Annotated in this window: 95 protein-coding genes, 3 tRNA genes, 1 rRNA gene, 2 pseudogenes and 1 riboswitch (1 of these 102 running past the window's edge); of the genes and pseudogenes, 63 read left to right on the plus strand and 38 right to left on the minus strand. The window is 66.0% G+C overall.

Annotated elements, in window-relative coordinates:
- Nucleotides 1–22: 22 nt before the first annotated feature.
- The 8 genes from rrf (at nt 23) to folD (ending at nt 7,701) form a co-directional block, all read left to right on the plus strand.
- Nucleotides 23–138 (plus strand): 5S ribosomal RNA (rrf, locus tag GDJ97_RS05680).
- 199 nt (nt 139–337) lie between these two features.
- Entirely contained in the window at nt 338–700 is a 363-nt protein-coding gene (locus tag GDJ97_RS05685) for a desulfoferrodoxin family protein (protein WP_152070339.1), read from the plus strand.
- Between the two features lie 100 nt (nt 701–800).
- Nucleotides 801–2,735 carry a hypothetical protein gene (locus GDJ97_RS05690; RefSeq protein ID WP_152070340.1) on the plus strand — a complete coding sequence of 645 codons (1,935 nt, stop codon included), beginning with the start codon at nt 801–803 and terminating at the stop codon, nt 2,733–2,735.
- Between the two features lie 95 nt (nt 2,736–2,830).
- Nucleotides 2,831–3,355: a crossover junction endodeoxyribonuclease RuvC gene (ruvC, locus tag GDJ97_RS05695; RefSeq protein ID WP_152070341.1), complete on the plus strand. Its 525-nt coding sequence runs from the start codon at nt 2,831–2,833 to the stop codon at nt 3,353–3,355.
- Nucleotides 3,352–3,975 carry a Holliday junction branch migration protein RuvA gene (gene ruvA, locus GDJ97_RS05700; protein ID WP_152070342.1) on the plus strand — a complete coding sequence of 208 codons (624 nt, stop codon included), beginning with the start codon at nt 3,352–3,354 and terminating at the stop codon, nt 3,973–3,975. Before ruvC ends, ruvA begins: the two co-directional genes overlap by 4 nt.
- Before the next feature lies 1 nt (nt 3,976).
- Complete coding sequence (ruvB, locus tag GDJ97_RS05705) at nt 3,977–5,047, plus strand: Holliday junction branch migration DNA helicase RuvB (RefSeq protein ID WP_152070343.1); 1,071 nt, start codon at nt 3,977–3,979, stop codon at nt 5,045–5,047.
- Between the two features lie 84 nt (nt 5,048–5,131).
- Nucleotides 5,132–6,799 (plus strand): formate--tetrahydrofolate ligase, encoded by a 1,668-nt coding sequence (locus tag GDJ97_RS05710; protein WP_152070344.1) that lies wholly within the window; start codon nt 5,132–5,134, stop codon nt 6,797–6,799.
- Nucleotides 6,800–6,849: 50 nt separating this feature from the next.
- Nucleotides 6,850–7,701, plus strand: a complete 852-nt coding sequence (gene folD / locus GDJ97_RS05715; protein WP_152070345.1) for a bifunctional methylenetetrahydrofolate dehydrogenase/methenyltetrahydrofolate cyclohydrolase FolD — start codon at nt 6,850–6,852, stop codon at nt 7,699–7,701.
- Between the two features lie 236 nt (nt 7,702–7,937).
- On the opposite strand, the gene GDJ97_RS05720 is transcribed toward folD, so the two are convergent.
- On the minus strand, nt 7,938–8,165 hold the full coding sequence (locus GDJ97_RS05720; protein WP_152070346.1) for a cold-shock protein: 228 nt from the start codon (nt 8,163–8,165) through the stop codon (nt 7,938–7,940).
- Between the two features lie 273 nt (nt 8,166–8,438).
- Here GDJ97_RS05720 and GDJ97_RS05725 point away from each other — a divergent pair, with 273 nt between their 5' ends.
- From GDJ97_RS05725 to GDJ97_RS05735, 3 genes are all read left to right on the plus strand, one after another.
- A complete protein-coding gene (locus GDJ97_RS05725) occupies nt 8,439–10,004 on the plus strand; it encodes a C69 family dipeptidase (RefSeq protein ID WP_152070347.1) in 1,566 nt (521 codons plus the stop codon).
- A gap of 51 nt (nt 10,005–10,055) precedes the next feature.
- Nucleotides 10,056–10,484, plus strand: coding sequence for a hypothetical protein (locus GDJ97_RS05730; RefSeq protein WP_152070348.1), 429 nt, complete (start codon nt 10,056–10,058; stop codon nt 10,482–10,484).
- Between the two features lie 144 nt (nt 10,485–10,628).
- A complete protein-coding gene (locus GDJ97_RS05735; RefSeq protein ID WP_373422667.1) occupies nt 10,629–12,248 on the plus strand; it encodes an ABC1 kinase family protein in 1,620 nt (539 codons plus the stop codon).
- A gap of 48 nt (nt 12,249–12,296) precedes the next feature.
- Here the strand turns inward: GDJ97_RS05735 and GDJ97_RS05740 are convergent, their stop codons facing one another.
- Nucleotides 12,297–13,043 carry a transposase gene (locus tag GDJ97_RS05740; protein ID WP_152070350.1) on the minus strand — a complete coding sequence of 249 codons (747 nt, stop codon included), beginning with the start codon at nt 13,041–13,043 and terminating at the stop codon, nt 12,297–12,299.
- A 131-nt stretch (nt 13,044–13,174) separates the two neighbouring features.
- Between GDJ97_RS05740 and GDJ97_RS05745 the strand changes: the two genes are divergently transcribed.
- From GDJ97_RS05745 to GDJ97_RS05755, 3 genes are read left to right on the plus strand one after another with little or no spacing between them, the layout of a single operon-like run.
- Nucleotides 13,175–15,340: a methionine--tRNA ligase gene (locus GDJ97_RS05745; protein WP_152070351.1), complete on the plus strand. Its 2,166-nt coding sequence runs from the start codon at nt 13,175–13,177 to the stop codon at nt 15,338–15,340.
- Nucleotides 15,341–15,910: a GNAT family N-acetyltransferase gene (locus tag GDJ97_RS05750; protein ID WP_152070352.1), complete on the plus strand. Its 570-nt coding sequence runs from the start codon at nt 15,341–15,343 to the stop codon at nt 15,908–15,910.
- A gap of 8 nt (nt 15,911–15,918) precedes the next feature.
- A complete protein-coding gene (locus GDJ97_RS05755) occupies nt 15,919–16,530 on the plus strand; it encodes a DUF3267 domain-containing protein (protein ID WP_152070353.1) in 612 nt (203 codons plus the stop codon).
- Here the strand turns inward: GDJ97_RS05755 and queA are convergent.
- The 4 genes from queA to GDJ97_RS05775 all read right to left on the minus strand — a co-directional run bounded on the left by queA (nt 16,499) and on the right by GDJ97_RS05775 (nt 20,560).
- The gene (gene queA, locus GDJ97_RS05760; protein ID WP_152070354.1) at nt 16,499–17,713 is read right to left on the minus strand and encodes a tRNA preQ1(34) S-adenosylmethionine ribosyltransferase-isomerase QueA; all 1,215 of its coding nucleotides are present in this window, start codon (nt 17,711–17,713) and stop codon (nt 16,499–16,501) included. The genes GDJ97_RS05755 and queA overlap by 32 nt on opposite strands.
- 56 nt (nt 17,714–17,769) lie before the next feature.
- Entirely contained in the window at nt 17,770–18,351 is a 582-nt protein-coding gene (locus GDJ97_RS05765; RefSeq protein ID WP_152070355.1) for an epoxyqueuosine reductase QueH, read from the minus strand.
- Nucleotides 18,352–18,422: 71 nt separating this feature from the next.
- Nucleotides 18,423–19,916 carry a hypothetical protein gene (locus GDJ97_RS05770; protein WP_152070356.1) on the minus strand — a complete coding sequence of 498 codons (1,494 nt, stop codon included), beginning with the start codon at nt 19,914–19,916 and terminating at the stop codon, nt 18,423–18,425.
- A 179-nt stretch (nt 19,917–20,095) separates the two neighbouring features.
- Entirely contained in the window at nt 20,096–20,560 is a 465-nt protein-coding gene (locus tag GDJ97_RS05775) for a hypothetical protein (RefSeq protein WP_152070357.1), read from the minus strand.
- A 165-nt stretch (nt 20,561–20,725) separates the two neighbouring features.
- On the opposite strand from GDJ97_RS05775, the gene GDJ97_RS05780 reads away from it, so the two are divergent.
- Entirely contained in the window at nt 20,726–21,646 is a 921-nt protein-coding gene (locus GDJ97_RS05780; RefSeq protein ID WP_152070358.1) for an alpha/beta hydrolase, read from the plus strand.
- Between the two features lie 61 nt (nt 21,647–21,707).
- On the opposite strand, the gene GDJ97_RS05785 is transcribed toward GDJ97_RS05780, so the two are convergent.
- From GDJ97_RS05785 to GDJ97_RS05805, 5 genes are all read right to left on the minus strand, one after another.
- Nucleotides 21,708–21,980 (minus strand): metal-sensing transcriptional repressor, encoded by a 273-nt coding sequence (locus GDJ97_RS05785; protein WP_152070359.1) that lies wholly within the window; start codon nt 21,978–21,980, stop codon nt 21,708–21,710.
- A gap of 90 nt (nt 21,981–22,070) precedes the next feature.
- On the minus strand, nt 22,071–22,292 hold the full coding sequence (locus GDJ97_RS05790) for a heavy-metal-associated domain-containing protein (protein ID WP_152070360.1): 222 nt from the start codon (nt 22,290–22,292) through the stop codon (nt 22,071–22,073).
- Between the two features lie 210 nt (nt 22,293–22,502).
- Entirely contained in the window at nt 22,503–24,833 is a 2,331-nt protein-coding gene (locus tag GDJ97_RS05795) for a heavy metal translocating P-type ATPase (RefSeq protein ID WP_152070361.1), read from the minus strand.
- 168 nt (nt 24,834–25,001) lie between these two features.
- Complete coding sequence (gene mnmA / locus GDJ97_RS05800; protein ID WP_193221328.1) at nt 25,002–26,141, minus strand: tRNA 2-thiouridine(34) synthase MnmA; 1,140 nt, start codon at nt 26,139–26,141, stop codon at nt 25,002–25,004.
- Nucleotides 26,142–26,211: 70 nt separating this feature from the next.
- Nucleotides 26,212–26,640, minus strand: coding sequence for an Rrf2 family transcriptional regulator (locus GDJ97_RS05805; protein WP_152070362.1), 429 nt, complete (start codon nt 26,638–26,640; stop codon nt 26,212–26,214).
- A gap of 232 nt (nt 26,641–26,872) precedes the next feature.
- Here GDJ97_RS05805 and cysK point away from each other — a divergent pair, with 232 nt between their 5' ends.
- Nucleotides 26,873–27,811, plus strand: coding sequence for a cysteine synthase A (gene cysK, locus GDJ97_RS05810; RefSeq protein WP_152070363.1), 939 nt, complete (start codon nt 26,873–26,875; stop codon nt 27,809–27,811).
- 185 nt (nt 27,812–27,996) lie between these two features.
- Here cysK and pruA read toward each other — a convergent pair whose 3' ends face one another.
- Complete coding sequence (gene pruA / locus GDJ97_RS05815) at nt 27,997–29,628, minus strand: L-glutamate gamma-semialdehyde dehydrogenase (RefSeq protein WP_152070364.1); 1,632 nt, start codon at nt 29,626–29,628, stop codon at nt 27,997–27,999.
- Nucleotides 29,629–29,797: 169 nt separating this feature from the next.
- Nucleotides 29,798–30,385: a uracil-DNA glycosylase family protein gene (locus GDJ97_RS05820; protein ID WP_152070365.1), complete on the minus strand. Its 588-nt coding sequence runs from the start codon at nt 30,383–30,385 to the stop codon at nt 29,798–29,800.
- Between the two features lie 176 nt (nt 30,386–30,561).
- Here GDJ97_RS05820 and uvrA point away from each other — a divergent pair, with 176 nt between their 5' ends.
- Entirely contained in the window at nt 30,562–33,453 is a 2,892-nt protein-coding gene (gene uvrA, locus GDJ97_RS05825; protein ID WP_152070366.1) for an excinuclease ABC subunit UvrA, read from the plus strand.
- Between the two features lie 14 nt (nt 33,454–33,467).
- Here the strand turns inward: uvrA and GDJ97_RS05830 are convergent, their stop codons facing one another.
- From GDJ97_RS05830 to GDJ97_RS05840, 3 genes are all read right to left on the minus strand, one after another.
- Nucleotides 33,468–34,493: a low specificity L-threonine aldolase gene (locus GDJ97_RS05830; protein ID WP_152070367.1), complete on the minus strand. Its 1,026-nt coding sequence runs from the start codon at nt 34,491–34,493 to the stop codon at nt 33,468–33,470.
- A 60-nt stretch (nt 34,494–34,553) separates the two neighbouring features.
- Nucleotides 34,554–36,011, minus strand: a complete 1,458-nt coding sequence (locus GDJ97_RS05835; protein ID WP_193221330.1) for an endonuclease/exonuclease/phosphatase family protein — start codon at nt 36,009–36,011, stop codon at nt 34,554–34,556.
- Nucleotides 36,012–36,120: 109 nt separating this feature from the next.
- Nucleotides 36,121–36,603 (minus strand): DUF188 domain-containing protein, encoded by a 483-nt coding sequence (locus GDJ97_RS05840; RefSeq protein WP_152070369.1) that lies wholly within the window; start codon nt 36,601–36,603, stop codon nt 36,121–36,123.
- Between the two features lie 277 nt (nt 36,604–36,880).
- Here GDJ97_RS05840 and GDJ97_RS05845 point away from each other — a divergent pair, with 277 nt between their 5' ends.
- From GDJ97_RS05845 to GDJ97_RS05930, 18 genes are all read left to right on the plus strand, one after another.
- Nucleotides 36,881–37,741, plus strand: coding sequence for an ABC transporter substrate-binding protein (locus tag GDJ97_RS05845; protein ID WP_152070370.1), 861 nt, complete (start codon nt 36,881–36,883; stop codon nt 37,739–37,741).
- A gap of 159 nt (nt 37,742–37,900) precedes the next feature.
- Complete coding sequence (locus GDJ97_RS05850) at nt 37,901–39,271, plus strand: amino acid ABC transporter permease (protein WP_226808862.1); 1,371 nt, start codon at nt 37,901–37,903, stop codon at nt 39,269–39,271.
- 10 nt (nt 39,272–39,281) lie between these two features.
- Nucleotides 39,282–40,067 (plus strand): amino acid ABC transporter ATP-binding protein, encoded by a 786-nt coding sequence (locus GDJ97_RS05855; RefSeq protein ID WP_152070371.1) that lies wholly within the window; start codon nt 39,282–39,284, stop codon nt 40,065–40,067.
- Between the two features lie 220 nt (nt 40,068–40,287).
- A complete protein-coding gene (gene hemH / locus GDJ97_RS05860) occupies nt 40,288–41,280 on the plus strand; it encodes a ferrochelatase (RefSeq protein ID WP_152070372.1) in 993 nt (330 codons plus the stop codon).
- 105 nt (nt 41,281–41,385) lie between these two features.
- Nucleotides 41,386–42,354: a TIGR02452 family protein gene (locus GDJ97_RS05865; RefSeq protein ID WP_152070373.1), complete on the plus strand. Its 969-nt coding sequence runs from the start codon at nt 41,386–41,388 to the stop codon at nt 42,352–42,354.
- An 81-nt stretch (nt 42,355–42,435) separates the two neighbouring features.
- Nucleotides 42,436–43,356 carry an RNase adapter RapZ gene (rapZ, locus tag GDJ97_RS05870; RefSeq protein ID WP_152070374.1) on the plus strand — a complete coding sequence of 307 codons (921 nt, stop codon included), beginning with the start codon at nt 42,436–42,438 and terminating at the stop codon, nt 43,354–43,356.
- Nucleotides 43,357–43,452: 96 nt separating this feature from the next.
- Entirely contained in the window at nt 43,453–44,385 is a 933-nt protein-coding gene (gene whiA, locus GDJ97_RS05875) for a DNA-binding protein WhiA (RefSeq protein ID WP_152070375.1), read from the plus strand.
- 233 nt (nt 44,386–44,618) lie between these two features.
- The gene (gene gap / locus GDJ97_RS05880; RefSeq protein WP_152070376.1) at nt 44,619–45,644 is read left to right on the plus strand and encodes a type I glyceraldehyde-3-phosphate dehydrogenase; all 1,026 of its coding nucleotides are present in this window, start codon (nt 44,619–44,621) and stop codon (nt 45,642–45,644) included.
- Nucleotides 45,645–45,776: 132 nt separating this feature from the next.
- Complete coding sequence (gene pgk, locus GDJ97_RS05885; protein ID WP_152070377.1) at nt 45,777–46,970, plus strand: phosphoglycerate kinase; 1,194 nt, start codon at nt 45,777–45,779, stop codon at nt 46,968–46,970.
- The gene (tpiA, locus tag GDJ97_RS05890) at nt 46,960–47,730 is read left to right on the plus strand and encodes a triose-phosphate isomerase (protein ID WP_152070378.1); all 771 of its coding nucleotides are present in this window, start codon (nt 46,960–46,962) and stop codon (nt 47,728–47,730) included. Before pgk ends, tpiA begins: the two co-directional genes overlap by 11 nt.
- A 4-nt stretch (nt 47,731–47,734) precedes the next feature.
- The gene (gene gpmI, locus GDJ97_RS05895) at nt 47,735–49,291 is read left to right on the plus strand and encodes a 2,3-bisphosphoglycerate-independent phosphoglycerate mutase (RefSeq protein WP_152070379.1); all 1,557 of its coding nucleotides are present in this window, start codon (nt 47,735–47,737) and stop codon (nt 49,289–49,291) included.
- A 267-nt stretch (nt 49,292–49,558) separates the two neighbouring features.
- A complete protein-coding gene (locus tag GDJ97_RS09380; RefSeq protein ID WP_306437641.1) occupies nt 49,559–49,687 on the plus strand; it encodes a hypothetical protein in 129 nt (42 codons plus the stop codon).
- Nucleotides 49,688–49,958: 271 nt separating this feature from the next.
- A complete protein-coding gene (locus GDJ97_RS05905; protein ID WP_152070381.1) occupies nt 49,959–50,951 on the plus strand; it encodes a PTS sugar transporter subunit IIB in 993 nt (330 codons plus the stop codon).
- Nucleotides 50,952–50,965: 14 nt separating this feature from the next.
- On the plus strand, nt 50,966–51,781 hold the full coding sequence (locus GDJ97_RS05910) for a mannose/fructose/sorbose family PTS transporter subunit IIC (RefSeq protein ID WP_152070382.1): 816 nt from the start codon (nt 50,966–50,968) through the stop codon (nt 51,779–51,781).
- 22 nt (nt 51,782–51,803) lie between these two features.
- Nucleotides 51,804–52,721 (plus strand): PTS system mannose/fructose/sorbose family transporter subunit IID, encoded by a 918-nt coding sequence (locus GDJ97_RS05915; RefSeq protein ID WP_152070383.1) that lies wholly within the window; start codon nt 51,804–51,806, stop codon nt 52,719–52,721.
- 136 nt (nt 52,722–52,857) lie between these two features.
- Nucleotides 52,858–53,253, plus strand: a complete 396-nt coding sequence (locus GDJ97_RS05920; protein WP_152070384.1) for a DUF956 family protein — start codon at nt 52,858–52,860, stop codon at nt 53,251–53,253.
- A 138-nt stretch (nt 53,254–53,391) separates the two neighbouring features.
- The gene (secG, locus tag GDJ97_RS05925) at nt 53,392–53,646 is read left to right on the plus strand and encodes a preprotein translocase subunit SecG (protein ID WP_152070385.1); all 255 of its coding nucleotides are present in this window, start codon (nt 53,392–53,394) and stop codon (nt 53,644–53,646) included.
- A 120-nt stretch (nt 53,647–53,766) separates the two neighbouring features.
- The gene (locus GDJ97_RS05930; protein WP_193221331.1) at nt 53,767–55,443 is read left to right on the plus strand and encodes an ABC transporter substrate-binding protein; all 1,677 of its coding nucleotides are present in this window, start codon (nt 53,767–53,769) and stop codon (nt 55,441–55,443) included.
- Between the two features lie 34 nt (nt 55,444–55,477).
- Here GDJ97_RS05930 and GDJ97_RS05935 read toward each other — a convergent pair whose 3' ends face one another.
- Nucleotides 55,478–56,911 (minus strand): radical SAM protein, encoded by a 1,434-nt coding sequence (locus tag GDJ97_RS05935; RefSeq protein WP_152070387.1) that lies wholly within the window; start codon nt 56,909–56,911, stop codon nt 55,478–55,480.
- A 157-nt stretch (nt 56,912–57,068) separates the two neighbouring features.
- Here GDJ97_RS05935 and GDJ97_RS05940 point away from each other — a divergent pair, with 157 nt between their 5' ends.
- The 3 genes from GDJ97_RS05940 to GDJ97_RS05950 all read left to right on the plus strand — a co-directional run bounded on the left by GDJ97_RS05940 (nt 57,069) and on the right by GDJ97_RS05950 (nt 61,225).
- Nucleotides 57,069–57,674 carry a TetR/AcrR family transcriptional regulator gene (locus GDJ97_RS05940; RefSeq protein WP_193221332.1) on the plus strand — a complete coding sequence of 202 codons (606 nt, stop codon included), beginning with the start codon at nt 57,069–57,071 and terminating at the stop codon, nt 57,672–57,674.
- 117 nt (nt 57,675–57,791) lie between these two features.
- The gene (gene sdaAA / locus GDJ97_RS05945) at nt 57,792–59,396 is read left to right on the plus strand and encodes an L-serine ammonia-lyase, iron-sulfur-dependent, subunit alpha (protein WP_373422668.1); all 1,605 of its coding nucleotides are present in this window, start codon (nt 57,792–57,794) and stop codon (nt 59,394–59,396) included.
- A 119-nt stretch (nt 59,397–59,515) separates the two neighbouring features.
- Complete coding sequence (locus GDJ97_RS05950) at nt 59,516–61,225, plus strand: L,D-transpeptidase family protein (protein WP_152070389.1); 1,710 nt, start codon at nt 59,516–59,518, stop codon at nt 61,223–61,225.
- Between the two features lie 252 nt (nt 61,226–61,477).
- On the opposite strand, the gene gltX is transcribed toward GDJ97_RS05950, so the two are convergent.
- A complete protein-coding gene (gene gltX / locus GDJ97_RS05955; protein WP_152070390.1) occupies nt 61,478–62,968 on the minus strand; it encodes a glutamate--tRNA ligase in 1,491 nt (496 codons plus the stop codon).
- A gap of 132 nt (nt 62,969–63,100) precedes the next feature.
- On the opposite strand from gltX, the gene GDJ97_RS05960 reads away from it, so the two are divergent.
- The 3 genes from GDJ97_RS05960 (at nt 63,101) to metK (ending at nt 67,949) form a co-directional block, all read left to right on the plus strand.
- Nucleotides 63,101–63,853, plus strand: coding sequence for a hypothetical protein (locus GDJ97_RS05960; protein WP_152070391.1), 753 nt, complete (start codon nt 63,101–63,103; stop codon nt 63,851–63,853).
- Entirely contained in the window at nt 63,850–66,417 is a 2,568-nt protein-coding gene (locus tag GDJ97_RS05965) for a hypothetical protein (protein ID WP_152070392.1), read from the plus strand. Before GDJ97_RS05960 ends, GDJ97_RS05965 begins: the two co-directional genes overlap by 4 nt.
- A gap of 248 nt (nt 66,418–66,665) precedes the next feature.
- On the plus strand, nt 66,666–67,949 hold the full coding sequence (metK, locus tag GDJ97_RS05970; RefSeq protein ID WP_152070393.1) for a methionine adenosyltransferase: 1,284 nt from the start codon (nt 66,666–66,668) through the stop codon (nt 67,947–67,949).
- Between the two features lie 120 nt (nt 67,950–68,069).
- Here the strand turns inward: metK and serB are convergent, their stop codons facing one another.
- From serB to pta, 3 genes are all read right to left on the minus strand, one after another.
- Nucleotides 68,070–68,714 carry a phosphoserine phosphatase SerB gene (serB, locus tag GDJ97_RS05975; RefSeq protein ID WP_152070394.1) on the minus strand — a complete coding sequence of 215 codons (645 nt, stop codon included), beginning with the start codon at nt 68,712–68,714 and terminating at the stop codon, nt 68,070–68,072.
- 59 nt (nt 68,715–68,773) lie between these two features.
- Nucleotides 68,774–69,640: a DegV family protein gene (locus GDJ97_RS05980; RefSeq protein WP_152070395.1), complete on the minus strand. Its 867-nt coding sequence runs from the start codon at nt 69,638–69,640 to the stop codon at nt 68,774–68,776.
- Between the two features lie 159 nt (nt 69,641–69,799).
- Nucleotides 69,800–70,780: a phosphate acetyltransferase gene (pta, locus tag GDJ97_RS05985; RefSeq protein WP_152070396.1), complete on the minus strand. Its 981-nt coding sequence runs from the start codon at nt 70,778–70,780 to the stop codon at nt 69,800–69,802.
- A 217-nt stretch (nt 70,781–70,997) separates the two neighbouring features.
- On the opposite strand from pta, the gene glf reads away from it, so the two are divergent.
- From glf to GDJ97_RS06010, 5 genes are all read left to right on the plus strand, one after another.
- Entirely contained in the window at nt 70,998–72,200 is a 1,203-nt protein-coding gene (glf, locus tag GDJ97_RS05990) for a UDP-galactopyranose mutase (protein WP_152070397.1), read from the plus strand.
- Entirely contained in the window at nt 72,193–73,263 is a 1,071-nt protein-coding gene (locus GDJ97_RS05995) for a glycosyltransferase family A protein (RefSeq protein ID WP_152070398.1), read from the plus strand. Before glf ends, GDJ97_RS05995 begins: the two co-directional genes overlap by 8 nt.
- Nucleotides 73,264–73,365: 102 nt before the next feature.
- Nucleotides 73,366–73,911 (plus strand): DJ-1 family glyoxalase III, encoded by a 546-nt coding sequence (locus GDJ97_RS06000; protein ID WP_152070399.1) that lies wholly within the window; start codon nt 73,366–73,368, stop codon nt 73,909–73,911.
- An 86-nt stretch (nt 73,912–73,997) separates the two neighbouring features.
- Nucleotides 73,998–74,573 carry a nucleoside triphosphate pyrophosphatase gene (locus tag GDJ97_RS06005; RefSeq protein ID WP_152070400.1) on the plus strand — a complete coding sequence of 192 codons (576 nt, stop codon included), beginning with the start codon at nt 73,998–74,000 and terminating at the stop codon, nt 74,571–74,573.
- Between the two features lie 44 nt (nt 74,574–74,617).
- Nucleotides 74,618–75,655, plus strand: a complete 1,038-nt coding sequence (locus tag GDJ97_RS06010) for a P1 family peptidase (protein ID WP_152070401.1) — start codon at nt 74,618–74,620, stop codon at nt 75,653–75,655.
- Here the strand turns inward: GDJ97_RS06010 and rlmD are convergent.
- Nucleotides 75,642–76,964 carry a 23S rRNA (uracil(1939)-C(5))-methyltransferase RlmD gene (rlmD, locus tag GDJ97_RS06015; protein ID WP_152070402.1) on the minus strand — a complete coding sequence of 441 codons (1,323 nt, stop codon included), beginning with the start codon at nt 76,962–76,964 and terminating at the stop codon, nt 75,642–75,644. The genes GDJ97_RS06010 and rlmD overlap by 14 nt on opposite strands.
- A gap of 104 nt (nt 76,965–77,068) precedes the next feature.
- On the minus strand, nt 77,069–79,717 hold the full coding sequence (ppk1, locus tag GDJ97_RS06020) for a polyphosphate kinase 1 (RefSeq protein WP_152070403.1): 2,649 nt from the start codon (nt 79,715–79,717) through the stop codon (nt 77,069–77,071).
- Nucleotides 79,718–80,266: 549 nt separating this feature from the next.
- Between ppk1 and arcA the strand changes: the two genes are divergently transcribed.
- The 4 genes from arcA (at nt 80,267) to GDJ97_RS06040 (ending at nt 85,184) form a co-directional block, all read left to right on the plus strand.
- On the plus strand, nt 80,267–81,508 hold the full coding sequence (gene arcA / locus GDJ97_RS06025; protein ID WP_152070404.1) for an arginine deiminase: 1,242 nt from the start codon (nt 80,267–80,269) through the stop codon (nt 81,506–81,508).
- 109 nt (nt 81,509–81,617) lie between these two features.
- Complete coding sequence (argF, locus tag GDJ97_RS06030; protein WP_152070405.1) at nt 81,618–82,613, plus strand: ornithine carbamoyltransferase; 996 nt, start codon at nt 81,618–81,620, stop codon at nt 82,611–82,613.
- A 144-nt stretch (nt 82,614–82,757) separates the two neighbouring features.
- On the plus strand, nt 82,758–84,350 hold the full coding sequence (locus GDJ97_RS06035; protein ID WP_152070406.1) for a YfcC family protein: 1,593 nt from the start codon (nt 82,758–82,760) through the stop codon (nt 84,348–84,350).
- Between the two features lie 231 nt (nt 84,351–84,581).
- Nucleotides 84,582–85,184, plus strand: a complete 603-nt coding sequence (locus tag GDJ97_RS06040) for a DUF4230 domain-containing protein (protein WP_152070407.1) — start codon at nt 84,582–84,584, stop codon at nt 85,182–85,184.
- Between the two features lie 57 nt (nt 85,185–85,241).
- On the opposite strand, the gene GDJ97_RS06045 is transcribed toward GDJ97_RS06040, so the two are convergent.
- Nucleotides 85,242–86,723 carry a DUF1846 domain-containing protein gene (locus GDJ97_RS06045; protein WP_152070408.1) on the minus strand — a complete coding sequence of 494 codons (1,482 nt, stop codon included), beginning with the start codon at nt 86,721–86,723 and terminating at the stop codon, nt 85,242–85,244.
- 162 nt (nt 86,724–86,885) lie between these two features.
- On the opposite strand from GDJ97_RS06045, the gene GDJ97_RS06050 reads away from it, so the two are divergent.
- The 4 genes from GDJ97_RS06050 (at nt 86,886) to GDJ97_RS06065 (ending at nt 87,833) form a co-directional block, all read left to right on the plus strand.
- Nucleotides 86,886–87,383: an NUDIX domain-containing protein gene (locus GDJ97_RS06050; protein ID WP_152070409.1), complete on the plus strand. Its 498-nt coding sequence runs from the start codon at nt 86,886–86,888 to the stop codon at nt 87,381–87,383.
- 165 nt (nt 87,384–87,548) lie between these two features.
- Nucleotides 87,549–87,622: transfer RNA gene (locus GDJ97_RS06055), tRNA-Gln, on the plus strand.
- Nucleotides 87,623–87,643: 21 nt separating this feature from the next.
- Nucleotides 87,644–87,720, plus strand: a tRNA-Glu gene (locus GDJ97_RS06060).
- Between the two features lie 36 nt (nt 87,721–87,756).
- Nucleotides 87,757–87,833, plus strand: a tRNA-Glu gene (locus tag GDJ97_RS06065).
- Nucleotides 87,834–87,992: 159 nt separating this feature from the next.
- On the opposite strand, the gene GDJ97_RS06070 is transcribed toward GDJ97_RS06065, so the two are convergent.
- The 5 genes and pseudogenes from GDJ97_RS06070 to GDJ97_RS06090 all read right to left on the minus strand — a co-directional run bounded on the left by GDJ97_RS06070 (nt 87,993) and on the right by GDJ97_RS06090 (nt 91,828).
- A complete protein-coding gene (locus tag GDJ97_RS06070) occupies nt 87,993–89,414 on the minus strand; it encodes a citrate synthase (protein WP_152070410.1) in 1,422 nt (473 codons plus the stop codon).
- Between the two features lie 66 nt (nt 89,415–89,480).
- A complete protein-coding gene (locus GDJ97_RS06075; RefSeq protein WP_152070411.1) occupies nt 89,481–89,768 on the minus strand; it encodes an ACT domain-containing protein in 288 nt (95 codons plus the stop codon).
- Between the two features lie 950 nt (nt 89,769–90,718).
- A pseudogene (locus tag GDJ97_RS06080) lies at nt 90,719–90,856 on the minus strand (IS3 family transposase); the annotation flags it as partial.
- A gap of 33 nt (nt 90,857–90,889) precedes the next feature.
- Nucleotides 90,890–91,378 carry an IS3 family transposase gene (locus GDJ97_RS09840; RefSeq protein WP_152070412.1) on the minus strand — a complete coding sequence of 163 codons (489 nt, stop codon included), beginning with the start codon at nt 91,376–91,378 and terminating at the stop codon, nt 90,890–90,892.
- A gap of 195 nt (nt 91,379–91,573) precedes the next feature.
- Nucleotides 91,574–91,828 (minus strand): transposase, encoded by a 255-nt coding sequence (locus GDJ97_RS06090; protein ID WP_193221333.1) that lies wholly within the window; start codon nt 91,826–91,828, stop codon nt 91,574–91,576.
- Between the two features lie 758 nt (nt 91,829–92,586).
- Between GDJ97_RS06090 and rpmE the strand changes: the two genes are divergently transcribed.
- The 6 genes from rpmE to GDJ97_RS06120 all read left to right on the plus strand — a co-directional run bounded on the left by rpmE (nt 92,587) and on the right by GDJ97_RS06120 (nt 101,455).
- Entirely contained in the window at nt 92,587–93,030 is a 444-nt protein-coding gene (rpmE, locus tag GDJ97_RS06095) for a 50S ribosomal protein L31 (protein WP_152070414.1), read from the plus strand.
- 292 nt (nt 93,031–93,322) lie between these two features.
- A complete protein-coding gene (locus tag GDJ97_RS06100) occupies nt 93,323–94,768 on the plus strand; it encodes a lanthionine synthetase LanC family protein (protein WP_152070415.1) in 1,446 nt (481 codons plus the stop codon).
- 118 nt (nt 94,769–94,886) lie between these two features.
- Entirely contained in the window at nt 94,887–95,879 is a 993-nt protein-coding gene (locus GDJ97_RS06105; RefSeq protein WP_193221334.1) for a PLP-dependent cysteine synthase family protein, read from the plus strand.
- A 269-nt stretch (nt 95,880–96,148) separates the two neighbouring features.
- Nucleotides 96,149–99,118, plus strand: a complete 2,970-nt coding sequence (secA, locus tag GDJ97_RS06110; protein ID WP_152070417.1) for a preprotein translocase subunit SecA — start codon at nt 96,149–96,151, stop codon at nt 99,116–99,118.
- Nucleotides 99,118–100,305 (plus strand): peptide chain release factor 2, encoded by a 1,188-nt coding sequence (gene prfB / locus GDJ97_RS06115; RefSeq protein ID WP_152070418.1) that lies wholly within the window; start codon nt 99,118–99,120, stop codon nt 100,303–100,305. Before secA ends, prfB begins: the two co-directional genes overlap by 1 nt.
- Nucleotides 100,292–101,455: a YitT family protein gene (locus GDJ97_RS06120; protein WP_226808865.1), complete on the plus strand. Its 1,164-nt coding sequence runs from the start codon at nt 100,292–100,294 to the stop codon at nt 101,453–101,455. The genes prfB and GDJ97_RS06120 overlap by 14 nt, the downstream gene beginning before the upstream one ends.
- A 452-nt stretch (nt 101,456–101,907) precedes the next feature.
- Here the strand turns inward: GDJ97_RS06120 and thiD are convergent, their stop codons facing one another.
- From thiD to GDJ97_RS06155, 8 genes and pseudogenes are all read right to left on the minus strand, one after another.
- Nucleotides 101,908–102,732, minus strand: coding sequence for a bifunctional hydroxymethylpyrimidine kinase/phosphomethylpyrimidine kinase (thiD, locus tag GDJ97_RS06125; protein ID WP_152070419.1), 825 nt, complete (start codon nt 102,730–102,732; stop codon nt 101,908–101,910).
- Nucleotides 102,733–102,777: 45 nt separating this feature from the next.
- Nucleotides 102,778–103,443, minus strand: a complete 666-nt coding sequence (gene thiE / locus GDJ97_RS06130; RefSeq protein ID WP_152070420.1) for a thiamine phosphate synthase — start codon at nt 103,441–103,443, stop codon at nt 102,778–102,780.
- A gap of 26 nt (nt 103,444–103,469) precedes the next feature.
- A complete protein-coding gene (gene thiM / locus GDJ97_RS06135; RefSeq protein ID WP_152070421.1) occupies nt 103,470–104,303 on the minus strand; it encodes a hydroxyethylthiazole kinase in 834 nt (277 codons plus the stop codon).
- Nucleotides 104,304–104,519: 216 nt separating this feature from the next.
- Nucleotides 104,520–105,890, minus strand: coding sequence for a phosphomethylpyrimidine synthase ThiC (gene thiC, locus GDJ97_RS06140; RefSeq protein ID WP_226808867.1), 1,371 nt, complete (start codon nt 105,888–105,890; stop codon nt 104,520–104,522).
- A riboswitch (TPP riboswitch) is annotated at nt 105,881–105,995 on the minus strand. Its footprint overlaps the gene before it by 10 nt.
- Nucleotides 105,996–106,114: 119 nt before the next feature.
- On the minus strand, nt 106,115–106,624 hold the full coding sequence (locus tag GDJ97_RS06145) for a pyridoxamine 5'-phosphate oxidase family protein (protein WP_226808869.1): 510 nt from the start codon (nt 106,622–106,624) through the stop codon (nt 106,115–106,117).
- A gap of 75 nt (nt 106,625–106,699) precedes the next feature.
- The gene (yaaA, locus tag GDJ97_RS09665) at nt 106,700–107,083 is read right to left on the minus strand and encodes a peroxide stress protein YaaA (RefSeq protein WP_255445797.1); all 384 of its coding nucleotides are present in this window, start codon (nt 107,081–107,083) and stop codon (nt 106,700–106,702) included.
- Between the two features lie 65 nt (nt 107,084–107,148).
- A pseudogene (gene yaaA / locus GDJ97_RS09670) lies at nt 107,149–107,511 on the minus strand (peroxide stress protein YaaA); the annotation flags it as partial.
- A gap of 94 nt (nt 107,512–107,605) precedes the next feature.
- Nucleotides 107,606–109,021 (minus strand): aminopeptidase, encoded by a 1,416-nt coding sequence (locus GDJ97_RS06155; RefSeq protein ID WP_152070422.1) that lies wholly within the window; start codon nt 109,019–109,021, stop codon nt 107,606–107,608.
- A gap of 159 nt (nt 109,022–109,180) precedes the next feature.
- Between GDJ97_RS06155 and GDJ97_RS06160 the strand changes: the two genes are divergently transcribed.
- Entirely contained in the window at nt 109,181–109,780 is a 600-nt protein-coding gene (locus GDJ97_RS06160; protein ID WP_152070423.1) for a GNAT family N-acetyltransferase, read from the plus strand.
- Nucleotides 109,781–109,883: 103 nt separating this feature from the next.
- Entirely contained in the window at nt 109,884–112,652 is a 2,769-nt protein-coding gene (gene polA, locus GDJ97_RS06165; RefSeq protein ID WP_152070424.1) for a DNA polymerase I, read from the plus strand.
- 125 nt (nt 112,653–112,777) lie between these two features.
- On the opposite strand, the gene GDJ97_RS06170 is transcribed toward polA, so the two are convergent.
- The gene (locus tag GDJ97_RS06170; protein ID WP_193221336.1) at nt 112,778–113,611 is read right to left on the minus strand and encodes an HAD family hydrolase; all 834 of its coding nucleotides are present in this window, start codon (nt 113,609–113,611) and stop codon (nt 112,778–112,780) included.
- Nucleotides 113,612–114,150: 539 nt separating this feature from the next.
- Between GDJ97_RS06170 and GDJ97_RS06175 the strand changes: the two genes are divergently transcribed.
- A protein-coding gene (locus GDJ97_RS06175; protein WP_152070425.1) for an argininosuccinate synthase crosses the window boundary here: on the plus strand, nt 114,151–115,343 show its 5' portion. Its footprint extends 139 nt past the window's final position; 1,193 of the gene's 1,332 nt are visible here — the first part of the coding sequence; its start codon is at nt 114,151–114,153; the stop codon falls past the right edge of the window.

The following is a 115,343-nucleotide window of genomic DNA, read 5'->3' on the forward strand; positions in this document are numbered from 1 at the left end:
GTGGGCGGGGCGCCGCCCACCGGTCAGCGGCCACAGCGTGCGGGGCACGCCCGGTCCCATTCCGAACCCGGAAGCTAAGCCGCACCGCGCCGATGGTACTGCGGGGGAAGCCCGTGGGAGAGCAGGGTGCCGCTGACCGGTGGACGGCACCAGGCCGACGCCGATAGTACCCGAGGGGGCCCGCGAGGGCCCCCTCTTTTGTTCAGAGGGCATCTCTTGCTCTCAACCTTACATTCTTTGATTTAACGTTTCTGTGATGCATGCTTGCCCCATCCCTCTCGGGGCATACTGACACTTGTATTACACCGTTTCCTTTTGCATTGAGAGGGAGTTATTTATGGCTACGTTTTTCAAGAATACCAAGACGGGCGAGTTCCTTATTTCCGCTGGTCACGTCGAGGCTCCGGAGGGATATGAGGTTGTTGAGCCGAACACGGTTGATGCTGCCGTCGAGAAGCATGTGCCCGTTGTGGAGCTCGAGCGCGATGGTCACATCATTCATGTGAAGGTCGGCGAGGTTGAGCATCCGATGACTGAGGAGCACCTCATTCAGTGGATCGCGCTCGATGCCGAGGGTCGTCTTGAGATTCATCACCTGAAGGCCGGTCAGACCCCTGCTACGTTCTTCGCTGGCGGCGTTAAGTCCGGTACCGTCTATGCCTACTGCAACCTGCACGGTCTCTGGAGTGCTAAGTTCTAACGTGCTCTGCATCCCTTTGGGCCGCCTGTTGGGCGGCCTTTTCGTTTCTCGGCTATGATGAATCTGGTTATGCACGTTTGCGTCTGGGAGGGGTGATGACGTGAAGATCGCGCTCGCGCAGTTCGATATGCCTCTTGGCGATTTCCCTGGCATCTGTAGTCGGCTCCGGTTGTTTGCCCGTCTTGCCGTCAAGCAGGATGTCGATCTTCTTTGCGTTCCAGCTCCTTTGTTTACCGGGGTCGTTCCTGGCCTGCTTGTCGATAATGAGAACTTTCAGCATGATCTCCTTCTAGCCCTTGAAGACCTTTCTGGGTTTCTCTCTGATGGGCTCGAGATGTTGGTTCCCGCAATCGTCCCGATGGGTGATGCGCATTTCTTCGAGGTGTTTCATCTTGTTCACGGTCATGTGGTTCCCCTTCGGTCCGTTCTGGTCAATCGCCGTGAAGGCTCGTCCCTCGCCCTTTGGAATCCTCCGGTAATCAGCGTCAACGGCTCGCGTCTCGCTATCACGTTCGACGCTGCTCGGGATATGGATTCGATTCCCGCTGGGTGCGATCTTGTCGTCTCTTTTCAGGTTGACGGCTTCGACGTCACGGATCCTGAAACTGCCGGTATCTCCGGAATTGCCGACGCACGTTATCGTCGGCTTGCGGAAGACCATGGCATCTGGATAGCGCATCTTATGCCCGTGGGCGGTTTTGATGAGGCATGCTATCCCGGCGGTTCGTTCGTTCTGGATGATTCAGGGCGCGTTGTCGCGGCCGCTCCGCTTTTCGAGGACTCCCTGCTCGTCCAGGAGATCGTTCGCGGTATGTCTCTGCCTTCCGTTGCCGATCATGAGCTTCCTGTCTATAACCGTGAGGAACTGCTTTGGGGGTCTCTGCGGCTGCATCTTCGCGATGCGGTTGCTGCGCGGGGAGTCTCGCGTGTGCTTGTGAGACTTGAGGATGATTTGCCGAGCGCGCTCCTTGCCCTCTTGGCGGTCGATGCACTTGGTCCACGCAACGTATTGGGGCTTCTTATCGAGCGCGATGATGCGGTCACGCCTCAGGAGGCGGCACGTGCGCAAGCTCGGCTCGACGCCATCCGCACCCTCGCAGCTCGGCTCAATATTCGTTTGATAGAGCGGGCTGTCGAAGCCGATCGTCCGCTTCAGGATGATGCCGGAGCCGCCGGTGCCCCTGCCAGCCGCTTCCGGGATCTTTCAAGTTCGCTGTGCGTGGAGGATACGGCGAATGCGCTCTCGGCCGCGGTGATTGCTTCGCTTACGAAGACCGATTACGCCTTCGCCATTGGCCTCGACCCGGCGCACCCGGGGCTCCTCGCTCCGTTTGGCGACATCTACCTATCTGAGCTTGAGCATCTCGCCAAGTATCGTAACGGGCTCTCAACAGTCTTGCCCGAGCACCTGCTCGGCCTCTCGTCAGTGGAGCGCGCGCTCGATGTCATCGTGGAGCGGGCTGGGTACAACGCGTATCCGGATGCTCCCTATGCCGAGCGTATCGTTACGCTTATTCGGCGCCTTGGCGCCCCTATGGTCGATGCCGTGCTCGAGGCCGTGGTTGACCGGAATCTGTCCCTTGAGGATTGTCCGCTGTATGACCGCGAACCGGAGGCGATTGCGTTGATCGGGCTTCTCGTGCAAAAGGGGGAGTCGAGGCGTCGTCGGCTTCCGGCCGTACCCGTTGTATCGGCTCGCGCCTTTGCCGAAGGAGCTTGGCCTGAACAGCTTGCCTGGCTTGATTTGGGCCGGAACGGAGCGGACCTTCTGTCCGTTGAGGCGCTTGCCAAGCAGGAGCTCGAACGTCTAGAAGTTGAGGGTACCGACCAGCTTGATCGCATGCGGCTCGAGGTCATGGGTTTGCTGGGCAGCATCTTCGGCCTGTCTCCCGAGCAGCTCAAGGAGCTGTCGAGCGACGGTGTTGCTTCCCAGATTCGATTCACGGCCGATGACGCCGAGGTCCAGATGCGCAACCTGATGGAGGAGGCCTCGGCGCTGTACATCGATGGCTCGCCTTTCTTTTCCAAGAACTGAAGCAGACGCGCCACCTATCCCCTCCAATCCCTTGAAGAACGTCGGTTTGCTATGCTATAGTAGAACAACTGTTCGGCAATTTTGAAGGGAGGGATATGGTCATCCTCGGAATCGACCCTGGTCTTGCCCATACGGGCTGGGGCATCGTTGAGGAGCGTCGGGGCGAGGTCCGATGCCGTGCCTACGGATGCATCGAGACCTCGGCTGGCAGCGGTCTTTCCGTGCGTCTTCGACATATATATGACGAACTCTCCCAGGTGGTCGGGCGGTATCATCCGCAGGAAGCCGCCATCGAGAGCATTTACTTCGGCGTGAACGTGCGCTCGGCTATCCCCACCGCTCATGCTCGCGGCGCGGCGTTGGTCGCGTGCTCGCTTTGCGGAGTTGCGGTGGGCGAGTACACCCCGATGCAGATCAAGCAGGCGGTGGTCGGAACGGGATCGGCGGATAAGGACCAGGTGACGTACATGGTGCGAAGTCTGCTCCGCCTGGATCATGACCCCAAGCCCGATCATGCGGCGGACGCCTTGGCATGCGCCATCTGCCATGCCAATCTGCGGCGTACGGCGGCGATGACGGACGGTTCGTTTGTGCAGGAGAGAGGGACGGGATACGCATGATTTCCCAGCTGACGGGGGCGCTCGTGGAAGCGACCGCGAGCATGGCCGTAATCGACGTACATGGCATGGGTTTCGACCTGGGAATATCCGGTGTCACCTCGGCGGCTTTGCCGAAAGCGGGGGAGCAGTGCCGGCTGTATACGCGCCTGGTGGTGCGCGAGGATGCTTTGACGCTCTTCGGGTTCGCGACGAAGGACGAGCGGCAGATGTTCGACCGCCTTGTCGCGGTGTCGGGCGTGGGTCCTCGTTTGGCGCTCGCCGTGCTCTCGAAATTCACCGTCTCGCAGCTCTACAGCGTCGTTATGGCCGAGGACGCCAAGGGGATGTCAACGGTGCCCGGCGTGGGGAAGAAAACCGCCCAGCGCCTCATTCTGGAGCTGAAGAGCGTCTTCTCCAAGGATCACGGCATCTCGGTCTCGGCGACGGAGGCGCTGGCTGCCCAGCTACCGCTGGAATCGTCACCGATGACCTCGCCGGTGGACGAGGCTCGTGCAGCGCTGCTTTCCATGGGATTCAGCCCGCAGGAGGCGGACTTGGCGCTTGAGGGGTACGATGGGTCCGACATGCGCGTAGAGACGCTGCTTGCCGCGGCACTGCGTCGACTGGGAACGGATGCCTGATATGTGGGAAGTAGACGAGAACGAGGACCTGTGGGGCGACGCAACCGCTCCCACTTCCGCAGGAGGAGTCCACAGCGGAAGCCGCATCATGACCGGTGGCCTGACCTCTGAGGACCTAGAGGTTGAGCGCTCGCTGCGACCTCAGACCCTCGATGATTATTGCGGCCAGGAACATATCAAGCAGAGCCTGAGAATCCTCATCAAAGCGGCTAAGGACCGTGGGGAGAGCTTGGACCACGTGATCTTCTCGGGACCTCCAGGCCTGGGCAAGACGACGCTCGCCGCCGTGGTGGCCAACGAGCTCGGTGCTCAAATTCGAACGACGTCCGGACCGGCGATCGAGCGCACCGGCGACCTCGCCGCCATCCTCACGAATCTGCAGCCGGGCGACGTGCTGTTCATAGACGAGATCCACCGGCTGAACCGTTCAGTTGAGGAGATCCTCTATCCGGCCATGGAAGATTTTGCGCTCGACATCGTAATCGGCAAGGGGCCTGCTGCCCGCTCGATCCGTCTCGACGTGCCGCGCTTTACCCTGGTGGGGGCCACCACGCGCTCCGGCATGTTGACCGGGCCGCTCCGCGATCGCTTCGGCATCTCATTCCGTCTGGATTACTACTCGGTGGAGAACCTTGCCGAGATCGTTCGGCGCTCGGCCGCCATCCTGGGCGTGTCCATCGACCGTCAGAGCGCGCTTGAGGTGGCATCGCGCTCGCGCGGAACGCCGCGCCTGGCGAACCGGCTCCTTAAGCGCGTGCGCGATTACGCGCAGGTTCGGGGCAACGGCGCCATCGAGTTCGCCATCACGCGGGAAGCCTTGGAGTTCTTCGAGATCGATGAACTCGGGCTCGATTGGATGGACATACGCATCCTGGAGACCCTGGTCAAGACCTTTCATGGACGCGCGGTGGGTCTGACTACGCTCGCCTCCGCAGTGGGCGAGGATCCGGGAACCCTTGAGGATGTGTACGAGCCCTATCTGCTGCAGCGCGGCCTGATGATCAGAACGCCTCAGGGACGCGTGGCGACTCCTGCCGCGTTTGAGCATCTGGGTGTGGAACCGCAGGGCTAGCATGTTGCGAGCTACCGGGGTGGAATCGCCCGCGGTGTCTCATGATATTCTGAACGAACTGTCTTTTGCACGAGAGGGGTCGCCATGTTGACCGATATCGAGATCGCCCACGCCGCCGAGACGCTGCCCATAGCCGAGGTCGCGCGTGCCGCCGGAGTGGATGCCGGCCATCTCATTCCCTATGGCTACGATAAGGCGAAGGTGGACTACACGCTGCTGAACGAGCCTTCCGAGCACAAGGCCAAGCTCGTGCTGGTAACGGCCATCAACCCTACGCCCGCGGGCGAGGGGAAGACCACCACGACCATCGGTCTCGCCGACGCGCTGCGTCGCCGCGGCATCCGGTCGGCCGTGGCGCTCCGCGAGCCGTCGCTCGGCCCGGTCTTCGGCATGAAGGGCGGGGCCGCGGGCGGTGGCTACGCGCAGGTTGTTCCCATGGAGGACATCAACCTGCACTTCACGGGCGACTTCCATGCCATCGGGGCAGCGAACAACCTGCTTGCCGCCATGCTCGACAACCACATCCAGCAGGGTAACGCACTGGGGATCGACGTGAAGCGAATCACCTGGAAGCGCGTGGTCGACATGAACGACCGTCAGCTGCGTCACGTGGTCGACGGCTTGGGCGGCAAGGCGCAGGGTGTGCCGCGCGAGGACGGCTTCGATATCACCGTCGCTTCCGAGGTGATGGCCATCCTCTGCCTGGCTACTTCCATCTCCGATCTGAAGCGTCGTCTGGGTGAGATCGTGGTTGCCTACAGCTATACCGGCGAACCGGTGCGCGCCTGCGACCTGCACGCTCAGGGGGCCATGGCGGCCCTGCTGAAGGATGCGCTCAAGCCCAATCTGGTGCAGACGCTCGAGCATACTCCGGCATTCGTGCACGGCGGTCCCTTCGCCAACATCGCGCACGGCTGCAACTCCGTGATGGCCACGCGCATGGCCATGCACTTCGGAGACGTTGCGATTACCGAGGCCGGTTTCGGCGCCGATCTTGGTGCCGAGAAGTTCCTGGATATCAAGTGCCGCATGACCGGGCTTGCGCCCGATGCGGTGGTGGTCGTGGCCACGGCCCGTGCGCTCAAGTACAACGGCGGCGTTGCCAAGGCCGACCTCAACACCGAGAATCTCGACGCTCTGCGAGCGGGTCTGCCCAACCTCCTCCGGCACGTTGGGAACATCCAGGATGTCTTCGGGCTGCCGTGCGTGGTGGCAATTAACCGGTTCCCCACGGACACCGAGGTCGAGCTTGAACTTATCCGCGAAGAATGCGAGCGCGTGGGTGTGAACGTGCGGCTTTCCGAGGTCTGGGCGCGCGGCGGCGAGGGTGCTCTCGAGCTCGCCGACGAGGTCATGCGTCTCGTGGAGGAGCCGAGTACGCTGCGCTTCGCCTACGAGGACGGTGCCGACGTGGCCGATGCCCTGACCGCCATCGCCACCAAGGTCTACCATGCGGACGGTGTTGACTTCACACCCGCGGCCAAGCGTCAGCTGGCCGAGCTTCGCGCAAACGGCTTTGGCAATCTGCCGGTGTGCGTGGCGAAGACGCAGTACAGCTTCTCGGATGACGCCAAGAAGCTCGGTGCGCCCGAGGGCTTCCGCATCACGGTACGCGAACTCAAGGTCTCTGCTGGTGCCGGCTTTGTGGTGGCGCTGACGGGCAACGTGCTGACGATGCCGGGCCTGCCCAAGGTGCCGGCCGCGGAGGCGATCGACGTGGACGACAACGGCGTGATCACGGGTCTCTTCTAAGCGCCCATGTGGCCGCCGCACGATATGAACGGTTTGAAAGGGAAATCGATATGGCAGTGATCATCGACGGAAAGGCGCTTGCCGCCAAGGTGCGAGATCAAGCGCGTCACGATGTGGACGAGCTGAAAGAGCGGGGCATCGAGCCGGGGCTCGCCGTGGTGCTCGTGGGAGACAACCAAGCTTCCGCCACGTATGTCCGGGCGAAGCTTCGCGACTGCGAGCAGTGCGGGATTCCGAGTCATGACTTCAAACTGCCCGCCGATACCTCCCAGGTGGAGCTCCTTGAGCTGATCGGTCGCCTGAACGAGGACGCTGCCATTGCAGGCATCTTGGTTCAGATGCCGTTACCGCGCCACCTCGATGAAGAGGCGGTGGTCTCGGCGATTCGACCGGATAAGGACGTGGATGGCTTCCATCCCGAGAACCTGGGCCGCCTGGTACGCGGGCTTCCGGGCCTGCGGCCCTGCACGCCGGCGGGCATCATGTGCATGCTCGATGAGCACGGAATCGACCCGGCGGGGAAGAGCGCGGTGATCGTGGGTCGTTCGAGCATCGTCGGCAAGCCCATGGCGCTCATGCTCCTCGCGCGCGACGCGACGATCACGGTCTCCCATTCGCGTACCGCCGACGTTGCGGCCGTGTGCCAAACGGCGGATATCGTGGTTGCCGCGTGCGGCATTGCGCGCATGATTAAGGGCGATTGGCTGAAGCCCGGCGCTACGGTGATCGACGTGGGCATGGATCGCGACGAGGCAGGCAAGCTCTGTGGTGATGTGGACTTCGAGAGCGCGGAGCCGGTCGCGGGCGCCATCACGCCCGTGCCCGGTGGCGTGGGACCGATGACGCGCGCCATGCTCATGAGCAACGTGGTGCTCGCCGCGCGCATGCAGCACGGGCTGTAGGCGTCATCAGGCCGCTGTTCCCCTCCCCGCGCATGCCCGCAGCGACACTCCGCAGCGAGCCGAGATAACGGCAAAGCCGTTTCCCAGCTTCGTGAGGACTAAGCGCAGGGCACGCGCGGGGAGGGGAACAGCGGCTGGGCCGGCTATCAGGCCCGTGCTGCGAGGGCGCGGCTCGCCAAAAAAAGAGGCGGAGGAACGTGGTTCCTCCGCCTCTGGTTTGTTGCGGTGTTGATGCGTTAGGAAATCTTCACCACGTTGACGGCCTGGGTCTCACCGGGCTTCTTGCCGGGACCGACCTCGAACTCCACGCGGTCGCCCTCGTCGAGGGTCTTGAAACCGTCCATCTGGATGGCGCTGAAGTGGACGAAGACATCTCCGTTGGAGCCCTCGATGGGCTCGTCGGGGGTGATGAAGCCATAGCCCTTCTCGCGGAAGAACGACTTCTTGAGCGTACCGGTTGCCATACTGTGCCTTTCCTTCTGCCACAATGCGATGCGGCTTGATCCGAACATCGCGGATGCGGTGCCCGTTAAGGTATGTTACCCCTTTGCCCTGTTTGCCTATCTGAGAAATGGGCATCGTTACAATCCGATTATTCGTGCGGGTACAAGGCAAAATACCGATATTCGACCGTCCGGGAGCCACGCATGCACGCGTCCCCGGCGCGCGGTAAACTGGACGAACGCGCCCGGTTACTCCGCGCGCGATGAACAAGCAAGACGACCTTGGGAGGATCGATGGCCTGTACGACGATCTTGGTGGGAAAGGCTGCGAGCTACGATGGCTCGACCATCATCGCCCGAAACGAGGACAGCCCCAACGGACAGTTTCGGCCGAAGCGGATGGAGGTCGTGCAACCCACTGATCAACCTCGAACCTATACCTCCGTACTCGGCCACCTGACCATCGAGCTCCCCGATAGTCCCCTGCGCTACACGTCCGTGCCCGACGCCATCACGGACCAGGGCATCTGGGCCGCAGCCGGTTTCAACAGCGAGAACGTTGCCATGACGGCAACCGAGACCATCACCTCCAACGAGCGCGTGCTGGGCGCGGACCCGCTGGTGAGCTTTGTCCCCGCCAAGGGCGCTGAGGGCGACCCCGGCTATGCTCCCGGGCGGGCGGGCGGACTGGGTGAGGAGGACCTCGTCACCGTGGTGCTGCCCTATATCCACTCTGCGCGCGAGGGCGTGGCGCGCCTGGGCTCCCTGCTTGAGGAGTACGGCACCTACGAGATGAACGGCATCGCCTTCTCGGACGTCGACGAGATCTGGTGGCTCGAGACCGTCGGCGGGCACCATTGGATTGCCAAGCGCGTTCCGGACGACGCCTACGTGACCATGCCCAACCAGCTGGGCATCGACAGTTTCGACCTTGCGGATGCAGAGGGCGAGCAGCGCAACCACATGGCAAGTCCCGATTTGCGGCAATGGATGGCGGATAACCATCTCGACCTGACCTTCGGCGCGGTCGGTCCCGTCGGCTTCGCGGGCAAGGAGGGGGCGGCAGCGGGCAACCTCGGCGTCGCCGACGTCTTCAACCCGCGTGAGGCCTTTGGCAGCCACAGCGATTCCGATCATGTCTACAACACGCCGCGCGCCTGGTACATGCAGCGCTGCCTGAATCCCTCCGCCGCGTGGGACGGTCCGGCGGCAAAGCTCCGTCCCGAGAGCGATGCGATTCCCTGGAGCCGGACACCGGAGCGCAAGCTCACCATCGAGGATGTGAAGTACGTGCTCTCCGCCCATTACCAGGGCACGCCCTTCGACCCCTACGGCTGGCAGGGCACGCCCGACACGCGCGGCGCCTATCGTCCCATCGGCATCAACCGCAACGGGCAGCTTGCGGTGCTGCAGATCCGCCCCTACGTGCCGGCAGCCTTCCGGTCCGTGCAGTGGATGGCCTTTGGATCGAACCCCTTCAACGCGCTCGTGCCGCTCTACGGCAATGTAGACGAGCTGCCCGAATATCTCTGCAACACGTCCGAGCGCGTGACGAGCGAGAGCTTCTACTGGGCAAACCGTCTGATCGGCGCGCTGGCCGACGCGCGCTTCCACGATAACGCGGCCGCCGTCGAGGGCTACCAGGAGCGTATGGGAGCACTGGGGCACCAGATGCTGCGCGAGACGGATGCCGCCGTGGCGGAGGCTGTCGCCGATGAGGTGCCTGCGGCGCTCGCGCATGCGAACGGGGAGCTGGCGGCTACGCTCAAGCGCGAGACGGAGAAGCTGTTGGGACGGGTGCTCTACACCACGAGCTGCGCCATGCGGAACGGTTTCTCGATGAGCGACAACGAGCGATAGCGCCCGATTGGGTACAAGAGAAAGAATGTGGCTCCAGATAAGGGAGGAACTATGGCTTCGATGTTCGAGAACTTGGTCAATGGCATGGTGAACGTGAGCTTCGGCGCGGCCGCGATGGCCGCCGAGAAGGGCAAGGGCTTCCTCGACGACCTCGCGACTAAGGGCGCCGAGGTGCGCAGCGATCCCGAGATGCCGGATTTCGCGCGCTCCCTCTCGGATGCCTTCAAGGCTGCGGGCGGTACGGTCTCCGATGTCACGGAGCGCTTGAGCACGCAGGGCGAGTCCATGGCCGATAAGGTGCTCGACGAGCTTATCCTGCTGCGCGCGCGTCAGATGGATGCCGGCGAGCGTCCCGATTTCCTGAAGCACGTCCAGGATCTGGTGGATAACGCGGATGCCGAGCCCGTCAAGGTGAAGGTCGAGTCCGTGGAGGTCGAGGGCGAACCCGTGGACGCCGATGAGGGCGAGAAGGCGGAGTAGCCCTCTTCTATGGATGCCGGAGCGAGCAAGAACCCGTACAACGACCCGAACGCGCCCGTCGACGACGAGCTTATCGACGATATCTCGGCGAGCGGCAGGCGTCATGCGCGAGCCGTGGACGCGTTTCCCGAGGAACCGGAGGTCATGGTTCCGGAGGAGAAGTACCAGCTCACGCCGATGGGCCGTCGCGTTCGCATCGGGCAGATCTTCAGCTTGCTGCGCAAGTACGAGGTCTGGCACAACCTGACCCCGGTTCGTCTGCGCCGCCTGCTCGAAGAGCTGGGGCCCATGTTCGTCAAGATGGGGCAGATCCTTGCCAACCGCTCGGAGATCCTGCCCCAGCCGTATTGCGACGAGCTGCGCCACCTGCGCACCGAGGTCGATCCGGTTCCCTATAGCGTGATCGTGGACTGCCTGGAGGCGGAGTACGGCCAGAAGCTCGGTGAGATCTTCGATGCGGTGGACCCCAACCCGCTCGGCTCCGCCTCGCTCGCGCAGGTGCATCGTGCCCGCCTGGTAACGGGCGAGGACGTGGCGGTGAAGATCCAGCGCCCCGGTGCCCAGCAGATCATGGCGCAGGATATCGACATCATGCGCTCGATCGTGCGACACGCCTCGCGCTTCATCAAAACCGATCAGTTCGTGGACCTGCGCGCGGTGGTCGAGGAGCTGTGGCGGAGCTTCCGCGAGGAGACCAACTTCCTCATGGAGGCGCGCAACCTCACGGACTTCCGTGCATTCCACGAGCGGGTGCGCGGCATCTCGTGCCCGCGCTCGTATCCGGAGTTCTGTACCGAGCACATCGTCGTCATGGACTACATCGACGGCATCTCCATCGCGGACCCGACCGCGCTCGTGGACGCCGGTTACAACCTGGAGCACCTGGGCGCCAAGATCGTGGAGGACTACTCCACGCAGGTGCTGGACGACGGATTCTTCCACGCCGACCCGCATGCGGGCAACATCATCGTTAAGGACGGCGTGATCTACTTCATCGACCTTGGCATGGTGGGGCGCATGTCCAGCCATGACCGCGTCATCGTGAAGGACATCATCTACTCCGTGGCGGAGGGCGACGTGCCCAAGCTGAAGGACTCGCTCATGCGCTTTGCCGTGACGCGCGGCAATTCCGCGGAGCTCGACCATACCGCCTTTCTCTCCGACCTCGACTTCATCGTCGCCGACTTCGCCGGTCTGGACCTGCGCGACCTGGATATCGGCGAGTTCCTGACCTCGCTCGTGAACCTGGCGCGCAAGAACGACGTGGAGCTCCCCGCCGTGGTGACCATGTTCGCGCGCGGCATGGTGACGCTTGAGGGCCTGCTTTCGGAGTACATGCCCGAGGTCAACATGGTCTCGATCATCTCGGCGCACATCCAGCACGAGAAGAGCTCCTTCACACGTGCCCGCGAGACCGCCGAGGCCCTGGGCGCCCAGAGCCTGCGCGCGGTGAAGGGCCAGCTCGAGGCTGCCGAACAGCTGGGATTGGCGAGCCGCATGCTCACGCGCGGCCAGCTGAAGATCAACGCGCAGGTGCTGGGTTCCGATGCGGTGTTGAGACGCTTGGGGCAGATCATGGACCGCCTCTCGATGTCCATCGTCATCGCCGGCCTGTTCATCGGGTCTTCGGTGGTGTACTACGCCAAGATCCAGCCCGTGATCTTCGGCATCCCCGTCATCGGCTTTCTGGGGTATCTGAGCGCCCTTGTGCTGGCACTGGGGCTGGGGCGGAGCATCTGGCTGAACGGCCACGGCAAGCGATAGCGGGCACCTGGGACCTTCGCGCGGAACCGCGTCGTCGTTTAGAGCCGTCTAGGCGCGCTGGATGACGCCGTGGCTGATGCCCGTGACGCGTTCGATTTGCCGGATGGGGAAGCCTTCGCGCTTTGCGTGCCGAAGCACGCTGTCGCGGCGGGCGCGCGGCTCCTTGCCGAGCTCGCGGGCCTCAAGGGAGAATTCCGTTTGCATGTACGCGCGCAACTCGTCGTCGGCGCGACGGTTCCGCCCCCGCTGCTCCAGCACCTGGGCGGTGCCGTCCGCCTCCGAGGCATCAACGAAGCGGTAGAGCTCGTCGATGCTGGGGAAGAGCTCTTTTACGAGGCTTTTGCTGAGCATGCCACCTTGCTCGCGATATGCGGCGTAGCTGCTCCAGCGGTAGGAGTTCGTCTTCGCCACCTTTGCCCGCTCGGGATTGCGCAGGATGGAGCGGACCACGGTGAGCGCGTAACCCTCATCCTCGATGCAGCGGGAGTCGAACCGGCCGCGGAAGAGGTGGCCGGTTCGATGATGGCGGTTGTTGAAATAGGTGGCGTACGCGCCGTTCAGGCCCGACATGAAGGCTGAGAGTTCGTCGCTGATGTCGCGGAGGAGCAGGTGATAGTGGTCGTCCATGAGGCACCACGCGCCGAGCTCCACGCCGGTGGCGCCGAGTCGGTTTCGAAGAAGCTCGAGAAACCGCTGGTAGTCAGCTTCGTCCTCGAAGATCGACTGACGCGAATCGCCCCGCGCGTTAACGTGGTAGAGGCCGCTCTCGCACGTCGCTCTCGCCTCTCGCGGCATGGCTTCCTCCCCGGGCGAAGTGGTACATTGGGACTGTCCCACTGTACCACTCTGCTTGATGGGCCGCTGTGCGATAATGGACGCTTGTACGTCGTTTCTACCTGCGCATCCATGCGGAAAGGATCCTCCCCATGGCAAAGCATCTCACCACTGCCGACCGTCCCTCCTGGCCGCGTCGCGCCATCGTGACCGCGGGCATGCCCTACGGCAACAAGGGCTTGCACTTCGGGCACGTGGGCGGCGTCTTCGTACCGGCTGACTTCTACGCCCGCTTCCTCCGCGACCGCCTGGGCCGCGAGAACGTGATGTTCGTCTCGGGCACGGATTGCTATGGCTCGCCCATCATGGAGGGCTATCGCAAGAAGGTCGATGCCGGCGAGTTCGAGGGCTCGATTCGCGATTATGTCCAGGGCAATCACGATCGCCAGGCCAAGACGCTGCGCGACTTCGAGATCTCCTGCGACCTGTACGGCGGATCCGGCTTGGAGCCGGCGCTTCGCGTGCACGAGCGCATGACGGCCGAGGTGGTCAACCGCCTGCACGAGCAGGGCAAGCTGGAAAAGCTCTCCACCAAGCAGTTCTACGACCCCCGGGCCGGTCAGTTCCTGAACGGTCGCCAGGTGATCGGGCGCTGCCCCATCCAGGGCTGCAAGTCCGAGAAGGCCTACGCCGATGAATGCGATCTGGGTCATCAGTTCGAGCCTGAGGAGCTCATCGCCCCCAAGAGCGCGCTCACGGGCGAAGTGCCCGAGCTGCGCCCGGTGGACAACCTCTACTTCGACCTGCCGAGCTACCTCGATGCCATCAAGCGCCACACCAAGGAGCTCGAGGCGGACGAGACCGTGCGCCCCGTGGTCTCCAAGACCATGGAGGAGTGGCTGCTTCCCGCCCAGCTCTACATTCAGGTGAAGTTCCGCGAGGCCTTCGAGGCCGTCCGCGGCGAGCTGCCCGAGCACACCGTGACCGAGTCCCCGGACGGCAAGGGGTCCTTCGTGGTGACCTTCCCCAGCTGGAAGGAGCGCGACGCCGCGCATGAGCCGCTGGGGCGCGGGGGCGTGCGCTTCCGCTCCGGTAAGGCGCTCGTGCCGTTCCGCATCACGGGCAATATCACGTGGGGCGTGCCGGTGCCCGATATCGATGGCTGCCATGACCTGACCTGCTGGTGCTGGCCCGAGAGCCTCTGGGCGCCCATCAGCTTCTCGCGCACGGTCCTCGCGCGTAACGAGGCCGCCGGCGCCATGGATGCACCGGGTGCCGAGGTGGCCGCCCACGACGCCGCCATCGCCGAAACCGACGCTCCCGACGTGATCGCGCGCCCGGCCTATGCCCACGCCTCGCTCGACTGGCACGATTGGTGGTGCTCGGACGATGCCAAGGTCTACCAGTTCATCGGCCAGGACAACATCTACTTCTACTGCGTGGCGCAGACCGCGCTGTGGGAGGCGCTTGGCTGGAACCTGCGCCAGACCACGGTGGCCGCCAACTACCACATCCTCTACATGGGCAAGAAGGCGAGCTCAAGCTCTCAGACCCCGCCGCCACTCGCCGAGGAGCTGCTCGACCACTATACCGCCGAGCAGCTGCGCGCGCACTGGATCTCTCTGGGACTCGGCGAGAAGCCGGTGAGCTTCTCCCCGAAGGCCTTCGATACGCGCGAGACCGGCAAGAACCCGGATGGTTCGCCGCTGCTCGCCCGCGATGACAAGCGGGTGATCGACCCCGCCCTCAAGGAGGGTGCGATGCTCACGGGCGTCTTCAACCGCCTGGCCCGTTCGTGCTTCTACGCGGTGGCCGAGAAGGAAGGCGACGGGAGCGCGGTGCGGACCGGCTGCATTCCCGCCGGTGAGCCGAGCGCGGCGGTGCTCGAGGCCTGCGAGCAGGCGGTACTCGCCTTCGAGCGCGACATGTACCGCTTTGAGCTGCACCACGCGCTCGGCGTGTGCGACACGTTCCTGCGCGCGGCCAACAAGCGCTGGAGCGATGCCAGCAAGGCAGCCAAGAACGTGGCGGCCGAGGGGGATGCCGAGCGCGGGGATGAGCTCATGCGCGCTGCGCTCGTGGACGCCTTCCAGGAGCTGCGCGTGGCGGCGATTCTGATGCACGGTATTGTGCCGGCGGGCACGGAGCTCATCTGCGAGCACTTCAACGTGGCGCCGGAGACGTTCTTTAGCTGGGAGCACGTGCTGCAGGCGACGGACGAGTTCGTGCGCGGCCTCGGCGAGGAGCCGGGTGAGCACCGTGTGCGCCCCCTGCCGCCGCGCTTCGACTTCTTCTCCAAGCACGAGAGCCAGTACTAGATGACACCCGGGTTCACGATCCGGCGTGCCTGTGCGGACGAGGCTGCCGCCGTGCTCGACGTCATCGAGGACGGGCGCCGTGCGATCGCCGAGCTGGGTATCGCGCAGTGGCAGAACGGGTACCCCGACCTGACGGCCGTGGAGCGGGACATCGCGGCGGGAGCCTGCTGGGTTGCCGCTGCCGGCGCAGAGGCCGAGTGCGCGCTACTCGGCACCTGCGCGGTCTGCCTTGAGCGCGATGTCGACTACGCTGCCGCCGGGGCCGCGGGGGTGCGCTGGCTCACCCGCGATGACACCGGTCGGGTCGAGCCGCCGTATGTGGCCGTGCACCGGTGCGCCGTGGCTGCCGGGGATGGGCGTCGGGGTGTGATGAGCGCCCTGCTCCTGGCCGCCGTGCGCCTCGCGCGTACCGAGGGCCGTCGCTCCGTGCGCATGGACACGCATCCTGGCAATGTCCGCATGCGCGGGTTCCTCGAGCGCCACGGCTTTGCCGAGCTTGCCGCTTTCCATATGGTCGGGCATCCCGTGCCCGACGACGATGTGCGCATCGCCTACGAGAAGCTGCTGTAGGGTTCGCTATGGACCGCACCGGAGGCATCCGCATCTTCGAGGATGGGGAGTTCCAGAGCGGGATGGCCCTTGCCTCCGGCGTCGTGCTTGCATTCGGCCTTGTGCTCGGTGTTGCCGGCATGCTGGTCGGCGGTCGCTTTCCTTTTGGCGGCGCGGCGCCGGAATCCGCGCTGATTGAGCTTTTCCTTGGCGCTGCGCTGCTCCTGGCGTCGTTCGCCGTCCACGAACTCGTTCACGGCCTCTTCTTCAAGCTGTTTGCCCCTGCGGGTTCGCGTGTGACCTTCGGGGCGAACTGGAGGGCCGGCATGCTCTATGCTTGCGCGGAGGGCATCGTCTACGCCAGACGGCAGTACCAGGTAATCATCCTCGCGCCGACGATCGCGGTGACCATCCTGCTCGTCTTGGGAGGGATGGTCACCGGGCACGGCGCCGTGGCGTACGTCGTCGCCGTGCTGCATCTGTCCGGCTGCACGGGCGATTGGGGCTACCTGCTGGAACTTGCCCGTCGGCCCGATGTAGAGCGTTGCATGGACACGGATTGGGGCGTGGCGTTCCTGCACGCCGGTGAAGAGGCGGGATGCGAGGGCCCTACTCGATCAGCATCGCGTCGCCAAAGCTGAAGAAGCGATAGCGTTCGCGCACGGCCTCCTTGTAGGCATCGAGGATCTGCTCGCGCGTGGCGAGCGCCGAGACGAGCATCATGAGCGTGGAGCGCGGCACGTGGAAGTTGGTGATGAGCGCGTCCACCACGTGGTAGGTGCTGCCGGGCATGAGGTAGAGCTGCGTGGTGGCGTTCTCGCGCGCCACGATATCGCCGCGGCCGAGGGTGTCGGCGCTGTCCGCGCGCCCCTCGAAGCCGAGTGCGGTCACGGGCGGTTGGCTTGCCGGTGCGTCCGCGTCGAAGGCGCTCTCGAGGGAGCGGACCGCCGTGGTGCCCACGGCGACCACCCGGTGCCCGGCCGCCTTGGTGGCGTGGACGGCGTCGACCACTTCCTGGGGCACGTGGTAGCGCTCGGTGTGCATGACGTGCTGCGTGGGGTCGTCCTCCTCCACCAGGCGGAAGGTGTCGATACCCACCTCGAGCTCCACGCACGCCCAGCCGATGCCGCGGGCCTTGAGGCGCTCGATGAGCCCCGGCGTAAAGTGCAGGCCTGCCGTGGGGGCAGCGGCGGAGTGCTCCTCGTGCATGGCGTAGACGGTCTGGTACTTCTCGGGATCGCCCTCGTAGCTCGTGATGTAGGGCGGTAGCGGCACGTGGCCGGCGGCATGGATCGCCTGGTCGAGCGTGCGCGGCTTGCCGGTGACGGCATCCTCGCCCTGCGGCTCGAAACGCACCAGGCGCCCGCCCCGGCTGTCGTCCACAAAGCCCTCGATCGTTCCGGTCAGCACCACGGGCGAGCTTTCGGGCGCGTGGATGCCGCCCGCGCGGTACTCCACCACGTTGCCGGGCTTGAGTCGCTTGCCAGGGTTCACCAGGCATTCCCATACGTGGCCGAGCGGGTCGATGTCCTCGCGCCGGCGCAGCAGCAGCGTCTCGGATACGCCGCCCGTCTGCGCCTTGCGCCCTACCAGGCGCGCGGGCATCACGCGGGTCTTATTGGCCACGAGCAGATCACCTGGCTCGAGGTAGTCGATGATATCGCGGAAGATGCGGTGCTCCACGGAGCCACCGTGGGCGAGCGGGGTCCCGGCCTCGCCGTCGCTCCGGTGCAGCACGAGCAGACGGCAGCTGTCGCGGGGGTCGGCGGGGGCCTGGGCGATCAGCTCGTCGGGCAGCTCGTAGTCAAAGTCATCGGTGCGCATTGGGGACTCCTCATGGTCGATTTCCAGCCGACCATGATAGCGCAAGGACGGGGAGCTTACGAATGGTGGGCGGCTTTGCGCTCGTCGCGCAGTCGGGCACGGTCGAGCGCTGCCTCGGCGGCGGAGAACCGGCACCCGCAGTAGTTTTGCCGGTACATGCCGAGTTCGCGCGAGCGGCGCGTGGCTTCCGGATACCACGGGCGCCAGTCGCGTATGACCGGCGTGAGCCCGTGTGCGCCGGCGAGCTTCTCGAGCACGGCGTTGCAGGTCTCGAACCATTGGTAGGGCGAGACGGCGAGCGTGGTGGCGATGCGCTCGAAGCCCTCCCGCTCGGCCACCCGGCACGCCTCGGCCAGGCGGAGCGCGTAGCAGGCGCGGCAGCGCTGCTCGCGGCGACGCGCCCCGATGGGCGCCACGCAGCGCTCCCAGGCGGCGTAGTCCTCCGCGGCCTCGATGAGCTCGATACCCGTTTCGCGACACCAACGGCGCAGCTCGGCGAGGCGGCGCTGGTGCTCGTCGGTCGGCTGGATATTCGGGTTCGTCCAGCAGATGGTAGGTTCAAAGCCCTCTTCCCGCAGGTGGCGCACCGGCTCGAGCGAGCAGGGCGCGCAGCAGGCATGGAGTAGCAGGGGCGTCATGGCACGGGTTCCTTTCGAGCTGCCCTGCCGGGTCGGATGCGTCGGCGCACAGGGCAGGGCAGCCCTCGTTTCTACTTGGGGGAGAGCGCCACCCAGGCGATCGCGATGACGACGACGAGCGCGATCGCGCCGGCAACGGCGGCGATGAACTGGTAGCGGCTGCCGCGGGTGCGCTCGCGGATATCCTGCTCGGTGGCAGCGAGATGCTCTACCTGCCCGAGCTTCTCATCGCGGCGGCGGTGAAGCTCTTCGAGATGCGCGTTCAGGCCCTCCGTCACCTCGGGATGCTCGTGGATATCGGTCGCCTCGTCGAGCGCTGCGCGCGCGTCGTCCGCTTCCGCCTGGGCTTCCTCGGCGCGCTTCTCCTGCTCGCGCGCGGCCTTCTCCTGATCGGCGATCTGGTCGCGCAGCTCGCGCTGGCGGGCGCTGGCCTCGCGGCGGACGCGGTCGAGCTCGTCGCGCGCCTTGTCCGCCTCGGCGGTGACGGCGCGGAAGGCCTTCTTGGCATCGTCGATGGGCTTCTGGGCCTCCGCGACCATGGCGCGTGCGGAGGTGAGGTTGCGCTCTACCTCGGCTTGGATGCGCGGCAGCTCGGCTTTGGCGCGACGGAGCTCGTCGGTGGCGTCGGCGATCTCGTTCTGCAGCTCGGTGGTGCGAACCGAATATGCCGCGCTGTTGGCGGAGGGATTGCGCTGCACCTCGACGAACTCGTCGCGCAGCGTGTCCAGGCGCGCGTTCGCGCTCTCCACCGCTTGCTGCGCCGTCTGGATGCCGCTCGTCTTCTCGTTTTCCGCTTGGGTCAGGTTCTTCTTGGCATCGTCCAGGCGCCGCTGCAGGCGAGAGCCGGACTCGCGTGAGCTCGACTCCTTCGCCTCGGCGGCATCCACCGCCGCCCGGTAGCGCTTCTCGGTTTGCGCGTCCTCTTCCTTGGCCTGCTGGAGACGCTCTTTGAGCTGGGTGATCTGGGCGCGCACGGCATCTTGCCGGGTGCGGGCCTCGGACGCGGCGGCGAGGGCGGCATCCTGGCGCGCGGTCTCGTCCTCCACGATCTGCTGGTATCGGTTGGCGATGTCGCGCCTATGGTCGAGCTCCTCTTCGTGCGCGGCGATGCTTCGGTCCAGCTCCTCCAGCTCGCCGCGTGCGGTATCGTGGGCACGTTTGGCGGCGCTCACCTGGCGGACGGCATCCGCGCCGGCGGAGAGGAAGGCGCCGACAGCCTGGGCGGCGGACTGCTCGGCCGGTGCGGGCTCCCCTGGCTGCTCGGCCTGCGGGTCGGCGGCGGAGGTGCCTTCGTCCCCGGCGTGCGGGGCGCTCGCCGCCGCCTGCGCGCGCTCGGGGTTCACGGACGGCATGGCACCCGTGCCGTCGATGACCTCGAAGCCGCGGGGGAGCGGGTCAGGGTCATCGCCTACCTGCTCGTACTCCTCGCGGGTGAGGAATCCGGGAAGCGGGCTCGAATCGGCTTCGCGGCCTTCGGTCGATACATCGGGTGCGGCGGCTACGGTATCGTCTTGGCTGGGGACGGCGTTCGTCTGATCGTCGGGAGTCTTCGTCGTTTCATCCATAGGTGCTCCAATGATCGCGTTTCCGTCCCTATGATACGTCAGCTCGCCGGACACATCCCGGCTCGCGAGCGGCGCATGTGCGCGCGGTAAAAGAATCGGGGGCCGATTGCTCGACTCCCGGGATGCGATGCGCACGGTGTGCGCGGTATGTCTGGCGCAATCTGCCCTGCGGCCCGTTTCTACGAGCGCGTCTCCATGCGCGTGCGGCACTTGGGGCAGGTGACGATGAGCTTGCCCTTGCCCTTGGGGACGGCGAGCATGGTGCCGCAGGTGGGGCACTTGAGGAACGACTTGGTCTTGCGGTCCTTCCACATCTTCTTGGTGGTGCGGACCTGGCGCTTGAGGTCGTCCGCGGTGGGGCGAGAACCGGCGGCACCGGCGGAACCGGCGCCCTTGCCGGAGAGCAGGCTGCCAGCGCCCGGGATCGACGCCGCGAGCTCGAGCCACCGTTCGTTCTCGCGCTTGCGTGCGTCGAGATTCTTGGAGAGCGCGCGCACGAGCGCCAAGACGACGAGGATGAGACCCACGTAGGTGAGCCATTGCCACTGCGCGATGGTTCCGATGAGCACGAGCACCATGCCCGCGATTCCCATGATGGTGGTGAGCTCGTCGACGCCGTAGCGGTCTTTCATGAAGTCATTCATCGGATACTCCTGCTCCTTAGGTGCAATGTATCTGGTTATACCCAAAAGACGGGGGCTTTTCCAGTGCAGGGCCGAGCTCGTCGTCTTGTGGCGCAACGCGCCGTCGTGGGTATATCCTAGGAGCGCACTCGCAAACGCATCGCAAACGAACAACGGAGCTGCACCATGATCATCGAGAACCATGCCCTTTGGGGCGAAGAGCCCACGCCCGAAAAGCCGGCCACGTATACCGCCTATCTGGCCGATGCGGTGGGGAAGGGTTCGCGTGACGCTCGGCCTGCTGTCATCGTCTGCGGCGGCGGAAGCTTCAAGACCATCGCCGCGCATGAGAAGGAGCCGGTGGCGCTTGAGTTTCTGAACCGTGGATACCAGGCGTTCGTGCTGGATTACGTGACCACCGAGACGGGCGACATCGCGTTCCCGGCACCGGAGGCCGACCTCGCCTGCATGGTCGCCACCGTGCGCGCGAACGCCGCTGCCTGGCACGTGGATCCGGAGCGCGTGGTCGTGGTCGGGTTCTCGGCAGGCGGCTTTATCTGCGCGTCGCTTGCCGCCACGTGGCGCGAGGGCGGGCTCGCGAGCACGGTGGGCGTGCGATCTGAGCTCATCCGGCCTGACGCCGTGGTGCTCGGGTATCCGCTCCTCGATTTGGTTGCCTGGCGTGCCTGGAAGACCCGCGACCCGCGCATCGACCTTCGTGTGCCCAAGACGGGCGGCAAGACCGGCCGCGACCTTCTGAACGACTTCTTCGGCCAACTCGCGGGTGGCGACTTCTCTGATGAGCGCCTCGAAGAGATCGGCCCTGCCTCGCACGTGGATCGCTACATGCCGCCGACCTTTATCTGGTGCGCCGCAGACGACCAGGCGGTTCCCGTGACGCAGACTTACCCCTTCGCGGCCAAGCTGGCAGAAGCGGGCGTTCCCCATGAGCTGCACGTCTTCGACCAGGGCGGACACGGCCCGTCCGTGGCGAATGAGAACACTTGGCCGGCGGAGGCAGAGGATGATTTCCTCCCGAGGCAGCGTGTTGTCAGGCCCTGGGTCGACCTCGCGTTCCACTTTCTCGACCGCCATCTCAATCGATAAGAAAAGCGCGGCGCATCGGAGGGGTACCGATACGCCGCGCTTTCGTTGGCGAGTATTTTCGTTAGCGGGCGAGCTTGTCGATGACGCGCTCGATCTCGGCGAGCTTCTCGGCCTTTTCCGACTCGCAGCCGCAGTCGCAGGCGCTGCGCACGCAACCTTCGATATGCGCCTTGAGCACGTCGGCGTTGACGCGTGCGATAAGCGACTCCGTGGCCATGAGCTGGGTGGAAACGTCGATACAGTAGCGGTCCTCATCCACCATCTTCAGGATGCCGTCGATCTGGCCGCGCGCGGTCTTGAGCAGGCGCTTTACTTTCTCATGGTCGGCCATCATGGGCGGATCCTCGCAGTTCTATCGGCGTTGTGCAGGGGCGGACAAGGGAACGCGGCGGAGCCGAGTACCCCGCCGCGTCTGGTAAGCATATTACGCCGTCTGGACGGTGAGCGCGTAGAAGTTGTCGCCAGCGGCATGGACGGCGTCCTTGAGGGCGTCCTCGGTGACCGGCGCGCTCGCCTCGACCTCGACGGTGTTGGTGTCGTGGTCGGCATCGGCATCCGTCACGCCGGGGACCTTCAGGAGCGACGCCTCGACGGACGCCTCGCAGTGGCCGCACATCATGCCCTTGGTTTTGATCGTGTACTTCATGTCGTCCTCTCTTTCCCTGCGGCCTTCCCAGGTACCCGACCCTGGCGTTCAATCGTCGCTTACGTGCTAAGCGCGCCGCGCTCCTCGCTCGCGCCAATCTCGGGCACCTGGAAAGCCTGTTCTCTGTGCTTGAGGCTTCTCTCAAGCAATCCATACCTTTATTCCCAGCGGGCGGGGGTTCGTTCCGCTTCGCTTGAAACCGATAGAGCCTTACTGCGCCACCTTGGGCTTGAAGGCGCGCAGGCGCAGCGCGTTGCTCACCACGCACAGGCTCGAGAGGCTCATGGCGGCGGCGCCGAACATAGGCGAGAGCTGCCAGCCCGTGAGCGGGTAGAAGACGCCCGCGGCGAGCGGGATACCGCAGCCGTTGTAGATGAGCGCCCAGAACAGATCCTGCTTGATGTTGCGGATCACCGCACGGGAGAGCTCCACGGCGCGTGCCACGTCCATGAGGTCGCTCCGCATGAGTACCACGTCTGCGCCCTCCTTGGCGATGTCGGCGCCGGTGCCGATGGCGAGGCCCACATCGGCGCGGGCGAGTGCCGGGGAGTCGTTGATGCCATCGCCCACCATGGCGACCTTCTGGCCCGCGGCTTGGAGCTCGCGCACCTGGCGTTCCTTGTCGGCGGGCATGACGTCGGCTATGACGTCGCCTGCGGCAAGGCCCACCTGGCGCGCGATGGCCTCGGCGGTACGGCGGTTGTCGCCGGTGAGCATCTTGACCGAGACGCCCAGCTCGCGCAGCGCCGCGATGGCCGCCTTGCTCGTGGGCTTGACCTCGTCGGCCACGGCGATGATGCCCATGAGCTCGCCGTTCTTGGCAAAGAGCAGCGGGGTCTTGCCGGCCTGGGCCAGCTCGTCCAGCCGGTGCTCGTCCACGGCCACCCCCAGCTCTCCCATGAGGGCGGCGTTGCCGGCGGCAATGCGGTTCTGGCCCTCGCGTGCCGTCACGCCGCGTCCGGGCACGGCCTGGAAGTCCTCGACCACGCGGGCGACGATGCCCATCTCGCCCGCCCGCGCCATGACGGCTTCGGCCAGTGGGTGCTCGCTGCCGCGCTCGAGCGCCGCGGCGAGTTTCATCAGCTGCTTCTCGCTGCAGGCGGGCGTGCCGTCCGCGCGGGTGGCGGGGAGCACGTCGGTCACGGCGGGTTTGCCTTGCGTCACGGTGCCCGTCTTGTCGAGGACCACGCTGCCCACGCCGCGCAGCGTCTCCAGAGCCTCGGCGCTCTTGAAGAGGATGCCCATCTCGGCGCCCTTACCGGTGCCCACCATAATGGCCACGGGGGTGGCGAGGCCGAGCGCGCAGGGGCAGCTGATGACGAGCACGGCCACGGCGGCGGTGAGGGCCTCGTTGGCGTTGCCGGTGACGATTATCCAGGCGATGAAGGTCACGAGCGCGATGGCGATTACGACGGGGACGAACACCGCGGCAACTTGGTCGGCCAGGCGGCTGATAGGTGCCTTGGTGGCGTTGGCGTCCTCTACCAGCTGAATGATCTTGGCGAGGTTGGTGTCGGCGCCCACGCGGGTGGCGCGGAAGGTGAAGCTGCCGGTGCGGTTGATGGTGGCCGCCGAGACGGTATCGCCGGGGTTCTTCTCCGCCGGCATGCTCTCGCCCGTGAGCGCGGACTCATCCACCGCCGAGCTGCCCTCGAGGACCACGCCGTCCACCGGGATGCTCTCGCCGGGGCGCACGCGCACGGTCTGGCCCAGCTGGATTGCTTCCACGGCGACCTCGTGCTCGGTTCCGTCGTCCAGAACCACCGTCGCGCGCTTGGGGGCGAGGTCGATGAGTTTCTCGATGGCCCCACCGGTCTTGGACTTGCTGCGGGTCTCCAGGTACTTGCCCACGGTGACGAGGGTGAGGATGGTGCCGGCGGCTTCGAAGTAGAGGTTGTCCATGCCCATCTCCATGGCGCCCATGGGATCCTTCATGGCGAGCATGTCTGCCATGGCGTACATGGCGTAGACGGACCAGCCGAGGCTCGCCGCGGCGCCGATCGCCACGAGCGCGTCCATGGTGGGGGCGCCGCGCAGGGTGGACTTCCAGCCGTTCACGAAGTAGGCGCGGTTGGCGAAGACGATGGGCACGGTGAGCAGCAGCAGGGTGAGCGCGAGCGTCATGGAGTGCATGTGGTCGGTGAACACGGCGGGTAGCGGCCAGTGGAACATGTGGCCCATGCCCAGATAGAAGAGCGGTGCCCAGAAGACGAGCGAGACGATAAGGCGTGTCTTCATGGCCTCAGCCGTGGCCTCGAGCTTTTTGGTGGGGGACTCCAAACGCGCGGCGGGGGCGGATTGCTGTCCGGACCCGGCAGCGGGCGCGGCATCCGCCGGGGTGGCGCCGTAGCCGGCGCGGTCCACGGCGGTGCAGATGTCCTCGGCGCTGAGCTGGGTTTCGTCGTAGTCGACCGCCATGGAGCCGGAGAGCAGGTTGACGGCGACGGTCGAGACGCCGGGCAGCCTGCTGACGGCACGGTTCACGTGCGCCTGGCACGCACCGCAGGTCATGCCCGCTACATTGAACTTCTCGTGAGCCATGCGACTCCTTCCTTTGAATTCGCCTGCATGATACCCCCTCCCCCTGGGGGTGTCTAGCAGACACAGAGACAACACAAGACGCGGCGGTGCGAGGGCCGTCTTCCTCATGAACCGTGGAATCAGCGGGGTATGTGGCGCGCGGGGCAGGCTGTTTCCTTGCGCCACGCATTAGCGGAAGGCGGCGAGCGCGGTACCGCCGCCGAGCACGCGGTCCCCGTCGTAGACCACCACGGCTTGGCCGGGTGCGATCGCGCGCTGGGGCTGGGAGAACGTCACTCTGAGCACCGTTGAGCTGCCATTATGCAAGCTGCTTGCATCTCCCCAGCTCAGACGTGCCGTCTGCGACGGTTGATGGTAGCGGATCTTCGCCGAGACGGGAACGCCGGCGGAGCCGGCGGCATCGAGCGCGGCGCGCATCTCGGCCTCCGGTGCGCTCCAGATCCAGTCGTCCGCCACAAGGGCGCTTGCCATGAGGTCCGCGTTCTCGCCGAGTGTCACGGTGTTGGCGCGCGCGTCCACGGCGGTCACGTAGACGGGGTGGAGCATGGCGACGCCCAGCCCCTTGCGCTGCCCCACGGTGTAGCGGATCGCGCCCTGGTGATGGCCGAGCACGACGCCCGTTGCGTCCACGATGTCGCCCTCGGGCAGGAGCTCGCCGCGTCGGCGCTCGATATAGCCCGCGAAGTCCCCATCCGGAACGAAGCAGATGCCCTGGCTGTCGGGCTTCTCGGCGTTGACAAACCCCTGTTCCTCGGCGATGCGCCGCACGTCGCGGCTCTTCACCAGGCCGCCGAGCGGCAGGAGCGTGCGCGCCAGGCGTTCCTGGGTGAGCGAGTAGAGCACGTAGCTCTGATCCTTGGCGGGGTCCACGCCGCAGCTCAGGGTCCAGGTGCCGCTTGGGTCCTGGGCTATCCGCGCGTAGTGGCCGGTGGCGATGGCGTCGAACCCGTGCTCGAGCGCGTAGTCGAGGAGGGAGCCGAACTTGAGGTAGCGGTTGCAGTCGATGCACGGGTTGGGCGTCCGTCCGTCCTCGTAGGTCTCCACGAACTTATCGACCACGTGGCGCTCGAAGAGCTCGCGCATGTCGAGTACGTGATGGGGGATGCCCAGACGCTCGCAGACGGCCTGGGCATCGGCGATGTCGGCGAGTGAGCAGCAGCTTCGCGGGCCCACGTCGTCGAAGGAGCGCGAGCAGGTCAGCCGCATCGTGGCGCCCTCGCAGGCATAGCCCTGCTGCTTGAGCAGGTACGCGGTAACGCTTGAGTCCACGCCGCCGCTCATGGCGACGAGCACGCGCTTGGCGGGCATGCGCCCTCCTTCCCCAGCTTGTTCGTGCGGGAACGTGCCCGCTTTTCCGGGTGGTCTTCCGGCCCGAAGCCTAGATGACGAAGTCGTACTCCATGGGCTTGGCGACCAGATCGGCCACGGTGATGCCGTCGAGGTAGTTGCTGATCATCTCATCGAGCTCGCGCCACATGCCGATGGTACGGCACTCGCCGGCGCGCTCGCAGCCGTTGTTGCCGCCCTCCAGGCACGAAACCGGAGCCAGGCTCCCCTCGGTTAGGCGTAGGATCTCACCCGCGGTGTACTTGTCGGGATCGCGCGTGAGGCGGTAGCCGCCGCCCTTGCCGCGCATGCCCGAGAGCAGGCCGGCGCGCACCAGCGTGGCGAGAATGTTCTCGAGGTACTTTTCCGATACGCCCTGGCGGTCGGCGATCTCTTTGAGGGGGATGCGACCAGCCGCCTGATGCTCGGCAAGATCGACCATGACGCGGAGGGCGTAGCGCCCTTTGGTTGAAATCAGCATGGCGAACTCCTTCCAATCTGTTTCCCATTATCCTACCAGAATGACGGGTTTATATACAAAGGGGTGGGGGAATCGTCCCGCGATTTTTTTGAGCGGGATCAGACCGCCCACCGATTATCTCATAATCCTATTGACAAACTAGGATTCAAGGACTTTACTATGAGCAACAAGATTCCTAATTACCCTACATGGATATAGGAATAAATGATAACGACGCTACAGGAGGCATATGATGGCGAACATCTACACGTCCATCGACCAGCTGATCGGTCACACCCCGCTCCTCGAGCTCAGCCACATCGAGAAGGAGGAGGGGCTCAAGGCCCGCGTTCTCGTCAAGCTCGAGTACTTCAACCCGGCAGGGTCGGTGAAGGACCGTATCGCCAAGGCCATGCTCGACGATGCCGAGGCCGCCGGTAAGATCCGTCCGCACGACGGCTACACGCTCATCGAGCCCACGAGCGGTAACACCGGCGTCGGCCTGGCGAGCGTCGCCGCCGCGCGCGGTTACCAGCTCATCATCACCATGCCCGAGACCATGAGCGTCGAGCGTCGCCAGCTCATGCAGGCGTACGGCGCCAAGCTGGTGCTCACCCCGGGCTCCGAGGGTATGAAGGGCGCCATCGCCAAGGCCAAGGAGCTCGCCGAGACCACGCCCAAGAGCTTCATTCCCGGCCAGTTCACCAACCCGTCCAACCCGGCGGCCCACGAGAAGACCACCGGTCCCGAGATCTGGGAGGATGCGGACGGCAAGGTCGACGTCTTCGTGGCCGGCGTGGGTACCGGCGGCACGGTGACCGGCGTGGGCCACTACCTCAAGCAGCAGAACCCCGATGTGCGCGTGGTCGCCGTTGAGCCCAAGAGCTCGCCGGTGCTCTCCGAGGGCCATGCAGGCACCCACAAGATCCAGGGAATCGGCGCCGGCTTCGTGCCCGACGTGCTGGACACCAAGGTGTACGACGAGGTCGTCACCGTCTCCAACGAGGATGCCTTCGCGACCGGTCGCGCGGTGGGCCACAAGGAGGGCGTGCTCGTGGGCATCTCCTCCGGCGCCGCCGTCTGGGCTGCCGTCCAGCTCGCCAAGCGTCCCGAGAACGAGGGAAAGACCATTGTGGCCCTGCTCGCCGACACCGGTGAGCGCTACCTCTCCACGCCGCTCTTCGCCGAGTAGCGCGCGGATACCAGCTCTCCTCTCTGGGAAGCGGCCTTGCATGGCATCGAGGATGTCGTGCAAGGCCGCTTCCTTTTCTATGCCGGAGCGCCCGAAGCGCAGGAAATGCCCCGGCGGGCGGTCGATGTCGTCGACGCGCCCGCCGGGGCGGAAAAACGGGGTAGGGGATTTGCCGGGGCTGCGGCTTATTCCTCGGTCATGTAGGGATACGTGATCGCGGGACTCGGCGCATACGCTTCCTTCACGGCGCAGGGGCTCATCCAGCGATGCAGGTTGAGGGCGGTTCCCGCCTTGTCGTTGGTGCCGGAGTGGCGCGCGCCGCCGAAGGGCTGCTGGCCCACGGCGGAGCCGGAGGGCTTGTCGTTCAGGTAGAGATTGCCGGCGGCGTTGCGCAGCACCCATTCCAGGCGGGCGAGCTCCTCGCGGCCCTCGCAGTAGATGGAGCCCGTGAGGCCGTACTCGGAGGCATCGCACAGCGCGAGCGTCTCGTCGAGCTTGTCGTCATCGTAGGGATACACCGTCAGCACCGGGCCGAAGAGCTCGCGTTCCATGGTGTCGTAGTGAGGGTTCCCCGTCTCGATGACGGCGGGGTAGATGAACCAGCCGCGGTCGTCGTCGTGTCCGCCGCAGAGCAGCGTGGCATCCTCGGCGTCGCGGGCGGCGTCGATCGCGTCGGCGCAGCGACGGTAGGCGCGCTCGTCGATGACGGCGCCCAGCATGTTGCGGAAGTCGCAGGGGTCTCCCACCTTGAGCGTGGCAACGGCTGCGAGCAGCTTCTCGCGGACCTTGGGCCAGATGCTCTTGGGCACGTACGCGCGGCTCGCGGCAGAGCACTTCTGCCCCTGGTACTCGAAGGGGGAGAGGGCCAGGCAGGCGACCAGGGCGTCGATATCCGCCGAGGGGTGGGCGAAGACGAAGTCCTTGCCACCGGTCTCGCCCACCAGGCGCGGGTAGGTCTTGTAGGCGTCGATGTGCTCGCCCACGAACCGCCACACGTCGGAGAACACCTGCGTGGAACCGGTGAAGTGAAAGCCGGCGAAGTCAGGGCTGGCAAGCACGCAGTTCTGCAGCGCATCGCCGCGGCAGGGGATGAAGTTGATGACGCCGGCGGGAAGGCCCGCTTCCATGAGGACCTGCATGAAGCGCCAGCTGGCGAGCGCCGCCGTGGTCGAGGGCTTCCAGAGCACCACGTTGCCGCAGAGCGCGGGCGCGCAGGCCAGGTTGCACGAGATGGACGTGAAGTTGAACGGCGCCACGGCCACGACGAATCCCTCGAGCGGGCGGTAGACGACGCGGTTCATCTCGGTAAAGCCGGGTCGCATGGGCTGGTCGGCGTAGATCCGGCGTGCGTCGGCCACGCCGAAGCGCAGGAAGTCGGCGAGGGCGCAGGCAGATTCACCCTCGGCCTGGCGGACGACCTTGCTCTGCCCGAGCATGTTGGAGGCGACGATGCGGTTGCGCCAGGGACCCGCCACGAGCGCGGCAGCCTTTTCGAAGATGGCCAGGCGGTGCTCGGTGGAAAGCGCCTCCCAGGCTTCCTTGGCGTCCATGGCGGCCTTGATCGCAGCGGCGAGTTCCTCGGGTCCGGCGATGGAGAGCTCGGCGATAACATGGTGGTGGTCGTGCGGGAGCACGACGGGCACGGTCTTCTCGGTGTAGACCGGCTTGCCGCCGATGATGAGCGGGATGCGCTCCACGCCGGCTTGCTGGCGGGCGAGCTCGTCCTTGAGCGCCGTCTTCTCGGGTGAACCGGGCATGAAGCCGCGACCGGGCTCATTCGTCGGCCGCTCGAACTGATAGATGCTGTTGTTAGCCATGACGACCCCTCTCCCGGCGTCTCAGTTCCTGGCGCCGATATGCAATCCTAGGCCGATTCTATGCATGGCATGTTTCAGGCTGATAACGCGCGCAAACGGGCACGCTTTTGTAACCGGCTGGTTTCACGCACCACTCCGAATTGTCCTGAGCGGCGAGCACCGGTCGGCGCTACCGCAGGCGAGACGCCGCGCGCGGCGGGGAGAGTTCCGGCTGCCAGCGCTCGATGAGGCGCTCGAGCGTCCATGCGGCGTTCGCGGGGCTGGTGGAGGGCAGGACGATGGCGGGAAAGCCAGCTGCCTCCTCGAGGTAGCGATGGTAGAGGCGGCCGGCGGTCCCACCGTTGCAGACGATGCGCTCGATCTTCGCCGCATCGAGAACGCGTGCGAGGTCGGCGGGCGTCACGTTCCTGATGCTCGCGTCCGAGGAGCCCTTGATATCGCAGCTGTGGATCACGTCCCAGAGCGCGATGCCATGGCGCAGCAGGAGCGCCCGCTTGGCGGCTATGGATTGCTCGAGGGTGGCGGCAGCGGGTTCGGCGTCGTTCAGAGACCCCGCAGCCAGCGGGTCTCCCTCGTTTGGCGGGACGGGTTCGTTCAGACTGGCGGCGAGCACCCGCCAGAACCTGTTACGCGGATTGCCGTAATAGAAGGCGTTCGCGCGCGAGAGCGCGGACGGGAGCGAGCCCAGCACGAGTATGCGCGACCGGTTGTTGAACACCGGCTCGAGTCCATGGACAATATGCTGGTAATCGGCCATGCCGCCTCGTTCTCCGCATCGCTTCCGGACCAGCTCATCATAAAATGCGCCCAACCGCGCGGCAACGAGCATGCGCGGTTTGTGACGGCGCCACCTATCACGAACACGTGTCCGTATCGTGCGCTAGACTATAGACCTGCCAAAACGAGTGTTCTCATCCATGCGAGAGGTTCGCCATGTCAGATTCATCCATCGTCATCCGCGGCGCGCGCGAGCACAACCTGCAGGATATCGACGTGACCATCCCGCGCGACAAGCTCGCCGTCATCACGGGCCTCTCCGGCTCCGGTAAATCGAGCCTGGCCTTCGACACCATCTACGCCGAAGGACAGCGCCGCTACGTGGAATCGCTCTCGAGCTACGCCCGCCAGTTCCTGGGGCAGATGGACAAGCCCGACCTGGACTCGATCGACGGCCTTTCTCCGGCCGTGTCCATCGACCAGAAGACCACGAGCAAGAACCCGCGCTCCACGGTGGGCACGGTCACCGAGATCTACGACTACCTGCGCCTGCTCTTCGCACGCATCGGCACGCCGCATTGCCCGGAGTGCGGCCGCGTGATCGAGCGCCAGACCACCGATCAGGTGGCGGATAAGATCCTCGCTGCGGGTGAGGGTCACCGGGCGCTCGTGCTCTCGCCCGTCGTGGTGGGGCGCAAGGGCGAGTTCGCCAAGCTGCTCGAGGACCTGCGCGCCCAGGGCTACTCGCGCGTGCGCGTGGACGGCGAGGTGCGCTCGCTCGACGACCCCATCGAGCTCGACAAGAAGTTCAAGCACACCATCGAGGTGGTGGTGGACCGCATCGTCATACGCGAGGGGAGCCTTGGCCGCATCGCCGAGGCGGTGGAGACAGCCACCAGGCTGGCGCACGGCAACATGGCCGTCTACCTGCTGCCCGATCGCGATGCACCCGAGGGAACCGAGGGCGAGCTGCTGCAGTACTCGCTGGCGCTCGCGTGCCCCGAGCACGGTCACTCCATCGACGACCTGCAGCCGCGCGATTTCTCGTTCAACGCGCCCTACGGCGCCTGTCCGGAGTGCGACGGCCTAGGCTTCAAGAAGGTGGTGGACGCCGAGGCGCTGATCGAGGACCCCAACCTCTCGGTGGACGAGGGCGTGTTCGGCTCCTTCTTCGGTAAGTCGAACTACTACCCGCAGATCTTCCACGCGCTCTGCCTGCACCTGGGCGTAGACCCGTCGACGCCGTGGAAGAAGCTGCCGGCGAAGGTCCGTCGCGTCTTCCTGGACGGGCTCGGCAACGACAAGATGCGCGTGGACTATCACACCAAGGACGGCCGCGACACGTACTGGTTCACCAAGTTCTCCGGGGTGCGGAACATCCTCTACGAGCGCTACACGGAGTCCGAGAGCGAGTCTACCCGCGCCAAGCTCGAGAAGTACATCCGCGAGGAGCCGTGCACCGCATGCCACGGCGCGCGCCTGCGGCCGGAGATGCTCGCCGTCACGGTGGGCGGTAAGTCCATCTGCGACGTGTGCTGCATGAGCTGCAAGCAGGGGCTCGCGTTCTTCGAGGGGCTCGAGCTGACCGAGCGCCAGCAGTTCATCGGCGGGCGCATCGTCAAGGAGGTCATCGAGCGCCTGCGCTTCCTGGTTGATGTGGGTCTGGACTATCTCACGCTCGACCGCGCCTCTGCCACGCTTTCCGGCGGCGAGGCGCAACGCATTCGCCTGGCCACGCAGATCGGTGCAGGCCTCATGGGCGTGCTCTATATTCTGGACGAGCCGTCCATCGGCCTGCACCAGCGCGACAACGAGCGCCTCATCGCCACGCTCGAGCGCCTGCGCGATATCGGCAACACGGTCATCGTGGTCGAGCACGACGAGGATACCATCCGCGCGGCGGACTACGTGGTGGACATGGGCCCCGGTGCCGGCGAGCACGGCGGGCGCGTGGTGGCGGCGGGAACGCCGGAGCAGATCATGGCCTGCCCGGACTCGCTGACCGGCCAGTACCTCACCGGCAAGCGGATGATCCGCGTGCCCGAGAAGCGGCGCAAGCCCGGCCGCGGGGCGCTCAAGATCACGGGCGCCTCCTGCAACAACCTCAAGAACGTGACGGCGAAGATCGAGTTCGGTACCTTCACGGTGGTGACGGGTGTTTCCGGTTCCGGCAAGTCGAGCCTGGTGACCGATACCATCGCCCCGGCGCTCACCAACGCCATCCAGCGTTCGGCCCGTCCGGTGGGTCCCTACAAGAAGCTCGAGGGTATCGAGAACATCGACAAGGTAATCGATATCGACCAGTCGCCCATCGGCCGTACCCCGCGCAGCAACCCCGCCACCTACATCGGGCTCTGGGACGATCTGCGCGCGCTCTTCGCGAGCGTACCGGAGTCCAAGGCACGCGGCTACTCGCCCGGGCGCTTCAGTTTCAACGTGTCCGGCGGCCGCTGCGAGGCTTGCAAGGGCGACGGCCAGATCAAGATCGAGATGCACTTCCTGCCCGACATCTACGTGCCCTGCGAGGTGTGCCACGGCAAGCGCTACAACCGCGAGACGCTCGAGGTGAAGTATCGCGGCAAGTCCATCTCGGACGTGCTGGACATGAGCGTGACGGAGGCGTTGGCCTTCTTCGGCAACATCCCGCAGATCAAGCGCAAACTTCAGACGCTCTACGATGTGGGCCTGGGCTACGTGAAACTCGGCCAGCCGGCGACCACGCTCTCCGGCGGCGAAGCGCAGCGCGTGAAGCTTGCTAAAGAGCTGCACCGCAAGCAGACGGGCAAGACCTTCTACATCCTGGACGAGCCGACCACGGGCCTGCACTTCGAAGACGTGCGCCAGCTCATCGACGTGCTGCAGCGCTTGGTCGACGCAGGCAACACGGTACTCGTGATCGAGCACAACCTCGACGTGATCAAGGTGGCCGACCGGCTCATCGACATGGGTCCCGAGGGCGGCGACGGCGGCGGGACCGTGGTGGTGTCCGGAACGCCTGAGCAGGTGGTCAAGTGCGAGCAGAGCTACACGGGTCGGTTCCTCGGCCCCATCCTCGCGCGCGACCGCGCCCGCCAAAAGGAGATGGATGCCGCTGCGGCAAAGGCGTAGCGGCATCCTGCCGGCTAGAGGAGGCTGATGAGCTCGTCCACGTCCTCCTTGCGCGTGGCCCAGCTCGTGCAGAAGCGGATGACCTCGCGCCCGTTGGGAAGCGCCTCCATGAAGCCGAACTCCACGCGCTTTGCGAGCTCGGCAGCCTGCTCGGGCGTTACGCTCACCATCACCTGGTTGGTGGTCGAGGGCTTGAAGAGCTCGTATCCGCGCTCCGCGAGCGCGGCGCGGATACGGTCGGCGCAGGTGTCGCCATGCGCGCCCAGGCGCTCGTAGAGGTTGTCGGTAAAAAGCGTGTCGAACTGGATGCCCAGTAGCCGACCCTTGGCGAGCATGCCGCCGTGGATCTTCGTGATGGTGTAGAAGTGGGGGATGAGCCCCGACTTGGGGAACACGACGGCTTCGCCGAAGAGGCAGCCGACCTTGGTACCGCCGATGTAGAAGACGTCCGCCAGGCGCGCGAGGTCGGGAAGGGAGACGTCGTTGCCCGCGGCTGCGAGCGCATATCCCAAGCGCGCGCCGTCGATGTAGAGCTTGAGGTTCGCATCATCGCAAGCCCGCCGGATGTCCTCGAGCTCGGCGAGGGTGTAGAGCGTGCCGTACTCCGTGGGTTGCGACACGTAGACGGCGCCAGGCGCCACCTCGTGCTCCCAGTTGGCGTCGGCGTAGAACACGTTGACGAAGCTGCGGACGGCGTCTCCCGAGAGCTTGCCGTCCACGCCGGGGACGGTGAGCACCTTGTGCCCGCCGTGCTCGATCGCCCCCGCCTCATGCACGGCGACGTGTCCGCTTTCGGCTGCGAGGACGCCCTGCCAGGGCTGGAGCAGCGATGAGATGACGGTCTCGTTGGTCTGGGTGCCGCCGACGAGAAAATGAACCTCGGCCTCTGGCGCGTTGCAGGCGCGGCGAATCCTCTCTCGCGCGCTCTCGCAATACGGGTCGCGACCGTAGCCGGCGGTCTTCTCCATATTGGTGCGGGTGAGCGCGTCGAGGATCTCGGGCGCCGCCCCCTCCATGTAGTCGCTGACGAATTGCTGCATCGCAACCTCTTTTCCGTTGCAGGCCTGATTCTTACGATCGTGTTTGGGAGCAGCCTCGCATCAGCTCGCCTCGAGCGTGGCGAGGAGTGCCTGGTGATCGGTGCCGGCGATCTCCACCGTCTGGAGCGAGCTCACGGTGATGCCGGAGTTCTTACTGTAGACGATATGGTCGATCTCGATGATCGAGGGAATCGCGCTGTTGGCGGGATAGGTCATATGGAACCCCTCGCCCGCCTGCTCGGAGGCGTCCACGAAGGTGCTGCCCAGGAGCTCGCGGAAGCGCGCGTGGTCCCAGGTTGAGTTGAAGTCTCCCATCACCAGGTAGGCATGGTCGTAGTTGGAGAGGGTGCCGATCACGGAGAGGCCCTCGTTCCAGAGGTCCTGCGCACCGCGCGTGGGGGAATTGGGGTGCACACTCACCACGCGCACGGTGGTGCCGCCGATCTGGATATCCACGGCGGGCATGGAGCTCGTCTCGATGGGCAGCAGGTTGTAGGACACGTTGCTCATGGAGGCTGCGGTGAAGATGCCGTTCCGCCCGCCGTTGCTGATCGCGCTCGCTTCGTCGGAGACGATGTAGTGGGGGAGCACGTCGGTGATGCCGGCGGCGAGGAGGTCGTTCACCATGGTGGTGGTGAGCTCCTGCAGGCAGAGGACCTCCACGTGCTGGGCGCGGCAGGTGTCCACGATCTCCTGGGCGCTCGCGCTGCCGTTGAGCGTGTTCACCGTCATGATGCGCGCGTAGGCGTCGTCGGTGGTCGAGCTGCTTGCAACAGCGGTCTCCGCGGCCCGGGAGACGCGGGCGGTGGGAATCAGATAGCCTGCATGCCACCAGCCGTTGACGCCGAGCGCGAGCGCGCAGACCACGAACAGGATGCGGCGGCGCCAAAGCGCGGCGAGGACCAGGCAGAAGATGGAGGGGACCAAGGCGAGCGGCATGAACGAGACGAGCTCGGGCACCATGCGGCCCGTGGAGTGGTCGAGCGGGATGAGCCTGAGCCCCATGAAGGCTATGGTCGCGAGTACGATGAGCCAGAGCAGGGCGGCGGCGCAGCCGTGGCGCGCAGGCTTCGGCGGGCGCGGTTCGCGTGCGGGACGATGCGGATCGTTGCCGGGAAGGGTCGCTCCGTCCCGGCCGCCGAGTACGCTTTCGCGAAGCGGTCGGGGCGATTCGACCGGGACCTGAGCTGCGCGTGGCATACGCTGCGGCGCGGTGTCCGAGGGCGAGACCGGAACGTGTGCGAGGGGGCGCAGCGATGCGGGGGCGATGCGCGTGCGGTCGGGGAGACCCTCCGCTGCCTGTGCGCCGGCGCCATGTGCATAGGCGGACGGGCGGTATGCGGGGGCACCGTTGGCTGTGGAGGCGTTGCTCGGAGCGGTGGCGTTCGAGTCGGGCGCGGACACGGTATCCGGTACGGGCGGCGTGCCGGGAGAGGCAGCAGATGCTTCTGCCCAGGCCTCATCGGACATGGGCGCCCACTGGGCATCGGATGGATTGGTTCGGCGCGGATCGTCCATGTGGCCCCCTCTCAAACGACGGGGCTTCATGCTAGCGGAACGCGCACGCGCCCCGGCTCCGTCTGGCCGGTTTCCACGATGGCGACAAAGCGGGGCCGGCGCGCGCTTTTTAACCCAGGAGGCGCGTGAGGTTCTCGCGGAAGCGCCGCCGGTCCTCGGAAGAAAACGCCGCGGGCCCCCGGGTGCGGCCTCCGGCACGGCGCACCTTCTTCTCCTCGTGGCGCACGAAGAGCTCCATATCGATGGTTTCCTTGCGAAATACGTGCCCCCGCACGCTGATCGCCGCGGCCCCGCGTCCGAGGACCATGCTCGCCAGCCCGATGTCCTGCGTGACCACCACGTCACCGGCGCTCAGACGCCCAACAATCGCGAAATCGGCGGAATCCGCGCCCACGGAGACGTCCAAAACGCCTACCCAGAAGCCCCGGCGCGCATGCTCCGGGTCGCGTGGGTCGTCGCGCCGAATGCGGCGCTCCAGGTTCTGCGTGCTGTTGCCGGCGATGACGACCGGCCAGCCCGCCCGTCGGGCGGTATCCAGAGCCTCCCGCGTGACGGGGCAGGCATCGGCATCGATGAACAGGGTTCGTGACATGGGCGTCCTTCCGAGCGCGTTTCCACCTATTGTACCGGTCGCCACTGCGGTGCGCTCCCGGCCCACGCACCCATGCCGGCGCCTCCCAGTCCATCTGTAACCCGACAGAAACCATATCGTAAACAGATGGCCCCATTTATGCATAATCGATACTCAATAGAAACAAACGGGCAGGAACGTTTGAACATCGTTGCATAAAACGCCATACTAGGTCACACCTTATGCGCCAGGCGATATGATCTGGCGCGGGGGAATGGATAAGGAAGGGGTACTCCTCATGCTCAACCAGTCAGTCTCGCGCCGTCAGTTCCTCGGCCTCGCCTCGGGCTTCGCCGCCATCGCCGGCCTCGGCCTCGTCGGGTGCGGCGGCAGCTCCACGTCCGGAACCTCGTCTGCCGGCAGCTCCGCCGGATCTGCCGCTTCGAGCTCCAAGGACGGCTACACGCTCGTGAAGGACGGCACGCTCACCGTCGGCACCGCCGCCGAATACGAGCCGTTCGAGTACATGGAAGACGGTCAGTACAAGGGCTTCGACCTGGACCTCATCCAGGACATCGCCAAGAAGCTGGGCCTCACCGTCGAGTTCGCCAACGTGGACTTCGACACGATCGTCCCGGGCGTCTCCTCCGGCGCCAAGTACGATGTGGGCATCGGCGCCATCACCGTCACTCCGGAGCGCAAGAAGGAGGTCGACTTCACCGACTCCTACTACATGGATGACCAGGCCATCGTCACCATGAAGGACAACGCGGACATCACGGGCGACAACTACAAGGAGAAGCTCGACTCCGCCGACGCCAAGATCGCCGTGCAGTCCGGTTCCACGGCCGAGGCCTTCGCTAAGGAGAACTTCCCCAATGCCGAGCTCGTGCCGTTCAAGAACGCGACCGACTGCTTCTCGGCGCTTCAGGCCGGCCAGTCCGTGGCGCTCGTGACAAACCGTTCCGTCGCAGCCCAGCTCGTGGCCACTTCGTTCGATAACGAGCAGGTCGTCAAGCTGATCTCCACGGGCGAGGAGTACGCCATCGCCGTCAACAAGGACAACAGCGGCTTGAAGGACGCCATCAACAAGGCGCTCAAGGAGCTGACGGATGACGGCACCGTGGATAGCCTGATGGGCCAGTACAACATCAAGTAAGCAGAGGAGCTGGTCGCGCGGACGGCGACCGCTCACGAACGTGCAGCGGCCCTTCCCGTATAAAAGGGGAGGGCCGCTGCATAAAACGGGTATTTTGCCTTTCATGTATCGCATTTGTATGCAAACATGTTCGTTCGTTGGAAGTTGTTAGGAGACAACGTGTCTGGATCAGATGAGAGGGCTCGATCGATGCGCGCCGCGCGTTCGATTCGATCGCTCGCGCTCACCATCCTTACGGCGCTCGTGCTCGCGGCGGGCGCTTTCTCGGCGCCCGCGCCCGCGTGCGCCATGCAAGTGGAGAAACTGTCCGCGCAGCCCAACGCCGACACCGGAAGCGATGTGATCGGCGGCGTGGACACGCGCATCACCTGGGAGCTCCAAGCTGATGCCGACGAGGAGGTCTCCCAGCTCACCCTTACGTTTCCCGAGGGGACGACCTTCACCACCGAGGACGCGCGCGTGACGCTGCTCTCCGGTGAGGATCTGATGGAGCGCGAGTTCCCCAAGGCCACCTACGAAGCGGACGGCCAGACCCTCACGGTGAAGTTCTCGGAGCCCACCGCTGCGGGGCGCTACCTGCGCCTCGAGGTCTACGGGGTGCAGTTCCCCACGGCCGGCGGCGATATGACGCTCACGGGCACCTATGAGCTCGCCGACGGCAAGAGCCACGACGCCCAGGACATGCCGCAGGTCAAGGTCCGCAAGACGTCGGTGGTCGATCAGATCGAGCAGGCGCTCGAGAGCAATCCCGGCGTGCAGGCGTGGAACTCCAACCGCTTCCTGCGCCTCTTCCTGAACCCCGTGTTGATCTTCACGAGCCTGCCCATCGTGTTCCAGGGCTTCCTCATGGCGCTCGCCGTGGTGTTCGTGGCGTTCCCGCTGGCGATTCCCTTCGGCTTCTGCCTCTCGCTCATGCGCATTTCCAAGTCGCGCGTGCTCCGCGCCATCGCGAGCATCTACGTGAACATCATTCGCGGTACACCTGAGTTCCTGCAGATCTACATCGCGTTCTTCGGTCTGCCGCTCGCGGGCGTGAACATCGGCAACTATCCGCTGGGCGTCATCGTCATGGCCATGAACGCGGCCGCCTACCTCTGCGAGGTCTTCCGCGCCGGTATTCAGGCCATCCCCAAGGGGCAGAACGAGGCTGCGCGCAGCCTGGGCATGAACGCCTTCCAGACCATGGTCTCCATCATCATCCCGCAGACGTTCCGCAACGTGATCCCCACCCTGACGAGCGAGTTCATCCTGCTTTACAAGGACACCTCGCTGCTCGCCGCCGTGGGCGTCATGGAGATCGTCATGTACGCGAAGACGATCGTGGCAACGACGGGCTCCATTACCCCCTATGTTGTCGCGGCTCTCTTCTATCTGGTTATCACGCTGCCGCTGACCAGCCTGGTCAGTAAGCTCGAGGAGCGCCTCTCCGGTGCGGATGCCGGTACGGTCACGCGCAAGAGCAAGCGCATGAAGATCAACAACACCGGCTCTGGCGCGGCCCTGCCTGTCGTCAACCGTCCGGACCTCTAGGGAGGAAGAGATGACCAAGACAAGCGAGACGGTCCAGACCGCTACCGGTAAGGGCGTTTCTTCCCCGGAAGTCGTGGTGAGCATCAAGAACCTGCAGAAGAGCTTCGGCGATAACGTCGTTCTGCGCGACGTGAACCTTGACGTGCACCGCGGCGAGGTGGTCGTGGTGCTCGGGCCCTCCGGCTCCGGCAAATCCACGATGCTCCGTTGCGTGAACCTGCTCGAGACCCCCACGGGCGGTCAGGTCTTCTTCGAGGGACAGGAGATCACCGCCAAGGGCGTGGACGTGAACCGCGTCCGCACGCACTTAGGCATGGTGTTCCAGCAGTTCAACCTGTTCCCGCACCTCTCCGTCAAGAAGAACGTGATGATCGCGCAGCAGAAGGTGCTCAAACGGAGCAAGGAGGAGGCTGCGAAGATCGCCGTGGAGGAGCTGACGAAGGTCGGGCTCGCCGAGCGCATCGACTTCATGCCCAGCCAGCTTTCCGGTGGCCAGCAACAGCGTGTGGCCATCGCCCGTGCCCTCGCCATGAACCCGCACGTGATGCTCTTCGATGAGGCGACTTCCGCCCTCGACCCCGAGCTCGTGCGCGACGTCCTCGGCGTCATGCGCGACCTGGCGCGCGGCGGCATGACGATGATCGTGGTGACCCACGAGATGGGCTTTGCCCGCGAGGTCGCCGACCGCGTGGTCTTCATGGACGGCGGCGTGATCGTGGAGGAGGGTACGCCGACCGAGGTGTTCGACCATCCCAAGCACGAGCGCACCAAGGACTTCCTGGGGCACATCGCGTAATCGCTTTCCCGCATTCATGCACCGAGCCGGCCATGCGGGCTTCCATGTGGCCGGCTTTTCGTTCTGAACGGCGGCGGCGTTCCCGGCGGACCAGGCTCCCCCTGCCGCCTGGAACAGCTCTGCGCGACTATTCTCAAACGAGGACAATACGCGCTGTCGCGGCAATGAGGTCTTTGTCGTACCATATGCGCGTCACATCGAGGTCGGGGAGGTCGTACGTATGAGTACATTCGAGCGCGTCGGGGCATTGCTGGTCAACACCGGCTCGCCTGCAGCACCCGAGCCCGCAGCCGTCAAATCCTATCTGGCGGAGTTCCTCATGGACGAGAACGTCCGACCCATGGCCGCCGTGCCCTGGTGGCTCATCCTGCACTGCTTCATCCTGCCCAAGCGAAAGGTCCGCTCGGCGGCCAAGTATGCCGAGATCTGGGGCGCGGAGGGCTCGCCGCTCATCGTGGGCGCCCGGCACCTGGCGTCGCGTACCGAGGCCGAGCTGCGTCGGCGCTACGACGGGTCCGCCCCGCTCGTGCGCGCCGCCATGAGCTATGGGGAGCCCAACGTGCGCACGGCTCTGGCGGAGCTGCGCGATGCGGGCTGTTCGCGCATCATCGTGCTGCCGCTTTACCCGCAGAGCGCCAAGTCCACGACGGGGACCGTCGTCGCGCGCGTACGCGCGGCGCTCGCTTCCCTCTCGTGGTCGCCGGTGCTCGATGTGGTGGATTCCTATGGCAACGAGGCTGGGTACCTGGATGCCATCGCGGGCAAGCTGCGCGGTGTCGGTCTTGACCCCGCGCGCGACCGGGTGATCTTCAGCTTCCATTCCGTGCCGCAGCCCGACGTGGAGGCGGGGGATACCTATCCCGCTCAGGTGGATGCGAGCTGCACCGCTATCGCCGACCGCCTGGGCCTCGCGCGCGATCGGTTGTCCGTTTCCTTTCAGTCTCCCTTCGAGGACAGCCGTACGTGGCACGGGCCCTTTACGGTGAATCGGCTGGCGGACGTCGCCGCCGCTACGGAGGGGCGCCTGTTCCTCATCTGCCCCGGCTTCTCCATCGATTGCCTGGAGACGCTCTACGACGTGGAGCACGAGTTCCGCTCCCGTGCGGAGGCGGCGTTTGCGGGCGAGGGCCACGAGTTCGTCTACGTGCCCTGCCTGAACGCTGACGATGCCGCCGTGCGTCTCATGGCCGGGCTCATCGACGCGCGCCTGTAGGCCGCTCGCCCCGCGCGCCCGGCGCCATGCGCCGTCCGCTCTCCCATCCGGCTGGACCGTGCTACCATCAGGGGCAATGAATTCCTGCTAGAGGGAGGTCTGACCATGGAGCGAGAGCGAAACAGCCGGCGCGATCAGCGGGTGCGCGAGGCAACGCGGCATATCGCCGACATGGAGGCGCGCTTTGGGAAGGAAATCGCCGCCTCGGTTGCCGGCATCAAGGTGTACGACGGCTTTCCGAAGGTCGAGCGCGCGGAGAAGGTCGCGGCTGAGCAGACTGCGGACGAACCTGACATCGCCGAGGAGGCTGCCGCGTCCGAGCCCGCGGTGCCATCCGTGACCGTGACCGACCAGGACAGCGTCGCCGCCATCCTGGAGCTCGGCCGCGGTCGCGCGCAGTTCACCGATCTTGCCGTCCTCGACTTCGCCTCCTTCATGTACGCGGGCGGTGGATACGACCGCGGCGCCTGGGCGCAGGAGGAGGCGCTCTGCGCCGAGTCCACCCTCTACAACGTGCTCGCCACGCAGAAGGCCTGGTATGCCGAGAACCGCCGGCGAAACGTCAACTGCCATCTCTACCGTGACCGTGCCCTGGTGGCGCCCGCCATCCGATTCACGCGCGGCAAGGTGCACGCCTACGCCGACGTGATCGTGGCGGCCGCGCCCAACGCGCGCCGCGCCCGCGAGGAGTACCGCGTGAAGGACGACCAGCTCGTCTCGGCCATGCGCTCCCGTATCCGCCTCGCGCTCGCCATCGCCGATAGTCTCGGCCATGAGAAGCTCGTCCTGGGCGCCTTTGGGTGCGGCGTGTTCGGCTGGAATGCCGAGCAGGTGGCGGAGATGTTCCGTGCCGAGCTTGCCGGTGGGAACCACGTGGCGAAGCAGGTGGTCTTTGCCGTTCCGCGCACGCGCTTCGACGAGAACCTGCCCGTGTTCGAGCATGTTTTCTCGCACTTCCCCGAGAAGAACCCCGAGCCCTACGCGGTGGCCGCCCGCCGTGCCGCCGATGCCCGCGCCGCCGCGGCTGCGAGCGAGGCCGATGACGAGGACGACGACTGGCGGAAGTACCTCTAGCACGTCCGCGCCGGGGCGAGGGCCGTGCGGCCTTTGCACCGGCTCTTCGACTCGAGGGCGAGCGATTCGCAAGGAGACACCATGCCCGAGTTCAACAACGCGTCGATGGCCGGGGGTAAGGACCGCGTACCCGACATCGTCATCATCACCGGCATGTCCGGATCAGGCCGCACCCAGGCGATGCACGTGTTCGAGGACATGGGCTACTTCTGCATCGACAACCTGCCCCCGCGCCTGATCCTGCAGCTGGCCGAGCTCGTGGGCATCAACACGGGCGTGGGCCGCCATCTGGCCGTTACCTGCGATTTGCGCAGCCAGGGGCTCTTCGACGAGCTGCTCGACTGCATCGCCGAGCTCGAGCGTCGTGAGATGAGCTGCGAGGTGCTCTTCCTGGAGGCCTCCGACGAGGTGCTCATTCGCCGGTACAGTGAGAACCGCCGTCGCCATCCGCTCGCCAAGCGCGGTGACACCACGGCCGATGCCATCCAGCGCGAGCGCACCCAGCTGAAGGAGATCCGCGAGAAGGCGGACATGATCATCGACACGAGCCGGCTCCGCACCAACGCGCTGCGCAACAAGCTGCGCCGGGCGTTCTCCGAGCTCGCGGACCAACAGCTCATGGAGGTGCATGTCTTCTCGTTCGGCTTCAAGCACGGCATGCCCGTGGAGGCGGACATCATGATCGACGTGCGCTTCCTGCCGAACCCCTTCTACGATCCCCAGATGCGCACCATGACGGGCCTGGACCAGCAGGTTGCCGACTTCGTGCTCGAGAACCCCAAGACCAAGGACTTCCTGAAGGCGTGGTTCCAGCTGCTCGACGCCGTCATGCCTGGTTACATCGCCGAGGGCAAGCCGCAGCTCTCCATTGCGATCGGCTGCACGGGCGGTCAGCACCGTTCCGTGACGATCGCCGAGGCCACCGCTCGCCATCTCGAGCGTCAGCAGTACCGCGTGAGCATCTCGCACCGCGACCTGCCGCGTGCGAACACGTCTTCCTAACGCCATGGCGTGGTTTGTATTTGAGCATGCGGCCTTGCCGGTCCTGCGCGGGGACGCCCCGTTCTCGTCCACGGAAGCCTCGGGGGTGATGGCCGGATGTCCTTCAGCGCTGAGGTAAGGGACGAACTCGCTCGCTGCGAGCCGACGTGCGAGTACTGCAACCTCGCGGTGCTCGCCGCCGTGACGCGCGTGTGCGGAACGCTCTCCTTCACGGGACCGGGGCATTACCGCCTGACCGTTGCCACCGAGACGGGCGCCGTGGCGCGCACGATGATCCAGCTCACGCATGAGATCCTCAAGCTCAAAACCGAGTTCACGGTGCGGCGCTCGGTGCTCCACAAGGTGCGAAACTACCTCATCGCCCTGCCCGATCAGCCCGACCTGGGCAAGGCACTCGTGCTCCTGGGCATCCTCGACCGCCAGGGAGGCTTCGTGCCGGGGACGCCGGCGCATATCGTCCAGCGACCGTGCTGCCGCCTCGCCTACGTGCGCGGCGCGCTCATCGCCGGCGGGTTCGTGGCGGATCCCCGGGGAGACTTCCACCTCGAGATCGCCGTGCAGGGCGAGGAGTACGCCCGGGCGCTCGCGGACCTGATCGGCGAGCTCGGCGTGCGCGCCCGGGTGAATCCGCGGCGGGGGAGCTTCGCCGTGTACGTGAAGAGCGCCGAGGACATCGAGCACCTGCTCGAGCAGGTGGGGGCCACGCGCTCCGTGGCTGAGATTCGCGACGCCCGTGCGGTGAAGTCGGTGAAGAACGACGTCAACCGTCGCGTGAACGCCGAGCTAGCGAACCAGGGTCGCTCCGCCGGCGCCGCCCAGCAGCAGCTGGAGCTCATCTGGCGCCTGGAGCGCGCGGGACTCCGCGAGGGGCTGCCCGAGGCGCTGGAGGAGTTCTGCCGCCTGCGCGAGGCGGGCCCCGATCTCTCGCTGCGCGATCTGGGTCAGATGGCGGACCCGCCGCTCTCCAAGAGCGCGCTCTACCATCGGGTGCTTCGGCTCGAGCGAATCGCCTCCGAAGCCGGGGTGTAAAGATTGCGTCCGGAATGGCGTCCAAGCTTTGCGAAGGGTTTACATGAATCGCTTCAAGAGGTGTTCGACCTGCGAAATTGTAAACGCTTCAATGGGCATTAATTCATCAGAAGTTTCCAATGACGTGATTGAGTGGCTGAAAAAAAGGTATATTTGGCAAGTGGTTAGTTTGTGGGCCTGAGCGGCGGGCAAGGGTGCTCGGCGCATGTGGGGCCTAACGAAAGGAGACACACATGGCAGTCAAGGTTGCGATTAACGGCTTCGGCCGCATCGGTCGTCTGGCGTTCCGTCAGATGTTCGGCCACGAGGGTTCCGAGATCGTCGCCATCAACGACCTCACCTCTCCGGACATGCTGGCGTACCTGCTGAAGTACGACTCCACCCAGGGCAACTACTCCCGTGACCACCAGGTCGAGGCCCTCGAGGACGCCATCGTCGTCGACGGCAAGAAGATCACCATCTACAAGGAGGCCGACGCCAACAACCTGCCGTGGGGCGAGCTCGGCGTGGACGTCGTGCTCGAGTGCACCGGCTTCTACACCTCCAAGGCCAAGGCCCAGGCGCACATCAACGCCGGTGCCAAGAAGGTCGTCATCTCCGCTCCCGCCGGCAACGACCTGCCCACCATCGTCTACAACGTCAACCATGAGCAGCTGACGGCCGAGGATAACATCATCTCCGCCGCTTCCTGCACCACCAACTGCCTCGCCCCGATGGCCAAGGGTCTGAACGACTTCGCCCCCATCGTGTCCGGCATCATGACCACCATCCACGCCTTCACCGGCGACCAGATGCCGCTCGACGGCCCGCAGCGCAAGGGCAACAAGCGTCGTAGCCGCGCCTGCTCCGAGAACATCGTGCCCAACAGCACCGGTGCCGCCAAGGCCATCGGCCTGGTCCTGCCCGAGCTGAACGGCAAGCTCATCGGTGCCGCCCAGCGCGTCCCGACGCCGACCGGCTCTCTCACCAACCTCTACGCCGTGGTTGACAAGACCGTCACCGTGGACGAGGTCAACGCCGCTATGAAGGCGTACGCCGAGACCATTCCCGAGACCTTCGGCTACAACGAGGACGACATCGTGTCCCGCGACATCGTCGGCGAGACCCACGGTTCCATCTTCGACGCCACCCAGACCATGGTCCAGGACCTCGGCAACGGCCAGAGCCTCGTTCAGGTCACCTCTTGGTACGACAACGAGAACTCCTACACCTCCCAGATGGTCCGCACCATCAAGTACTTCGAGAAGTTCGTCGCCTAAGTTGACGACTCCCGTCGAGTAGAGAGGGCGCGGTTCGCAGCAATTAGCCGCGGCCGCGCCTTTTTCTATGGCGGGCGGCCCACAAGGGCCTGTCCCGCCGCAGTTCGCAGGAACAAACAGAAAGGAACAGGCATGGCTTTCACCAAGAAGACCGTTCGCGACATCGACGTCGACGGCAAGCGCGTCCTCTGCCGCGTTGACTTCAACGTGCCCATCAAGGACGGCGTCGTAGGCGACACCACCCGCATCTCCGCCGCGCTGCCCACCATCAAGTACCTGGTGGAGCACAACGCCCGCGTCATTCTCATGAGCCACCTCGGCCGCCCCAAGGGCGACGGTCCCGAGCCCGAGCTCTCGCTCAAGCCGGTTGCCGAGAAGCTCGCCGAGATGAGCGGCCTGCCCGTGCAGTTCGTTGCCGACACCTACGGTGACGAGGCCAAGGCTGCCGTGGATGCGCTGGAGTCCGGCCACGTGCTCGTGCTCGAGAACGTCCGCTTCGACAAGCGCGAGAAGAAGAACGACCCCGAGATCGCCAAGATTCTCGCTTCCTACGGCGACGTCTTCGTGCTCGACGCCTTCGGTACCGCGCACCGTGCCCAGGGTTCCGTGGTGGGCCCGGCCGCGTACATCCCCGCGGTTGCCGGCTTCCTGCTCGAGAAGGAGGTCGACACCCTGACCGGCATCTTCGCCGATCCCGAGCGTCCGTTCGTGGCCATCGTGGGCGGCTCTAAGGTGTCCTCCAAGATCGGTGTGCTCGATCACCTCATCGACTCCGCTGACACGCTGATCATCGGCGGCGGCATGGCCTACACGTTCTTCCTGGCCAAGGGCTACACCGTGGGCACCTCCCTCAAGGAGGAGGACTGGGTCGAGCGCGCCGGCGAGATGCTCAAGAAGGCCGAGGACAAGGGCGTCAAGATCCTGCTTCCCGTGGACAACGTCGTCACCGACCACTTCGGCGAGGATGCCGTGGGCGAGGTCGTCGACTCCGACAAGATCCCCGATGACCGCATGGGCATGGACATCGGTCCCAAGACCGAGGCCCTCTATGCCGAGGCCATCAAGGGCGCCAAGACCGTGTTCTGGAACGGCCCCATGGGCGTCTTCGAGATGGACCAGTTCGCGCACGGCACCGAGGCCGTCGCCCGCGCCGTGGCCGACTCCGACTGCACGTCCATCATCGGCGGCGGCGACTCCGTTGCCGCTATCAACAAGTTCGGCCTGGCCGACAAGATGAGCTGGATCTCCACCGGTGGCGGTGCGTCCATGGAGCTCGTCGAGGGCAAGGCTCTTCCCGGAGTGGAGGCTCTGAACGATGCCGAGTAACCGTACCCTGCTGATCGCAGGCAACTGGAAGATGAACAACGACGTGGCCGAGGCCGCCAAGCTCGCCGACGAGCTGGCCGAGGCCCTGTCCGAGGTCCCCGCCGGCGTCGAGGTGCTCGTGTGCCCGCCGACCATCGACCTCACCACCGTGCACCAGCGCATGAGCGCCGCTGCGGTCGCGCTCGGCGCGCAGAACGTGTACTGGGAGCCCAAGGGCGCCTACACCGGTGAGTCCAGCTGCGCCATGCTGAAGTCCGCTGGCTGCACCTACTGCATCATCGGCCACTCCGAGCGCCGCGACTACTTCCACGAGACCGACGAGGACGAGAACAAGAAGGCCGCCGCGCTGATCGCCGCCGGCATCGTGCCCGTGTTCTGCTGCGGCGAGCCCGAGGAGGTCCGCGAGGCCGGAACGTACGTGAAGCACGTCACCGACCAGATTCGCGCCGGCCTGGCCGGTCTCCCCATCGAATCCGCCGACCAGATCGTGATCGCCTACGAGCCCATCTGGGCCATCGGCACCGGCAAGACCGCCACGGCCGATGACGCCCAGGAGGTCTGCGGCGCCATCCGCGAGACCCTCGCCGACATGTTCGGCGCCGAGCTCGCCGAGGGCATCCGCGTCCTCTACGGCGGCTCCGCCAAGCCCGGCAACATCGCCGAGCTCGTCGCCAAGCCCGACGTCGACGGCGCCCTCGTGGGCGGTGCGTCGCTCAAGGCCGCGGACTTCGCGTCCATGGTCGTGAAGGCGGGGGAGTAGCCTCATGGGGGAGGGAAAGCGTCCCGCGCTTCTGATCATCATGGACGGTTGCGGCCTGGCCCCTGAGGGTCCGGACAACGCCGTTGCCGCCGCGAACACGCCATATCTGGACAGCCTGTACCAGAACTACCCGCACACCACGCTGGGCGCCTCCGGCGAGGATGTGGGCCTGCCCGACGGTCAGATGGGCAACTCCGAGGTGGGCCACCTGAACATCGGTGCCGGTCGCATCGTGTTCCAGGAGCTCAGCCGCATCAACAACGCCTGCCGCGACGGCTCCCTCGAGGAGAACCCGGTGATCACGGCGGCCATGGACGACGTGAAGGCTGCGGGCAAGACCCTGCACCTCATGGGTCTCATGAGCCCGGGCGGCGTCCACTCCTCCATGGAGCATGCCGAGGCGCTGGTCAAGATGGCCGCCAAACGCGGCGTCAAGACCATCCGCGTGCACGCCTTCATGGACGGTCGCGACGTCGACCCGCACTCGGGCGCCGGCTACGTGGCGGAGTTCGTGGACTACCTGGCGAAGGTGAACGCCGAGTACGGTTGCGACGCCCGCGTCGCCTCTGTCTCCGGCCGCTACTACGCCATGGACCGCGATAACCGCTGGGAGCGCATCCAGCGCGCCTACGACGCCCTGACGCAGCCCGCCACCGCCGAGGTGGATCCGGTTGCGGGCATCAAGGCCTACTACGAGCAGGACGAGCGCGGCGACGAGTTCGTCGAGCCCTTCACCTGCACGGGCGAGGGCATCTCCGACGGCGACGTCGTGATCTTCTTCAACTTCCGTCCCGACCGCGCGCGCCAGATGACCCGCGCGTTCACCCAGGACGGCTTCGACGGGTTCGAGAAGGCCGTGGCGCCCAAGCTCAACCACTTCGTCACCCTGACGGAGTACGACGACAGCTTCAAGAACGTCGAGGTGGCGTTCCCCAAGACGTTCCCCGAGAACGTGCTGGCCGACGTCATCGCCGCCAACGGGCTCAAGCAGCTGCACACCGCCGAGACCGAGAAGTACGCGCACGTGACGTTCTTCATGAACGGCGGCATCGAGGAGCCCAAGGAGGGCGAGGAGCGCGTGCTCGTGGCCTCTCCCAAGGTGGCGACCTACGACCTCAAGCCCGAGATGAGCGAGCCCGAGGTCACGGAGAAGCTCGAGGCGGCCATCAACGAGGACCGCGCCGACTTCTACATCGTCAACTACGCCAACTGCGACATGGTCGGTCACACCGGCGTGTTCGACGCGGCCGTGAAGGCCGTGGAGGCTGTTGACGACGGCCTCTCCAAGGTGGTGCCGGCGATTCTCGCCAAGGGCGGCTTCGCGCTCATCACCGCCGACCACGGCAACGCGGACCACATGTTCGACGTCGCCCAGGACGGTTCCAAGCATCCGTTCACCGCGCACACCACGAACCGCGTGCCGTTCATCATCGTCGACCCGGATGCCAAGCTGACGGGTATCGAGGACGGTCGTCTGTCCGACATCGCGCCCACCATGCTCACCATGGCCGGGCTCGAGCCGAGCGCCGAGATGACGGGCCGCGTGCTCGCCGAGCATTAGCGCGTCATCTGCCGTTCACCGTTCCGAGAAGGGCCGCTTTCCTGCAAAGCGGCCCTTCTTTCGTTTTAATTTGCAATGCGGCAATGGTCCCGCGCAACGCTCGCAGCCTGGCTGCGTGATGGCTCCCTGGACCTGCCCGCCTATCATCTTTTCTGCCGGAACGGCGAAATCAGGCTACATCGCAGCCATGCAGGCTGCCCGCGAGGGGCGCTTCGACGTTACACGCCCTGGGGCTGCATCGACCTCGTGTCGGCGGGATCGGGTCAGATGGAGAAGCGCTACGGGTCCATCTGCGTGGGCAAGGACGATCAGGGTGTGGGGGATCTGCGCTGCGAGACCGGGGACAGCTTCGAGTGGTACCAGCGCGTCATCGCGTCGAACGGCGAGGCCCTCTGATCTGTTCGCGGCGGCTGCTCTATCGGTGAGCGCCTCTCTGACGGGGCCCGCCGATTCACGTGCCACGGTCGCCATAGCGGACATGGCACATCTCAACGGTATCGATCTCGACAATCACGCTTATGGTGCAAATTGTTACCTTAAAGGGAAGTTATGTGCTCAAACCTTGTGTGTCCTGTCGAGATGATGTGTAGAATTGGCGTATACTAACGCACTGTAGGTGCTCTTTCGGGGCGGAACCCGAAAGACAGACAGGAGAAGGAGGTAGAAATTGGTAGGTATCGTTATCGCGACGCATGGTGAGTTCGCTCCCGGCATCAAGCAGTCGATCGGCATGGTGTTCGGCGACCAGCCCAACATGGCGGCGTGCTCGCTCATGCCCAGCATGGGTCCCGACGACATCCGCGCCAAGATCGAGGAGGCCATCGCTTCGTTCGATGACCCCGACCAGGTACTCATCCTGGCCGACCTGTGGGGAGGCACGCCCTTCAACCAGTCCAGCGCGGTGCTGGACGGGCATGAGGACACCTGGGCCGTCGTGACCGGTCTCAACCTGCCCATGCTTGTGGAGGCGTGCACGATGCGCTTCGACCCGAGCAAGACCGCGCACGATATCGCGAGCGGTATCGTCAAAGCCGCCCGCGAGGGCGTCCGCGTGAAGCCCGAGAGCCTGGAGCCGGCCGAGGAGAAGGCCGCGGCGCCTGCAGCCGCTGCTCCCGCCGGCGCGATTCCCGAGGGCACGGTCATCGGCGACGGCCACATCAAGTTCGCCGGCGTCCGCATCGATTCGCGCTTGCTGCACGGTCAGGTGGCCACCGCCTGGACCAAGCAACTGCAACCCAACCGCATCATCGTCGTCTCCGACGGTGTTGCGCACGATACCTTGCGCAAGACCATGATCGAGCAGGCGGCCCCTCCGGGAGTGCCCGCCAACGTGGTTCCCATCTCCAAGATGTGCGAGGTCGTCAAGGACCCGCGCTTCGGCGGTACCAAGGCGTTCATCATCTTCGAGAACCCGCAGGACCTGCTCGCCTGCATCGAGGGTGGCGTCGACATCAAGGACGTGAACATCGGCTCCATGGCCCACTCCGTGGGCAAGGTCGTCGTAACGAACGCCATCGCCATGGGCGAAGACGACGTGAAGACGCTGCAGGAGCTTGTCGACAAGGGCGTCAAGTTCACGAACCGCAAGGTTCCGTCCGATTCGACCGACACGATCGAGAACCTGCTCAGCAAGGCCAAGGCTGAGCTCGCTAAGGCATAAGGAGGAGTGACTACATGTCGCCTATTTCCATTCTGCTCGTTGCCATCGTCGCCTTGCTGGCTGGCATGGAGGGCATTCTCGACGAGTTCGAGTTCCACCAGCCGCTGGTGGCCTGCACCTTGATCGGCCTCGTGACCGGGCACCTCACCGAGGGCATCATCCTCGGCGGCTCCCTGCAGATGATGGCCCTTGGCTGGGCCAACATCGGCGCTGCCGTCGCCCCCGACGCGGCCCTAGCCTCCGTGGCGTCCGCCATTATCATGGTGCTCGCCCTGAACGGCGGTGCCACGGATACCAAGACCGCCATCTCGACGTCCATCGCCGTCGCGGTGCCGCTGTCCGTCGCCGGCCTGTTCCTCACCATGGTGTGCCGCACCATCGCCATCCCCATCGTCCACATCATGGACGCTGCGGCTGAACGCGCCGACTTCGCGGCCATCGACCGCTGGCAGATCATCGCCATTCTCATGCAGGGCGTTCGCATCATGATTCCCGCTGTCGCGCTGTGCTTCATCCCCGCCGAGGTCGTGACCGCGGCCCTGAACGCCATGCCTGCCTGGCTGTCCGGCGGCATGAGCGTCGGCGGCGGCATGGTCGCGGCCGTGGGCTACGCCATGGTCATCAACATGATGGAGAGCAAAGAGGTCTGGCCGTTCTTCATCATCGGCTTCGTTGTCGCTGCCATCTCCCAGCTCACGCTGATCGCCCTCGGTCTGCTCGGCATCGCTTTCGCCCTCATCTACCTTGGCCTCAAGGACCTGGCAAAGCAGGGTGGCGGCAACGGCGGCGGCTCGGGCGATCCACTTGGCGATATCCTGAACAACTACTAAGTCGGTAAAGGAGGAGAAATCAATGGCAGAGAAGATCACGCTTAGCAAAAAGGACCGCCTGGACGTCTGCTTCCGCAACCAGTACACCCAGGGTTCCTGGAACTACGAGCGCATGCAGAACGGTGGTTTCTGCTTCGCCATGATCCCCGCGATCAAGAAGCTCTACACCACGAAAGAGGATCAGTCGGCGGCCCTCAAGCGCCACCTCGAGTTCTATAACACCCACCCCTACCTGACCGCGCCCGTTCTGGGCGTCGTGCTGGCCCTCGAGGAGGATCGCGCCAACGGTGCCAAGATCGACGACACCGCCATCCAGGGCGTGAAGGTCGGCATGATGGGCCCGCTCGCCGGTGTCGGCGACCCGGCCTTCTGGTTCACCGTTCGCCCGATTCTGGGCGCGCTCGGAGCGTCGCTCGCCATGGGTGGCTCCATCATGGGCCCGATCCTGTTCTTCGTGGCCTGGAACGTCATCCGTTGGGCCTTCCTGTGGTACACGCAGGAGTTCGGCTACAAGGTCGGTAGCAACATCGCCAAGGACATCTCCGGCGGCTTGCTCGGCAAGGTGACCGAGGGCGCCTCCATCCTCGGTATGTTCATCATCGGCGCCCTGGTGGAGCGCTGGGTGTCCATCAGCTTCACCCCGGTCGTCTCGCGCATCACGCAGGCCGCGGGTGCCTACATCGACTGGGCTAAGCTGCCCGCCGGCTCAGACGGCATCAAGGAGGCGCTGACGCAGTACAACTCGATCGGCGCCACCGCGCTCGACCAGGTGAAGGTCACCACGCTGCAGCAGAATCTCGACCAGCTGATCCCCGGTCTCGCCGCTATGGGCCTCACGCTGCTGTGCTGCAAGCTCCTGAAGAAGAAGGTCAGCCCGATCGCCATCATCCTGGGCCTGTTCGCCTTCGGTATCATCGGTCGCCTCCTCAACTTCATGTAGGTACGGAACCGAAATCGGGACAGTTCTTCGGGAGGGCGGGCCGTATCCTTATGGGTGCGGCCCGTCTTCTCTTGCGGGATACGGTGGATGCGGGGTACGGTGGTGCCCTGATCCGGTACGACGAGAGGGAGAGCCCATGGCGCAGTCTCAAAACAGTACGGTGGAGCTTACCGTTAAGGCAACGAACCTCATGGGGCTCACGAGCAGGGGCAGCGTGATGATCGGCAACAAGGCGTTCGAGTTCTACAACGAGCGCAATCCCGAGGATTACGTACAGATCCCCTGGGACGAGATCGACCACGTCTCGGCGGAGGTCATCGCCGGCAAGCATATTCCGCGCTTTGCGATCTTCGTCAAAGGCGGCGCCCATTTCACGTTCTCCACCCGCGATAACAAGATGGTGCTACGCGTGGTGCGCGAGCACGTGGGTGAGGAGAAGCTGCGGCGCTCACCCGACTTCAAGGACGTGATCGTGGCGGGCGTGAAGAGCGTTCCGCGCGCGGTGTCCGGGCTTTTCGGGCATCGCGGCTAGCGGGATCGATGGCGTGGCAAAAGCCCCGCTGTTCGGGCGGGGACGCGCCGTCCCTCTGTCATCTCGATGAAGCGGGCTTTCGACGTGGCGGTTTGTGCTACAGTCAGTAAGTTCGATTCCATGTAAGAAGGAGTTTCCGTGGGTCCCTTTCAGTACCTCATCCTGATCGTGTGGGCGCTTTCCACGCTCGCGCTCATCGCGCTCGTGCTCATGCATTCCGGTAAGGGCACCGGCGTGTCCGATATGATCGCCAGCTCGCTCTACAACTCCAGCGCCGCCACCGGCGTCATGGAGCAGAACCTGGACAAGCTCACGGTCATCGTCGCCGTGGTCTTTGCCGTGTGCGTGGTGCTCTGCATGTTCTTCTTCCCGCAGGGTATCGTCGGCATCTAAGCGATTTCGTCTTTGGACGTCGACCATAGGTTATAGCTTTGGGGCGCGCTCTGGCATGGCCGGGGTGCGCCTTTCGTCACTCGGTGCCCGCGGCGCCGTTGCTCTGAGATGGGGAAGATGATGGATCGTATGCACGCGCGCGCAATCAGCCGCCGTACCCTTCTGGCGCTTGGCTCCGTTGCCGTGCCCGCCGCGCTCACGGCCTGCACGCTGCCGGGTCGGGGTAACTCCTCCACCGCGGCGAACGGGGGGGATACGCTGAGGATCTCCGTGGGCCAGCTCGACTCCATCGATCCCTGCCGTGCACGCACGGGCGCTGCCCTCCAGGTGGTCTCGCAGGTCTTCGATCCCCTGATGGCGTTCGATATGGAGACGTTCCGCCCCGCGCCCAAGGCCGCCCTGATTCAGCAGACCTCGGACGACGCGCGCACGTTCACGTTCCGGCTTCGCCACGCGTCGTTCCACGATGGCACCACGGTGACCTCCGCGGACTTCAAGCGCGCGTGGGGGCGGTTGGTTGCCGCCGGGGTGGATGGCTCAGGCGAACAGGACGGTGCGGTCGCGACCGATGTGGCGCCGTCCTACCTGCTCTCGCTGGTGGAGGGGTATGACGACGTGCGCTCGGGTGCCGCCAAGGAGCTCTCGGGCATCTCCTGCCCCGATGACATCACGTTTATCGTGCGACTCTCCCAGCCGTACGCGGACTTTCCCGCCATCTGCGCGCATCCGGCGCTCGCGCCTATTCCCCAGCTTGCGACCGATGATGAGAAGACCTTTGTACAAAAGCCCGTGGGGAATGGCCCCTACCAGCTGGCGCGTGCCTGGAAATCAGACGGCGACGTGGTGCTCGATAGCTTTGAGGACTATTACGGCGTGCCCGGGTCAGTCGAGCACGTGCGCCTCCGTCCCCGTGTGAGCACGACCGACGCGTTTCGCGACCTGACGGCGCGCAGCCTGGATGTGGCCCAGGTGCCCGTGGGGCAGGTGCCCGCCACGCGTCGCGACATCGGTGCGCCGGACGACGGTTACACGGCCGTGGACGGCGGTCGGTTCCTGGACGGCACCACGCTCTATTCCTACTTCCTCGTGGTGAATACGGGGCGCGATCCCCTCTCCTCGCTCTCCTTCCGGCGCGCGCTCTCACGCGCCATCGACCGCGAGGGCCTGTGCAGCACGGTCTTCAACGGCCTGCGCGAGCCCGCCTATAACATCTTGCCGCCCGCACTCTGCGAGGGGGAGCCCGAGGCGTGGCTCGCTACCGACCTCGATGTGGATGCAGCGTCCGAGGTGCTGGGTGAGTTCGCGCCCGCAAGCGGGGACGGCATCTCGCTCGGTATCCTCTGCAGCGAGGACGGCGCCCACCAGAAGGTCGCCGCCTACCTGCAGACGGCGCTCAAAGCGGTGGGGGTGACCGTTGAAATCGATACGGTCCCGGCTGGCAAATACCAGGACAAGCTTGAAGCGGGGGCGTTCGATCTTGCCCTTATGGGCTGGACACCGGATTATCCCGCGCGCGACGCGGTGCTCTACCCGCTCTTCGCAAGCGGGTCTCCCCACAACTATGCGGGGTACGCGGATGAGGATATCGATGCGGCGCTTACCGCCGCGCGCCAGACCGTCGACGACGACGAGCGCGCCCGGGCCTTCGATGATATCTGCCGCCGGGTAGGGGAGGCCCTGCCCGTCATCCCGCTCGGCTACGGCGTTCTGGGTCTCGCCGTGTCCTCGAGCATCGAGTACATTTCCGCCGACCCGCGCGGCGTGGTGAGCGCCGCCTCGGCTGAGTTCTCCAAGTAGCGCCGAGGCTGCTTCTCGTTCCGTAGGCGGCGGGCTAGGATTCCATGCCGCGGTGTCCCAGGCGCGCGAACTTGTGCATGTCGGAATCAGCCATGCCCTGGGTCGGATCGGTGTGGCGCTTGGCGTAGAGCGGGTCGCGCTCATCTTCCCAAAGCTTCTCCGCCACGGGCCTCCATGCCGCGGCGGCCGGGGCGGTCTTCTCGCGCAACTGTTCGGGGCTCTCCGGCTCCACGAGGTCGGTGTTGTGCGCGCCGGACGCTTCGACCATCCGTCCCAGGTCGTCGGGATTCTCGAGCATCGGGCAGGGCATGAGGTGGTTGCCGTTGAAGGGCTGCCCCTCGTGGTACTTCATGAAGATGGGGGAGCGGAGCGCGTCGAGCAGACTCGCGTCGTGGATGTTGGCGTTGCTGTAGTGGATGAACACGCAGGGCTCCACGTCGCCGGCGGCGTTGATGTGCAGGTAACGGCGACCGCCCGCGATACAGCCGCCCACGAACTCGCCATCGTTCTGGAAGTCGAGCGTGAAGAGCGGCTTGACCGAGCGCATCGCGCGAATGAAGCGGTACATGTGCTCGCGCTGCGCAGGCGTGGGGATGAGGTCGGCCGAGGCGGCGCGCCCCACGGGCATGAAGTGGAAGTACCAGCAGAAGAGCGCTCCCTTGCCGATCATCCAGTCCATGTTCTCCTCGGTCGCCACCGTGTCGGCATTCGCGCGCGTCCAGCAACACGAGATGCCGAAGGGCAGCCGATGCTCGCGGAGCAGGTCCATGGCGCGCTCGATCTTGGCGTAGGTACCCTTGCCGCGGCGGGCGTCGGTGGTGTGCTCGTTGCCCTCGGCCGAGATAGCGGGGACGAAGTTGCCCACGCGGATCATGTCCTGGCAGAACGCCTCGTCGATGAGCGTGGCGTTGGTGAAGCACAGGAAGATGCAGTCCGGGTGCATCTCGCAGATCTTGATGAGGTCGTGCTTGCGCACGAGCGGCTCGCCGCCCGTGTAGATGTAGACGTGGCAGCCGAGCTTCGTGCCCTGGTTGATGATGGAGTCGATGTCCTCCAGCGAGAGGTTCAGGGCATGGCCGTATTCTGCCGCCCAGCAACCGGTGCAGTGCAGGTTGCAGGCGCTCGTGGGGTCAAGGAGGATCGCCCAGGGAATGTTGCAGCCGTACTTCTCGCGCGCCTTCTCCTGCACCGGCCATGCCATGATGTTGCCGTCCACGATGAGCGCTTTCAGTAGCTTGGAGCGCATCTGGGGATTCAGCTGGAACACGCGCATGATAAGCTGGTACCAGTTCGACCTGCCCTTGATGGCGTCGGTGAAGGCCGCGCGCTGCACGGGAAAGACGTTGTCGGGAACCAGCTTGTTGATGAGTTCCATGATCTGGTCGAGGTGCTTCTCGGGATCGTCGTTCAGATAGTCGACGAGCTTGTTCAGCGCCGCGCGTTCCGCCGTCTGGGTCAATGTCGCCATGGCCGTCCTGCCTCCCACTTATGGATGAACCATCTTGATCTGAGAAGATGCTACCCATGCGTTGACTACTCTACAACTGATGATTATTATATGTGTCAATTCAACGAAACCGTTCGTTGTGTTCTCTATTCGACACGTGGTAAGGGGGCTGGGGATTATGTCACAGCAAGAGAAGCGCACCGATCGGCGCATCGTTCGCAGCAGGCGTGCCATCATCGAGGCATTCGGTCGCCTTTTGGAGGAGCGGGACATAGACAAGATCACCGTCTCCGCCATCGCGCGCGAGGCCAATATCGACCGTAAGACCTTCTACGTGCACTTCGGCACCATCGACGGGCTCCTGGATGCCTTGGCCGAGGACCTTGTGCAGACCATCGTGGACGAGGTGGAGGAGGCGCTCGACGGCAAGGCACCGGTGGAGGAGCCGGAACGCGCGGTCCACACGTTCTTCACCACGATTAACGAGGTGGTCTGCCGCAACATGACGCTCAACCGCCGGCTCATCGAGAGCAGTCCCATGGACACGCTGCTCGAACGCGTCCGCAAGCCCTTTGAGCGCCTGATTCGCGAACAGCGGGTCGTGCTGGGCGAGGTTTCCCCCGAGCTGCTGGAGTACTACACCTCCTATGTGTTGGGCGGCATCATCTCGGTGTACCGGCACTGGATGCTCGCGGGGAGCGACGTCTCCATCGACCGCGTGGCGGACGTGGCCGACGCCCTGACGATGAACGGCCTGGCCTCGCTCGAGGGGCAGCTGCGCTAGGGCGGCGAAAAAACTCCGTTCGAGCGGTCGCTGGCACCGGGTCCCGCGGGGAGCATCTATACTCTCCCTGGCGGGATGCTCGCTCCCGCGCTCATGTGAACGCACCGGGAAGGAGCGATCGTGACCCGTTCTCCGTCGCTTGCGACAACCTCCGCCTTCGAGATCCTGGGGCCCGTGATGGTGGGCCCCTCCTCTTCTCATACCGCCGGTGCGCTCCGGCTTGCCCGGGTCGCGGCGGGTTTGCTCGAGAGACCGGTCGTCCGTGCCGTCTTCACGCTTTGGAACTCCTTTGCGCATACGTATCGGGGACACGGGACCGATCGCGCGCTCGTGGCGGGCGCGCTGGGCCTTGAGACGGATGACGAGCGCATACGGGATTCCTTCGCCCTCGCGCGGGAGCGAGGGCTGGCCTTCTGCTTCGAGGTGGCCGGCGACGACGACGCGCTGCACCCCAACACCGTGGACATCGAATTCGAGGACCAGGGCGGTACGCGGGTGGTCGTGCGCGGCGAGAGCCTGGGCGGCGGCCGCGTGCGCATCTGCCGCATCAACGGCGTGGCGGTGGACGTGACGGGGGCCTACACCACGCTCTTCGTCTCCCACCGCGACGCGCCCGGCGCGCTCGCTGCCTGCGCGGACGCGGTGGCGACGGCGCGCCTGAACATCGCGTTCTGTCGCACGTACCGGATGGAGCAGGGTGGGAGCGCCTACACGGTGTTCGAGATGGATGGCGCCCCGGACACGTCCGTGCTGCCGCGTCTGCGCTCGCTTCCGCTGGTCGAGACGGCCACGTTCATCCGCGTGCCGGGCTCCGCCACGGCGCTCGCCCCGGGCGTGACGGTGCCCGAGCTCATCGAGGACGCCCGGGGGCTCGAGGCGACGTGCCGGGAACGGGGTTTGACCATCGGGGGCGTCATGCGCGTGCGCGAGGAGCGCCTGCAGGGTGCGGACTTGGCGGAGGAGCAGATGGCCCAGGTGCTTCGCGTCATGCGCGAGGAGGTGCGCGCGTCCATCGAGCGGCCCCGCCCCTCGCTCGGTGGGTTCATCGGCGGGGAGGCACGAGCGGTTGCCGACGCGGCGCCGAGCGTGGGGGATGCGCTCCTGGGCGCCGTGCAGTCCCGCGCCACGGCCTACGCGCTCGCTGTGCTCGAGCGGAGCGCGGCCATGGGCGTGATCGTGGCGGCCCCCACGGCGGGTTCCGCCGGCGTGGTCCCCGGTTGCGTGCTGGCGCTCGCCGAGTATCTGGGGTCGGAGGACCGCATGGTGGAAGACGCGCTCTGGTGCGCCGCTGCGGTGGGGCTTCTGCTTTCCACCGAGGCCTGCGTGGCGGGCGCGGAGGGCGGGTGCCAGGCCGAGGTCGGCTCCGCTGCCGCCATGGCCGCCGCAGCACTCGTGCAGCTCATGGACGGCACGCCCGCCCAGTCACTCGATGCCGCGTCCCTCGCGCTGGGGAACCTGCTCGGGCTCGTGTGCGACCCTGTGGGCGGGCTCGTGGAGGTGCCCTGTCAGAACCGCAACGCGATCGGCGTCGCCGCGGCGTTCTCCTCGGCTCAGCTCGCGCTCTCGGGCGTGGGAAGCCTGGTTCCTTTCGACGAGATGACGAAGGTGATGCTCGCGGTTGGTCGAGCGATGCCGCCCTCGCTTCGCGAGACGGCGCGCGGGGGTATCGCGCAGGCGCCATCCGCTTTGGCGGCGTGCGGGGCATGCGGTGGTTGCGCGTAACGTGCGTGTGGAGCACTGACATGCTGAGAAGCATGTCAGATGGTCTGTTCGGGGTCATGAGAGATGCGCCCTGTCCGCCCAAACGGGTATAATGCGGCGTCAAGCGAATAGATCTGTCCATGAGTGAACACGAAGCGAGCACCATGACCGAAACGAACTACAACCGCACGACCCGTCCGCCGCTCAGCGCCGTTCCGGGTATGACCGCGCCCGCCGCGACGGGTCGGACCGCGCAGCGCTCCCACGCCGCGGCGACAACCGCCTACCAATCCGCAGCTGCGCACCGCAAGGGCGCTCAGGGTGCCGGTCAGGGCAGCCACGGCGGCAAGCCCCGTCGCGTGCATCCCGCTCTGGTGACGCTCATCGCCGTCGCCGTGATCGCGCTCGTCGCCTACGCGGGCGGCGTGGTCGCCTTCTCGAACGTCTTCTATCCCAACACCGAGATCGCCGGCGTGGACGTCTCGCTCATGACGGCCAAGACCGCTGCCGCGCGCGTGGAGTCCTCCGCGGTGAACTACAAGCTCACGATCAAGGGCAACGACTTCACGTGGGAGTACAAGCCCGAGGACTCCTCCTCGCTCGTGGATGCCTCCGCCCGCGCGGACGAGATCCTCCAGGAGAACGCGCCCTTCTCATGGCCGTTCCGCTTGGCTCGCGCGCTCTCCGATACGAAGAGCGTCGTATCGACGGGCACCGTTGCGAGCGGTTCCGAGGCGGACCAGGCCGTGGAGGCCGCGAAGAGCATCGAGCTGCCGAGCAGCTTCAACTTCGACGACTTCACCCAGCGCCTGGCCGCGGCGTGCGAGGAGTACAACCAGGGTCGCAGCGGCACCTTCGACGCCGCGAGCGCCTTCGATGCCGACCAGGGCAAGTTCACCCTGGAGAAGGCCAAGGCCAACGTGAAAATCGATACCGAGAAGGTGACCGCCGCCGCCAAGGTCGCGCTTGCCGACTTGGACACGTCCATCAAACTCGATGCCAGCTTCTTCGACTCGCTGGCGGCCCACGCCACCGACGAGCAGCTGACCCGGGCGATCGACGCCGCCAACAAGCTCGTGGCGCATACCATCACGCTGACCATGGCGGGTTCCGCGGTGGCCACGCTCGACCCCGCCACGCTCGAGCAGTGGGTGACCTTCGGCGATGATCTGAGCGCGACCTTCGATATGGACGCGATGACGGCCTGGCTGCGCCAGCTCACGATCGACTCGCTCGACACCGTGGGCACCGAGCGCACCTACACGCGCCCGAACGGCAAGGTGGTCACCGTGAACGGCGGCACCTACGGCTGGGAGGTCAGCTCCGCGGAGCTGGCAAAGCAGGTCCAAAGCGCGGTGCAGACGGATGGCGACCAGACCATCGAGGTCGCTACCACCTCCAAGGCCGACATCTTCACCAAGCGCGGCGAGCGCGACTGGGGCGCCTTCATCGACGTCGACCTGACCGAGCAGCATGCCTACCTCTACGACGCGAGCGGCAACCTCCTGTGGGAGAGCGGCATCATCTCCGGCAACCCCAACAAGGGCGATGACACCGCCACGCCCACGGGCGTCTACCGCATGCTCCAGCCTTCTCGCGACACCACGCTCATGGGCAAGAAGGACGAGTCCGGTAAGCCGAGCTATCAGACGAAGGTCTCGTACTGGATGCCCTTCGTGGGCAGCGCCATCGGCCTGCATGACGCGAGCTGGCAGGCGTCCGCGAGTTTCTCCAACCCCTCTGCGTACCTGAGCGTGGGCAGCCACGGATGCGTGAACCTGCCGCCCGCCAAGGCGGCCGAGCTGTACGACAAGGTCGCTTCCGGCCTGTGCGTGGTGGTGCACTGGTAAGTCGCCCCGCCCCGCGAGCGGTGCCGACGGGGCGCCCGTGCGCGCTCCGCAGCGAACTGAGGAAACCCTACGGGAAAAGCGCTGGAACCGACAGCGGCTACGTCTTGGATTCAAATCCCGATGACATTGTCGTTCTGTCGGTTCCAGCGCTTTTCCCGTAGGGTTTTCCAGTCTCGCGAGGACCCGCACGGGCGCCCCGCCGGCACCGCTCGCGGGGCGGGGCGTCGACCGGGACGTCTGTTCGGTATCTGGTTACAGCGCCATCGTGCGCGCGCGGGCGATGCGGGCCATGCAGTCGTCCTTGCCGATGAGCGCCATCGTCTCACCGAGCGGCGGGCTCACCAGGTTGCCGCAGGCGGCGGCGCGGACGGCCTGGAACACGACGCGCTTCTTGGCGTCGAGCTGCTCGGGCAGCGGCTCCAGGGCAGCGTCCACGGCCTCTGCCGTCCAGCTTGCGGCGGGGATGGCGTCGAGCGCCTTCGCGGCGGCGTCGAGCACGGCTCCCATGCCCTCCTTGGCGAGGCCCTTGGAGACGGCCTTCTCGTCGTAGACGAGCGTGTCGGCGGTGGCGAAGATGGGGGCGGCGACCGTGGCGGCGTCGGCGGGCATCTTCGTGCGCGGCTTCACGATGGCGGCGAGCTGCTCCATCCAGGCGGCGGTGCGCTCGGCACCCTCGTCCAGCAGGCCCGCGCGAGTGAGCTCGGGCACGAGGATCTTACGCGCGAACTCGGCGTCGGTCATCGCGTTGATGTACTCGGCGTTCATCCAGTCGAGCTTCTTGGGGTCGAAGGTGGCCGGGTTCTTGGAGATGCGGTCCAGCGAGAAGCGGCTCGCGAGCACGTCGCGCGGGATGACCGTGGTTTCGCCGTCGAGCGACCAGCCGAGGAGCGCCAGGTAGTTCACGAAGGCGTCGGACAGGTAGCCGGCGTCGCGATACTCCTCAACCGACGTGGCGCCGTGGCGCTTGGAGAGCTTTTTGCCGTCGGCGCCGAGGATCATGGAGATGTGGGCGAACTCGGGCACGGGCGCACCCAGGGCCTCGTAGACCATGACCTGACGCGGGGTGTTGGAGAGGTGGTCGTCGCCGCGGATGACGTGCGTGATGCCCATGGCGGCGTCGTCCACCACGGTGGTGAAGTTGTAGGTGGGCGTGCCGTCCGAGCGGATGATCACGAAGTCGTCGAGCTCCTTGGCGTCAAACACCACGTCTCCGTGCACGGCGTCGTGGATGTGGACGTCGCCGCGGTCCTCGGGCACCTTGATGCGCAGCACGTAGGACTCGCCGGCGTCCATGCGCGCACGGGCCTCGGCGGGGTCGATGTGACGGCAACGGCGCTGGTAGCCCTGGAAGGGGTCCTTGCGGGCACGGGCCGCCTCGCGGTCGGCCTCGAGCTGCTCGGGCGTGCAGAAGCAGGGGTAGGCGCGGCCCTCGGCGAGCAGGCGCTCGGCGGCGGCATGATAGATGTCCAGGCGCTCCATCTGCTTGTAGGGGCCAAACGGGCCGCCGATGTCGGGGCCCTCGTCCCAGTCGAGCCCGAGCCACTTCATGGCGCGAAGGATCACCTGGGTGTTCTCCTCGGTGGAGCGGGCCGGGTCGGTGTCGTCGATTCGCAGGATGAAGGTGCCATGGTTCGCGCGGGCGAAGGCCCAGTTGTAGATCGCGGTGCGCGCACCGCCGATGTGCAGCTTGCCCGTGGGCGAGGGCGCGAAGCGGACGCGGACGGGACGGTCTGGTGAGGTCATGTGAGCTCCTTGCTCGAAGTTCTCGCTGGTGATTCTGGGTAATAATAGTGCAATTGGCAACGGGTGTGAAATCGCCCGAGCGGGTGTCGGGGTGCGGCGCGATGCAGGTTCGCCGCGCCGAGGGAGGCCGGAGTGGCTGAAGCGGATATCTTGGTGGCGGCGCGCGATGCCGGGTACCGGCGCGGGAGCGCCCCCTCGTTCGAGTACGTGAACTTTCAGGCGCGTGCGGACGCGTGCCTCGCCCTGATCGGGTCGGAGGTTGCCGCGGTGCGCGACGTGCTGCTGGCAGTGGCGGGCGTTATCACCCCGACCACGGGGTCGCTCGTGGTGCGCGGCACGGAGCTGTCGGCGTCCCATCCGGCGGGCGATGGAGCGGCTGGCCGCTTGCACGCCCTGCTCGCACGGGGTCGCGGCGCGCGGATGCCGCGCGGGAGCGTGGGGCTGGGCGTCGTTTCCGGCGCCTTCGAGGTGGAAGGCGCGTTCACGGTGGAAGAGGCGGTGCGCCGCGAACGCTTGCTTCGCCGCGTGCGGAATGCCGGCGACACCCTGGAATATCTCTCCTGCTTCGGGCTCGCCACCTATGCGGACCGAACGGTCGCCAGCCTGCCTCCCGAGGGCCGCGCCCGGCTCTCGGCGGCGCTCGCGTGCGCGGGTGGGGTTCGCGTGGCCTGCGTCGACCTGGCCGATCCGTTCTGCGCGGGCATGATGCGGGCATCCGCGGCGCGCGTCGTGGGCGACCTGGCGCGTATCGCGCGGGAGCAGTCATGCGCGCTCGTGGTGGGGACCGTCGAACCGACGGTGGCGGTCGCCGCGGACGAGGCATGTGCGCTCGATCTGGACGCGGCGGACGCGCTTGCCGCCTGCAAGGGAGCTGATGCCCGATGACCTGGTTCAAACTGCGCTGGAAATCGCTCACGGGTGCATGGCGGGGACGAGTTGCCCTCGTAGCGGCACTCATGGTTCCCGCTCTGGCCGTGCTCGTCCTCGCGCTCGGCGTGGCCCCGGCGCTCGACCGGACGGACCGCATTCCCGTGGCGGTGGTGAACCAGGATACGGGTTCCGAGGGGTCCGCGCTCGTGGACGACCTCTTCGATACCGCCGAGCTCGCCTGGAGCGCGGTGAGCGAGCGGGATGCCCTGGCGGGGCTGGAGGACGGCGCCTTCGCCCTGGCCCTGGTCATCCCCAAGGACTATTCCCAGCAGGTGGCGAGCGTCTCGACCGACGAGCCCGAGAAGGCCGTGCTGGAGCTGGTCTCCGACGGTGGGGGCAACGTGCTCGCCACGCGCGCCGGCTCGGCGGTCATGCGGCAGGTGCAGGCGCGGCTGAAGGCGCGGATCGGCGAGGACTACCTGCTGAGCGTCCTGAACGACGTGCGCGGGCAGGCGACGCGCCTCACGGTGACCGCGGACGGCTCCACGCTGCTCGACCAGGGATTCCAGGCGCTATCCTCGGGCGCCGACACCATCGCCGCCGGGCTCGATCGCGTGTCCGAGGGCGCGGGCCAGCTTTCGGACGGGCTTTCGCAGACGGCCTTGGGCGCTCAAGCCGCCGGTACGGGTGCCCAGGCGCTGGCCTCGGGCCTCTCCACCGTGCGGGAGCGCGCGGTCACCCCGCTCTCCCAGGGTGCCCAGGCCCTCGCGAGCGGGCTCTCCGCCACCGCGGACGTCGCCCAGGCGCTCGGGCAGGGCGTCGAAGGCACCTCCCGGCTCGTGGAGGCCGCCACGGCCGCCACAGAGCGCGGGATGACGGGGGTCGCCGGCTTGGCCGGGGCGGAGCGGTCGCTCGCGCGGGACGGGCAGACGCTCGCCGCTGCCCTTACGCGCGCGAACGTCGCCCTCGGTGCGGCCGGCGCCGCCATGGACGGCGTCACCGCGGCGGTGGGGGACGCCGCCCGCTCCGATGCCGGAGCCGTCGCCTCGGGGCTCGACCGGCTTGCGGGATCGCTCTCGTCGGGCGCGGCGGATGCTCCCGGCTACGCCCAGCGAGCGGGGAGCATCGCCGATGCGGTCGACGGCTCCGCCCAGACCGTCGCGGCGTTCCTCGCGTCCGATGCGGGACATGCGCTCTCCTCTGAGCAACGGGAGGCCCTGCAGGGTGCGGTGGACGGCCTGCACTCCTCCAGTGCAGATGCCCGCGTCCTCGCCTCCGGATTGGGGGACACGGCGCGCGAAGCCTCTGGGCTCGCCGCGACCGCGTCGGATGTCTCCACGGGCATCACCGCTGCCCAGGGTTCTGCCGACGCGCTCGCGGCCGCGCGCGCGGAGCTTGCCCAGGCGCAGGCGGATGTCGCTCGGGCCGCCGCGGGCATGGGGAACTCGATCGATGGCGCCCGGGAGGATGCGCAGACGGCTTCCTCGGCGCTGGCCACGGTGCATGCCATCCTCTCCGGTCAGGCGACCGCCGCGCAGACGGGCGGTGCGGCCGTTCCGCTCGCGTCCACGCTGTCGAGTCTGGGCGGCGGCGTCTCCGCGATCGGCGTTCAGCTGGGGCAGGAGGGCGCCGTGGGCCAGGGGGCCCAGGGCCTCGCCCGGGGAACCGCCGCGCTTGGCCAGGCGCTCGCCCCGCTCGCCCAGGCGGCGAGTGGCATCTCCACCGGCGTCACCGCTCTCGGGGAAGCGCTTTCGGGAGTGGGCGCGGGGGCGTCCGGTCTCGGTTCGGGCGTCTCGGCCATGGCGACGGCGACGCGCCAGCTCGGTGAGGGCGCGGGCACGCTCGGGAGCGCGACCTCGCAGGTCGTGGATGCGGTTGCGAAGTCGGGAGACGCCCTGGCGAATAACTCGTCCGCTCGTGAGGAGCGCGCCCAGGTGGCCTCGAGCGCGGTCACCGTCACGGCCGTGCGCGAGCACGGGGTCGAAGGGTCCGTCGGTTCGCTCTCCCCGGCCATCGCCGCGCTGGCGCTTGGTGCGGGGGCCGTGCTCTCGCTCGCCCTGCTGCCCGCCGTGGATTCCCGCGCGGTCCTCGCCGGCCGCCTTGTGCGGGCGGTGGCCGAGCCCTTCGCCTGCTACGCGTTGCTCGGCATGATCCAAGCCCTGTTCGCGGGTGCGCTTCTTACGGTGCTCGGCGTGCGTCCGGGGAATCCGGCGGCGTTCTGGGGCCTGCTCGCGCTCGGCGGCATCTCCCTGGGTGCGCAGGCCCAGCTGCTCCACCTGGCGCTGGGGCGCCGTGCAGGCATCGCGGCCGGCGTGCTTCTCTGGGCGCTCCAGGTGGCGTGCGGCGGCGTGATCCTGCCCGCTGCGCTTGCGGGCGGGGTGCTCGCGGCGCTCGGCGACGTACTGCCCGTGCCGCTTCTCGCGCGGGGCCTATCCGGCGCGGTGGCGGGCAGCCTCGCCGGGGTCGCCCCCGCTGCGGCCGCGCTCACCGGCCTCGCCGTGCTGAGTTTGGTGCTGACCGGTCTCATCGCCGCGCTCAGGAGGTTTCCGCTCGGTGTCCGCGCACTCGCCGTGCGATGATGCCCCCGGTTTCCGTTCAAAAGGAGTTGGACGGCTTCGAGCACAACCAGATCGAGATCACCGTCTAGGGAGCGTGCGGTACACCGGGTTCCGCCCGTCCCGGCACGATCCATACTCCTCTACATCTGTGGAGAAGCGCGGGCGCCGCGCGATACGGTGGGCGCTGTCCGCGCTGCGGGGTATACTCGGGTATCGATAGCCCGGCGGAATGGTAACGGTCGCCAGGCGCTTATATGAAAGGGGCTATTATGCCAGACACCATTCGTTCCATTCAGGAACCAGCAGCCGGGTCGTTCGTCTTCACCTCGGAATCCGTGACCGAGGGGCACCCGGACAAGATTGCCGACCAGATCAGCGATGCCGTGCTCGATGCCATCCTCGCCAAGGAAATCGAGCTCGAAGCCCAGGGCTACGTTGCCCCGGATGGCGTCCCCGCCAAGGTGGAGAACGTCCGCTGCGCCTGCGAGACGCTCCTTACCACGGGGACCGTGGTGGTCTCCGGCGAGATCCGCACCGAGGCGTATGTGGACGTGCAGGAGATCGCGCGCAACGTGCTCCGTCGCATCGGCTACGACCGTGCCAAGTATGGGTTTGATTGCGAGACCTGCGGCGTCATCAACATGATCCATGGTCAGAGCCCGGACATCGCACAGGGTGTGGACGAGTCCTTCGACGCGCAGGCCGGCCGCACCACCGACCCACTCGACCTCATCGGCGCCGGCGACCAGGGCATGATGTTCGGGTACGCCGCCAACGAGACGCGTACCCTTATGCCGATGCCGCACTACCTGGCGAGCCGCCTGGCCGAGCGCCTGGCCGCCGTGCGCCACGACGGCACCTTCCCGTACCTGCGCCCGGACGGCAAGACCCAGGTCACCGTGCGCTACGAGAACGGCAGGCCGGTCGAGGTGACCACCATCGTGATCTCCACGCAGCATGATGCCGCGGTGGACGACATGAACGTCATCCGCGAGGACATGGAGCGCCAGGTGATCGCCCCCGTCATGGAGGCCGAGGGCATGGCCTGGGAGAACGCCGACGTGTATGTGAACCCCACCGGGCGCTTCGTGGTGGGCGGCCCCATGGGCGACACGGGCCTCACCGGGCGCAAGATCATCGTGGATACGTACGGCGGCATGGGCCGTCACGGCGGCGGCGCCTTCTCGGGCAAGGACTGCACCAAGGTGGACCGTTCCGCCGCGTACGCCGCGCGCTGGGTGGCGAAGAACGTGGTCGCGGCGGGCCTCGCCGACCGCTGCGAGGTGGAGCTCGCCTACGCCATCGGCGTGGCGCGTCCGCTCTCCGTCTACGTGGACACCTTCGGCACCGCGCACGTGCCCGAGGAGCGGATCCAGCAGGCGATCGACCAGGTCTTCGATCTGCGCCCCGGTGCGATCATCCGCGATCTTGACCTGCGTCGCCCCATCTTCGAGAAGACGGCCGCCTACGGCCACTTCGGGCGCGAGGATCCGGACTTCACCTGGGAGCGGGCTGACCGCGTGGACGCGTTGCGCGCTGCCTGCGGCCTGTAGGGGCCGAGCGCGTGCCGATTCGACGGTAACAAATGGGGGTCGAGACGCCAGCGTCGAGCTGCGTCTCGGCCCCTTTTTGCTGCCTGTTTGCCGGCTGAAGATGCCCGAACGCGCCTGCTGCTACGCGAGCGGGTGCGCGTCGACGATATCGAGCACGCGCAGCAGGTTCCGCTCGTCGATATGGAAGGGCGCGGCCTCGCGGACGGCCGGCTTGGCGCAAAACGCGATGCCGATGCCCGCGGCGCAGATCATGGGGATGTCGTTCGCGCCGTCGCCCACGGCGATCGTGCCGGGAAGGCCGCAGCCCACCCGCTCGGCCCACGCCTCGACCGTCTGCAGCTTGAGCTCGCGGGTGACCACGGGCCCGAGGGTCCGGCCGGCGAGCTTTCCGTCCTGCTGCTCCAAGCGGTTCGCCAAGCAGAGGTCGATGCCCGCGTCTGCCTGGAGCCGGTCGGCGATCTCGTGGAACCCGCCTGACACCACGCCCACGGTCCAGCCGCGCGCGTGCGCCGCGGCCACGAGCTCGCGGGCACCCGGCGTGAAGCTCACCCGCTCGTACACGCGGTCGAACACGGAGACGGGGAGCCCGGCGAGGAGTCCCACGCGCTCGGCGAGCGCCTGCCTGAAGTCGGCATCGCCGCGCATGGCGCGCGCGGTGATGCCGGCGATGCGCTCGCCGATGCTCGCCTCATCGCCCAGCAGGTCGATGACCTCTTGGTTGATGAGCGTGGAGTCGATATCCATGACGATGAGCCGCGCGTTCATGCGGGATCCCTCCTATGCGTTGACGACCCCGTTAGCATAGCCCTCGCCACGGTGCCCCGCTACTGTTTGGCGAAGAAGGCGAGCGCGATGGCGCCCGGCCCCACGTGGGTGCCGATCGTGGCGCCCACCGTGCCCACTTCCAGCTGGTCGCGGGCAACGTCGTGATCCCACAGGGCACGGGAGTCGTCGATGTACTTCTGGAGCAGGTGGTCGGAGAGGCCGGTGTAGCCGAGCGCGAGCGGGCGCGTGAAGTCGATGCCGCCGGCGCGCTCAACCTCCTGCGTCAGCAGGTTGCGGCCGTTCTTGGAACCGCGTGCCTTGCCGCGCACCACGACCTCGCCGTCCTCCACGGCAACGACCGGCTTGATGGAGAGCAACTCGCCGAGCGCCGCCGTGGCGGCGGGCACGCGTCCCCCGCGACGCAGGTACTCGAGCGTGTCGAGCAGGGCCACGAGCCTCACGCGCCTGCGCTCCCGGTTGAGCTCCGAGGCGATTTCGGCCGCGGTCCGGCCGTCGTCCGCCAGCTGCAGGGCGCGCTCCACCAGCACGCGCTCGCCCACGGTGGCGTTCAGGCTGTCCACCACGTAGACGCCCGCGCCCTCGCCGTCTGCCTCGAGCGCCGCGATGCAGGCGCTCTGGTTGGTGCCGGAGAGCTTGGAGGAGAGCGTGACGATTACGATGCCGGCGTCAGGATCCGCGTCGCGAACCTCCCCGATGGCCTGCGAGAAGGCGAAGGGATTCACCTGGCCCGTCGTGGGCAGGTGGTCGCTCTCCACGAGCATCTCGTAGAAGCGGTTGTTATCCAGGTCGACGCCGTCGCGATAGACGGTGTCCCCGAACGCGACGGAGAGCGGTAGGACGGTGAGCCGGGGATGGGCGTTCGAGGAAAGGTCGGACGCGGAGTCGGTGATGATGTGGACGGCCATGGAAGCCCCTTTCGATTGTTATCGATATTGGACATTCTAGTTATTTCTGTCCACTATCACAGGAGCTGCACACTGCCGCGCGCACAGAGAAGCGGGGCGGACACCCTTGCTTGGCAAGCGCACCCGCCCCGCTCTGCGAGAACAACCTTTGTGTTGCCGCTACTTCGCCATCTGCGCCTGCACCGCGGTGATTGCCACCACGCCCACGATATCGTCGGCGGAGCAGCCGCGCGAGAGGTCGTTCACCGGCTTGGCGATGCCCTGGAGCACCGGTCCGTACGCCTCAGCGCGGCCGAAGCGCTGTACCAGCTTGTAGCCGATGTTGCCGCTCTCCAGGTCGGGGAAGACGAGGATGTTCGCCTTACCCGCCACGGTGCTCTGCGGAGCCTTGAGGTCGGCTACCGTCTGCACGATCGCGGCGTCGAGCTGTAGGTCGCCGTCGAGCGCGAGACCCGGCTCCTTCTCGTTGGCCAGGTTCGTGGCCTCCTGCACCTTGGTGGGCACCTCGCCCTTGGCGGAGCCCATGGTGGAGAAGGAGAGCATCGCCACGCGCGGTTCCGCGTCGTCCATGAACGCGCGCCAGCTCGCGGCGGACGCGAGGGCGATCTCGGAGAGCTCCTCGGCCGTCGGGTTGATGTTCAGGCCGCAGTCGGCGAACAGCAGCGTGCCGTCCGCGCCGTACTCGGGCGTCTGCGTGCACATGATCATGAAGGCGCTCACCAGCTTGGTGCCCGGGGCGGTCTTCAGGATCTGCAGGGCCGGGCGCAGCGTGTTGGCGGTGGAGTGGCAGGCACCGGAGACCAGGCCGTCGGCGTCGCCCATCTTCACCATCATGGTGCCGAAGTAGGTGGCGTCGTTCATCTGCTCCATGGCCTCGGGCAGGGTCACGCCCTTCTTGGCGCGCAGCTCGGCGAACTTGGCGGCGTACGCGTCGTGCTGCTCTGCGGTGCGGGGGTTCACGACGGTGGCGCCGGGAACGTCGATCGTCTCGGGGTCACCCAGGATCACGATGTTCGCCAGGTCCTCGGCCACGATCTTCTTGGCGGCCTCGATGGTGCGCGGGTCCTCGCCCTCGGGCAGCACGATCGTCTTCTTGTCGGCCTTGGCGGCGGCCTTCATGCGGTTCAGAAACTCGCTCATGTGCGGCACTCCTTGCTCGCTCATGCCCAGCCTCCGGTCCCCAACCGTTCCTCCCGCGCGGACGCCTGCCATGAAAACGCGAGGTAGAGCCAGGGTATTCGGGTGTTGAGCTTTCCTTGTGTGGCATCGCCCATTATACGGCGCGAGCGCTATAATCTGCACGATATTCGGCGTCCACGCCGAGTCGGTTCGCATTAAGGAGCGATAAGGAGTGTCGATGCACATTAGCTCTGGCCTGCCTCAGGGCTTCAACCCGCAAGCGTACGATATGGTCGTCGTGGGAGCGGGATACGCCGGTTCCGTTTGCGCCCGCCGTCTGGCCGAGACCTCGGGGTTCCGCGTCTGCGTGCTCGAGCGCCGCAACCACATCGCCGGCAACGCCTACGACTGTCTGGACGATGCGGGGATCCTCATCCACCTCTACGGGCCGCACATCTACCACACCACCTCCGAGCGCGTGAACAGCTTCCTCTCGCGCTTCACCGATTGGACCGACTACCAGCACAGGGTGCTCGCCGATATCCACGGCACGCTCATGCCGGTTCCCTTCAACCACAAGAGCCTGAAGCTCGCGTTTGGCGAGGAGAAGGGCGAGGCCCTCTACCGTAAGCTCGTGGAGACCTTCGGTGAGAACAAGAAGGTTCCCATCATGGAGCTCCGTAACGCCAACGACCCCGAGCTGGCCGAGGTGGCGGACTACGTCTACGAGAACGTCTTTTTGCACTACACCATGAAGCAGTGGGGCCAGACGCCCGACCAGATCGACCCCTCCGTGACCGGGCGCGTGCCCGTGTTCGTGGGCGACGACGACCGCTACTTCCCGCTTGCGACCTTCCAGGGCATGCCGGCTAAGGGCTACACCAAGCTGTTCGAGAACATGCTCGACCACGATCTCATCGACGTCTTCTGCGACGTGGACGCGCGCGACATCCTCTCCGTCGACGAGACGCACGTGCTGCTGTGCGGCCAGCCCTACGGCGGCGAGGTCGTCTACACCGGCCCGCTCGACGAGCTCTTCGGCCTGGATCTGGGCGCGCTGCCGTACCGCACGCTCGACATGCAGTTCGAGACGCTCGACCAGGACCAGTTCCAGCCCGTGGGTACCGTCAACTACACGGTCTCCGAGGACTTCACGCGCATCACCGAGTTCAAGAACATGACCGGCCAGGTGGTGCCCGGCAAGACGACCATCATGCGCGAGTACAGCCACGCCTTTGAGCCCGGTAGCGGCCAGACGCCGTACTACGCCATCATCGACCCCGAGAACCGCGCCCTGTACGAGCGCTACCTCGAGCGCGTGGAGGGCGTGACGAACTTCCATCCGGTGGGCCGCCTCGCGGAGTACCGCTACTACGACATGGACGCCGTAACGGAGTCCGCGCTCGAGCTTTCGGACGAGATCATCGCCTGTCATGCGTAACACGCAGGCCGCCGAGCGCGGTACGGCGAGTGCGGGCAAGCTCATCACCTTCGGTATCCCGAGCTACAACGCCGCCGCCGACATGGACCATTGCATCTCCTCCATCTTGGAGGGGAGCTCGATGGCGCCGGACGTCGAGATCATCATCGTTGACGACGGCTCCCACGACGAGACGCCTGCCAAGGCCGATGAGTGGGAGCGCCGCTATCCGGGCATCATCCGCGCCGTGCACCAGGAGAACGGCGGCCACGGCATGGCCGTGCTCGCCGGCCTGCGCGAGGCGCGGGGCACGTACTACAAGGTCGTCGACTCCGATGACTGGCTTGATGCCGCCGCGCTCTCGACCATGCTGGATATCCTGCGCGGTCTCGTGGCGCGCAATACCCCGGTGGATCTCTTCATCTCGAACTACGTGTACGAGAAGGTGCACGAGGGTACGCACGCCACCATCAGCTACCGCCACTGCCTGCCGCGCAAGCGGATCTTTGGCTGGGGCGACATCGGTCGATTCCTGCCGAGCCAGAACCTGCTCATGCACAGCCTGTGCTACCGTACCGAGGTGCTGCGCGGCCACGACCTGCCCTTGCCGGCGCATACCTTCTACGTGGACAACATCTACGCGTACGTGCCGCTGCCCCATTGCGAGACCATCTACTACGCGGATATCGACCTCTACCGCTACTTCATCGGCCGCGAGGGCCAGAGCGTGGCCGAGGGGACGATGGTCCGCCGGCTCGACCAGCAGTTCCGCATCACGCGCATCATGATGAACGCCTACCATCTGCGCGAGGACGTGGCGGAGCCTAAACTGCGCGCCTACATGCTCGGTTACTTCGAGATGATGATGGCCATCATCAGCGTCTTCTCCAAGCTCTCAGACGACCCCGAGATGTCTAAAAAGGCCGAGGAGCTCTGGTGCGACCTGCGCGCGTTCGACCCGTGGATGTATCGTCGCGTGCGGTGGAGCCTCGTGGGCGCCGGTACCAACCTGCCAGGCACGGTTGGTGGCAAGGCGAGCGTGGGCCTCTACCACATCGCCCAGATGATCTTTAAGTTCAACTAGCGAGCGGTTTCTCCCCCTGACGGCCCACACCGTCAGGGGGAGAGCTGCTCCAACTGGGTATAAGGCTCATGGTGTTCAGACCTCGCCTTGAAAGGAACCGCTATGTCTGCCGTTGCCGTACTCGCCGCTGATGGATTCGAGACCATCGAGTGTCTGACTGCCGTCGATGTGCTGAGGAGGGGAGGCGTGCGCACCACGCTCGTCTCCGTGATGGACACGCGCGACGTGGTGACCGCCCAGCAGATCAGCATCACCTGCGATGCCACGTTGGACGAGGTCAACCTAGATGAGTACGACTACCTGATGCTTCCCGGCGGCATGCCCGGTACCCTCAACCTGCGGCGCGATGAGCGCGTGTGCGACGCGGTGCGCGATTTTGCCGAGCACAAGCACGTTGCGGCCATCTGCGCCGCACCGAGCATCCTGGGCGAGCTAGGGCTCTTGGTGGGGCGCCGCGCCACCTGCTTCCCCGGATTCGAGGGATCGTTCCCGGCGGGGACCTTTGCGGGCGAGAAGAGCGTGGTCGTGGACGGCAACATCATCACGGCGAGCGCCATGGGGCAGGCCCTGCCGTTCGCGCTGGCCATTTTGCAGGACATCGCCGGCGAAAAGGCCGTCCAAAAGGTGAAAGACGGCATTCAGCTGTAGGAAGCACCGCGCTACCGACCGTTCGAGCGGGACGTTCCGCAATATTCGCTCGGTCGTGCGGGGTTTTGTTCGTAAGGAGCGTTTTCTTGATCCTCGCCTCGCAGTCGCCGCGTCGTATCGAGCTGATGCGCGAGGCCGGCTTTGATATCGACGTGCGGCCGGCGGACATCGACGAGTCCGCACAGGCCGGTGAGAGCCCGTTTCACCTGGTCGAACGCTTGGCGCGGGCGAAGGCAGCGGCTGTTGCGGCCAAGGCCCCCGCAGGTGAGGTCGTGCTCGCCGCGGACACCATCGTCTCCATCGACGGCGAGCTGCTGGGAAAGCCGCGGAGCGAGGAAGATGCTCGCGTCATGCTCCGCAGGCTCTCCGGCAGGACGCATCAGGTGGCGACGGGTGTGTGCCTTATGCGCGCCGGAGCTGGTGTCGATGGGGCCAGCTCGTTTGTCTCGGTGACGGACGTGTCGTTCTACCCGCTCACGGATGAGCAGATCGCGCGCTACGTTGCCACGGGCGAGCCCATGGATAAGGCGGGTGCCTATGGCATCCAGGGCGTCGGCGGCCGTATGCTGGTGCGCAAGATCAACGGCGACTTCTACAACGTGGTGGGACTGCCCATCGCCGAGGTCGTGCGCCGCCTGCACGCCTGGTCGACCGTCGCGTAGGGTTCGTTACCATGCTGTCCAAAGCGCTTACCAGGAGGTTCCCGATGTCTGATTCCCTACTTGCCCCTATGGCCGTCGCGCAGGTCGATGGGTTTCGCTTCGGTCACTGGACGGACCTGGAAGGCGGAACGGGATGCACGGTGATTGTGTGCCCGAAAGGCGCCACGGGCGGCGTGGACGTGCGCGGAGGCGCGCCGGCGTCGCGCGAGACCGATCTACTCAAGCCCGAGGAGACGGTGGACCAGGTGAACGCCGTGGTGCTATCGGGTGGCTCGGCGTTCGGGCTCGAGGCGTCCTCGGGTGCGGCGCGTGAACTCGAGCGTCGCGGCATCGGCTTGCCCGTGGGGCCCACGGTGGTGCCCATCGTATGCTCGGCGTGCCTCTTCGACCTGGCTTTTGGCGATCCGTCGGCGCGTCCCGATGTGGCGGCGGGGGAGGCGGCGGTGTCGACCGCGCTCGACAACGAGCCAGGTGAGTTGGCCGAGGGCACGGTGGGCGCGGGCACGGGTGCCACCGTCGGCAAACTGCTCGGTCCCGACCATGTCATGAAAAGCGGTCTCGGAGCCCGGGCTTTCAGGCTCGGCGAGCTCCAGGTGGGTGCCGTCACCGCGGTGAACGCCTGCGGCAACGTGGTCGATCCCACCTCGCTCAAGCCTATTGCCGGCGTGCGCGCGACGCCCGAAGGTGCCGAGATCCTCGATATGGAAGAGCTCATGCTCGCCCAAGCGGCGCAGATGAGCATGCCGCTCGATGCTGCCCATGCCCCGCGGCAGAACACCACCATCAGCTGCGTCATCACCAATGCGCGGCTCACGAAGGTTCAGGCAACCAAGGTGGCCCAGATGGCAGCGGACGCCTATGCCCACTGCATTCGACCCACCCACACCACGAACGACGGCGACACCATCTTCGTCCTCGCGTCCGGCGAGCTGGCGGAAGAAACGTCGGCGGCCTACCCCCTGGACCTGATCGGTCTTGTTGCCACCAGGGCCCTGGAGGCGGCGGTCGTCGCGGGCGTTACCGAGGCGGGCGGTCTCGCCGGCGTGCCCGCCGCGGGCGATCTGGAGCCTACGCCCGCGTGAGGTGCACCACCGTCTCGCAATGGAACGTCTGGGGAAAGAGGTCCACGGGCGTGGCCGAGACGGGGCGGAAGACGCCGGCATCCGCGAAGCGCCTGAGGTCGCGTGCGAGGGTGGCGGGGTCGCAGGACACGTAGGCCACATCGCGTGCCGCGGTGCCCGAGATGAGGTCCACGGCCTCGGGGGCGAGTCCCGCGCGCGGCGGGTCCACCACGAGCACGTCGGCCTCCTCGTCGGGGAATTCCCGCACCGCGTCGCCGCCGATCACGTCGACGGCATCTTCCAGGCGCGCGATCTCCACGTTGCGGCGCAGGTCGCGCACGGCGGGGCCGTAGGCCTCCACCGCCGCCACATAGGCCGCGCGCCGGGCGAGCGGGAGCGTGAAGGTGCCGGCGCCGCAATAGAGGTCGATCGCCACCTCGTCATCGCGGGGGTCGAGGGCATCCATCACCAGCTCCACGAGCAGCTCGGCGGCCTTGGTGTTCACCTGGAAGAACGACGGGGCGGACAGGCGCATGGTCTCCGCGCCGATCTTCTCGGACCACGAGCCCTCGCCGGCGAGCGCCTCCACGCCCGCGATCTTGCGGGCCGCCCGCTCGCCCTTGGTCATGACGCGGACGACGCTCGTCGCTCCCGGTACGGCGTCGGCGAGCACGCGGGCCACCTGGGCGCGGGGGAAGCCGCCTGTGGGGGTCCAGAGCGCGAGCTCGAGGGCACCCGTGCGCCGGCTGGCACGCAGTCCCACGCGCTCGAGCTCCAGGTCGCGCGAGTTTCCCAGATAACCGAGGGCGCCCGCCACGCCCTTCACGGCGCGGGGGAACTTCTTCTCAAAGAGCGGGCAGGAATCCACGCGGATGATCTGGCTGGCATCGCGCCCGTGCATGCCCAGGTGGAACTTCCCGTTCCGCTCGCGCACGGGGGCGAGCTCCACCTTGTTGCGGTAGCCCCAGGCGTCCTTGGCAAAGCGGATGGGGCGCACGAGCTCGGCAACCTCCTCGGGGGAGAACTTGCCGATGCGGGCGAGGGTGCCCTTCAGGTTTTCTTCCTTGGCGGCAAGCTGGGCGCTGCGCGAGAGCGCGGCCCAGGGACAGCCGCCGCAGATGCCGATGAAGGGGCATGGTGCCTCCACGCGGTCGGGGGAGGGTTCGAGCACCTGGTCCACCTGGGCCCGGGAGAAGCTCTTGCCGTCTTCCACCACATGGGCCTCGACCACGTCGCCGGCGACACCGCCGGATACGAACACGGCCTTACCGTCGTCGGTATGGGCGAGGCCGTCCGGCCCGTACATCATGGACTCGATCTTCAGCTGCATGGAACCCCCTCGTGTGTGCGTTCGAACCAGTGTAGCAGCGGACCCTGCATTCCACGGAGAATGCAGGGTCCGATTCGGTGCTATGGGACGTACGGAGGCGAGGGCTATTCCTTGCGACCGCCGCGCTTGCCGAAGATGGTCTTGATGCCGAGTCCGATGAGCGCCATGCCCGTTGCCAGGCGGCTACCGCCGCGCACGACGATCTCGCGGGTCGTCTTCGTCGCAGGCGCCTGGGCGCTGGTCGCTCCGGCGTCCGCGGGCGCCGCGCTTGCGCCGTCGGGGTCGATGATGGTGGCGCGCACGCGCTTCGCCTGCTCAGCGGGCTCGCTCGGCGCGGGTGCAGCTGCGGCCTCGGCCGTGCCGGCCGCGGCGGCCTTCTCCTCTGCCGTGCTCACCGCCGTCTGGGCGACCAGATCCTCGGGCGTCGCCACCTGCTTATCGGCCGGTGCGGCGGCCGTCTCCGGAGCGGCGTCCCGTGCGGCCCGCACGGCGCTCGCCGCAACCCGTGCCACGGCGGCAGCGCCCCCGGCAACGGCCTGCGCGCTCTGGCGACCGCTCGTGAGGATGCGGCGGCGCGCCTGCTTGCGCGCTGCCGCCTGGGCACCTGCCTGAGCTTGCTCGTAGGCCTGCTCGAGCAGGACCTCCTGCGCGCAGAAGGGCGCCGCGTCGCGCGGGGCCGGCACCTTCTGCCAGGTGCCGGCGCTCGTGAGCTGGCGCGCCTTCACGTTATCGGCGAGCTGCATGTCCATGTAGCCGCGGATGCGCGCGCGAAGCGACGCGTCCAGCACGGGGAAGGCGATCTCCACGCGGTGCTCGGTGTTGCGCGTCATCATGTCGGCGGAGCTCAGGTAGATGGTATCGGCATCCTCGCCAAAGGCGTACACGCGCGCATGCTCCAGAAAGCGCCCGACGATGTTTCGCACGTGCACGTTCACGGTCTTGCCCGGAATGCCCGGAAGCAGGCACGAGATGCCGCGGATGATCATCTGCACCTCGACGCCCGCGCGGCTCGCCTCAGAGATCTTGTCGATCACCTCGCGGTCGGTAAGCGAGTTCAGCTTGAAGAACACGCGCGCCGGCTTGCCGAAGTTCGCGCGCTCGATCTCGCGGTTGAGGCCGTTCATGATGAGCGGCTTGAGTCCCGCGGGCGCCACGCCCAAGTAGCGGTAGTCGCCCTTGAGGTTGCCGAGCGCCAGGTTGCGGAAGAAGGCGTTGGCGTCCTCGCCGATGCCCGGATGCGCCGTCATGAGCATGAAATCCGAGTACAGGCGGGCGGTCTTCTCGTTGAAGTTGCCGGTGCCGAGCAGCGTGAGGCGGGTGAGCTGCACGCCGGAACTGTAGGTGATCTGGCAGATCTTGGAGTGGCACTTGAAGCCCTCGGAGCCGTAGATCACGGTGCAGCCGGCCTCTTCCAGTCGCTCCGCCCACTCGATGTTGTTCTGCTCGTCAAAGCGGGCGCGGAGCTCCATGAGCACCGTGACCTCCTTGCCCGCTTCGGCCGCCGCGATCAGGCTCTCGCACAGGCGCGACTGCTTGGCCACGCGGTAGAGGGTGATGCGGATGGAGATGCACTCGTCGTCGTGCGCCGCCTCGGCCACCAGGCGCAGGAAGGCGCCCATGGACTCGTAGGGGTAGAACAGGAGCTTGTCGCCCTCGATGACCTGGTCGCGCATAGGGCGCTCGGGGTCGATCGCCGGGTCGTTCTGGGGCTCGAAGGGGGCAAAGAGCAGCTCGGACTTGAGCGCGGTGGGGAGCTTGCCCTCCACGGCGAAGACGAATCCGAGGTCGAGGGGCATATCAACGTCAAACACAGCGCGCGAGGAGAGGTTGAGCGCGTGCCTGATCGTCTTGAGCGTGGTCTTGGCGAGCTGGCCGTGCACGGAGAGGCAGATCGGCTGCAGGCGGAGGCGTTTCTTCAGCACCTTCTTCATGTGCTGGCGGTAGTCCTCTTCCTCCTCCACGCCCTCTCCGTCCGGGTCGATGTCGGCGTTGCGCGTCACGCGGATGACCGCGCGGTCGGCCGGCTGGTACACGCCGAAGCAGCCGTCCAGGCATGCCATGATCACATCTTCGATGAGTACGTAGCGAAGCGTGCCCTCGGGCGCGGGGAGCTCGAGCACGCGGGGGAGCGAGGGCGGTACCTCGATAAGGCCTACCAAGCCCTCCTCACCCGGCGCGCTGACGGTGGAGACCAGGTAGAGGGCCCCGTTGCGAAGGTTGGGGAAGGGATGGCGCGGGTCGATGACGAGCGGGGAGATGATGGGGGAGACGCTGCGGCGGAAGTACTCCTCCACAAAGGTGCGGTCCTCGCCCTCCAGGCTCTCCGCGTCGAGGCGCTCCACACCGCGGGCGAACAACTCGCCCTCGAGTTCGCGGAAGCCCTGGGTCGCGCGAGCCGTCATGGTGGGCAGCGTGGCGAGCACGAGATCGACCTGCTCGGACGGCGTGAGGTTGCTCTTGTTGTCGCGCGGCTGGCGCTTCAGGCTCGCCAGGTCGGAGAGGCCACCCACGCGCACCATGAAGAACTCGTCCAGGTTGCTCTCGAAGATGGACACGAACTTCAGGCGTTCGAAGAGCGGCACGGTCTCGTCGAACGCCTCGTCGAGCACGCGGTCGTCGAAGCGCAGCCACGAGAGCTCACGGTTCTGCGTATAGCTGAAGTCGTAGCGATCCACCAGGGAGACGGACCCGGTGCGGGCCAGGTTGCGATTTCCCTCTTCGGCCTTCGAGTCCCTGCCATCCTTTTTTGCCATGGTTACCCTTTCCTTACTGACCTTCGTGCCATCGGCACGACGTTCCTACTATAAGACGCGCGCTTGCGGGCGGATGCATAAAACCAATACCTTTACCAACCGTTTGCACCCCAATCGCTCCGACCTGCAGCGCAGACGGCGGCTTCCTGCCCGTGAGCAGAGGCTGTATCTTGAAATAATGAATAAATCAATACATCTAATGAATATAAGTGTGAAATGAAAGAGCCTCTCGAACGTTCTCATAGTATTCACTAGATACGACAGAGTATGCATAAATACGTGAATATGTTCATATCAAACTCAAATCAACAGAAGGTAAACTACAATAAAAAGCGACGTAGAACACTTTATCTTGCGACAGTAACATGGTGGAGACATCACATTCCTATACCGTTCCCGCCCCAATTGTTACCGTTTGGCATTCACGGAAACAATGAATCAGAAATCGGATATAACTATGACTGTCCGGCAAAAGGACAACCCCTTGCGGAAGGAAAGCGGTTGTACGTGGAACCCAGATGGGGTTCCAGGAAAGAAAGGTAGGAGGCAATGACGAAAGGTCTGCATGTCACTTCCGAGATCGGGACGCTGAAGAAGGTCTGCCTGCACCGGCCCGGCGAGGAGCTGCTCAATCTGCCCCCCGACGAGCTCGAGCGACTGCTGTTCGACGACGTTCCGTTCCTGGAGGTCGCCCAGCAGGAGCACGACACCTTCGCTCAGACCCTGCGCGATCAGGGTGTCGAGGTGCTCTACCTCGAGGAGCTCGTGGCCCAGGTCTTCGACGCGGTCCCCGAGGCCCGAGACGAGTTCCTCGACCAGTATCTCCAGGAGGCTGGCATCAAGGGCAAGCTCTTCGTTCCCGCCGTGCGCGAGAAGCTGAACTCCATCAAGGACAACCTGGAGTTCGTGAAGAAGACCATGGCCGGTCTGACCAAGTCCGAGGTCGAGCTTCCGCTGACGAGCTCCGTCACGCTCGACTCCATGGTGAACAGCGAGTCCGAGTCCGACCTCATCATCGACCCGATGCCCAACCTCTACTTCACCCGCGACCCGTTCGCGGTGGTCGGCACCGGCGTCAACCTGAACCGCATGTACTCCGTCACGCGTAATCGCGAGACGCTCTACGGCAAGTTCATCTTCAAGTACCACCCCGACTACAAGGACGTGTCGCTGTACTACCGCCGCGGCTCCGCGTTCCACACCGAGGGTGGCGACGTCCTGAACATCAACGAGAAGACGCTCGCCGTGGGCATCTCCCAGCGCACCCAGGCCGCGGCTATCGACGTCATGGCGCAGAACATCTTCTGGAACTCCGATTCCAAGATCGAGCGCATCCTCGCCTTCGACATCCCCGTGAGCCGCGCGTTCATGCACCTGGACACCGTCTTCACGCAGATCGACTACGACAAGTTCACCATTCACCCCGCCATCATGGGCACCCTGCGCGTGTACGACCTCACCGCCGGTAAGAACCCGGGCGACGTGAGCATCAAGGTCATGGAGGATAGCCTGGAGCACATCCTGGCCGACGCCACCGGCCAGCCCGCCGTCAAGCTCATCCCCTGCGGCGGCGGCGATCCCATCGCGGCGGCCCGCGAACAGTGGAACGACGGTTCCAACACACTCTGCGTCTCGCCTGGCAAGATCTGCGTCTACCAGCGCAACACCGTCACCAACGACGTGCTGTACAAGGAAGGCCTGGAGCTCCTGGTGGTGCCCTCGGCCGAGCTGTCCCGCGGTCGTGGCGGCCCCCGTTGCATGAGCATGCCCTTCTGGCGTGAGGACATCTAAATATAATAGGTGTTTCGGCGGCGCATCCCGAGCGATGCGCCGCCACGCTGCCGCCGGGCAGAATGCTCGCGGCATATAGTGCACGGACCATACGAAAGGAATCTGAACCATGGGAGTCAACCTCTCCGGCCGCAGCTTCATCAAGCTGCTTGACTTCAGCACCGAGGAGATCGAGTACCTGCTCGCCCTCTCCAAGAACTTCAAGGACATGAAGCGCGCCGGCGTGCCGCACCGCTACCTTGAGGGCAAGAACATCGTCCTGCTGTTCCAGAAGACCTCCACGCGCACCCGCTGTTCCTTCGAGGTCGGCGGCATGGACCTCGGCATGGGCGTCACCTACCTTGATCCCGGTAGCTCCCAGATGGGCAAGAAGGAGTCCATCGAGGACACCGCCCGCGTGCTCGGCCGCATGTACGACGGCATCGAGTTCCGCGGCTTTGCCCAGGAGGACGTCGAGGACCTGGCTGCCAACGCCGGCGTGCCCGTGTGGAACGGCCTGACCGACCTGTGGCACCCCACCCAGATGCTCGCCGACATCCTGACCGTCCAGGAGAACTTCAACTACGACATCAAGGGCAAGACCCTCGTGTTCATGGGCGATGCCAAGAACAACGTGGCCCGCTCCCTCATGGTCGTGTGCTCCAAGCTCGGTATGAACTTCGTGGCCTGCGGTCCGAAGGAGTGCATGCCCGCCGATGACGTCATCGACGCCTGCAAGCCCATCGCTGTCGAGAACGGCTGCACCATCACCCTGACCGAGGATCCCAAGGAGGCCTGCACCGGCGCTCACGTCATCTACACCGACGTGTGGGTGTCCATGGGCGAGCCGGACAGCGTCTGGACCGAGCGCATCAAGGAGCTCACGCCCTACCGCGTGACCACCGAGCTCATGGCGCTTGCCGATCCCTCCGCGATCTTCCTGCACTGCCTACCGGCGTTCCACGATACCAACACCACTATCGGTGCCGATATCGCCGGCAAGTTCGGTGTCACCGAGATGGAGGTCGAGGACGCGGTCTTCGAGTCCAAGCAGTCCAAGGTGTTCGATGAGGCCGAGAACCGCATGCACACCATCAAGGCGATCATGTACGCCACCCTCAAGTAAGTTCGCTTGAGTTTTTCCTGGTGGAGGACCCTGCCCGGTCCGCCACCAGGGTTCTTTGGTTCCATTTCGCCTTCCGTCCCAAGCACGGCACGGACCGACGGAAGCGGAAACAGTAGTTTGACAAGAGAAGGGAGGGTGAGATCAATGGCTGGAGCAACCAAGAAAAAGCGTGGCATGCTCTCTTCGTTTACGATTCTTCTCATCCTGTTGGCCGTCGTGGCCCTCGTAACCGTTATCGTTGCCGGCACGACCTCCGATGTGACCGCGGCCTCTCTGCCTGATTTCTTCATGGCTCCCGTGCGCGGTTTTTCCGATGCTCTCTCCGTGTGCCTGTTCGTGATGATCCTGGGCGGCTTCCTCGGCATGATGACCGAGACCGGCGCCCTGGACAACGGTATCGCAACCCTCGTGAAGCGGCTGAAGGGTAGGGAGACGACGCTGATCGTCATCCTGATGATCATCTTCTCCGCCGGTGGCTCCACCTATGGCATGTGCGAGGAAACCGTTCCGTTCTACGCCCTGCTCGCCGCTACCATGATGGCCGCCGGCTTCGACCCGATGGTCGGTGCCGCCACCGTGCTGCTGGGCGCCGGCTGCGGCTGCCTGGGCTCCACCGTGAACCCGTTCGCCGTCGGCGCGGCGGTCGACTCCCTCCGCAGCGTGGGCATCGAGGTCGAGCAGACCATCATCATCGGTCTGGGTCTCGTGCTCTGGATCGTCACCACCGCCATCTCCATCTTCTTCGTCGTGCGCTACGCCAACAAGGTGAAGGCCGACAAGGGCTCCACGATCCTCTCCCTGCAAGAGCTCAAGAACGCCGAAGAGGCCCACGGCGCCGCCGCGGCCGAGGTCACCAAGGACATCGTGCTCACCGGCCGCCAGAAGGGCGTGCTCTGGATCTTCGCGCTCACCTTCGTGGTCATGATCATCGGCTTCATCCCCCTGGGCGACCTGAACGCCTCCGTGGCCGATTTCTTCAACGCCGGCGCCACCTACGAGGAGGTCACCACCGAGGTGACCGGCGCAGACACCGTTGATGCGTACAACGAGGCGAACGACACCGCCCTCGAGGCGCCCTCCGACATGGCCGACGAGGTCGTGGGCGACTACACCACCGAGAAGCAGACTTCGCTCGGCTGGAGCGCCTACATCACCGGCGCGCCGCTCGGTACCTGGTACTTCGATGAGGCTTCCACCTGGTTCTTCATCATGGCGATCGTCATCGGCATCGTGGGCGGCCTCTCCGAGAAGAAGATCGTGAACACGTTCATCGCCGGCGCCGCCGACATGATGTCCGTCGTGCTCATCATCGCCCTCTCCCGTGGCGTGTCCGTGCTCATGTCCTCCACCGGCCTTGACGATTTCGTGCTGAACGCCGCTGCCAAGGCACTCTCCGGCGTCTCCGGCTTCCTGTTCGCTCCGGCCAGCTACCTCGTGTACTTCGGCCTGTCCTTCCTGATCCCCTCGACCTCCGGCATGGCCGGCGTGTCCATGCCCATCATGGGCCCGCTCGCCGTCAAGCTCGGCTTCTCGCCCGAGGTCATGGTCATGATCTTCTCCGCCGCCATCGGCGTCGTGAACCTGTTCACGCCCACCTCCGGCGCCATCATGGGCGGCCTTGCCCTGGCGCGTATCGAGTGGACCACCTGGCTCAAGTTCGCGCTGAAGATCGTGGTCGCGATCGCCATCGCGTCCGTGATCATCCTGACCATCGCTTGCGTCATGATCGTGCCGTAGGCGGTCCCATTCCCGTCGTCTAATCCGGTGCGGGTCCACCCGCGCCGGTGAGGACCTACCTTTCTGCCCCCTCCCGTTCCGTGCGCGGGAGGGGGCGGTTTTGTCTTGATGACCACCGGTGGGGTGCTGGCCCGAAGCTTCTGGTGGTTTGGTTGAGCGCGATGGCGTGAACGGTGCCGTGGGGTATACGGTGGGGGAAACGTTGAACGATTGTGGTTCGGAGGGATTGCCATGGCCAAGGGGGAGAAGGTCGTCAAGTTCGGCTTCTGGCCGTTCATCATCGTTGCAGTGCTGGCTGCCGTGGTGGGTGCGCTCGTGCCCACCACGATCCAGCGCGTGTTCGCGCCGGCCGTGAAGCTGGACGCCACATCCGTTTCGGAGCGCTTGGAGGAGTGTCAGGACCTGGTGACCGCCAAGCTCGACTACCGCGGCCTCGTGCGTTACGAAGAGGGCGATATCGACTTCATCAACAAGAAGGCCTTCACCATGATCTACGACGCCCAGGTGAGCGCCGGCGTCGACCTCTCGCAGGCCAAGGTGACGGTCTCCGGGCGCGAGGTGCAGGTCACCCTGCCCGCGGCAACGGTGAAGTCAATCGAGATCGACCCCGATTCACTCGAGTTCTACGACGAGAAGTTCGCGCTCTTCAACTGGCAAGACCGCACCGACACCGCCGAAGCCCTCAAGCTCGCCCAAAAAGATGCCGAAGCCAAAGTGGACGAATCCGATTTGATATCGACCGCCAACAAACAAGCCAAAACCGTCGTGGAAACCCTGCTCAAGCCCCTCCAGTCAGATAACGACCCCTACACCGTAAACGTAACAGTGGGATAGGGTTTCAACGGGCTCTTTCCTATAAGCCACGGACGGGCCTTCGCGGCCGAGCGTGTGCTAACCGTGGTAGAACGTGTGGCGCTCGAACTTGGGCTCGCAGCATACGTTGATGCCGAGCTTGCGGTACACGCGCTCGTCCGTGGCCGAGATGATCACGGAGAAGAACGCGTCGCAACCGGCGAGGTCGGGCAGGCCGCCGATCACGCGCTTGGCCGTCTCGCTCGTGCCGCTCGTGATCGAGAGCGCGATGAGCGTCTCGTCGGAGTGCAGGCGGTGGTTCCGGTTGGCCAGATGCTCGGTCTTCAGGTGGCAGATGGGGTTGATGGCCGCGTCGTCGATGACGTTCTGCTCGATGTCCACGCCGGTGACGGTCTTCAGGGCGTTCATGAGCAGCGAGCTGGCGGCCCCCAGGCGCTCGCTCGTCTTGCCCGTCACCACGCGGCCGTCCGCGAGGATGAGCGCGCCCACGGGACCGCCCGTCTCCTTCTCGCGCTCGAGCGCGGCCTGGCGCGTGGGCAGGTAGTTCTTGTCGATACCGGCCTTCTGCATGATGGCCTGCAGGCGAGAGACCTGCTCGGCGCCGCTTCCCGTGCGCTTCACGGTCTCGGCGGCGGTGAAGTAGCGGCGAACGATCTCGGCGCGGCTCGCGTCGCGGCAGGCGTCGTCGTCGGAGATGGCGAAACCGACCATGTTGACGCCCATGTCCGTGGGGCTCTGGTAGGGGCTCTCGCCCAGGATCTTCTGCATGAGCGCCTTGACCACGGGGAACGCCTCGACGTCGCGGTTGTAGTTCACCGTGGTCTCGCCGTAGGCGTCCAGGTGGAAGGAATCGATGATGTTCGCGTCATCCAGGTCCACCGTCGCCGCCTCGTAGGCGATGTTCACGGGGTGGGAGAGCGGCAGGTTCCAGACGGGGAAGGTCTCGAACTTGGCGTAGCCGGCCTCAACGCCGTGCTCGTGCTCGTGGTAGAGCTGCGAGAGGCAGGTGGCGAGCTTACCGGAGCCGGGGCCGGGGGCCGTCACCACCACGAGCGGGCGCGTCGTCTCCACGAACTCGTTCCTGCCGTAGCCCTCGGGTGAGACGATGAGGTCCACGTCGTGCGGGTAGCCCTCGATGGGGTAGTGCAGCTTGCAGGGGATGCCGAGCGCGGCCAGGCGCTGGCGGAACGCGTCCGCCGCCGGCTGGCCGGCGTACTGGGTGAGCACGACGGCGGCGATGCGGAAGCCCTCGCCGCGGAAGACGTCCGCCAGGCGCAGCACGTCCTCGTCGTAGGTGATGCCGAGGTCGCCGCGGGCCTTGTTCTTCTCGATGTGGCCCGCGTTGATGGCGATGATGATTTCCACGTCCTCGCGGAGGTTCTTGAGCAGGCGGAACTTGGAGTCCGGCTCGAAGCCGGGGAGCACGCGGCTCGCGTGGTAGTCGTCGAAGAGCTTGCCGCCGAACTCGAGGTAGAGCTTACCGCCGAACTGCGCGATCCGCTCCTTGATGCGCGTTTCCTGCAGTTCTAGGTACTTCTCGTTGTCGAATCCTCGGCGCATGGGACGACGTCTCCTCTCGGGGGCGGGGCAATGTCATGAACGGCAGTATACCGGAGGAGATGCGGGCTCCAGGCGAGGGCGGCGCGCGGGCGGGGTATAAGCCAACGGAATGACCATCGGCAACGATGCCGGGAAGCATGCGATGATTGGAGAGGGTGTTCGATGGCAACGCCGGAATTCATCTTGAAGCTGCGCGAGAAGATCGGTCACGACCCGCTGTGGCTCATCGGCGTGACGGCTTTTGTCGAGGACGGCCGGGGGCGCGTCCTTCTGGGCCGCCGGGCCGACACCGGGGATTGGGCGCTCGTCTATGGGATCAACGAGCCGGGCGAGGAGCCGGCGGCGACGGTGGTGCGCGAGGTGCGCGAGGAGACGGGGGTGGACTGCGTCCCCGTGGCGCTCGCGAGCGTGAAGGCGGGGGAGCGGCCCGTCACCTACGCCAACGGGGACGTCTGCCAGTACCTTGACCTCATGTACGCATGCCGCCTGAATATGGACGGCAACGGGGATCCCTTCGTGGGCGATGACGAGAGCCTGTCTGTGGGGTGGTTCGACCTGGATGCGCTGCCGGAGCCGCTCGCGGCAAGCACGAAGGAGCGTCTGCGCCGTATGGCGGAGTTTCGTGCGGCAGGTGGGTCGGCGGCGCTGTTCTCGCTGTAGCGCCGGCCGGGCCGCAGAGGCCCTGCGCGGCTCGTGCAACTGGCCGTTCAGCGCCGCGTCTCCACAGGCTGTCCATAAGCTGTCGAGTTTGAAAAAAGGGTCTTGCCACGACTGCAACCCTCCCGTAATATATTTACCTGCGCTGAGGAGCGCAGATGCATCGATTGGGATGTCGTCTAATGGCAGGACAGCGGATTCTGGTTCCGTCAATGGGGGTTCGACTCCCTCCATCCCAGCCAATGCCTGCCCCTCCAGAAGCCGGCCCGTTCGTCTAGCGGTTTAGGACGCCGCCCTCTCAAGGCGGAGATCACCAGTTCGAATCTGGTACGGGCTACCACGAGTTCCACGGGGCACTCCGAGCCCCAACATATATGGCCCGTTCGTCTAGCGGTTTAGGACGCCGCCCTCTCAAGGCGGAGATCACCAGTTCGAATCTGGTACGGGCTACCAAACAAGACTTCGGCGAACTGCTCACGCGGTTCGCCGAATTATTTTCGCACCATCCTGGCGGCGTATAACATGGCGGAGCATAACACGGCCCCAGGCAAACCTAACCGATCTGCCTGGGGCCGTGCTGCGTATCGGGGTGGGAGCGCGTTGTCCAGCCCGTTATCGTTCGCTGAGCGGCACGTACGTCATGTCGTTCATCACGGAAACGTACGCCGGGCGGATGATGCGGTGCGCGCCGAACAGCTCCTCCATGCGGTGCGCGCCCCAGCCCGCGGTACGGGCTACGGCAAAGAGCGGCGTCACGAGTGTGTCGGGCACGCCGAGCATGGAGTAGATGAAGCCGGAGTAGAGGTCGATGTTCGCGCAGATAGGCTTGGTGGTACCGAGCACGCTGCGCATGACCTCGGGTGCCAAGCGCTCCACGCTCTCGATGAGGCGGAACTCGTCGCCCAGACCCTTGGCGTCGGCGAGGCTGCGGGCGTAGCGCTTGCAGAGCTTGGCGCGCGGGTCGGAGAGCGTGTAGACCGCATGTCCCATGCCGTAGATGAGGCCTGAGCCGTCGAACGCCTCGCGACGCAGGATCTTCTCGAGATAGCTCGCCAGCTCGTCGTCGTTGCTCCATTTCTTAACATGGGCGGCGATGTCTGCCTGCTCGCCGCGCACCTTGTTGTTGGCACCGCCGTGGCGCGGCCCCTTGAGCGAGCCGATGGCCGCCGCGTAGGCGGAGTAGGCATCGGTGGCCGAGGACGAGAGCACGCGGCACGAGAACGTGGAGTTGTTACCGCCGCCGTGCTCGGCGTGGAGCATGAGCATGACGTCCAGCAGCATGGCCTCTTCGTGCGTGTAGGAGTCGTTGCCGCGAAGCACCTGCAGGATGGTCTCGGCAGTGGAGAGGTTCACGTCGGGGATGGGGATCTGCGCGCGGCGCCCCTCCTGGCGCGCCGCCGAGAACGCGTGGGCCATGGCCGCCAGGCGCGGCAGACGCGAGAGCAGCGAGATGGCAACGTCGATCTCGTGCTCGGGCGTGATGCAGTCCGGGTCCGCGTCGAAGGCGTAGAGGAGGAGCACGGCGCGCATGAGCACGTTCATGATGCTCGAGGACACGGTGGTGATGGGGAACTGCGAAACGTAGCCTTCGGAGATGTGGCGATACGCCCCAAGCCGCTCCTGGAAATCTGCAAGCTCAGATATGGTGGGGAGAGATCCCGTGAGCAGCAGGTAGGCGAGTTCCTCGTACCCAAAGCGGTCCTCTGCCTGGGCGTTGGTGATCAGGTCCTCGATGTCGTAGCCACGGATGGTCAGCTTGCCCTCATCCGGAACGACCACGCCGTCTACCTTGTTGTAGCCGTGCACGTTGGAGATGAGCGTGAGGCCCGCGACCACGCCGGAGCCGTCAGCGTTGCGGAGGCCGCGCTTGACGTCGTGTTCCTGGAAGAGCGCCTCGTCCAGCGGTCTCACCACGGCACCGTGATACAGGCGCTCGCTTGCCGGGGTGATCTGACGGCTCGCCTCGTAGTCGATGACAAGGCGGCTCAACTGGTCGTCAAAGCGGTAGTAGATGTTCTGGGTGGAATAGGGCATGAACGCTCCCTCCAAAAGGGCGGTCCCGATCGACGCGCCCGTGCTTGCTGCGCGTGCCTGCGCCTTCTACAGGCGGTACATGAAGTTGAAGACGTCCTCGCGCTGGACCTGCACGGTCACGCCGACCTCCTGGCCGGTGGCGCTGAGCGACTCCTGTAGCTGCGTGAAGTCGAGTGCGCTCGCCGCCATATCGGCGAGGAGCGTCATGGTGAAGATGTTGTCTACGATGCTCTGGGTGATGTCGCGGATGTCCACGTTCGCCTCGGCGAGGACGCGGGTAACGGCGGCAACGATGCCGGGGCGGTTCTTCCCGAGTACGGTGATGACGATGCGCGATGCTGAGGTCTCTGCCATGGATGTCCTCTCTGCGGCCGCCGCGCTGCGGTGGCACTCCACTTCGGTACAGTATTCATCATTGTAGCCGAATGGGGGAGGGGAAGTGGCGGCGTCTGATTGAGAGTGGTCGGCACGGGGTATTTGGGGGCGCTGGGCGGGTGTGGCCGGTGGTTTTTGGCGGTTTTGGGTGCGGCCGGTCTTCGCTCGCGTGGTTGTGGGGCAAATTGAGGCGATACTTTATTGGTTTGCTTGTATGCGGCCAAAACCACGGCGATAGTTTATCGGTTTTCAGGGCGCTTGGTGAGTAGCGGGATCATGAGCGGCAACGAGTTCGCAGGTCAAGATGTCGGCCAAACGAGCGATACATGCCGGCTCTACGAAAACCGATAAACTATCGCCCTGCTTCGAGCTCCGTGGGCGAAAACCGATAAAGTATCGGTCGGTTTCGATTGGACGACCCCCCCCAGAAATCGGGTATGTTCGGCGGTGATTGCCTTTTGCCGTCCATTCTCCCCATGCGACTCGCGCGTCCCGCGCCCCGCGAGCGTGCTCAATCCGGGCGAGGGTGCGGCCAAGGGCCTCGACGGCGGGGACGCGGTCCGCAGTCGGGATTCTCGAAACTTGGAATTCATTGCCAATTCTGACGAATTATTCTGGAAATAATTTTCATATCGCGAGTGCGGCGGATTTCTGGACCGGGAGTTCAGGAGGAAGCATGTATACGGATGAAGACAAGGGCAGGATCCTAGCCGACCCGTTCGAGAACGGTGTGAAGCTCTCGACTTTCTGCAGGACGAGGCCCGGGGTTCCCTCAGATCCACGATCAGGGGGTGGCTGAGGGAGGCCGAGGAGGGCAGCCTCGAGATTCCCGAGAGGTTCGTCAGGGGCCGCGTCGGCGACAGGCCGAAGCACTCTAGGTACCCCGAGGAGACCGCGCGCGTGAATCTACCCCGATCCCGCTTACACCTCTACGCCGCCTTCTCCTCGGCAGCGTCTTTCAGATTCCTCGCCTCGAATTCCTCGGGGCTGAGGTTCCCCAGCGCCGAGTGCATGCGGACCCTGTTGTAGAAGCACTCGATGTGCTCGAATATCTCTAGCGTCGACCGCTCCCTGGCCTCGAGAGTGCGCGCACTCGGCTTTTATGAGGCCCATGAGCGACTCCGTCGCTGCGTTGCCCCACGGCGACGATATGAATCCCATCGAGGGCTCGATGCCGGCGCCGCGCATGGTCCCGCCCAGAAGCGGGGAGACGTACCGGCTGCCGTCATCCGGGGCGACATGGACCGTTCCGCGATCATGCGGGACCATATGCCCATGACGATCGCGAGGTACAGCCGGCCCTGGCGGGTCCCAACGTAGGTGATGTCGGCGAACCGGGGCCTGTCGGGGCCGTCGGCGCTGAACTCGCGCCTCACCGGGTCGGGCGCCGCGTTCGCCTGGGACGCCGCCTGCTTCGACTTGCCCTTCGGCCTCTTGGCGCGCCTCCTGGTGATGCCGGCGCGTCCGTTCTCGCGCATGATGCGCGCGACGCGTTTGCGCGAGGTGCTCACGCCCCGCCGGCGCAGCTCGGCGAAGACCTTCGGGGCGCCGTAGGTCCCGCGGCTCGCCTCGTGGATCTCCGCTGTCATTGACGCGGGTTCGGCGTCCCGCCGTTCGCGCGCTCGGCGGTCTCTTTCGCCACGCGCAGCGGCCTTGCCTGGTCACCCCGAGCGCCGAGCACATCTCGGAAACGGCCCAGGTCCCCTCGTTGGCCAGTATGAACTCGAATTCGGCCCTCCCCGCCTGGGCTCCTACAGCTGCCTGCTGGCGAAGAAGGCGTTCGCTTATAAAAATATCTCGTTCTCCCTCCCGAGCCTCTCGACCTCGCGCCTCAGCTTGCGGATCTCCTCGGCGATCTTGAACGGGTTGTCCCCCGGTGCCGCTTGGGCCGCGTCTGACCGTTTGACCCAGTCGGCAAGGCCCGACGGGTCAACGCCGAGCTCCCGGGCGACCTCTGCGTAGGTCGTCTCCCTCTCGCGGTGCAGCTGCACGGCCCCCTGCTTGAACTCGGCCGTGTACTTGGGTGACGGGTGTTCCATATGCCCTTCTCCGTCCTCCGTTTGGAAAAACATGACCAAACGGAAGGCGATGTGTCAACGAATTTGGGGCAAATTCAGATTCACATGGAGCGGAACAGCGCCTCCGCCTCGTCCCTGACGTCGTCGTCGACCTGGACCTGGGCGCTGGCCATCGCGGTCCACCCATCTACCCGGCCGCTCGCGGCGGACGGGGATGTCAAGGGGGCCCGAAACTCCGACGATGCGGACAGGATAACACGCCGCGCGGACGGATGCGCGACGCCCGGTGTTCCTCGTTTCCACCGGATGCTGTTGGTGCCGTTGGGCCGGCGAACCGCCGGGAGTCCGTTGCTAAGCAGACATGCCACCAAGGGGCCGTTGCTAAGCAAGCCAACCGGTAAGGGGGCGTTGCTAAGCAGTCTTTCCTCCAAGTGCCTGAAAACAGGGGCTTAGCGGCATATCTGCTTAGCAATTGCCGCTGAGTGGCAGATCCGCTTAGCAACTGCCGGTGAGTGGCAGATCCGCTTAGCAACTGCCGAGGGGCGCGGGGCCTCGTGGCCGGTCTGCTTAGCAACCGCCCCCAAGTGACTAGTTTGCTTAGCAACCGCCCCCGCCCCTGCCCCGCCCCAAAACCCGCGGGCATGAGACTTTTGTGGCGTCGTACGCGCTACATGTCCATGTGCTAAACTACCCAACTGCTGTAATTGTCTTGGTCGGAAACCAAGGCACCCCTGAGGCTTGGTCGGTAACCAAGTCGCGAGACCATGAGGAGCCCTGCCATGAAACAAGGTATCCATCCGGAGTACGTGGAGTGCACTGTCCGCTGCAGCTGCGGTAACGTGTTCACCACCCGCTCCACCAAGTCGGAGATCATCGTCGAACTCTGCAACATGTGCCACCCGTTCTACACGGGCCAGCAGAAGTTCGTGGACACCGGCGGACGCGTCCAGCGCTTCGCCGACAAGTTCGGTGGCGCCGCTGCCGCCCAGCTCGAGCGCGAGAAGGCCGCCAAGGCCGAGCGCGAGAAGAAGGCCGCCGAGGCCGAGGCCGCTCGCAAGGCCGAGCGCGAGGCCAAGGCCGCCGAGAAGGCCAAGCGCGCTGAGAAGTTCGCCGCCGAGGCCGCCAAGAAGGCCGAGGAGGAGGCTGCCAAGGCCGCCGAGGCTCCTGCTGAGGAGACCAAGGCCGAGGAGGCTCCTGCCGAGACCGAGGCTGCTGCCGAGTAGCGCTGCCACGTCATATCGCATGGCCGAGGAGGTCGGGTTCGCCCGGCCTCCTCTTTTTGTTTCCGGCAAATTACCCATCCCGCACAAACCTATAAACCTATAATACAAATAGGAAATATGTTTGCCGATGGAAAGCAGACAGGCAAGGCAGTCCTGCCGGTGAAAAGCAGACAGGCAAGGCAGTCCTGCCGGCGGAAAACAAACAGGCAAGGCGGGCCTGCTGGCAGAGGGCCGGCCGGCAGCGTAAGCGGACCAGCAAACCAAGCCGGTCAACGGCGGGAGGGAGCATCCCATGGCGCAGACGATCGGATACCGCGCGCAGACCCCACAGGTGTTCAGGGGTAACGGCGTGGCGGACTACCTGCGGGCAGCCGAGCAAACGGCGGCCTGGATCAGGAGCCACGAGCACGTGACCGAGCACGGCAAGTACTGGGACGTGTTCCCGGCGGGCCAGAACGGCTTCGCCCCCGACGTCATGGTCTTCGGCCGCCGCTGCCTCTACTCGGGCGCGGCTGGCATCGGCATCTTCTTCCTGCGCATGTACGAAGCCACGGGCGACGCCTCCTACCTGGCCGACGCCCGCGCCGCCGCCGACGAGCTCATCGCCACGGCCACGGGTTCGGAGTGGTACGAGCAGACCCTCTCCTCCAAGATCGGCGGCGTGATCCCGGTCCCCGGCTGGGCGATCGGCTATTCCAACGGCCCCGCCGGCGAGGGCCTCTTCGCGCTGGACCTCGCTGCCGCAACGGGCGAGACGCGCTATCGGGACTACGCCGTCAAGGTTGCCGACGACCTGCTTCACGCCGCGCATCCAGCTCCGAGCGGCGTCGGCATCGCCTGGAGCGATCAGGAGGATCTGGTGGCGGACGGCGGCTTCGACTTCTACCTCGTGCGGGTCTACCGCGCCACGGGCGAGCGCCGCTACCTGGACGCTGCCTGCGCCGCGGCCGACCGCATCGCCGCCTCGGCAAAGCCCTCTCCCCATGGCGGCACTTACTGGGAGCTTCTCGACCTCTCGCTCATCGGGTTCCCCAAGGGAACGACCTTCCCCAACTACAGCCATGGCACCGCCGGTACCGCGTGGATGTTCGCCCTGCTCTACGACGCGTCGGGTGACGAGCGCTACCTCGAGCTCGCCCGGGAGGGCGTTGAGTACCTGAAGGCCATCGCCGTGGGCGACGAGACGGGCATGCTCGTGCCCTACCAGGACCATCCCGCGGATCCGGGGCACGGGCTCACCCGCGATCACTTTTACCTGAGCACTTGCCACGGCCCGGTGGGCACGGTCCTGCCGTTCCGCCTGCTCTTTGAGCTGACGGGTGAGGAATCCTACCGCGACTGGTGCATCTGGCTCTCGCGCGGGATCATCCGCGCCGGCGCGCCCGAGCACCTGAGCTGGGGTCTTTGGAACAGCAACTGCCAATGCTGCGGCACACCGGGCATCCTGGAGCACTTCGTCGAGATGTTCGAGTTCACGGGCGAGCCGGAATTCCTGGGATACGCCCGGCGCACGGCCGACCGCATCCTCGCCGACTCGTTCCAAGCGGACGACGCGCCTGCCTATCGCAGCTGGTTCGGTGCCTGGACGCGAACGATCCCCGAGCGCGTGGTGAGCTACCTCGGCCTCTACAGCGGCTCCGCCGGCTGTGCCTCGTCGCTCGCGCGCCTCTACGCGGACCGGACGGGCAAGCGCCTGACGCCGCTCTACGAGTACGCGTTCTTCAGAGGCGCCGAGTAGGCGGGGCCTAGCTTCGGGCATCGCGCCTAAGGTGGGGAAACGGGTTCAACGGGGCGGCCCGACGGGCATGCGCCCCTGCGCCAATGCGAAGCTGGCGCGCGACGAAAGGAGGACGGCCATGCCGTTCGAGGATAAGGTTTATGGGTCGATTGCCGAACTTGTGGGGTCCACGCCCCTGGTGGAGCTCCACGGCCTGGAGCGCGAGCTGGGGCTCGGCGCCCGTGTGCTCGCCAAGCTGGAGTACTTCAACCCGTCTGGTTCGGTGAAGGACCGCATCGCGCTCGGCATGATCGAGGGCGCGGAGGCTGCGGGCACGCTGCATCCCGGCGACACGATCTTGGACTTCACGAGCGGCAACACGGGCATCTCGTTCGCGGCCATCTGCAACGCGCGCGGGTACCGCTTCGTGAGTGTCATCCAGCCGGGCGTCTCGGAGGAGCGCTCGCAGATCCTGAAGACGTATGGGGCCGAGCTGCTCCAGTTTAGCGACATCCCGGGCGTACCCGAGCTCATGGCGAACGAGGGCCTCGTGTTCGAGAAGTTCTTCGCGTTGCTCAAAGCCTATGCCGATGCGCACGGCTACGTCTACCTCAACCAGGGCGTCTCGCTCGATAACCCGCTTTCGCACTATCGCACCACCGGCCCCGAGATCTGGCGCGCCACGGGCGGCAACGTGGATGGCCTGGTGGCCCTGGTGGGCACGGCCGGCACGCTCGTGGGCACGGGCAAGTACCTGCGCGAGCAGAACCCCGACCTCCTGCTCGTGGGCGCCCAGCCCGCTCTCGAGAGCCGCAAGGACCCGGCGCACCCTGAGCGCAACACCATCGACGGCGTGGTGCCGTTCGTCGGCGTGCCGCAGGGCCGCATGCCGCTCTACCTCGACCGCATGAACGTGCATCCCGACGAGGTGCTCGACCTGGATGCGGACGAGGCCTACGCCATGGGCCGCACCCTCACGCGCACGGACGGCATCTTCCTGGGCCAGTCAGCCGCCGCCGCGGTGCTCGCGGCTGCGAAGCTGGCGCAGCGTCCGGAGATGGCGGGCAAGACCATCGTCGCAATCTGCGCCGATAACGCATTCAAGTATTTGAGCACCAACATCTACCGCTAGCGTGTTCCCGCGGGCGGCGGGCGCATTGGCGGGGCGGGCATCTGGGTCGTTCGCCCCCTCCAGCGGCCCGGTCCCCAGCGGTCCGCCCACGGTCGGTCCCTCGATCGCACCGGCCCCCAGCGGCCCGGCCCCTCGACCGCTTGCCGCCGACCTCCCGTGCATCGTGCTCGATACCTGTTTCTTTCGTGCGCGCACGCCCCCTGCGCACGTTGCCTCGCCGACACGGCTAGAGTGAATCCAACTGTGTATGCCCAACGGAGGGAACCCACATGGGATTCATGTCCAAGCTGTTGTCTTTTGGCTCCGACAAGGACCTCAAGCGCTACGAGAAGATCGTCGGCACGATCAACGACCTCGAGCCACGCTTCCAAGCGATGTCCGATGAGGAGCTCGCCCATCAGACCGAGGTGTTCCGCCAGCGCTTTGCCGACGGCGAGACGCTCGACGACCTGCTGCCCGAGGCGTTCGCCACCGTGCGCGAGGCGAGTGTCCGCACGCTCGGCATGCGCCACTTCGACGTCCAGCTCATCGGCGGCATGGCGTTGAACGCCGGCCAGATCGCCGAGATGAAGACCGGCGAGGGCAAGACGCTCGTCTCCACGCTCGCCGGCTACCTGAACGCCATCCCCGGCACCGGCGTGCACATCGTCACCGTGAACGACTACCTGGCCCGTCGCGACGCCGAGTGGATGGGCGCCATCTACCGCTTCCTGGGCATGGAGGTGGGCGTGCTGCAGAACGGCATGCCGCTCGATCAGAAGCGCCCCGCCTACGCGGCCGACGTCACCTACGGCACCAACTCCGAGTTCGGCTTCGACTACCTGCGCGACAACATGGTGGTCCGCGCTTCGCAGCGCGTGCAGCGCGGGCATGCCTACGCCATCGTGGACGAGGTGGACTCCATTCTCATCGACGAGGCGCGCACGCCGCTCATCATCTCCGGTCAGGGCACCAAGTCGGCCGACACCTACAAGAAGTTCGCCCGCGCCGTCAAGGGCCTGCGCCGCGCGCCCGAGGTGGTCTACGACCCGCTGCTGGGCGAGGAGCCGCAGGAGCCCGACGGCGACTTCGTCATGGACGAGGCCAAGCACACCATCGCCGCCACCGAGCAGGGCCTCCGCAAGATCGAGCGCGCGCTCGGCATCGACGACATCTACGCCGACCTCTCCGGCCAGCTCGTGAACCACCTGCAGCAGGCGCTCAAGGCCGAGTACATGTTCCACCGCGACAAGGACTACGTGGTCATGGACGGCGAGGTGAAGATCGTCGACGAGTTCACCGGCCGCATCATGGAGGGCCGTCGCTGGTCCGAGGGCCTGCACCAGGCCGTGGAGGCCAAGGAGCACGTGAACGTGCGCGAGGAGAACCAGACGCTCGCCACCATCACGCTGCAGAACTATTTCCGTCTCTACGACAAGCTCTCCGGCATGACCGGTACCGCGCTTACCGAGGACGCCGAGTTCCGCGAGATCTACAAGCTGCCCGTGCAGGTGATCCCACCCAACAAGCCCGTCATCCGCAAGGACCGCGAGGACCTGGTGTACCGCACCGTCGCCGCCAAGTTCAACGCCGTGGCCGACGACATCGAGGAATGTCATGCCAAGGGTCAGCCCGTGCTGGTGGGCACCGTCTCCATCGAGAGCTCCGAGCGCCTCTCGCGCCTGCTTGATAAGCGCGGCATCAAGCACGAGATCCTGAACGCCAAGTTCCACGAACGCGAGGCCCACGTGGTGGCGCAGGCCGGCCATTCCGGCACCGTGACCATCGCCACCAACATGGCCGGTCGTGGTACGGACATCCTGCTCGGCGGCAACCCCCAGGAGCTTGCCCGCGAGGACGTCATGCAGCGCGACTTTGGCGAGGAGGTCTCGCCGCGCCTGCTCGAGCACCTGCTGAGCCCGCTCGAGCTGGACGAGATGCGCCGCGCCGTGCGCCGGGGCGAGGGCTTCGACACCGAGGTGGCCGAGAACGGCGAGAACCGCAAGCCCGGTGAGCCCATGGTCACCAAGCACACCCAGGTGGACGCCGACACCGCCCGCGCTATCGTGGACGCCTACGATGAGGCACTCAAGGCGCGTCGCGCGGAGTGCGCCAAGGACCGCGAGGTGGTCCTCGCCGCCGGCGGCCTCAAGGTCATCGGTACCGAGCGCCACGAGTCCCGCCGCATCGACAACCAGCTGCGCGGCCGCGCCGGTCGTCAGGGCGACCCCGGCGAGACGCAGTTCTACCTCTCGCTGGAAGACGACCTCATGCGGCTCTTCGGCGGCAACAGCATGGACCACGTCTCCAAGCTCATGGCGAACGCCGATATGGAGGAGACGCCCATCTCGCACAAGATCATCTCCAAGACGGTGGAGGGCGCCCAGCGCAAGGTGGAGAACATCAACTTCTCCATGCGCAAGAACGTGCTCGAGTACGACGACGTCATGAACAAGCAGCGCCAGGTGATCTACGCCGAGCGCAACAAGATCCTGGACGGCAAGGACCTTTCCAGCCATGTGGACGAGGTCATGCGCGACACCGTGAACCGCTGCGTGGGTGAGTTCGCCGCCCCTGACAGCAAGGCGGGGGAGCGCGACCTGGACGGTCTGCACGCCTGGCTCGCCGACATGACCGGCGACCAGGACGCCCCGACCCTTCCCGACGAGGGGTATCGCGAGCTGTGCGATCAGGCGCTTGAGTACATCGAGGGCGCGTACCGTGCCAAGGTGGAGCACGAGGGCGAGGACGTGATGCGCGAGCTCAACCGCCAGGTCATGCTTCGCGTGATCGACACCCGCTGGATGAGCTACCTGCAGGAGATGGACTACCTCAAGCAGGGCATCGGCCTGCGCGGCTTTGGCCAGCGCGATCCCCTGGTAGAGTACAAGAGCGAGGCCTTCCACGCCTTCCAGCTGCTCGTGGACACCATGTACGAGGACTACCTGCGCACCGTGCTGCGCATTTCCGTCAAGCGCTCGGCGCCCGCGGTCCAGGCGGCCACGGAGTCCCCGGCGCTCTCCAACGTGAGCTATTCCGGCCCCGACCAGGTCGATGGCGACCAGGGTTCCTCGACCGTGCGCCGTGAGGCCGCTGCCGCGTCCCCGGCCGGCGCCTCCGGCCAGCCGGCGGGCGGTGGCAAGCCCATCACCTACGTGAAGGCCGAGAGCGGGGACCCCTACGCCAACGTGGGGCGCAACGACCCCTGCCCCTGCGGCAGCGGTAAGAAGTTCAAGAACTGCCACGGGCGGAACCGGTAATGACGACGGCTGAGGAGCACGAGGTCGCGAACGTCACGCCCGCCGACCTCGACGCCCTGGAGCAGCGCTTGGCCGAGGTTGAGCGCTACCTGCACGTGGACGAGCGTCGGGGGCGTGCGGAGGAGCTCGAGCGGTTGAGCGCCGAGTCGGGTTTCTGGGACGACGCCGAGGCCGCGCGCAAGACCATGGCCGAGCTCTCGGAGTGCAAGTCCACCGTCTCAACTGTGGACGAGGCGCGTACCCGGCTTTCGGACGCTCGCGCCGCGCTCGAGCTGGCGGGCGAGCTTTCGGGCGACGATGCCGCCGAGCTCGTGGCCGAGGCCGCTGCTTCGACTGCCGCGCTCACCCGCTCCATCGACGCCATGGAGCTCTCCAGCTGGTTTACCGGGGAGTTCGACCACGGCGACGCCATCGTCACCATCAAGCCCGGCCAGGGCGGCTTGGAGGCCCAGGACTGGACCTTCATGCTCTTCAAGATGTACATGAAGTATTGCGCGCGCCGCGGGTGGAAGGTGACCATCAACGACTGCCCGGCGGCCGAGCAGATCGGCATCGACCGCGCGACCTTCACGGTGGAGGGCAAGGACGCCTTCGGCATGCTGCGCGCCGAGGCTGGCGTGCACCGTCTGGTGCGCATCAGCCCCACGGATGCCAAGAAGCGTCGCCAGACCACCTTTGCCATGGTGGAGGTCATTCCGGTGCTACCGGACGACATCGATATCGAGGTGTCACCGGATGACATTCGCGTGGACGTGTACCACGCGAGCGGCCCGGGCGGCCAGGGTGTGAACACCACGGACTCCGCCGTGCGCGTGACGCACCTGCCCACGGGCATCGTGGTCACCTGCCAGAACGAGCGCAGCCAGATCCAGAACAAGGCCGCGTGCATGGCCATCCTGAAGGCGCGCCTCTACGAGCTCGAGCTCGAGAAGCGCGAGGAGAAGTTGGACGCCATCCGCGGGCCCAAGAAGGCTGCCGGCTTTGGCAACCAGATTAGGAGCTACGTGCTCTACCCGTACCAGATGGTGAAGGACCTGCGTTCCGGCGTGGAGACGAGCAACGTCGATTCCGTGCTGGAGGACGGCGACCTCGACCCCTTCGTGGTGGGATACCACCGCTGGGCCACGGGCAACGCCGCCAGCGAATCGGAGGCGGGCGACCAGGGACACTCTGATGTCGCGGAATAGCCGCTCCGGCGCGGGAACGTCCGCCGAGGTCGAGCAGACAGGGGTGGAGAACTCCGCTACGCGGGCCGTGCGCGCCCGGGCGCGGCGGGGCCAGCGGCCGCCTCTGCCTGTTGAGGACGGGGTGGGCGAGGACGTCGGCCGCGCCGCCGGTGCGAGTGCGAACGCGAGCGTCAGCGTCAGCGCGAAGCAGCGGGCTCGGCGCCAGGGCCGTGCGTTCGGACAGCGTGGCGACGCCGCTGCCGAGTCGTCGGCCGCGCGGCAGCGACGGATGGTGGACGTGCAGGCGCTGATCCGCTCGCAGTTCATGCGCGACCTGCCGCTCATCTTCGTGGGCTGCGCCATCGCGGCCTTCGCGACGGACTCCTTCATGATTCCCAACGGCCTGGCGGCGGGCGGGCTCACGGGCCTGGCCACCATCACGTCCGAGCTGGCCGCGCGCAACGGCCTCTCGCTGCCCGTGGGCATCCAGACCATCGTCATGAACGCGCTGCTGCTGTTCGCCGTGGTGCGCGCGGGCGGGGTGCGCTACGTGGTGCAGACGGTGACGGGCTTCGTGGCGCTCGGCTTCTTCATGGACCTGTTCTCGCCGTTCGCGATTCCGCTCCATGCGGACGACCTCATGCTCTCCGCCCTGTGGGGCGGCATCATCTCCGGCGTGGGCTACGGCATCGTGTTTCGCTGCGGCGCCAACACGGGCGGGTCCGACACCATCGCGCAGATCATCTCGCGGCGCACGTCGCTGGCGGTGGGAAGCACCGTCATGGCCATCGACGTGGCCATCTGCGTGGCGAGCGCGCCGGTGTTCTCGCTGGAGAACGCACTCTACGCCGGGCTGTCCATGGTGCTGTCCGGTTTTGTGATCGACGCCGTGGTGGACGGCGGCAACCGCCAGCGCGCGGCGTTCATCGTCTCCGACGCGTACGCGGATATCGAGCAGCAGATCTTCAGCGAGATGGATCGCGGCTGCACGGAGCTGCTTGCGCGCGGCGCCTGGACCCGGCGCGACCGACCCGTGGTGCTGCTCATCATGACCGTGAGCGAGGTGCGCATATTAAAGACCATCGTGTCCGAGTGCGACCCGGACGCCTTGGTGATGATCACGGACGTGAACGAGGCCATCGGCTACGGCTTCAAGGACCTAGAAGCGTAGCCGAGTGCGGGTGGTGGCGGCACGTCGATGGCGCTGCTGCCGCTGCCGATGCTGCCGCCGAGTGGATGCTCTGGGGCCGTGAGCGGTTCTCGCGAATATGCTATCGGGATGCGGGGAATATGCAGGGTGAGATGAAAGAGTCGCCAGCAAAGCAAGGCGACGACCGAAGGAGGCGATTCCAATGGGCTCAGAAGAAATAGCAGCTTCTGGATTCGCTCCTCACGCCCACTAGGTAAACAGTAACGAGGGAGCACAGGAGTCGTCCCATTCCAACGATGCGTTGGCACATCCTAGGGGCGGCGGTCGAGCGAATCCAAAGTTGCTTTTGGACGTGAACCATTACATTCCAAGAGGAAGGCACTCCAAAGTACAGAGGTCGGGGCGGGGCAATGTGGCTCCGCCCCTGGTTTTTGTAGAGGTCGGCAGTGAGAGAACGAAGCTGGTTCGTTGTCTCAGCTGCGGTGCTGCCACATGTGGTCGACGGGGCCGCTGCCGCGGCCCAGGTCCAAGCCCGCTTCGAGGGCGCCCGTGAGGTAGGCCTTGGCACTGGCAACTGCTTCTGCCAGCGGCTCTCCCTGAGCGAGGCCGCAGGCGATGGCCGAGGACAGGGTGCAGCCGGTGCCGTGCGTGTTCATCGTGGCGATGCGCTCGTGGCGGAACCAGACAATGGCGGGGGCATCTCCGCCTGTCCTTGGAGTTGCCAGGACGTCGCAGGCGTCGTTGGTGGCATGTCCGCCCTTCACGAGCACGGCGCAGCCGAAGCGCTCCGCCAGGCTGCGCGCGGCAGCGAGCTGGGAATCCTCACCGGTAATCTCGCGGCCGTCCAGAACCTCGGCTTCGGGTATGTTGGGCGTGATGACCGACGCGAGCGGGAAGAGCAGGTCCGTGAGCGCCCCCGCGGCGTCCTCGTTGATGAGACGGGCGCCCGACGTCGCCACCATCACGGGATCGACCACCACGTTGTGGGCGTTCCAGGTGCGCAAACGCTCCGCGATGGCCTCGATGATGGCCGCGGAGGACACCATGCCGATCTTCACGGCCGCGGGCGGAATGTCCTGGAAGACGGCGTCGATTTGCGCGGCCACGAAGCTTGGGCTCGCTTCCTCGACGGCGCTCACGCCGCGGGTGTTCTGGGCGGTGAGCGCCGTGATGGCCGTCTCGGCAAAGAGCCCGTGCGCGGCAATCGTCTTGATGTCCGCCTGGATGCCGGCGCCGCCCGAGGAATCGGAGCCGGCGATGGAGAGCACGGCGGGGACGGAGAAGGGCTGGGGCGTCATGGGGCTCCTTTCGGCTTGCGGCCTTCGGCTGGAACGGGAATCACCTTAGACGATAATGCGCTTGAGCCCGCGCACGAGCTCCTGCGCGGCGGCGCGCGGGTTGTCGGCGGCGAAGAGCGCGGACACCACGGCGCCGCCCGCGGCACCCGAGCCGGCGAGCACGTCGAGGGTGTTGGCATGCAGGCCGCCGATTCCCACCACGGGAATCTGCACGGCGGCGCAGATGCGGGCGAGCTCGTCGGCTGTCACGTCCACGGCGTCCGGCTTGGTGGGGGTGGGGATGAGCGCGCCCACACCCAGATAGTCGGCGCCGGCCTCCTCGGCGGCACGGGCCTCCGCGACCGTCTGGGCCGAGACGCCCACGATGGCGTCCGGGCCCAGAATGCGCCGCGCCTCGGCCGCCGCGGTGTCGCTCTGGCCCACATGCACGCCGTCCGCCCCCACCGTGCGCGCCAGCTCGACCTCGTCGTCGATGACGAAGGGCACGCCTGTTGCCCGGCAGAGGGGCATGATGGCCCGGGCGAGTTCTGCGATTTCGGCCGCGGAGGCGTGCTTCTCGCGCAGCTGGATGAAGCTGCAGCCGCCGGCGATGGCCTCGCGCACAAGGTCTGGTAGCTGCCGGCCCCGCAGCCAGGCGCGGTCGGTCACGCCGTAGAGGAAAAGCGCCTTCCTGATGTCCTCCGGGGTCCAGGTACCTCGCTGGCGTGGCATGGCCTCGCTCCCTTCCTCTGGGTCTTCTAAAGCTCCTGGATCTTGGCACCGGCCTCGAGTTTGGCGGCATCCATGGTGCAGATGGCGTCGAGCAGGTAGGTGCGGAAGCTCCCGTTGCCGTCGAGCTCACCCATGCGGCTCGCGGCGATCTCGCCCGCGAGGCCCTCGCCGGCGATCGCGGTGACGGTGGCGGTGAAGGGGTCATCCGGGTTGGCCGTCACATAGGCGCCCACCAGGCAGGAGAGCATGCAGCCCGCGCCTGTCATCTTGCCCATGATGGCCACGCCGTTACGGCACGCCACGGCGCGGTCGGCGGAGGCCACGAGGTCGATGGCGCCCGTGATGGCCACCACGCCGCCGAGCTTGGCGGCGAGCTTCTTGGCGAACTCGGCACTTGCGGCAAGGTTGTCCTCGGTCACGGCGTCATCGGGGTTGGCGTCCACGCCGCGGGTGCTTGCCGTGGCACCGGCTACGGCCTTGACCTCGCTCATGTTGCCGCGCACCACGGTGACGGGTAGCTTGTCTATCAGCTCGGAGGCGGTCGAAGTGCGCAGCTTGGACGCGCCGGCGCCCACGGGATCCACGACGATGGGATGACCGAGCTTCTCGGCCTGTCCGCCGGCAACCCACATGCCCTCGATGCTGCGCTTGTTCAGCGTGCCGATGTTCAGCACGAGGCCGCCGCAGATGCTCTGAATATCAGCCACGTCCTCAGGCTCGTCGCTCATGATGGGCGAGCCGCCGCAGCCCAGAAGCGCATTCGCGCAATCATTCACCGTCACATAGTTCGTGATGCAATGCACCAACGGCACGGACTTCCGCACGCTCTCCAGCGCCGCAGCAAGTTCCTTCGTATCCATATCAGGTCAGTTCCCTTCTCAATTCAGTAAACCCATCAGGTTGATTTCTCCCCCAAGCCGTCCGCACGGGAAACCCTTTGCTCGAGGGAACCACGCTCGCCCTGGACACGAGCGAGGTTGAGCGCTGCAGGGGTCCCGGTATATCGCCCCACGCGCAGTTCGCGAAGCGTTGTTTGAGCATGGGGCGATATACCGGGACCCCTCGTCAGAGCGAGCCTACTCCGCGTCCAGGTCGATCGTGGTCCCCTCGAGTACTTTGTTGACCGTGCGCACGGCGCACATCTTGCCGCACATCGTGCACGTGCCCTCGGTGGCCGCCGGTGAGTTCTCGTAGCGCTCGCGCGGATGCACCGGGTCGAGCGCCCACTTCCACATCTCATCCCAGTCGAGCCTGCGCCGCGCCTGACCCATGCGGTCGTCCGCGTCGCGCGCGCCCGGCACTTTCTTGGCGATGTCCGCGGCGTGCGCGGCGATTCGAGTGGCCATGAGGCCCTGCAGCACGTCGTCGGCATCGGGCAGGCACAGGTGCTCAGCGGGCGTCACGTAGCACAGGAAGTCCGCGCCGCTGCTGGCGGAGATGGCCCCGCCGATGGCGGCCGTGATGTGGTCGTAGCCCACGCCGATATCGGTTACGAGCGGCCCCAGCACGTAGAAGGGTGCGTTGTGGCACAGGCGCTTCTGGAGCTTCATGTTGGCGGCGATCTCGTCGATGGCCATGTGGCCGGGGCCCTCCACCATCACCTGCACACCGGCGTCCCAGGCGCGCTTGGTGAGCTTGCCCAGCTCGATCATCTCGGCGGTCTCGGTGGCGTCGTTGGCGTCGTAGAGGCAGCCCGGGCGGCACGAGTCGCCGAGGCTGATCGTCACGTCGTACTCGTGGCAGATCTTGAGCACCTCGTCGTAGTACTCGTAGAACGGGTTCTCGCCGCCGGTAACCTCCATCCAGCCAAAGAGGAGCGAACCGCCGCGGCTGACGATGTTCATCAGGCGGCCGGCCTCCTTGAAGGTCTTCACCACGGAGCGGTTGATACCAGCATGTATCGTCATGAAGTCCACGCCGTCCTCGGCGTGCGCGCGCACGGTGGCGAGCAAGTCGTCGGGCGTGAGCTTCACGAGCGGCTTCTCCATGTAGCCGATCGCGTCGTACATGGGGACGGTGCCCACCATGAGCGGCGTCTCGGCGACGAGCTGCTGGCGGAAGCGGCGCGTCTTGCCCGAGTTGGAGAGGTCCATGATCGCGTCGGCGCCGTAGTCCTCGGCGATCTTGACCTTCCTCCACTCCTCGGCGGCGTCCGCCTTGTCACCCGAGATGCCCAGGTTCACGTTCACCTTGGTGGAGAGGCCCTCGCCCACGCCCACAGGGTTGAGCCCCTGCTCGATGTGGCGGATGTTCGCCGGGATGGCGATGCGCCCGTCGGCCACGCGCTCGCGGATGTATTCCGGGTCGCGGTGCTCGCGCTCCGCCACCGCCTGCATCTGCGGGGTGATCTGTCCCGCGCGGGCGAAGTCCATCTGGGTGACGAGTTTTTCAAGTTGGTGGTCCGACGCGGCCGACGTGCCGCGTTGCGCGGCGTCCTGCGTAGTCATACACATGCTCCCTTCGCTGGCATTACCCATATCAGGTTCCTCGGGTCGGAGCCGGCGCGCTCCCTCTCAGCCTGCCGTGTCCTGCAAGCTCCCCGTATGTCACGCGCAAGTATACGCTACCGACCGGGTGCCACGCGACAAGCAAATCAGTTGTGCTTGACGCGCGGGAAGGGTTGGTAACAAACATAACAGATTTGTTTGTCACCAACCCCCTGTGTGCCGGGTTAGGCGCGGTGCTTGCCGGTGAAGTGGCCGACGTCTACGCGCCAGACGGCGACGCGGTTGACGGCTTCGGGGGAGAACGTCACGGGTGCATCCGGGGCCAGGTGGGCCATGATGCGCTCGAGGCCGTGGAGCTTCCCGGCGGGGTCGGTAACGGGCACGATGCGCCCCGTCCCCATGATGCTGCGGTACGCGAACGAGTACGCGCAGGAGTAGTCGCCCATGGTGACGCCGCCCTCGATGTCCATCTCGATGGCCACGGGCACGCCAGCGTCCCCGTGGGCGTTGAACACGTCCGCCTTGCGGCCCGCGTCAGCGGAATGGAGCCAGAGGGTGAGCCGCGGCTGCCCGTCTTCGGCAGCCACCTCCCAGTCGTAGCCGAAGTTCAGGGGCACGATGAACAGGCCCTCGTCGTCGCTGGCGCCCAGCCGCACCGTGCGGCAGCCCTCGACGATCGCTCGCAGTTCCTCGCTATCCGTGACCTCGCGCTTCGCGCGCCGCATCGGCCTCATGGTCGCTCCCTCGTGTTGGATGCCCTTGCTCGGGGGCATTATAGGCCGGCACCGGAGACCGCGCACACTAGAGCCCTATGCGTGCATGAAGACGAGGGTCTCCGCGCCCCCACCCACACGCGAGAGCTCGGGCGCGAAGCGGTATCCCACGTCGAAGCGGGTAAGCTCGGCGGGGTTGTCCACGTTGCGCTCGGCCATCCAGCGGACCATCGAGCCGCGCGCCGTCTTGCTCGCCGTGGAGCGCTGCACGGGGCGGCCATCCTTAAGGCTCTCACCAAAGATGCAGGTGGTGCAGGGGATGCCGAGGGCGTCCAGGTGGGGGAGCACTGCCTTGGCGTACTCCACGCTGGCAAGGTTGACGACATGGCCGCAGCCCTCGTCCGCCACTGCCCGCGCGATGGCGTCGCCCCAGAACCCGTAGAGGTCGGTCGCGCCGTCCACAGCGAGCTTGGCACCCATCTCCAGAGGCGGTAGGGGAGCACAGCGTCGAAGGGGCGCACGCAACCGTAGAAGCCCGAGAGGATGCGCAGGTGGTCCTGGAGCCAGGCGAGGGCGGGCTCGTCGAGCACGGCGGGCGCCATGCTCTGGTACTGGATGCCCACGTAGGAGAAGACGGCGGGCGAGACGCGTCCCGAGAAGACCGGGTCCAGGAGATCGCCGGCGTCTTGCGGGACGCCGTGGCGCCGCAGCTCGGCGAGCGTTTCCAGGCAGGCGGGGAGCAGCCGGTCGCTCACGTTCCAGAGGCGTTGCAGGTCGGTGGCATCCAGGCGCACGAGCGCATCGAGCAGGCGGGTGACACGCTCGCTCAGCGCGGGCACATCCCGCACGGCGAAGGACTCGGACCCGGCGATCATCTTCTTGGCGGGGGATATGATGACGCGCAGCATGGTCGACCTTTCGCGTGTGGGGTGAGCATTCGCGGGGGGTGGTACCGGCGCCGGGGTCTTGGTGGAGCCTGACGCCGGTCTTGGGCCCAGTTGACTACCGGCGCTCGATGAACGCCTTGTAGCCGCGGTACGCCTCGTAGATGTCGGCCTTGTTGGCCACCTCCCACAGGCTGTGCATGGAGAGCACGGGCACACCGGAGTCGATGACGTCCATGCCGTACTCGGCCAGGATGTAGGCGATGGTCCCGCCGCCGCCCACGTTCACGCGGCCGAGCTCGCAGGTCTGGAAGGCCACGCCCGCCTCGTCCATGATGTCGCGCACGAGTGCCATGTACTCGGCGTCGGCGTCGTTGGAACCGCTCTTGCCGCGCGCGCCCGTGTACTTGTTGAAGCAGAGGCCGTGTCCCATGATGGCGGCGTTCTTCTTCTCGAACTTCGCCGCGTAGGCGGGGTCGAAGCCCGCGGACACGTCCGAGGAGAGCATGCGACTCTGGGCCAGCGCGCGGCGGAGCTTGAGCGGGCTGCCCTCGCCCGCGAGTTCCATGAGCTCGGCCACGGTGTTCTCAAAGAAGCGGCTGGTCATGCCAGAGGCGCCCACGGAGCCGATCTCCTCCTTGTCCACGAGCAGGCAGATGCTCGTGCGCTTTACGCGCTCTACCTCGAGCTGCGCCACGAGGGAGGTGTAGGCGCACACGCGGTCGTCGTGGCCGTAGCCCAGGATCATGGAGCGGTCGAAGCCCAGGTCGCGTGCGGGGCCGGCGGGCACGACCTCGATCTCGGCGGAGAGGAAGTCCTCCTCCTCGACGCCGTACGTCTCGCGCAGGATGTCGAGCAGCAGCTGCTTCACGGGTTCCTTGGGCTCGTCGGCGGTCCCGTCCTCGCCCTCGGGCGCCTTGCCCAGCACCACGGGACGGCCGCCCACGATGACGTTCAGGTCCTCGGCGTCCACCACGTCCTTGGCGGTCTTTGCCATCTGGTCGGCGGAGAGGTGGATGAGCAGGTCGGAGATGGTGAAGACGGGGTCGCCGGGCTTGTCGCCCACGTTCACGTCCACCACGGTGCCGTCCTTCTTGACGATGACGCCCACGAGGGCGAGCGGCGTGGCCACCCAGAGGTAGGGCTTGAGGCCGCCGTAGTAGTGCGTGTCCAGGTAGGCGAGGTCACCGTCCTCGAAGACGGGGTTCTGCTTGAGGTCGAGGCGCGGGGAGTCGATGTGCGCGCCCAGGATGTTGAAGCCGTGCTCGAGCGGCTCCTCGCCGATGTTCGCGAGCAGGAGGGACTTGCCGTGGTTCACGGCGTAGACCTTGTCGCCGGCGGCGACCTTGCGGCCGGCTGCGATGGTGTCGGAGAGGTTCACGTAGCCCGCCTCCTCGGCCATCTGCACGGCGGTGGCGCAGCAGAGTCGTTCAGTTTTGTTCTCGCTGATGAAGGCGCGGTAGTCGGTGGCCAGGCGTTCCAGCTCCTCCAGCTGGGCAGGTGTGTAGTTCTTCCAGGCGTTCGGTCGCTCCATGGAGGTGACTCCTTTCTTATGCGCGGGCATTTCAAGGAGGCATGGTAGCAAAAACCCAGGCTGCCGCGCGACGCGCGCCGCCGCTCGCATCGGGCGCACGTCCCATCTTGGTATACTTGCCAGTTAACTCTGTGGAATCGAAGCGTTGAGGAGGAGCCCATGTACTGCATGCGAAGGACCGGCATCCTGCTCCGCGATATGGTGGAATCCGATATCGCCGACTACCTGCGCTGGGAAACCGAGGAGACCGAGTGGCAACTCTGGGACGCGCCCTGGATGTACGAGGGACGCTCGGCAGAGCAATGTGCTCAGGAGCTGCGAGAATATCGGCAGGCGCTCGAGCGCCGCGTGCGGGATGCGAAGGCGTGCGCCCCCGATGACCTGCGGCCTCGCTTGGAGATTTGCCTCGATGACTCCGTGGATCCGGCAGCCTCGACGCACATTGGCGGGCTGGGCTCCTATCTCATCGACGACGAGTTCAACGTGGACGATGCCTCCGGCGTGCATCGCGCCATCGGGCTGGATATTTGCGACATGCGCGCCCGCGGCAAGGGCCACGCCGCCACGGCCATGGACCTCTTCATAGAGCAGTTTCGCGCGCGGGGGCTTTCGGCGCTGTACTGCCAGACCTGGTCCGGCAACGTGCGGATGATCAACCTGGCGCGCAAGCTTGGGTTCAGGGAATGCTGCCGCAAGCCCGGGCTTCGCCGGGTGCGCGGCGCCGTCTACGATGGGCTGACATTCGAGCTCAAGCTGTAGTCCCAGGTGGGGACGAGGGATAGGATGACTGCCTCGTCACTTCGCGATGCGTCCGCGCGAGATGCTAGACTGGTCTCCAGCAATCAACCAGACGGGAGCTTTCATGTCCGATCGCAAGGTCGTCGCCGTCATCGACGGCAACTCGCTCATGCACCGCGCGTTCCACGCCGTGCCGCCCACCATGAACGCGCCGGACGGCCGCCCCACGAACGCCATCTTCGGCTTCCTCAACATGTTCCTGAAGATGATCGACGCCTTCCATCCCGACGCCGTGGTCTGCGCGTTCGATAAGGGCAAGCCCCAAGTGCGCATGGACATGCTGCCCCAGTACAAGGCCCAGCGTCCGCCCATGGACCCGGACCTGCACCAGCAGTTTCCCATGGTGAAGGAGCTGCTCAAGAAGCTCTCCGTCCCCATCCTCGAGGCACAGGGCTGGGAGGGTGACGACATCCTCGGTACCATGGCCCGCACGGGCGAGGAAGCCGGCTGCGACATGCTGCTCATCACCGGCGACCGCGACATGTACCAGCTTTCCACCGAGCACGTGAAGATCGTGGGCACCAAGAAGGGCCTCTCCGATGTTCAGATCATGACGCCCGAGAGCGTGGAAGACCTCTACCATGGCATCACCCCGGCGCTCGTGCCGGACTTCTACGGCCTCAAGGGCGACAGCTCCGACAACATCCCCGGCGTGCCGGGCATCGGTCCCAAGAAGGCCGGCGCGCTCATCAACCAGTACGGCAGCCTGGACGAGGTCATCGCGCACGCCGACGAGGTCAAGGGCAAGATGGGCGAGAACCTGCGTGCGCACATCGACGACGCGCTGCTCTCGCGCAAGGTGGCCACGATTCTCACGAACGCGCCCGTGGAGGTCGATTTCGACGAGGCCCACTTCCCGGCTTACACTGCCGACGCGGTGGTCGAGGCGCTGGGCGAGTACGGTATCAACGCCATGAGGGGGCGCTTCCTCGCGCTGATCGGCGACGAGGCGAGCGCGGCGTCGGCGCAGGCGACGGCCTTGGAGCTGCCCGCCGAGCGCATCCACGCCCATGCGGAGACGGGCGAGGGCGTGGCCGAAGCCTGCGCGGAGGTCTCCCGTGCCCTCGAGGAGGGGGCCTGGGTCTCCGCGGTGCTCGAGGACGATAAGGAGTCGGACGCCCTCTTTGGGCTCACGCGCACGCTGTGGGTGGCGACCCCGCACGCGCTCCTCGCATTCGAGGAGGCCGGCGCCGTGGGCGGTGCCGAGGCCGCCTGCGCGGTTGAGGTGCCCAGTTTCTCGCTCACGCACGGCCTCGTGGCGGGCGTGCTCGCGCGCCTCCTCCTCGAGGGGCGCGTGGTATCCCCGGATGTGAAAGCGCTCATCCACGCGCTTGCCCCCGTGGACTCGAGCGAGCCCCAGCTCATGGATCCGCTCCACGTGGAACCCGCGCGCGTCTTCGACACCACGGTCGCCGCCTACCTGCTCGATTCCATCCGCTCGGAGTTCGATGACGCGTATCTGGCCGAGACCTACCTGGGCGCGTCCCTGCCCCCGGCGGCAGGGGAGGAGGGCGCCCCCGCCGATGCGCCCGCGGCCGCCGCGCGCGCTGCCGCCCTCGCGTTGGCGGCGTACGAGCCGCTCTCCCGGGCGCTCGAGGCCGACAACGCGGTGCACGTCTTCGAAGAGATCGAGATGCCGCTGGTACCGGTGCTCGCCGCCATGGAGCGCACGGGCATGTTCGTGGATCCCGACCGCTTGGCGGCGCTTTCCCAGCAGCTTGCGGGGCAGATCGACGAGCTCGCCCGGCGCATCCACGACCTCGCCGGCGAGGATTTCAACATCGGCAGCCCCATGCAGCTCTCCAAGATCCTCTTCGACAAGCTGGGACTTCCCACCAAGGGGCTCAAGAAGACGCAGCGCGGCTACTACTCCACGAGCGCCAAGAAGCTCGAGGAACTCGCCCGCGACCACGAGATTGTGCGGCTCATCCTGGACTATCGCGAGCGCACCAAGATCAAGTCGACGTACCTGGACACGCTCGGTGCGCTCCGCGCGCGCGACGGGCGGGTGCACACCACGTACAACCAGACCATCACCGCCACGGGGCGCCTGTCCTCCTCGAACCCCAACCTGCAGAACATCCCCACCCGCTCGGAGCTGGGGCACACGGTGAAGACCGCCTTCTCCACCGGTGAGGGCAAGGTCTTCCTCGCGGTGGACTACAGCCAGATCGAGCTGCGCCTGCTCGCGCACCTCTCCGGCGACCCGCATCTGGTGGCGGCCTTCAACGAGGGCGAGGACTTCCATGCCGAGACCGCCGCGCGCGTGTTCGGCGTGCCGATCGACCAGGTGACGCCCGAGCTTCGCAGCCGCGCGAAGGCCGTGAACTTCGGCATCGTGTACGGCCAGCAGGCGTACGGCCTCTCGCAGTCGCTCGAGATCCCCATGGCCGAGGCGCGCGAGATGATCGACGCCTACTTCCAGGCGTATCCGGGGGTGCGCACCTATCTGGACCGCACGGTGGACGAGGCCAAGGCGACGGGCTATGCCGAGACCATGTACGGGCGCCGCCGCCCCATCCCGGAGCTCAAGGCAAAGAACCCCGTGCAGCGCGGCTTCGGCGAGCGCACGGCCATGAACCACCCCATGCAGGGTAGTGCTGCCGACATCATCAAGATCGCCATGGCGCGCGTGGCTCGTCGCCTGGAAGCCGAGGGCTTTGCCGCCCGCATGATCCTGCAGGTCCACGACGAACTCGACTTCGAGTGCCCCGTGGGTGAGGTGGAGCGCCTCTCGGCCATGGTGAAGGAGGAGATGGAGGGCGTCTGCGAGCTCAAGGTCCCCCTCATCGCGGAGGTCTCGAGCGGACCGACCTGGGCCGAGGCCAAGTAGCCCGATACCCGGCAGGCCGATGCCGGGCGGGTTGAAACCGTAAGAACAGAAGCCACGAGGGCCGGTACGGCGAACGCGTTGCGCGAACGTCGCACCGGCCCTCGGCGGCTTTTGGCGAGCGGCTTCTAGCGAGCTTCGGCGAGCACGGCGTCGATGACCTGCGCCACGCCGCCGTCGTTGTTGCTCGGCGCGCGCCACTTCGCGTGCCCCTCCATGTGCTCCTCGGCGTTGGCCACGAGGTAGCTGTGCCCCGCGGTCTCGAGCATCTGCACGTCGTTGTAGGTGTCGCCGAGCGCGCAGGCGTCCGCAACGTCCACTCCCAGGTGCGCGCACAGGCGCGTGAGGCCAGAGCCCTTGTCCACGCCCTTGTTCATGACGTCGATCCACATCTTGCCGGCGTTGGTGACGGAGTAGCGGTCGCTCCAGGCGTCGCGGTACGTCTCGGCAAAGACCTCCTCGCCGTCGTTCTCGGGGAAGAACACCGTGTACTTGTCCACGTCGGCGGTGAGTTCGGTGAGGTCGTCCATGTAGACGATCTTCTTGTAGAAGGTGCGGAAGGTCGCGTCGTACGCCTTGTCGCAGCTGCGGATGTAGCAGGCGTCGATGCCGCACACGGTGGGCATGCCGCGCCCGTCCGCGAGCGTGAAGCGGATGAGTTCCTGGTACGCGTCCACGTCGATCAGGTCCTTGAAGACGAGCTCGCCGCGGTAGAAGATGGCGGCTCCGTTATCGGACATGAACGCCATCTCGCGTTCGAGGCCGGGGAACATCTCGGATAGGGTGTAGCTCGGACGCCCGCTCGCCGCGCAGAAGAGGATGCCTGCGTCGTTCAGGGCGCGGATGCGGCGAGGCATGTCGGCGGGCATATGGCCCTCGTCGTCCAGTAGCGTGCAGTCCATGTCGCTGGCAATCACCTTAATGCGGGCCAGGTCCCGGTCGTTCTCATAGCTCGGCAGCATGCGTGTGTCCTCCCTGCGCCCGTCCCGGCGCGAAGCGTCTCGTTCATCACGCTCACTAGTGTAGGGGATGCCCGCTCGCCGTGCGCGGATGCGGAAAAGCTGGAACAATTTCTAAAAAAATGAAATTCTCAATTGCCTCCGGCGTGCTTTAGCGTAATATAGCGGGAACCGAAACGCCCCCGGCAACGTGGGTGTTGGTTTTGAATCGCGCAGATGACGGCAGGGAGCAACACGGTGCAGAACGCCCAGGCTACATATACGAGCATGGTGGCTACGGCCATCAAGCTTGGCCTGAACGCTTCCGATAGCGCCGACCGACGCCGCCGCGCGATTTCTCGACGACGATAACGTTCGTCTCTGATCGCGAGGGCGCGGGCCCTCACCAGGGTCCACGTTGGTTCGTCGAGGAATTCCCCGGCGGACCTTTTTTAGTGCCGTCGGGAGCGGCCGTGTTCAAAAGCGGCCATCGATACCTCCATACGCATATCATTCGTGGGCTCATCCGGCAAACCGTTCGTGGAACATCGAAAGGACACCCCATGAGCACCAGCACCATCAACAACAACACTACCTCCGAGACCAAGGAAAAAGTCGTCCTCGCCTATTCCGGCGGCCTCGACACCTCCGTCTGCATCAAGTGGCTGCAGGAGGAGAAGGGCCTGGACGTCATCGCCGTGCTCGGCAACGTGGGCCAGGAGCACGACGGTCTCGAGAAGATCGCCGAGAAGGCGTGGTCGCTCGGCTGCGTTGGCGTCGAGGTCGTGGACATGCAGGACGAGTTTTGCGAGGACTACATCACCCGCGCGCTTGCCGCCAACGCCATGTACGAGAACAAGTACCCGCTGCTCTCCGCGCTCTCCCGGCCGCTCATCTCCGCCCACCTCGTGGATGTGGCGCACCGCTACGGCGCCACGTGCGTGGCGCACGGCTGCACCGGCAAGGGCAATGACCAGGTGCGGTTCGAGACCTCCATCCTCACGCTCGACCCCTCCCTCACCGTGATCGCCCCCGTGCGCGAGTGGGACCTCGGCATGCGGCCCGACGAGATCGCCTACGCCAAGGCGCACGGCGTGCCCGTGGGCGCGAGCATCGACAAGCCCTACTCCATCGACGACAACCTCTGGGGCCGGGCCATCGAGGCGGGCGTGCTCGAGGACCCGTGGGCGGAGCCGCCGGCGGACATCTGGACCATGACGGTCGACGCACAGGACGCCCCCGACGCCCCCGCCTATGTTGAGGTCGGCTTTGAGCAGGGCGTCCCCGTCTCGCTCAACGGCCAGCAGATGGGCATGGTCGAGCTGATCGGCAAGCTGAACAAGATCGCCGGCGAGAACGGCTTCGGCCGCATCGACATGATCGAGAACCGCTACGTGGGCCTGAAGTCGCGCGAGTGCTACGAGGTGCCCGCCGGCCTCGCCCTCGTGCAGGCGCACAAGGCGCTTGAGGATCTGTGCCTGGAGCGGAACGTGCTCCACTACAAGCTCGGACTCGAGCAGCAGTGGGCCGACCTCGTGTACAACGGCCAGTGGTTCAGCCCGCTCAAGCAGGCCTTCGACGCCTTCCTCGCCAACACGCAGGAGTCGGTGACCGGCGAGGTCAAGCTCAAGTTCTACAAGGGCAGCTGCGTGGTGGTGGGTCGCAAGAGCGCCTGCTCGCTCTACGATCTGAACCTCGCCACGTACGACAACGACGACGCCTTCGACCAGACGGACGCCAAGGGCTTCATCAACAT

This window comes from Collinsella sp. AK_207A, from assembly GCF_902501965.1.
GTDB lineage: Bacteria > Actinomycetota > Coriobacteriia > Coriobacteriales > Coriobacteriaceae > Collinsella.

Coding starts and splice junctions, on each gene's coding strand:
- GDJ97_RS05685 (WP_152070339.1), top strand. CDS start 338: ATGGCTACGTTTTTCAAGAATACCAAGACGGGCGAGTTCCTTATTTCC.
- ruvC (WP_152070341.1), top strand. CDS start 2,831: ATGGTCATCCTCGGAATCGACCCTGGTCTTGCCCATACGGGCTGGGGC.
- ruvA (WP_152070342.1), top strand. CDS start 3,352: ATGATTTCCCAGCTGACGGGGGCGCTCGTGGAAGCGACCGCGAGCATG.
- ruvB (WP_152070343.1), top strand. CDS start 3,977: ATGTGGGAAGTAGACGAGAACGAGGACCTGTGGGGCGACGCAACCGCT.
- GDJ97_RS05710 (WP_152070344.1), top strand. CDS start 5,132: ATGTTGACCGATATCGAGATCGCCCACGCCGCCGAGACGCTGCCCATA.
- folD (WP_152070345.1), top strand. CDS start 6,850: ATGGCAGTGATCATCGACGGAAAGGCGCTTGCCGCCAAGGTGCGAGAT.
- GDJ97_RS05720 (WP_152070346.1), bottom strand. CDS start 8,165: ATGGCAACCGGTACGCTCAAGAAGTCGTTCTTCCGCGAGAAGGGCTAT.
- GDJ97_RS05725 (WP_152070347.1), top strand. CDS start 8,439: ATGGCCTGTACGACGATCTTGGTGGGAAAGGCTGCGAGCTACGATGGC.
- GDJ97_RS05730 (WP_152070348.1), top strand. CDS start 10,056: ATGGCTTCGATGTTCGAGAACTTGGTCAATGGCATGGTGAACGTGAGC.
- GDJ97_RS05735 (WP_373422667.1), top strand. CDS start 10,629: ATGGTTCCGGAGGAGAAGTACCAGCTCACGCCGATGGGCCGTCGCGTT.
- GDJ97_RS05740 (WP_152070350.1), bottom strand. CDS start 13,043: ATGCCGCGAGAGGCGAGAGCGACGTGCGAGAGCGGCCTCTACCACGTT.
- GDJ97_RS05745 (WP_152070351.1), top strand. CDS start 13,175: ATGGCAAAGCATCTCACCACTGCCGACCGTCCCTCCTGGCCGCGTCGC.
- GDJ97_RS05750 (WP_152070352.1), top strand. CDS start 15,341: ATGACACCCGGGTTCACGATCCGGCGTGCCTGTGCGGACGAGGCTGCC.
- GDJ97_RS05755 (WP_152070353.1), top strand. CDS start 15,919: ATGGACCGCACCGGAGGCATCCGCATCTTCGAGGATGGGGAGTTCCAG.
- queA (WP_152070354.1), bottom strand. CDS start 17,713: ATGCGCACCGATGACTTTGACTACGAGCTGCCCGACGAGCTGATCGCC.
- GDJ97_RS05765 (WP_152070355.1), bottom strand. CDS start 18,351: ATGACGCCCCTGCTACTCCATGCCTGCTGCGCGCCCTGCTCGCTCGAG.
- GDJ97_RS05770 (WP_152070356.1), bottom strand. CDS start 19,916: ATGGATGAAACGACGAAGACTCCCGACGATCAGACGAACGCCGTCCCC.
- GDJ97_RS05775 (WP_152070357.1), bottom strand. CDS start 20,560: ATGAATGACTTCATGAAAGACCGCTACGGCGTCGACGAGCTCACCACC.
- GDJ97_RS05780 (WP_152070358.1), top strand. CDS start 20,726: ATGATCATCGAGAACCATGCCCTTTGGGGCGAAGAGCCCACGCCCGAA.
- GDJ97_RS05785 (WP_152070359.1), bottom strand. CDS start 21,980: ATGATGGCCGACCATGAGAAAGTAAAGCGCCTGCTCAAGACCGCGCGC.
- GDJ97_RS05790 (WP_152070360.1), bottom strand. CDS start 22,292: ATGAAGTACACGATCAAAACCAAGGGCATGATGTGCGGCCACTGCGAG.
- GDJ97_RS05795 (WP_152070361.1), bottom strand. CDS start 24,833: ATGGCTCACGAGAAGTTCAATGTAGCGGGCATGACCTGCGGTGCGTGC.
- mnmA (WP_193221328.1), bottom strand. CDS start 26,141: ATGCCCGCCAAGCGCGTGCTCGTCGCCATGAGCGGCGGCGTGGACTCA.
- GDJ97_RS05805 (WP_152070362.1), bottom strand. CDS start 26,640: ATGCTGATTTCAACCAAAGGGCGCTACGCCCTCCGCGTCATGGTCGAT.
- cysK (WP_152070363.1), top strand. CDS start 26,873: ATGGCGAACATCTACACGTCCATCGACCAGCTGATCGGTCACACCCCG.
- pruA (WP_152070364.1), bottom strand. CDS start 29,628: ATGGCTAACAACAGCATCTATCAGTTCGAGCGGCCGACGAATGAGCCC.
- GDJ97_RS05820 (WP_152070365.1), bottom strand. CDS start 30,385: ATGGCCGATTACCAGCATATTGTCCATGGACTCGAGCCGGTGTTCAAC.
- uvrA (WP_152070366.1), top strand. CDS start 30,562: ATGTCAGATTCATCCATCGTCATCCGCGGCGCGCGCGAGCACAACCTG.
- GDJ97_RS05830 (WP_152070367.1), bottom strand. CDS start 34,493: ATGCAGCAATTCGTCAGCGACTACATGGAGGGGGCGGCGCCCGAGATC.
- GDJ97_RS05835 (WP_193221330.1), bottom strand. CDS start 36,011: ATGGACGATCCGCGCCGAACCAATCCATCCGATGCCCAGTGGGCGCCC.
- GDJ97_RS05840 (WP_152070369.1), bottom strand. CDS start 36,603: ATGTCACGAACCCTGTTCATCGATGCCGATGCCTGCCCCGTCACGCGG.
- GDJ97_RS05845 (WP_152070370.1), top strand. CDS start 36,881: ATGCTCAACCAGTCAGTCTCGCGCCGTCAGTTCCTCGGCCTCGCCTCG.
- GDJ97_RS05855 (WP_152070371.1), top strand. CDS start 39,282: ATGACCAAGACAAGCGAGACGGTCCAGACCGCTACCGGTAAGGGCGTT.
- hemH (WP_152070372.1), top strand. CDS start 40,288: ATGAGTACATTCGAGCGCGTCGGGGCATTGCTGGTCAACACCGGCTCG.
- GDJ97_RS05865 (WP_152070373.1), top strand. CDS start 41,386: ATGGAGCGAGAGCGAAACAGCCGGCGCGATCAGCGGGTGCGCGAGGCA.
- rapZ (WP_152070374.1), top strand. CDS start 42,436: ATGCCCGAGTTCAACAACGCGTCGATGGCCGGGGGTAAGGACCGCGTA.
- whiA (WP_152070375.1), top strand. CDS start 43,453: ATGTCCTTCAGCGCTGAGGTAAGGGACGAACTCGCTCGCTGCGAGCCG.
- gap (WP_152070376.1), top strand. CDS start 44,619: ATGGCAGTCAAGGTTGCGATTAACGGCTTCGGCCGCATCGGTCGTCTG.
- pgk (WP_152070377.1), top strand. CDS start 45,777: ATGGCTTTCACCAAGAAGACCGTTCGCGACATCGACGTCGACGGCAAG.
- tpiA (WP_152070378.1), top strand. CDS start 46,960: ATGCCGAGTAACCGTACCCTGCTGATCGCAGGCAACTGGAAGATGAAC.
- gpmI (WP_152070379.1), top strand. CDS start 47,735: ATGGGGGAGGGAAAGCGTCCCGCGCTTCTGATCATCATGGACGGTTGC.
- GDJ97_RS09380 (WP_306437641.1), top strand. CDS start 49,559: ATGGAGAAGCGCTACGGGTCCATCTGCGTGGGCAAGGACGATCAGGGT.
- GDJ97_RS05910 (WP_152070382.1), top strand. CDS start 50,966: ATGTCGCCTATTTCCATTCTGCTCGTTGCCATCGTCGCCTTGCTGGCT.
- GDJ97_RS05915 (WP_152070383.1), top strand. CDS start 51,804: ATGGCAGAGAAGATCACGCTTAGCAAAAAGGACCGCCTGGACGTCTGC.
- GDJ97_RS05920 (WP_152070384.1), top strand. CDS start 52,858: ATGGCGCAGTCTCAAAACAGTACGGTGGAGCTTACCGTTAAGGCAACG.
- GDJ97_RS05930 (WP_193221331.1), top strand. CDS start 53,767: ATGGATCGTATGCACGCGCGCGCAATCAGCCGCCGTACCCTTCTGGCG.
- GDJ97_RS05935 (WP_152070387.1), bottom strand. CDS start 56,911: ATGGCGACATTGACCCAGACGGCGGAACGCGCGGCGCTGAACAAGCTC.
- GDJ97_RS05940 (WP_193221332.1), top strand. CDS start 57,069: ATGTCACAGCAAGAGAAGCGCACCGATCGGCGCATCGTTCGCAGCAGG.
- GDJ97_RS05950 (WP_152070389.1), top strand. CDS start 59,516: ATGAGTGAACACGAAGCGAGCACCATGACCGAAACGAACTACAACCGC.
- gltX (WP_152070390.1), bottom strand. CDS start 62,968: ATGACCTCACCAGACCGTCCCGTCCGCGTCCGCTTCGCGCCCTCGCCC.
- GDJ97_RS05965 (WP_152070392.1), top strand. CDS start 63,850: ATGACCTGGTTCAAACTGCGCTGGAAATCGCTCACGGGTGCATGGCGG.
- metK (WP_152070393.1), top strand. CDS start 66,666: ATGCCAGACACCATTCGTTCCATTCAGGAACCAGCAGCCGGGTCGTTC.
- serB (WP_152070394.1), bottom strand. CDS start 68,714: ATGAACGCGCGGCTCATCGTCATGGATATCGACTCCACGCTCATCAAC.
- GDJ97_RS05980 (WP_152070395.1), bottom strand. CDS start 69,640: ATGGCCGTCCACATCATCACCGACTCCGCGTCCGACCTTTCCTCGAAC.
- pta (WP_152070396.1), bottom strand. CDS start 70,780: ATGAGCGAGTTTCTGAACCGCATGAAGGCCGCCGCCAAGGCCGACAAG.
- glf (WP_152070397.1), top strand. CDS start 70,998: ATGCACATTAGCTCTGGCCTGCCTCAGGGCTTCAACCCGCAAGCGTAC.
- GDJ97_RS05995 (WP_152070398.1), top strand. CDS start 72,193: ATGCGTAACACGCAGGCCGCCGAGCGCGGTACGGCGAGTGCGGGCAAG.
- GDJ97_RS06000 (WP_152070399.1), top strand. CDS start 73,366: ATGTCTGCCGTTGCCGTACTCGCCGCTGATGGATTCGAGACCATCGAG.
- GDJ97_RS06010 (WP_152070401.1), top strand. CDS start 74,618: ATGTCTGATTCCCTACTTGCCCCTATGGCCGTCGCGCAGGTCGATGGG.
- rlmD (WP_152070402.1), bottom strand. CDS start 76,964: ATGCAGCTGAAGATCGAGTCCATGATGTACGGGCCGGACGGCCTCGCC.
- ppk1 (WP_152070403.1), bottom strand. CDS start 79,717: ATGGCAAAAAAGGATGGCAGGGACTCGAAGGCCGAAGAGGGAAATCGC.
- arcA (WP_152070404.1), top strand. CDS start 80,267: ATGACGAAAGGTCTGCATGTCACTTCCGAGATCGGGACGCTGAAGAAG.
- argF (WP_152070405.1), top strand. CDS start 81,618: ATGGGAGTCAACCTCTCCGGCCGCAGCTTCATCAAGCTGCTTGACTTC.
- GDJ97_RS06035 (WP_152070406.1), top strand. CDS start 82,758: ATGGCTGGAGCAACCAAGAAAAAGCGTGGCATGCTCTCTTCGTTTACG.
- GDJ97_RS06040 (WP_152070407.1), top strand. CDS start 84,582: ATGGCCAAGGGGGAGAAGGTCGTCAAGTTCGGCTTCTGGCCGTTCATC.
- GDJ97_RS06045 (WP_152070408.1), bottom strand. CDS start 86,723: ATGCGCCGAGGATTCGACAACGAGAAGTACCTAGAACTGCAGGAAACG.
- GDJ97_RS06050 (WP_152070409.1), top strand. CDS start 86,886: ATGGCAACGCCGGAATTCATCTTGAAGCTGCGCGAGAAGATCGGTCAC.
- GDJ97_RS06070 (WP_152070410.1), bottom strand. CDS start 89,414: ATGCCCTATTCCACCCAGAACATCTACTACCGCTTTGACGACCAGTTG.
- GDJ97_RS06075 (WP_152070411.1), bottom strand. CDS start 89,768: ATGGCAGAGACCTCAGCATCGCGCATCGTCATCACCGTACTCGGGAAG.
- GDJ97_RS09840 (WP_152070412.1), bottom strand. CDS start 91,378: ATGACAGCGGAGATCCACGAGGCGAGCCGCGGGACCTACGGCGCCCCG.
- GDJ97_RS06090 (WP_193221333.1), bottom strand. CDS start 91,828: ATGGAACACCCGTCACCCAAGTACACGGCCGAGTTCAAGCAGGGGGCC.
- rpmE (WP_152070414.1), top strand. CDS start 92,587: ATGAAACAAGGTATCCATCCGGAGTACGTGGAGTGCACTGTCCGCTGC.
- GDJ97_RS06100 (WP_152070415.1), top strand. CDS start 93,323: ATGGCGCAGACGATCGGATACCGCGCGCAGACCCCACAGGTGTTCAGG.
- GDJ97_RS06105 (WP_193221334.1), top strand. CDS start 94,887: ATGCCGTTCGAGGATAAGGTTTATGGGTCGATTGCCGAACTTGTGGGG.
- secA (WP_152070417.1), top strand. CDS start 96,149: ATGGGATTCATGTCCAAGCTGTTGTCTTTTGGCTCCGACAAGGACCTC.
- prfB (WP_152070418.1), top strand. CDS start 99,118: ATGACGACGGCTGAGGAGCACGAGGTCGCGAACGTCACGCCCGCCGAC.
- GDJ97_RS06120 (WP_226808865.1), top strand. CDS start 100,292: ATGTCGCGGAATAGCCGCTCCGGCGCGGGAACGTCCGCCGAGGTCGAG.
- thiD (WP_152070419.1), bottom strand. CDS start 102,732: ATGACGCCCCAGCCCTTCTCCGTCCCCGCCGTGCTCTCCATCGCCGGC.
- thiE (WP_152070420.1), bottom strand. CDS start 103,443: ATGCCACGCCAGCGAGGTACCTGGACCCCGGAGGACATCAGGAAGGCG.
- thiM (WP_152070421.1), bottom strand. CDS start 104,303: ATGGATACGAAGGAACTTGCTGCGGCGCTGGAGAGCGTGCGGAAGTCC.
- thiC (WP_226808867.1), bottom strand. CDS start 105,890: ATGACTACGCAGGACGCCGCGCAACGCGGCACGTCGGCCGCGTCGGAC.
- GDJ97_RS06145 (WP_226808869.1), bottom strand. CDS start 106,624: ATGAGGCCGATGCGGCGCGCGAAGCGCGAGGTCACGGATAGCGAGGAA.
- yaaA (WP_255445797.1), bottom strand. CDS start 107,083: ATGGGTGCCAAGCTCGCTGTGGACGGCGCGACCGACCTCTACGGGTTC.
- GDJ97_RS06155 (WP_152070422.1), bottom strand. CDS start 109,021: ATGGAGCGACCGAACGCCTGGAAGAACTACACACCTGCCCAGCTGGAG.
- GDJ97_RS06160 (WP_152070423.1), top strand. CDS start 109,181: ATGTACTGCATGCGAAGGACCGGCATCCTGCTCCGCGATATGGTGGAA.
- polA (WP_152070424.1), top strand. CDS start 109,884: ATGTCCGATCGCAAGGTCGTCGCCGTCATCGACGGCAACTCGCTCATG.
- GDJ97_RS06170 (WP_193221336.1), bottom strand. CDS start 113,611: ATGCTGCCGAGCTATGAGAACGACCGGGACCTGGCCCGCATTAAGGTG.